Source organism: Prochlorococcus sp. G4PB16, from assembly GCF_059772465.1.
This window is the reverse complement of sequence record NZ_CM186289.1, coordinates 1,344,619-1,459,961: the sequence shown is the minus strand read 5'-3', so window position 1 is coordinate 1,459,961 and position 115,343 is coordinate 1,344,619. Positions and strand designations below refer to the sequence as shown.

Genomic DNA, 115,343 nt, shown 5'->3' with positions numbered 1-115,343 from the left:
TTGCTTTACTCTATGCACCTGATGGTGCTTCTTGTAGCGGGACATTTACTCAATCAGTTACTCGTGCTTATTGTGTAGATCTATGTATTAATCGACTTAAGGCAACTGAGGGGAAAATACGTGCTGTAGTTATCAACTCTGGACAGGCAAATGCTTGCACAGGTAGTAGAGGTAAAATTGATAGTGAAATCATTACACATGAGCTTGCACAACGTTTAGGGCTCTCTGACGAGGAAGTTTTGATATGTTCTACTGGTGTAATTGGTGAGCCAATACCTGTTGAAAGAGTAAATAGAAACTTAGATCATCTCATCAAGAGTTTAGATAAGGACGCACATCTCGATGCGGCTAATGCAATTCTTACAACAGATCTTCAGGTAAAGCAAATTGCATATCAAGCAGTTATAGGAGGCAGACAAGTATCTATTGGAGGAATGGCTAAAGGTTCAGGAATGATTCATCCGTCTATGGCAACAATGTTGAGTTATATAACATGCGATATTGGTATAGACCATGTTTTATGGTCGGATATGATTAAGCGAGTTGCAAAATCGTCTTTTAATGCCATTACAGTTGATGGAGATACGAGTACAAACGATACTTTTTTAGCTTTTTCTTCTGGACCAAAATTAGATTCAAGATATCTATCAACTCTTGAAGAGGGACTACATTTAACAGCTCAATATCTAGCTAAAGCAATTGCAAGGGACGGAGAGGGTGCTAATTGTTTGCTTGAGATAAAAGTTGAAGGCGCCCAAAGTGAGTTAGATGCTCATGTAATAGCTCGAACAATTGCATCATCATCTTTGGTTAAAACTGCAATTCATGGTTCTGATCCAAATTGGGGAAGAATTATCGCTGCACTTGGTCGTGCAGGTATTTCTTTTGATTTCAATGATGTCAAGTTGTGGATTGGACCATACGAACTCTTCTCTGATGGAACACCCCTGGACTTTGATAGAGAAATAGTGAGTAACTTTATGAAAGAAAGGCTAAAAGGGAAATATTTAATCGACGATATTATAAGTATAAAATTAAGGATAGGAATGGGAAAAAAGTCGGCTACTGCATGGGGGTGTGATTTATCAAATCAATATATTCATATCAATGCCGATTACACAACTTAGACTAAAAAGCCAGTAATAGTAGTAAATTATAGAGACTAGAAAAGATTGGTAATCTTATGGTAATCATGCTAAACGACATATTCAAGCCTGTCTTTTGATCTTATGGGACCCCGTGGGGGAAAGCTAGTCTTAGCTCTACACGTAATCACCTTTAAGACATTTCTGATAATTTTTTAAGGATCTAGAGATAGAGCCAGACAATCTCCATCCCAGATCCCAAAGTAAATAACTCGTGCCTATCCATATCCTTTAGGACTTAGGACAGAGCGGCTTTTTTTATGGTTTATCGGTAGCTTTTAATGTCATCACCTCATTGGACACTATGATCACTTCACACATTGATGATCATGGAAAAGTTAACTCAGAACATACTTAGGCTTTCTATTTCAGCAGCTTTAATAACAATTCCCGCAAGTGCTTTGTTTATTGGATATGAGTACTTGGGCTATAAGAAAGGTATTGCTGACTATGCAGAGGAGGTGTCTGCTAAGTACGAGAAGTTAATCGAGAATATGAAAGAGATCTATCCAGAAAGATCACAAATATTAGAAGAGTATCTTGAGTAGAGGTCCCTCAATCTATTGATTTCATAAGCTTGAACAGATCTATATTTTATTTCTTATTCACTCATTAGGTTTATTAGTTGTATTGCTGATATTCATATGTCATTGACATACGTATATCAGCTATACCGTTAGTTAGAGAGGTTGGGTTAGTGATAGTTAGAGAGTTTGTCTTAGTACTCAACCTTCGCTATCTCGCTAACGCTCGATTAGCTCAGAGAGAGATACTCGCTTCGCTCGTATAGAAACACTGGGGTTTTGAGGTCTTCCTGTATACGTGACTAACCGCCTTTCTTCCTGTATATGTAACTGACCGCAAGACTTAAGTCAGAGACTAGAGAATTGTTGTCTCCCCTGTATACGTCCGCCCATATTTCTCCCTGTATAGATGACGAATCGCAAAGAAGCTTGTTATGGAGAGAGTTCTCAGGAGTCTTCCTGTATAAGCGTAGTATCACTTTCCCCTGTATAAGGGTAGATTTGAAATTCTTCAGTCATAGAAGGAGGTCTTGTTGTCTCTCTGTATAGGTGACGACTCGGTCTCCCTTCTATACGGAGACCACCGACTTCCTCCCTGTATACATAACTGACCGCAACCTTCCACGACAAATCGCTTCCAAGGGGTCTGTGAGGTTATATGACTATAACTACCTAAAAGTAGCTTAATACCGACTATAGGCGATTTTAATCCATAATCCTGTGGGATATGGAATACGTTCGGAAGCAGCTTAACTTATTCAATCAAGAGTGACTTCTATTTTTCTTCAACTGCTCCTCTAAAAGCTTTTGTTCTCTTTCTTGCTTAGGTGTCAAAGGTATCTCGCTATCGCCAAGATCTAATTCGAAGACTCCTCCTGCACCAAAGTGATTGGTGTCTGATTGTGATGGGCTAGGGAAGAGGAGTGTAGCGGTTAGAGCGAGTAGTAAGAAGCGTTTCATTTATAAACCTTTAATAGCTTTCGCATTGAGTTGAAGCCGTAGCTCCATTTCTCTAGTTGCAAGTCTTTTTTCATTCCTCATAATCCGAACACCTACCCATGCGAGTCCTAAACCAATCGCAGCTGGTAATCCTATAGTTGTGATTTTTGTCAGGTTGTTCATTTTAAGCTCCGGAGTTCATCGCTTTCTCAAAGCACTCCTTGATTATTTTGCTTGCTTTTTCGTAATCTAAATCTTCTATAAATTCTTCTATATTTTTGTATTCACAGCTGTCATTGTTCCCAATATAAAAAGTTGATTCTAAATCTGAATCATCTTGATACTCCAGTTGATCTTTGATCCATTCCTCAAATCCTTTGGCATCAAGAAGACTTTTTAAGATATCGATATTCTCTATAAGCTCTTCTTCGCCAACAGCTTCATAATTATCTTTTACATTTTCTGCATCAAACAGAATGATTAGCCGTGATATAGAACTATAGATAGCACTAGACATTTCTTTATCTTGTTGAGATTCGAGTTGTTCTTGAAACCGTTCAAAGAACTGAATACCTACTACCATTAGTCTTTATCCTCTAAAAGAGAACTATAGAAAGCTTTTGAAGCTTTGTGTATATCAAAAGTTCCTTTCAAATCAGAAATTATTGTTGCAATAACTGATCCAATAACCATTTCTTCTTTGAGATCTAGTTCTTCGTTTGTATCTCTGCAGAGAGCAATGCCTTTAGTATTAACTATATAAAACAAAGACAATTGTCCATCATCGGATTCTCCTGAGAACACTTGATAGCTGAAGTTAACGGTCCCATCATCATTATCGCTAACCATACATCTAGGTAGAGGATCCTTAGCAAAAGGGGTGTATTTCCAAAAATCACAAAGTATATTATTGAAACGTTCAACGTGTTCGCGAGGGCTTATTTCAATTGATATATTATCCATTTTTTTGCACTCTTCAATTAGTTTTGAATACCAGAAATCACTTTTATAGACCTCATTGATTATGTGTAGGTCAATCCCATCTAGTGCTTCGTCTCCTCCTTCTGTATCAATAAAATCCCAAAAGAAATCTTCTCTATCTAGTTTTGATTTTCCAATTGCTTCTTCCCATTTTTCTCGGTAATTCGTTTCCATGAATTGTTCGAGCATTCCTGGTATTCCGTTGAATAAGTTTTCCTCATTAATTAGGTCATAAATAAAGGACTGTACTTGTAATGTGGCATGTTCAACTTCAGCATCATCTTCAAGAGGAATTATTGGACCTGATTGATATTCAAGCTTGTCCTCATCGCTAAGTACTATAAATTCATTACGTTCAAGGATTGTTAGCTCTCTTGTTTTGCCTTCTTTGTCAGTATGTTTGAAAGTAAATGACATGCGTATTAGTTATCTATGGAATTAAATTACTGGGGCTCACACCCAAGTTTAGTTAGGCATCCATTCCATAACCTTTCAATCAAAACCCAATCAACACTTGCTTCATAAGAATCGATATTCCCTTTAACTTGCTCTTTAAGCTTTACAAACGGTTCAAAAATTTCATTCTCTGTATCATCCCAATGATTCTCAATATTCCAAATGATCCCTCCTCTTATTTCTAACTCTCCAGTAGAAAGTTGTCCTAAAACAGAATCGGGACAAATCTCTTCATAGCCAACAATTAATCCCAACATTGCAATAGCTAAATAATCTGAGTATTCTCCATTGTCTAGATAGCTAAGACATAAATTCTCCGCTTCCTCTCTTTTTTGTTTACTAAAAGTGGACATAATATTAACGAGTCGAAGTCAGGTACTTAATAATAGAAAGAAGCGTGATTGTGATAACTCCATATGTCCAAATAGAGCTACTATTTCGTGATATTCTTGCCATCCAGTCTGGAAGACCATTGTTTTCAATGATGAAGAGATAGAGAAATCCTAAGATTGCTATTGGGATAAAGACAGCAAGGAAGAGAGTCAAAAAGTTTTCCTCATTTATCCAAAATCATTTCTTTTAACTTATCTAAATCAATTTCTTCTACTTTCAATCCGCATATTTTTGAAATACGATTTCTGATTACTGATTTATCACAGAAGTAATGAATGGATCCCCATATTGCATCCCATTCAACATTGTCAATGAGTTCATCCAATGTCTTATAACTAAATTGACTAGATACATTGTCCTCGGAAAAATAATCCCTATATGATTCAGGATCACATAGCATCGTGTAACTTCGATGTGAAATCAGTTCTTCTCTAGGAACCATAAATGTTTGAAAAATAGTATCTAAATTCTCTAAATCCTCTTCATCATTTAAGTCGTATGAATTAAAACTATTAACACCATCATCCTGATCTAAGAAACAAGTTATCTCTCGAATCATACAGTCAGTAGCAGTATTGGAAGTATAATATTGATAACGAAAGGCAGTAATTATAAGATTTCTTAGCGGAAAAAAATCCTTATATCTATAAGAAGTTTCTAATAAAATTGAATCGTCTATGCCTTTATCCCATGTGCACTTAATCCCCTGTTCTTCCAAAACTTTAACTATTTCATGTCCCAGACTTAATAGGTCATATCCTCCCTCTAAACAACCAAATCCAAGAGAGCATTTATTTTCTTCTAAAAATCTCCAATGTTGTTGTTCATGAAAGAAAGTAAATGGACCTTTGTATTGACCATCTTCTGTAATTATTTCTAGACCATCTTTGGGATCTCTTCCACATTCTTTATACGCCCTAATACCTTGCTCATTCAATTTATTGAATGCCTTTCCTAATGGCGACTGAAGAAATTCTTCAGTTTGATAGTCAATAACTTCTTGTAAATCTGCTGAAGTCATTCGCAATGCTCCTCAAGTAATTTCTCTGCTTCTTTATCTCCAAGATCTGCCGCCCTCTCCCAGTCTTTACAGGCACCTTTTATATCGTTTATTTCTTTTTTGACATTGGCACGATTGAAATAGTAATTACTTTCTTCAGGAACTATTTCAATTGCTTTTGAATGATCCGCAATTGCTCCTTCATAATCTTTCAAAGCATATTTTGCTCCGCCTCTATTAGTGAAAGCATTTGCATATTGGGGATCAAGTTGTATTGCTTGATTAAAATCTTCTATTGAATTATTAAGTTGACTTAATTCTCTTTTTGCGAGTCCTCTCATATTGAATGCTTCTTGATAAGTGGGATTGATTGTAATTACTTTGTCGAAATCCTCTATTGCTTGTTCTTGAGAATTACCCTCTTTCATTTTTGTTAGTCCAAGATCAAAATATCCATCATCTTTTTTGGGATCAATTTCGATACGCTTTTTATAATCTTCAATGGCACCTAAATAATCTCCCAATTCAGTTTTGAAAATCGCTCGACTAACTAACGATTCAAGATGTTTAGGATCGATATCTAATGCGTCGCTACAGTATTGAATAGCACTTTTAATATTACCCTCGGAATACTCTTCTTTTGCTAGATCAAAGAAATCATCTGCTTTCATCTGCTCCACTCACATTGACTTGAATACCTTTCATAGATACTTGCAAAGCCTTTTTCAACTAAGTCTTCTTGAATATTCATAGGACCTTTCGATAATTCAGCGACTGTTCTTCCATATCGATCTTCAGTAATCCGTTTGATTGTGACTGTTGATCCAGCAACTAGATCATTTAGATAATCTCTTGCTGCTTTTGCAGGTATTGGGTCAGCTTTCTTCCCTCTTAATTCAGGAGTATCAATACAAGCAAGTCGGATCTTTTCTCCTTCTGTAGTTGTACATGTATCTCCGTCGTAGCATTTTTGTATGGTGACTGTTGGTAGATCAGGCGCACTTGGATAAGTAGTCAATGTCTGGAAGAGCGCAATCATCGCTATTACAAAGACAATAAATAGTGCTGAGAAAAATCCAATAAGGAGATTCCTAATAAATCGTTGTTCGGAGTGCAGCTTTTTTGCTGGCATTTTTATTTAGCCTTTTTCTCTTTGATTGGAATCGTATTTTCTTCAAGGTTCTCTGAAAAATCCAAAAGCTCTTTTGGCCAGTAGGTTTGTTTCTTGGCTAGACGTTTATTAGCTGAACAGTAATCAATAATTGTTTTTCTAGCTCTTTCTATCTTTTCGTATTCTTTGTTGAGTTCTTTAAAAAATTCTTCATGACACTTATCTAAACCTTTCCTCAAATCTTTTTTGTAGTAAGAGATTGCACCTTTTATGTTCTTTTTTTCATTTGCCTTTGTGGCTCTCTCTAAATCTTTTTCTAGGTCTTTTATTAGGTCCTCACAATAAATAAATATATCTTCTGGCAATTGATCGTCTATCTCAGCCCAATGATTACTGAGAGGGTCAATAGGTATATAAATGTAATTATCGTTTGACTTAGGATTGAATTTATCCATTTCTTCATGAGATTCAAGTTCTAGATCTTCTATGTATTCAATCATTTTCATAAATTTATAATTCTCATGACTCATTGAATTTCCAAATATTGATTTTTCAAATTCATCCGATAGAAGATTATCCCAGAAGTTAACATTTGCCTTCATCAGAGGGAGAAGAAAATCGACTAGATAATAGGGATTAATTTTTATCCAATTACAATAGTTATGCCACTTAAACTTAAATTCTCTTCTTGTAAGTTTCAGTCTGAGATCAGTGAGATAAAGCTCAATACTATCCTCAGAAAGCATATTAATATTTAAATATTGTTGAATAATAGACAGCCTATTTAATTCAATTTGATTGCAATCCAATAAATCGTAGATGTAAGATCTTCCAACTCCCAAGTCTTTTGCAATTGTTGAAATAGTAATACCTTTATCTTTTGCGTAGGAGTTGATAGCAGATCTCAGCAATAATCGATCAGCCTCATCAAGTATTGCAACGGCGGCATCACCACCAGCTTGAGACTTTATTTTGGCCAAATGCCTAGTCAGATACTGCACTAAGCGAATTATACACTTGCAAGCCTATTTATAACAATTATTAAGAAAGAATTAATATGCCGTGGCTGATACTGCATTTGTGTATATTAATGCAGTATCTGACCAGACACTATGAGTGTTGCTGCCGAAAAGCCTTTATCCCTCTCCACTGGAGACGTGATTTATCACGAAGTAGAAGAAATGGGACCTGGAAAAAGAAGACCATGCTTAGTAATTGCAGGATCTAAGAGCCAAGTATTTTTAATTCCTTTGTCTTCAGCAAATTTGAATCCATCAATCAATCCAGTGATTCGGTTCAAAGGAGGAATCAGCTTTGCAGTTTTAGATCATGTCTTCACGATGGATATTTGTGAGTGTGCAGCTGCTTATTCTCGTGTCTCTGAAGGTGCAATTGCTACATGCCTTAAAGCACTAACTGCTGTTGTTATTTCTGGGTGCTGGCAATGAAAAGTAAGAACAGCATTAAACGCTTCATTCGAATTACCGATGACAAAGGTAGATCGAGATATGTAAGAACTGAAGCTGAGAAAGCTAGAAGGAAAGAAGAGACACTTACTCAAAAGTTATATCAAGGGAAAATATGCGCTTGCTGCAAAGAGTCTTATATACCTTTTTTCCAATCTGGAACTCAGAGATGGGAATTAAGTAGGTACTGTTCCAAAACGTGTAGAAATAAATTTAATTCTTCACTGCCTAAAAATAAGCAAAGAAAAAATGCAGCTAGGAGAGGTAATTCTGCTTTGCACCGAAAGAACTATTTGCGACGTATTGAATTGCTTGGTGGTACTAGATGGCAGGTAGGGGACGAGAGTTTCAGAGAAAAAGCAAGAGAAACTAATAGAAGAAGATATAAAAGGCTTTATGGAAAAGAGAATGAATATACATTGGAGAGGCGCGCCAACTCGCAGCATCATGGTGTTCGTAGAAGAAAGGAAATCAATGGTTCGCCATTAACTTCTAAAGAGGGTTTTGATTGTAAGAAAGTACGAATAAAAGCAAAGAGACTCTCAAAAGATTTAGGTATTGAATTACATGTCGATCACCTACTTCCTTTAAGTCGTGGAGGCAAAGAGCATCCTGATAATTTATTGATTATGAGACCTGAAGCGAATTTATTTTGGGGTGCACGAATAAAAAAATGTCCTTGGCCAAAAAGAAAGAATTGGGTTGAGCCAGAGTGGGAACCTAAAGCTAAGTGATTGTGAATCTAACTTGATCCAATCCATCTAAGACTGTCCTCTGCTGGCTTGATCTTTCTACCTTTACCAAGTATCTCCGTGGACTCATCAGCTCTGTAATGGAAGTAATGCTCCTGGATATATTTCATGCTCGTATCTGTGTTGGCTGCAACTGTTGGGAGTGGAACTCCAGCTGATAAACGCATAGTTATGTACGTATGCCTAAAGCTGTACCAAGTCAGTGTTTTGCCAGAGTGAACAACGACTTTCTTTGTTTGACTATCGTGGTCATCCCTCCAGTCTGCGAGTCTTGCTTCAACTAATAATTCACAAAGGTTGTTTTGCCATATCCGTTCACTAATTTGTTTGCCTGAGTCTTGATTAGCAAAAATGAAATCCTCCATCTTTTTATATTTGGTCAGTACTCTTATGCGTTCTAAGAATTTGGCAATAGGAGCGGCTACTCGATAAGACCTTCCTGTTTTTGTCTTCTCAGCTGGCACATCAATGTTGACCCAGATCTTTCGTTCTTCCTTTGGAATGGTTGTGTTTTCGCTGATATCTTTCCACTTTAATTTTCTCATTGATCCTGGTCTGATCCCAGTATCCATAGAGACTCTCATGGCTAAGTAAGACAACTCTCTATGAACTAATTGCTTCTTACCTCGTGGTCCTTTGAAGGCAATATTTGAGATAGTTTCATACTTACCCTGACTATCTTTTTTGATGGTGTACTTCTCATCCAATATCCTCGTCTTGCCTTTGATGTAGTAGAGGCGAGCAACTCTCTCAAGCTCTTCCCACTCTTTAGCGGTTAGATCATCTCGTCTATGCTTCTTATCTTTTGACTGTTTGATAGAGGGAATAGATGGAACGTTATCTTGATGAATAAAGTTGTTGTCTACAGCTATCTGTTTAAACATTCGTCTAAGACATGACATCTCAGCTGTGATGGTTGTTTGTTTAGGGATCGGTTTATTGAATTGAACAGCTCTTTCTTTTCTCCAGGTCTCATAGTTCATGAACGTGTTCTTTCTGAGTTTGTGAATCTCTTTCTTGTCATCGTTTATATAATCTCTGATCCAACGACACTGGGTATCAATTAACCGATAACTCTCTTTAGTAATACCTTCTTGTGGAATTGAACTGATTCTTCTTTTCTCTTTATCTAAGAACTGATGCACCATACTTCCAAACGTTAATGCCTTGATTTCCTCCCCTCGATCAGTCTTTGCCTTTAGCTCAATAAACTTTGCCACACCAAGCATCCAAGCTTCTTCTTGTCCTCCTTTGGTTGGTAGAGGATAAGTACCATCTGGATTCTTCAGAGTGAATCGATGTTTATTACCTTTATCTGAATCCAAGTAATATAAGAACCAACGATTATTCCTATCTACTCTTCTGTAGACGTATGCATAGGGATCTCCTGGGATCTCTTTTCTATCGAGGATATTTTGTTTCTTGGCTAGCGAGTTCTTAGGCAAGATTTAAGCCAATTGGTAATCTTTTGGTAACGATGCCATCGCACTGACAAGCTTTTCAGCTTGAGAAGCGACTTGGTAATCATATGGTAATCATAGTAACATGCTTTAAAAGCATTGCTATAACTAGAGTAGTATTATATGTTTCTAATAATGCCGATTACACCACATAGGTAGTGTGATCTCCTTATAACCTTGTTATTGCAACTGGTTTGCTCATTTATTTATTCACTATTTTAGCATATGTGACTATTATGTGATTCTTATACAAGACACAATTCTTTTTCTGTTGATATAACTTAGCGTATGTTTTTGAAAGATTTGATAGTTGGTTTAATTTTCAAAGTGAGAATAATTGATATATCTAATTGAGGAGGGGGGTGTATCTCAGTAAACCCCCTAAGTCATGATTTGTAGAATTTAGATGTGGTTTAAATCTGAATTAATTCCTTGGAATATTGTTTATTTTATACAAGCACTTTTCAAAACGACTAGAAAAAATATTTTGTTTAGTCGTAGGTGTATCGTTGATTAATGATGTTTGATTTATGTGAGTAGAGACGATTTATCTTTTGAGAATATAACTTTTGGTCCTTTTATAGATAGTGATTATATAAAAGGAGTTAATCCAACTCAATGGGAAAAAATTCGAGAACTTGGAGATACTCAAAATAGTCAGGAACGAATTGAAAATTTATTACGAGTAGATCAGGCGGTTGTTATTAGTGAAGTTGACTTCAATCAAGATAATGGCATCATTCAATATGCATTGGATAATTTTAAGACCGTTAAATTAAAAGATGGTACTTATAAGATAAAAGATCAACTTACATTAAATAAAAATAGAGTATTAATTGGAAGTAAAAATACAATCATAGATGCTTCTTTAGTTTATGGTGAATCAGCAATCAAATTAAATGATAGCTCCTCCTTATCAAATTTAACTCTTGAAAATGCTAAGGCGAGGGGGATTAAAGCAAATAAAAACAGTACGATTTATCGAATTAAGATCAAAAATACTGGAGTCGACGCACCTCATAATGATAAGGGGCAGGCAATATATTGTGGAGGTATTAATTCTTATAATGTAGTCGTTGTAGGAGTAGAAGCATATAACAGTTATAACGCTGTGGATGATTTGAATACTACAAGTGACAGATTACTTGATGAGAAGAAGTATGGAGTTTGGCCTAGTAAAGGAAATGGAGATCATTCCATGGGATTTAGACTTAAAGAGGGTGCTCACAATGTTACTTTTATAGATTGTCATGCTCATCACAATGCTGGAGATGGATATGACTTTGCTCTAAGAGGATCCGGAACAACTATTGATGACAAAAAAATTAGTGTAGATGTCTTTTATTCTTCTGCAATCTTTAATGGAGGTTTTGGTGGGCAGGGTGCAGGATTTGAACTTAAAAGAGGTAGTCACTATGATTCAGATAGGGGTAGAGGTATCGCAAGAGTATATGGTTCTTTTGCTTATGGGAACTTCGGTAAAGGTATTGGAACTCATTCAGACGACATTAATGATGCTATCTCTATAAATAATGTCTCAAAAAATAACTTTAAATCAAACCATCGTCGTGTTGTCCCACAAAACACAGACATTAAAGATATTCATCAATTAAATGAAGATGATTTTAATTTACAATGGATTGATTTTCATGATATTGGAACTGTTACGATCAAAGGATTTCAGGATATAAGAAATATCACTGAATTAGTTTCAGTAGATAATATAATTCCTTTTGTAAATACTTGGATCTTAAAAAAAGACGACTCGTCTGGTGTCAGATATTGGAGGCAATATGTTGATGTTGATCATAGTCTTTATGATCATAAATTAAGAATTAAAAGTATATCTTGTGCCTCACATAATGGAGACGATCTTATAGGATCGACTACAGGATTATCTCTAAATCATTCTATTGATCCAAGAGTTTCATCTATTCTTGTCGGTGGAGAAGGGAACGATACTATTAGAGGATTATCAACATGGGATATTATTGATGGAAAGGCAGGCGATGATTTAATTCATGGAGGAGATGGTAGAGATTTTCTTTCTGGTGGATTAGGCAATGATGAGATTCATGGAGATTTTGGCTCAAATACATTTTCTTCTGAGAAAGATGGTTTTAAAGATCTTATTGTTATTAAATCTGATTATCAGTTAAAAAGTTTTTGGGACAAGAGTCCACTGAATGTTCTCAATGAAGATAAATGTGACTATATAGAAGAACTAGATGTAGACGATTCGATAAGAATTCTAGGTTTGAGCACCTCAGACCTAACCTTTAAAGAAAATGCCCAATCTCGTGATATTAAAGGTATTGGAATCTATGGTAAAGGAAATTTAGAGGCGATATATACAGGTAATAATTTGAGTATTAATGACCTTCGGAATATTACTTTGGGTGATAGGTCAGATCAGGTTTTAGATAATTCTTTCTGGAGCTATAAAAATAATAATATCGTTCCACAAATCACTAATAAGTTAGAAATTAAATTAGATATAAAATCAATGGAAGAAGAAAATCCATTATTAACCCTGAAAATAAATGATAAAATTTATTCTGAAAATATTGAAGTAATAAAAGATATTAATCTAACAACAGATTGGGGATCTCAACATCAGATTTTGACATTTAAAATACCAGAACAAATTAAGAAAATTGAATTACATAATACAAATAAAAAATGGATTTCTAATGATGATCAAATCAGATTAGTTGTAAATTATATAACTTTGAATGATGATTATATTGATCTAAGTAAGGGTATTTCATTTCTTGATGGTAAGGAATCTTGGGATGGATTATCAGATAATCAAAATAATCAATATGGGTTTAAATGGTTAGATGATTCAACTTATTTCTCATTGGGTGATAGTAGAGTTTCCTTTGATATTAATAGTGATTTAAATTATCTTAATTACACTAACAAAAACTTCTATCACAGAATTATAGAAAGTCCTATTCCTAATATTTCAAAGATTGAATTTGACCCTACACAATATGATGCCTATCTAGAGGCGGACGATCATCAATTATATAAAGGAAGAGTGTTGCAGGAGATGAGTGATAAATATCAATATGTTCAATCCATTGATAAAACAATCAATCTGAAAAAAGAAAATACTCTTGATGATATTACAGGTTTAAGATTAATACATTTTAAAGATAAAACTGTAGATGTCTTGAAGGATATTAAGGGAGTATTTGATCAGGTCACAGGACTAAATACTGACTCTGGTGAAATGTATCGATTATACAATGCTGCTTTTGCTCGATTCCCTGATGCTGATGGATTGAAGTACTGGATTGATCAATTCAGTTCTGGACAAAACACTAGAAGAGTTGTTGCTCAATCGTTTTTGGGATCAGATGAGTTCACTCAAAAGTATGGAAGCAATGTAAGTGATGAGACATATGTGAACAACCTCTATAAAAATGTTTTAGGAAGAGATGCTGATGCAGAAGGACTCAACTATTGGTTAGGTAATCTCAGCAGTGGACTTGAAACCCGATATGAAGCTCTTCTAGGGTTTGCAGAATCAGCAGAAAATAAGGCACTGTTTAGTGAAATGACTGGATTTGTTTAATTCATAGATGTTAGGGGGTGTACTCAAATACACCCCCTCTTTCAGACTTTTTGTAAGTTTTAGGAAAGGAGTGTGATTATTTTGTGAGTGAGTGTGATTATTATGTGATTATTTTTTTCTTTCTAATCCCAGTAGTAGAGGTATGTAGTGAATCAGAAAAGGGGATGTAGTGAATAAATTCTGATTATACAACGTAGCTCAAGAGTCTTGTTATGGCAGTTAATTCAAAGGACATATAGAGCAGGGGTTACATTGAGGTAACAGTATTATAAGAGGTATTATTTTGCTATCAGAAGGAGGGTATGGGGGACTCTCGATCCTCGCTCTATACGTAATACGCCTTCAAACATTTTTGTCAAAATTTGAGTAGCTATTAGACAACTGTTTCTATTAGAAGCTAAAAAAAGTTCACTATGTTTTTTTAGCTCTTGTCGATATCAGTAACTTCTCCTTGTCCTGAGACCACTATTGAGGAACTAGGGATTAAAAGCTGGCCAATCTGGACTTGTGAAGCAAGCTCTTTTGATTGGACTTATGACGATAAAGAAACTTGTTTGTTGCTTGCGGGTGAAGTCACAGTTACTCCCGACGGAGGAGAACCTGTGAAGTTTGGAGTAGGTGACTTAGTTGTCTTCCCTGCAGGAATGGACTGTAGATGGGATGTTCATAAAGCAGTCAGAAAGCATTATCGTTTTGGTAATTGATTGATCTGTTGAGAAAATAGATGAATAATCTTCCCTTTTATGTTTTAAGCCGACTAATCCTTTTCTGTGTTGTTGGCGTGGTTATAAGGCAGATGCTGGTTGTCTCTGGGATTCTTTAAATCCTTCAAGGTTTGTAGAAAACTAGGCAATCTAGTGTCATCTAGAATTTTCCATTCAAAATGATCATCGAGTTCCCTTCGTAAATCTGCGTAAGGGTCTCCCAGGGAATCTTCTAGCTCTTCCATTGGTTCAAAGCCGTTCAATGGTTGAGATGCAGGTTCAATGATGATGACTGTTGCTTTTTCTTCTTTACCTGTTCTTCTAAAAGCTTCTGTTCCCTCTCTTGCTTCGGCGTCAAAGGTATCTCGCTATCTCCTAGATCTAACTCGAAGACTCCTCCTGCACCAAAGTGAGAGTGGGATGCATGTGATTGTGATGCAGTAAAAGCCACTAGAGAAAAGATAAGAGGTAGGAAAAACTGCCTCATCTAAGCAATCAAACCAACAGTATCTGCAAAGCCATTACCAGTTAAATAATCAGTCATCTGATCTAAATTTTGATAATTCGCATATTGTATATTGCCATCTGCATGCATCACGGCTCTTAAGTAGGCAGAGTTATCTACCTTGCTCCAATAAAGTTCTTGGAAACCATCACCGTCATAGTCTCCAACAGTTTTAAGGATAAGATTATCGAGTTTTAAATCATTAATAAAAGTCCTCGAACCATCAAAGACGCTATCTTTTTCTACCGTTCCATTTGCTACTAATGGATCCTGATAAATCCCCACAATCCTTGTTGTTCCTCCTACTCCATGTTTGGTGTAATCAAAGTCTCCCGTGACTGGATCAATCGATGCTGTGACCCATCTTCCACTCACGCTATTTGTATAGACCGCTTCTTTCGTCCCATCATTATTGACATCTAATGTGCCTTGATATTTATATCCAGAAATCACTTCAGCAGGTGCTCCATTTCCTAAATAACCATGTAAATTTCCATCATAGTCTTTAATACCAATTAATGAATAGAGTGAGTTTTTTATATAAGTAATCTCATCTTCAATATATCCAGACAGTCCTAAATTATTGTCTTTAAACATTTTTTCAAGTTGACTACTGGAAGGCTTAGCTATAACTTTTGAAATATATTCTTCATATAACTGATGTCCCAGAGGATTTCCTTCTTTGATGGATTCTATAGATAAATATGAATCTGACCATTCAGGATCTAGTGATCCATCTTGCAAATATTTAGCAATAAATCCCCATTCCGCATAAGTCAATGCATATTGATATTCAACCATTACAGTTTTCCAATAATCGTAACTATCTTTACCAAGGTGATAATAATCAGAGGGATCAAAAACACCATTATTTATTGCCTCTTTTGCGGCTTCATAAAGCAAACCAGAAAGTGCAGGATTGTTTGATGTTTTATAAGCGTCACTTCTATCATCTATAAATAGAAATTGTTGAGGAAAAGCACCAGGTAATCCATATCTTACTAATGTATGAAGAAGGTGTTCTAATACTTCTGTTATTTGATCATTTCTTGTTCTTACTTTGTCTCCAGGTAAATTAAATTGCCATATAAAATCAGTAATACTATGACTATCATTTGTAATATCCCAACCAGAGTACTTCCCATCATCTAGCTTTGGATTATATGAATCATATTCTTCAACACCAATACGCTGAAGAGTATTAATTTCTTTTAATTTTTGAATAGCTTTTTTTTGAGATTCTAAATCTATATTTTTTCCATTTGGATCAAGTAACATTTTGACAGTTTGTGCTACTTTTTTAATGAACTCATTTTCAACTTCGCTATTGCCACCTATCTCTTTTAAGCCTGCAAGTTCTAACCCATATACTTCAATAGTCTTGCTAAAAGGACCATGATCACTAACATTTTTAAGTTTACCGCTGGTATAAAGATTATTGGTCATTAAATCTTTTTATTCAAATGCATTCTATAGATTTTTGTTCTACTATTACTAATTAATATAGTTTGATATAAATTCTCAAGTTCATATCACTAATAGAGGGGATGAAAACATTTTCACCACCTGTGGCAATCCAATCAAGCAATCAAAGCAACCGTATCTGCAAATCCATTGCCAGTTAAGTAATTAGTCATTTGCTGCAGATTTTGATAGTTGGCGTATTGGATATTGCCATCAGCATGCATAACGGCTCTTAGGTAGGCAGAGTTATCTACTTTGCTCCAATAAAGCTCTTGGAATCCGTCTCCGTCATAGTCTCCCACTGTTTTCAGAATGAGATTATCAATCTTCAAATCGTTAATGAACGTTCTCGATCCATCAAAGACACTATTTTTTTCTACCGTTCCATTTGCAACCAATGGATCTTGATAGATCCCCACAATCCTTGTTGTTCCTCCTGCTCCATGATTGGAGTAATCAAACTCTCCTGTGACTGGATCAATAGATGCAGTGACCCAACGACCGCTTTCCTTATTAGTAAAAATTGCTTCTGTTATCCCATCATTATTAACATCTAACTTCCCTTGATATTTATAAGTGGATTTGACAGCTTCAGGAGCACTCGTTCTTAAATATCCATGCCAGTTGCCATCATAATCTTTAACTGTACTAAGTTGGTATTGCTCTCTAAGAATTAAATCACTCACATTAGTCGCCTCTTTTGCTCGAGTAGATGCACTGTCTAAATATAGGATTGCCCCACTTTGATATGGAATCTTGATTGTGCCGTTTGGTGTATCTATTTCGATATCTCTGGATGTATAGTTGTAGCCAAGCAATCCTTTTTCATATTTTCTGACGCCAATTCTATTAGCAACTTCAACGCCTTTTGATGTCGGTTTTCCAATGTCTAAATCATAAAATGAGTACCAAGCATGACCGTGATCACCATCCTCCGTGTCGTGATTATTGTCAGCATATAGGTAATAACCATTGCTAGTATGAACACTCAATATTGTTGCAAATAACTTAGCAAATCTCTGATTTTCTGGTGTGAGGCGATCCTCGGTTAACGACTTGCCATTTGATTTAGATTGCTGCGATACACGCCACGGTTCAAAAGCAATAAGTTTAGGATATTGAAGTTCGTTTTCGTAATACTTCAGGACATCAATCATACTATCAATTTCATCAGAAGTATAAGCATTCTTTCTCTCATATGGCGTTTTGTAGAGTTCTAGAAAAACTCCATTCAGGTAATTGATAGTGGCAGTGTCTTTGTCCCAATTAACATTACCAACGAGTAAAAAGTCATCACCCATCTTTTCGCGAACATGCTGTGCGATTTGCTTTCGAGCCTTCGCAACTGCAAACTTACTATTTATTTCATAATGATTGTCATGCCACCAATCAAGCAATATACCGTCCACATCGCTATTTAGGATTGCTACTAATTCTGCGAAATAATCGTGAAATTCAGGATTAGTGTAATCAGTGGCTAGCGTTGTTCCGTACTCAGCCGCATGACCCCAATTAACTCCTTTTCTCACAAATTGCTCGATCCCTGGATAGTTATTCCATGATTTCCCAACATAGTGATAGTTCCAACCCGGTGTTTCTAGAGAAAACTTACCGGGGAGTTCATCATAGATGTCATGAGTCCAGTAAAGACCGTATTTCTGTGGACTTAAGTTGGCATTCCAAGCTCTAAAAATATTAAATGTCTTACGTGCAGTTAATTCTTCAGTGTACGCACCTGTGGCAGTTGGCACGGTTCCGTCAAACTCAACAGTATATTTTTCTATAGATGGTTTGTTGGTTTCTTCTATAAGAATTAGGGGATTGTTTTGAGGCATCTTATATTTACAATTTCCATTCTAAATTTGAAATTTTAGAAGGTAGTAAAGCTAGGTTTTAAAACTATATAGTATATCTAGTTCGTATAGGTTAAGGTCAAAGCATTCAGTGCTTTGAAGTGATATCCCTACATCAAATGCTACAACGTCTTGAAGTTCTTTCTCTACCCAATCAAGAGTGTTGAGACTTGATTTCTTTGAGGTAGTAGATTCTTGTTTCTTCCTCTTCTCTTTCATTAGTAGTTGTTAGGTAAGTATCAATAGGGATGATCCAGATCGTCGTTCAGGGACGATAGAGATCATCATGATTCAAGAGTTAATAGTTAGTTGGGAGAGATAAAAGAAAGTACTCATAGGATGTCCATTAAGAGACATCAGTAGAGGTAATTGTTGTCTTAGTTGTCTTTCCGCCCCCTTATACGGGGCTGGTTAAAAATCTATCTTCCCTCTTTATAGATAAGGGATCGAAAAATCTGTTGGTATGACAGGGGTATTGATAGGAGCACTTTTTATCTCCTCCTTTATTGCCATTCTCTACCTTGGTTCTACTTAGTAATCCAAGTTCATACATCTCTGTACAAGCACGTCTTACATACTCATAAGAAGTCAAATTAAATTAAACTCGATCTAGTCATTCTAGTTTTCTAGATTCACTTAACATAATTTGTTACCTAGCGCGAACCTATCCACTTCAAGCTTTCCTCTGCTGGCTTGATCTTTCTACCTTTACCAAGGATCTCAGTGGACTCATCTATTCTGTAATTTTAAAGCTTGAGGGTTAATTGTTTATGTCCCTTGGGATTGTTTTGGTTCTTTTTTAAGTTTGACTTTCTCCTTTTTCTTGAGCCATGTTTTTCGAGGATATTTTTAGCGATGTCAAAGAAGTCTGGTTTATTTCGTATCTCTTTTAGCTTTGCTCGTGCTGTCTTTGTACTAATAATTGGATCCACAATAGGTAATGGATAATTTTTTCCAAGAACGAATGATGAATCATTTTGACGAAATAGATCAATTTCCCATGGTTCATGGATAAATTTGCTTGGAAGGTATTGTAATTCTTTTACCCAAGTTCGAATAAATATTCCCTCTGGGTCATGATCATATCCTTGTTTAATTGGGTTATAAATTCTAATCGTATTAATCGATGTCGTACCCGATTGCATTTGGCATTGTGTCCAGTGAATTCCTGGCTCGTAGTCAATAAATTTACGTGCTAGGCATAAGCCACTCTCTTGCCATGGAAGCCATAGTTGGTAGCTAGCAAATGACATAAGCATTGCTCTCATTCGGAAATTAATCCACCCATGACTATTTAGGGATCTCATGCATGCATCTATAAAAGGTATTCCAGTTAGACCTTGACTCCATGCTTTTAAAAAATTTTTATTTGAATTCCTTATACCACTCATGTGTGGATGGTACTCGCGATTTTCTAATTCAGGCTCTGATTCAAGCTTTTGAATAAAATGGCAATGCCAATGTAATCTTGAGTCAATTACTCTGGATCCTCTTTTCTTAGTTTTTCTAATTGTCTGGACTACCTCTCTAATTGATAGACAACCCCAAGTTAAGTAAGGCGATAAGCGAGAACATCCATCAAATGCTTTTAAAGGACTTGATAGAGAATATTGATAATTATCTATTTTGTATTTCAGAAACTCATCCAGTTTTTGAAGCCCTTGCTTTCTTCCTCCTTGAATTCGATGAGTACATTTATCTAAATTTAACTTTAGACTTTTAGATGAGGGTAAATTATGACTTGGAATATCAATTAAATAATTAACTCTTCTGGGATCATTGATGAGTTCCTGTGACATATGTTGTTCCCATTTCTGAGACCAACTTTTGCGTGTTTTAAGACCTCTAAACACACCAAATTGTCTGTATTCATACCAATTTATGTTTTCGTTTTTTGTATAACGCCTTAGATCTTGATCGCGTTTAAATGTCCATGCATTGCCGGTTTCTTCATGACTATAAATACCTTTAACAATAAATATTTTCATAAAGTCTTTGATAACGTCCTGAATATTTCCGACTCTTATAATTAATTTCAAACCAATATCACTTAATGAGTTGTTTAAATCAATTAAACATTCTCGTACAAACTCCCATTGTCTTGAAGAATGATCAGGAAGTTTCCAGAGATCTGGCTCAACAACAAAAATTGGTATTACATTCTCAGTTTTTAGTGCTTCATAAAGTGCTTCATTATCGTATGTTCTTAAGTCTTTTTTGAACCAAACTAGATTTATCGTCTCCACTATCTAAATTTAAACAAGATTGTGAACTAAAAGTTCATAGACAATTTTATCTAAAAGTTGATTTAGTCGTGAGTAATTAGGAATAAAAAAGCTTTCGTTTGACGGTTCTTTTCATATTGATTTAACAAGTAATAACCACGGTACTTTTTTGGCTTGAATAATATTTATTGATGGATATTAATCAGCGATTCATCATTGCATGGGCTATTCAGAGAGTGAATTACCTCGATGAGTTACAGAGGTATGAAGATAGTTATGCAGTTAGCCAAGAATTTTGCGAGTGGACTACATCACTCAATGTCTACCCTGAAGGACTCCAAGCTGCAACGCTTAAAGTACCAACATTTAATAAGGAAAACCGTACTGGTTAACCAACTCGGTAGCTCAGTTACCTAGCCAAAATATTGGATACGTTGTGTAGGTTAGTCAATCACCTGCATGTGATCAAAAAGGTTTTGCAAATACGCCTTTTTGACACTCAACTAGAGGCAAGGGAAATTGTTCTGCATAGCAATTTCCCTCTCTCGCTAAGAAGTTAATCAGATTTATTCTAATGAGCCACCACAATGCTTCTTTGAACTTTTCGCACGCACCTAATAAACATAATGTTGCACTTAGCGAAAAGTCTCTGCATGAAATACAAATGCAGCTCATGAACAAACAAGAACTAAGGCTTAGATATATACAGCTGATGAATGATGCACAAAAGATACTTGGTAGAGATGAGGCTATTGACTTGATCAAAGAATCAGAGGTGATCTGGAAAAAACTGAGTGCGTAAATAATTTTTTTAACTCTTGTTTTCCCAATAACTCTTTGCAGAGTCAATCATTTTGACTATCTCGCTATCAGGACAACCAGTTTGCTCTTGCAGCAATTTGCATTGGAAATTGATATCTCTCCAGATTTCTCTGATCTCGATAAATTGTTCATCAGTAAATTGGAAGTGACTCATGTTCCTTGATATAGATACGAGGAATGCCAAAATCAGCAACTCTTATTTTATAAGTTACTTTTATTAGGACTCGTTTATTTATAAATAGTTTCTATTCCTATTAGCTTTAAGTAGTTAACCGAACATTGAAACCTCACAGTTGGTAATCAGTTGATAGATCATTAATGAAATTCTAAATATGATTATGAAAAAACTCATTCCTTATCTTCTTTTTTCGGCAACTACTCTACACACAGTTCTTGGTGTTTCACCAGTGATGGCACTGGGTTGTGGTTCACACTCAGACAAAGCTGAAGTTGTCTGTGAAGCAGGAGATACCGATTGTGAAGAAAAAATTTCTGCTTCTACAATCAACTAAAAGAATGTCAAAGCATATTCCCGAACTTTATAGATCCATTTTAGAAGCTTCAGATCGAGGTGAATTATGGGGAATAACTTCAGAACAAAGCCATTGGACACAACTGGAGATTGATCTTAATTCTTGTATGAATAGTTAAGACTCATTACTTTCTGGATTTCAATTTAAGAAGACCCAATCCACCTCAAACTCTCCTCTGCTGGCTTGATCTTTCGACCTTTACCAAGGATCTCAGTGGACTCATCTGCTCTGTAATGGAAGTAATGCTCTTGGATATGTTTCATGCTGGTATCTGTATTGGCTGCAACTGTTGGGAGTGACACTCCAGCTGATAAACGCATGGTGATGTATGTATGACGGAAGCTATACCAAGTGATGCTTTTGCCTGAATTGATACCTACTTTCTTAACTTGACTATTTGCACCTTCTCTCCAGTCAGCAAGTCTTGCTTCGAATAACACATCAGCAATTGAATCTTGCCAGATCTTTTCACTAATCTGTTTACCTGAATCCTGATTAGTGAAGATATAGTCATCCATCTTTTTGTATTTAGTGATTACTCGTATTCGTTCTAAGAACTTGGCAATTGGAGCTGCAACTCTATAAGACCTACCTGTCTTGGTCTTCTCAGCTGGTACATCAATATTGACCCAGATCTTTCTTTCTTCTTTTGGTATTGCGGTGTTCTCACCGATATCTTTCCACTTTAGTTTTCGCGTTGAACCTGGTCTTATCCCAGTGTCCATCGACACTCTCATGGCCAAGTAAGACAACTCTCTATGAACTAATTGCTTCTTTCCTCTTGGTCCTTTGATGGCAATATTTGAAATGGTTTGATACTTACCCTGACTGTCTTTTTTAATGGTGTACTTCTCATCCAATATCCTCGTCTTGCCTTTGATGTAGTAGAGGCGAGCAACTCTCTCAAGCTCCTCCCACTCTTTAGCGGTTAGGTCATCTCTACGATGCTTCTTATCTTTTGACTGTTTAATAGAAGGAATAGATGGAACATTGTCTTGATGAATAAAATTGTTGTCTACAGCTATCTGTTTAAACATTCTTCTGAGACATGACATCTCATCTGTGATGGTTGTTTGTTTAGGGATAAGTTTATTGAATTGGACAGCTCTTTCTTTTCTCCAGGTCTCATAGTTCAGGAACGTGTTTTTCCTGAGTTTATGAATCTCTTTCTTGTCATCGTTTATATAATCTCTGATCCAACGACATTGCCTATCAATTAAGCGATAACTCTCTTTAGTAATACCTTCTTATGGAATCGAACTGATTCTTCTTTTCTCTTTATCCAAGAACTGATGCACCATACTTCCAAACGTTAATGCCTTGATTTCCTCTCCTCGATCAGTCTTTGCCTTTAGCTCAAGAGTATAGTCATAGCAGTCAATTCAAAGAACATAGAGTACATGGGAACACTAAGGTAACAGTACTATAAGACGTATTATCCTGCTACTAGAGGGGTATGGGGGGACTTTGATCCTCGCTCTATACGTAAATACCCTTTCAAAGATTTTTGTCAAAATTTGAGTAGCTATTAGACAACTGTTTCTATTAGAGGCTAAAAAGAAGTTCACTATGTTTTTTATCTCTTGTCCATATCAGTAACTTCTCCTTGTCCTAAGAGCACCATTGATGAACTAAGAATTAAAAACTAGCCAATCTGGACGTGTGAAGCAAGCTCTTGGGATTGGACATATAACGACAAGGAGACTTCCTTGTTGCTTGAGGGTGAAGTCACAGTTACTCCTAATGGAGGAGAACCTGTGAAGTTTGGCGCAGGAGACTTAATCGTTTTTCCTGCTGGTATGGGCTGTAGATGGGATGTTCATAAGGCGGTCCGCAAGCATTATCGATTTGGTGATTGATTGATCTGTTAAGAAGTTAGATGAATAATCTTCCCTTTTATGTCTTAAGCTGATTAATGCTTTTCTGTGTTGTTGGCGTGATTATTAGGCAGATGCTGATTGTTTCTGGGATCCTTTAAACGTTTACAAGGTTTGTAAATAAGCAGTAAATTTAGTGATAGCTATAGAGATTGAATCAGAATAGAACTATCAAAAAAGAAAAATTCATATGATAAGTGCATCTCCGCTTTTCTCTCGTGCTTAGGAACTCTTGGGTTTATTTTTAGTGATCAGGACTGAATTTTTACGGTTATTGCTTGTGGGTTGATTGGTATAAACCGAAATTAGGTATAGACACCGAATGATTTATTGCGGCTTACAACACTCTTATTTTGGGAACTTGTCTCATAGTTAAAGAGTCGATTGCATTATTAGCATGTATTCAACATTCGAATATTTACTCTCACCTCGTTATGTGTTTCAGAGTCCTGCATATGTCATATCTGATAGCGAGATGAAGACGTTAGAACTCCAAGAGTATCAGCTAGAACTTGATGCAATTCTTGATCAAAGAAAGAGGTTAGATGAAGCTTATGAGCGCCAAAAGCAATGGTTCGCAGAACGCGAGTCTGCAATTAAAAAAGAAATCAAGGCACTCTCTCCATCTGCTTCAGAGTTGTTAAAAGATAAAGCGAGGAGAGCTGTTGAAGGAGTGAAAGAGACTGTAAAAAAAGCAGTTGATGCCGTTCCTAATTTCTAGTGATTTGTTTCTTTGTTCTTCCAAATTTGTAAAACTCTTTACTCAAATTATTGACGAAGCATTACCATTAAATTAATGGTCTAAGAAAATCAATGTCGATTGATCCTGAAGTAATTCCTCAATCTAGTAATGCTGGTTCGAATGCTGTTCGCTCAATCCCAAGATGGGCTGTTTATGGAGCTATGGGTTTAGGTGTTCTCATCGCTGTAGGAATTATCAAAGCGCTTTTCCCTTTCATTTTGATGGGTTTACTTCTAAGTTTGATTTGGAAGCAAGTGCATACTAACTAATGCAGATTAGACCAATCAGCATTAGAGTCTAATATTAGCAATAGTTAGGAATTAGAAGGAAACACTACCTCAACCGACCCTCATTTTTAGTGAACTTATTTTTAAATTCTTTCGGAGCGATCGGGTAATGCGGATTATCCTTTTTTCCAGAGATAGGGGACTGTCTGTATTTGAAATGCAACCCTGTCCCTTTCTCGCAAATTCATAAAGAGTAAGTGTTTTAAATAACGAAAAGCAACGAGATTATTGAAGATTTAATTAGTTCTTCTCTAAGAGAGATTTTAAATAGATCGTTAACTCTAGATAGAAAAGATCAAATTGCAATCCATCAAGAGTTTAAAGAATGGATTTATGGAAGAACAAATGAGGAGGATATTTGGGTAATAGATCATCCTATCAAATAATTAAATCTTCAATCCCTTTTCCACTAATATAGATTCCCATGTTCAATGCTCATGTTGACGCTACCTAACCATAATTAACTCTAAATTGCTCAAAAGGCAGATCAGTTTTACCTTCGATTTCTTTTTCTAACGAGATCCACCATTCCTCTTCGTCTAATGGCACTTCATAAAACCTTATTGCAAAATGTGCGTTTATTTCATCAATACATTTAACCCCTATTCATCTAATGCTTCTTGCTCTGAATCAAAAACTCCTTCACCTTCACCTTCAATAAAAACACTGACTTCCCACCAATTTTTACTTTCCCATTCTGGTAATAAATCAAGTAATGCTTGTGGAGCAACAAGTTCTACTGACCAATTTCCACCACCTCTAAACCTTTCATTTCCATCTAAATCGTCATCATTTATGTGATCCAAATAATTGTCTGCTCTCATCCTCTCAACTTGTTCTGGATTGAATTTTTTTCCAATCTTCTATTTCTTTTTTAGTTTTGTACATTTTTTAATCCCCTATTTCAGAAATGTAAGCAACTTAATGAAGGTCGCAGGAAACGAACCAACAATGAGTGCCACTGCTCCAAAAACAACCGCTACGATTGCAGCATCTACTAAAAGATCTTTCCAGTTGTATTTCATTTCAAAGTGACCATTTCTGGAGTAGTGCATTCAGTTGGATATGAAATCACATTCTTTGCTGTAAATCCTGCACCTATCGCAACAAGTCCAAGTACAAAGATCCATTTAGATCTCTCACCAGAGAGCAGTCTATTCATAAAATTGACGTACTGATGTGAAGTTTCCATCAACAATAACAAAAATGTTTTTTATCTAATGACCTTCAAAACTATTAAAAGTATTTGCCTGAGTTTTTTTGCACTCCTAATTATTTTCTATCCGTCAAAAATAGATGCTCTATCGCCTGAGTGGGTTGAAGTTCCAAAGAGTCAGTATGGAGAGCAATTATGGGATAAGAACAGCGTTCAAAAAAATCAAGATGGATCCATACGTGTATTCAGTAAATTCATTCCTAAAAGCACTACAGACATTACTCAAGACATTCTGTACACGATGGATGTCAATTGTTTGGAAAATTCTTTTAGAGACGTTGCAGTAGGAGAAAAGAAATTTAATGAGTTCAAGAATCAAGATTCTGAATGGAAAAATCCTAATGGAGATAAATTAATTTTGGGTGTTATCGAACAGGTTTGTACTTTTGGAAGTTAGAGACAAAAGAAGACTACAAATGTCTAACAAATAGCGACCACATTGCTAGCATATGACTAATACGCACCTTTCATTATTACTTTCATCCCTTTGCATATTTGGATTAAGAAACCGTGTTAAAGACATAACTTGAAAACTACGACTAAAATAAAACGAGTGGTGACTAACTTGCGACTAAAATACTCAGACAAGATCTCCATATTGATTAGAATTTAACAAAAGATTAATGATCTATACTCCGAAGATGCATACCAATACCGACTACAGAACTTAGCCTTAAAAGCTATGCATAACATTGGGTCTAAGGAAGGAAATAAAACAGGTTAATACTGGGAAACAGTACTAAAAGATATATCTCTTAGTCCTAGGTAGCAACTTAGTAAAGGCTATGAGGGGTCAAACAAGTCCTAGCTAATACGCTAATAGTGAAGAAAAATAATTTTGTATTTTCCTCAAACCTTCACGTCATCTAGTTCTGGAAAGAGCATGTTAATATAAGCCATTATTATCACAACCAACGGAGGCATATTTGTTTTGTCTTCTTTAGTGAGTCGCTTAATCTCTGACAAAAAACCCTTAGCTTCTTTTTCACTAATTTTGTATTCTGGATTCTTTTCTACTTCGTCAACTAGAGACTGAATTTGATTAGCTGAATCCATTAACTGATGTATTGTTCTATGCCAATAAAACGAATGAGATATTTGACTACAAGTATAGGTTAAGAAAACTTATCATCTCTTTTAGATCAGGGCTACGACTTCAAACATTTTTGTCAAAATCAAAGTAGCTATTAGCCAACTAAATCTGTTAGAAGCTAAAAGAGAAGTCCGCTATGTTTTGTCTCTTGTCTATCTCAGTAACTTCTCCTTGTCATTAGAGCAACATTGATGGACTAAGTATTAAAAACTGGCAATCTGAACTTATGAAGCAAATTATTTCGATTAGACTTATCGCATCACGGGACTTGCTTGTGCTTGAGGGTTAAGTCACGGTCATTCCTAATGGAAGAGTAGCTATTAGCTATGAAGCTTGGATCAAGTGACTTATTGTTTCAGCAGGAATGGATTGTAGATAGGATATTCAAAAAGCAGTCCGTCAACATTATCGATTTGGTGATTAATTAACACTGTATGGACTCTTAATATTGATTCCGTACTGTATTGCGATACCTTCTATATCATCCATGCAAAGATCAGAAAAATAATGCGAATACGTTGAAAGGCCTGGAAGCTTTCGTACTTTACGTAACCTATAAAGATTGCTCTAGAAATCTTGAGAGCAGGTTTTTCTTTTATCATTTGATAATGACTTTATGCTTGTTGAACAAAAGTATTTGAGGAGTTGTCTTCTCAAACTATTAAGAGGAAATCTTTACTAGATCTTGGTAAGTTAGAAAGGATATATCTATGTGCATTTTTTATTGTTTCTTTACCAGAAAAAATATATGGAAAACTCAGAGAAACAAGAACAAAGAAAGAATAAATTCAAGGATATAAAGATATTCAATGTTCCATTTAAGCTAGGAGAAATCAAAGAATATATTACTATTACTACTAACACTCCTTCGCAATCTACTAGAGAACAATTAATTGATCAGGCAATCAATTACCATTTAGAAGGTAATATTTCAGAAGCGAGAAAATATTATCAAAAATTAATAAATCAAGGATGTAAAGATCAAAGAGTTTTTTCTAATTATGGAGTCATCCTGAAAGATCTTGGCGAATTAGAAAAAGCAGAAGTATCAACTCGCAAAGCAATTGAACTCAATCCCAAATACGCAAATGCGCATTACAATCTGGGACTCATATTGAAAGCACTTGACAAATTAAAAGATGCCGAATTATCAACTCGCAAAGCAATTGAACTGAATACTGAATTCACAGAAGCACATTCCAATTTGGGACTCATATTGAAAGCTCTTGGTAATTTACAAGAAGCCGAATTATCAACTCGCAAAGCAATTGAACTCAATCCTAATTTCGCAGAGGCTCATTACAATCTAGGAATCATATTGAAAGATCATGGTGAATTACAAAAAGCAGAATTATCGACTCGTAAAGCAATTCAAATTAATCCTAGTTTGGCAGATGCTCATTATAATCTAGGAAGTATATTGAGAGATCTTGGTAATTTACAAGAAGCAGAAGTATCGACTCGTAAGGCAATTCAACTGAATCCTGACTACGCAGAAGCACATTTAAATCTAGGTAATATACTACAAGATCTTGGTCAATTAAAAGATGCAGAAGTATCGACTCGTAAAGCAATTGAACTTGATCCTAAAAATCAATCTATTAAAAATAATTTAATCAATTTACTAACTGTATACGAACCAAAAATCATTAGTTCAAATCCTTTATATGTAATAAATAAAAAATTCAGAAATCTCATTCTTCGCAAGCAAGATAACTATGTTATAACTGATAGAGAGGCAATACAACTTTACAAGGATGGACTAAAGATTTATAGAAAATATAATTTGAATCTAGAAACATCTTTAACACAAGCCTATAAAAGAAATGAAATAAATCTAAATTGCAAAAGACATATGCTAATTTTCAAGCAAAAGAAAATAATTCCTGAATTTTGCTTTGGATGTTATAAAGTTCAAGTTGAAGTAAATTCAATAATAGAATTAATCAAACTATTTTTAGTTTTCAACACTCTAGAACTTACCAATTACAATACTAGAAAATGTATGATCGAACTCCGACCTAATATCTCAGGTTTTTATAAAGGATTGATATATTGTTTAGGTTTAAACGAGGCATTAGAAATATCTAAAAAGTTAAATACTCAAATTCAAAGTAATATTAGAATTGATTTAATATCCAAAGTAAAAAGAGGATGTTCTGAATATCCGCTAGAATTCCCACAATATAAAGAGATAAAAACTTATGGAGATCAACCAATGAATTACAATGAAAACTGGAGCAGAATCGAAAAAGAATTCGATCAAGGCAATAAAAATTGGGGTAAATCAAGCAAAAGTATTGAAGGATTTAATTTAAATAACTTTCTTATAATGAGAAACTGGATCGCATATGCGCAAAAGATAGGAGATCAAAGTGTAAATAAAATTACTGATGAACAAATAAAAGGACCTAGAAGTTTCAATTATTTGAATAAAGAATTTCAGTCTACGTAAAACCCAAAAATAACAATTAAACACCACTCAATGGTTCCCACCCCAAATCGTACTTGCAAAACCAGGCATAACTTAAGTAATTTTTCTTGAACAATTTTGTGAAACATTTATGAAAAGAATAGGAAACATATCCGAACACATATCTTGTTGTTTAAGACATCGATTTAAAGATTACGTTAAAAAGGATTCAGGGTAGTAGTAAAATGGTTGTATCAAAAGGCAAAAGAAGAAATGGAGGGGTCTGGGAAAGAAAAGAAAGGAACTGAAGTAAGGACTTTTTCAATTCCATTTGCTTACGAAGAAAATCCAGGAAATCTTACTCTTAATACAAACACTCCTTCTAAACTATCTAATGACCAATTAATCAAACAAGCATTTCAGTTTCATTCACAAGGAAATATTTCAGAAGCAGCAAAACATTATAAACAGATAATAAATCAAGGATGTCATAATCACAGAGTTTTTTCTAATTATGGAGCAATTTTAAAAAATCTTGGCCAATTACAAGACGCAGAATTATCTACTCGCAAAGCAATTAAACTTAACCCTAATGACGCAATGGCGCATTCTAATCTGGGAGGCATATTGATAGATCTTAGAAAATTACAAGATGCAGAATTATCTACTCGCAAAGCAATTGAACTCAATCCTGATTTCGCAATGGCACATTACAATTTGGGAAACATATTTAAATTTATAGGGAAATTACAAGACGCAGAATTATCTACTCGCAAAGCAATTGAACTCTACCCTGATTTTGCAGAGGCACATTCCAATCTGGGAGGCATATTGAAAGATCTTGGCAAAACAAAAGACGCAGAATTATCCACTCGCAAAGCAATTGAACTCAACCCTAATTTCGCAGAGGCGCATTCTAATCTGGGAGGCATTTTAAAAGATCTTGGAAAATTAAAAGAAGCAGAATTATCCACTCGTAAAGCAATTGAACTGAATCCTAATTTTGCAAAAGCATATTTTTCTCTATCGACTCTTCAATATTCCAATCATAATACAAGGTGGAAGGATCAACTATTTTCTAAAAGTATCTTAAAAAACAAAGTAAAAAAAGATCAAATTGATATTTACTTCGCAAGAGCAAATATTCTTCATAAAGAAAAAAAATACGAAGAAAGTTCTAAATACCTAATTTTAGCTAATAAACTAAAACTTGATATCAAAAAGTCTATACCAGAAAAGATTTTTAATAAATCTAAAGTATTACTTCTTGAATCTAATAAAAATGAAATTAATAAGAAAAAATACGCTAAAACTCCACAGAGTATTTTCATTGTAGGTATGTTTAGAAGTGGTTCTACATTATTGGAATCAATTCTTAGTATGAATACTAGTGTTGACGACTTAGGGGAGACAAATATCCTTGAGGAATCATTTAAAGAATGGACAAAAGATAATCAGAGACTCAGTCTCTCTGAAATATATTGGAGAAAAATAACCAGTAAAAAAAGTAAATTAAATACCACAACTAATAAATTATTATATAACTATCAATACGCAGGTATTATCTCCAATCAAATATATAATGCAAAAATCATTCACTGTTTTCGACACCCTTTAGATAATATTCTTTCGATCTACAGAGCAAATTTTGCGAAAGGAAATGAATATTCATCATCCCTAATTGATTGCGCGCAAGTTTATTTAGATCAAGAAGACTTAATGACACAATATAAAAATAGATTTAGATCAAAAATTTATGATTTAAATTATGACTCATTAGTCAGTAATCCTACGCAAGAAATAAAATCTTTAATTTCTTGGTTAGGTTGGAAATGGAACGATTCATATTTGCAACCTCATCTAAATCCACGCTCAGTTTCAACAGCAAGCAATGTTCAAGTTCGTTCTCCAATCAATTCGAAATCTATGGGTGGATGGAAGAACTACAAAGAGTTGCTGAAACCTGCTATTGAAATCCTTAAAAAGACTAAAAAATATCGAGACTTATTTGCTTAAATAATCAAAGACAAGACAATGTCACAGCATATTCCAGAATTTTATAAATCCATTTTAGAAGCTTCAGGACAAGGTAAATTTTGGGATGATAAGTTCAGAGCAAAGACATTAGAATCAACTAGAAATGGACCTTAATTCTTTTATGAATAGTTAGCTTTTTACTTGAGGTTGAAGTCACAGTAACCCTTAACGAAAGAAACCGTATGAAACTTGAGGTAGATGACTTAGTTGATTTCCCAGTAAGAATGGAATTTAAAGAGGATATATATACTCAGGCAGTCAGCATTATAATTTGATGGTTAAACTAGACACATCCTTGCTAGTCAAATTAACCGCATGACTAAATTTATTGCAATCAGTATCGTTGCAATTTTTGTTCTTTCTGCTTTTGCAGGATTGTTTGGAACACTTTTATCCAGCTAATCAATTTTCTCATGACTAAAAAAATCTATAGGAAATATAAATAATCTGATACTTGTTCTTCTGATACTGATTATGTAGACCGTCTCTAGTATGAAATGATTGAGGCAAAAGAATGAAACTTATAGATAAGCACAATCTGCTCATTGCCTGGTATCAAAAAAACTAGGTTTGAGGGACTATGGATTGCTTTGGCTTGTTTTTTTTAAAGGCGTATTTGTCGCTCTAATAGTTGAAAGTTTAATTTTGCACTAAATGTTCGATCGACAAGGTCTATTGGAATATCTAAGTTCACCTGAAGTGATTAATAAGATTAGTCTAGGAATTATTTTAATTGGAGGTATTAACGCAATCCTTGTGAGTTATAAGGTTAGGTATACTTATGGTGCTGGAAAAAGTAAAAGCAAAAAGCTAAAAATTCAATAAGCTAAAATCGATAAATTATCACCTAAACAAGAATAGAATATATGCCTTTTTAAAAACTATGGAAACAGACATCCAGAGGTAGATATCTAAATATTAGACGTGTCATTTTTTTTCCATTAATAGTCTATTCAGTTTATCTTTTGATTGATAGCTTTATACCTTTGTTTATGGTCGGATTTGTAATTTAGTTATTGTATAGCTGGACTGATAAAAGGAAATTGTAGTGATGAAAAAATTAGATTCATAGAACTGATCAAGTAGAGATAATCTTTTTGATTACTATTCTTTGTAGCTTTACTTTTCCTAGCGTGCGCATAACTCATTCAGATTGACCAAGAGATCAATCTGACTATCTATATGATTAAGCAAAGAAGAAAAAACATTCATTCCTTATTGGCCAAAGAAAGTTCGAGATGACTAATTATTTCTTGTGCTGATTATCATATTTTTATTCAATCTCACCAATAGTTAGTTCAATTTCTTTCTTCCTCTTATCAATATGTTTATAGACCTTTTTGCAGTAGTCGAGAACATGCTCAAGGGATTTATCAGAATCTTCTTCGCACTTGGCTCGTTCAAGAATGTAGATCATGATCTCATTTGATATTTCAAGTCTGATTACCATTAAGTGTGAAGAATGAAATTTCTTTGATGGAATCATCAAAGTGGGAACCTACAGAAGAAGAGGAGAAAGTCATGAAAGTAATTTGGCTGCGAGTGAAAGGTGCATGCGATAAATTAAAAGAGGAAACAAATGCTTAAAGAAATGTCCAATCGTTATTACTCATGAATAATATTGAAATCTCTAAAAGTTTTAACGAAGAGAATTTAGAAGACAAATGAACCAAAGGGTGAATTCAAAGCTTGAAATACCAAATAACGAAATACAATGGAGATTCTCTAGATCATCAGGAGCAGGTGGACAGAACGTAAACAAGACAGCTAGTCGAGTTGAAATTTTCTTTAACGTCTCTGAGTCAAAAACTTTAACTCCATACCAAAAACATAGAATCTTAATTCAAGATGAAGTTAAACTCATTAATGGTTGCATATGTATAGCTGTTCAGGATAAAAGAACTCAATATCAGAACAGACAATTGGCTTTAAGTAGACTTGCTTCAACCTTGAGAGAGCTTTTAAAACCACCTCCAATCAAGAGAAAAGAGACTATACCTACACGCTCATCACAGAGGAAGAGGGTTGAGTCAAAGAAGAAACGAGGTGAATTAAAGAAAAGCAGACAATCAAAAATAGATTTTTGAAACGATTAATAGAAATTGGCAAGACTGACTTTTATTTGATTTAAGTAATCATATGTTCATGTTGTGAGGAATATCTGTTTGATTACGCATCTTTTCGTAAGATAAGGGGGTAAAAATGTTTACCCTTAATTAAATAAAAAATATGTTTTAGTGATTATCTTTTTCCATCTTCTATAAAAACCACCACATCTTAGAAAGAGAAAAAATCTTCTTTTTGTCTTTCCTTGATCTGTAAAAAATTAGTATTTTCGGAACTATTATTTATTGATAATAGAGGTTGAACAAAACTAATCTTATTTATTTTAATTTGAGATTCATTTGATGATTTTATTTTAGCAATTGATGCTATAGACTTTGCCGTTTGATTTTCTGTCTTGATATTGACCTGAGTCTTTTTCATTCGCTGATATGAATTTTGGGTAGCTTGAATTCCTAAAAAACTTGATCCTCCTATTGCTATAAGAGCAAGACTAGTAATTCCCAATAATTTTGAAGGTGATAAGAAATTTAATTTTTTAAGATTTAGCTTTTCTAATTTTTCTTGATTCACTTTTGCTGACTCATAAGTAATTTGATCTTTTAACTTTTCTTTGACTAATTCAAGATGTGAATTATCGTCTACTTTTTTAAAAAATTGATTTATTTGATTGTCTAGGATATTATGGAAAAAATAAACTACTAAAGTAAAGACAATTAATAGTAAGAGTATCAATATTACATCTGTAGGAATTGAAATTGTACTTGTGTCAGTTAACTGAAGTTCAGTGATTCCAGGAGACATGGAAAATCTCTAACTCTATATATTAAAACTACCTATAAAAAGTATGGCTAGACTTCTTTACTTATCTATTTAATTCTAATGCGTATTAATACTTGCTTGTTTAGCTGAAAATGCAACAATGATGGGAAAGCGTGATCATCCTATGATATTGCCTACTTATTTATCGATAAAATTTATTTATGCAACTTTTTTTCTTCTTCATTAATCACTTCAACGAATTCTGGACTGAATAAAGAAAGTGCGTCGTCTTCATCTTCATCATGTCTATCTTCTACTGATTTATCTTTAATTTTTTTAATAGGTTTGACTAGATTCAGTAGCTGCTCAGCTTCCTTGATACAGTCGTTTCTATAGGAGTTACCTTTTTCTCTTCAGAAGGAAGAGAGCTACTGGCTAAGATTCTTATTAGATTTTTTAGAGAGAAAAAAAACTTTTTGCAAGTATCCAATAAATTGGTTAGCTCTTCTCTAATGAACTGTTGAGAATCTTTTTTTATAAGGTAAGTTGTGAATGTCCATCCAGTAAGTATTATGAAAAATAAACTTATCGATATCGTAATAAGATTCAGCATTATTAAAAATTAGAGTCAACTATTTATACCTAGACTTTGTAGCTATTTCAAGCTAGAGAAAATTTCTTCGAGCTTCAAAAAGTTTTCTTAGATTGTTTTGCTGCAATAGTTGTTTCACAATATTTCCTAAAGCCTTCATTAGCTGGCTTTATATCCTTAACTGCGATACATAAGTTTAGTAGAAGATATCAAAGATGCCTGTTGTCACTTATCTAAAGAGTAAGCAAAAGAACATTCAATCAAAATATCATCAAGTTACCAAACGATTTGGGTCGAAATACGAGTTAATCCATCGGAAGCTAACATCAAGGTTTCACAGAGAACCAACTGAAACAGAACTCATTCGCTACAAAATCAATAATTTAATAACTCAATCTAAAGAATCTATTGAAAGCAAAATTAATTCAACAAAATTTATACCTGTTTTTTCAAGAACGTCTACTAAAAACAATGATAGATTTTATCCAGACATTATAGATTGGTTTCAGGGTAGATTCTCAGGACAAACAATTAGAATTATTGTAAGGGAAGGCAAAATAATTGAGAAGGTTTTTTTATCTCCTAAAGGCAATAAAATTTCTATAAAGAGAAGTAAGTTAAGGGCAAGGATTAGATCAATAATGACTAAGCAGATCAAGTTGAGGTTACGGATTAGATCAATTCGGCTTGTACAACGTAATCTGAGATTGATTGATATAAAACAATTTTGATCTGTTTAATTCAGCTGCGATCTTTTAACAAGCTCAACCCTAAACCTTGTAAACTGTTGTTCACACAGAAATATAACAATACCGAGTGGAGCATTCCTATCCTTACAAATAATGAAGTGCTTTAAATGCTGAAATAGTCTTACTCCCATTAGATAGAAATTAATCGCGATGAAAGAAGCAAAGTATTTCTCCAATTGCGTTTTACTTATAAATATTTTTTATTAGTAGAAGAATAAACAAGTAAAGAGTTATAGCTCACACGAAGATATAAAAAGGGGAAAAGTGCATTGACTCTTAAGATGATCGAACAACTCCTCACACAATAGTTCTGTTATAAAAGCACTCGACTTCGCGGAAGTTGGGTGCTTTTTAATTCTTGATTTTTAAGAATTAACACATGTGACAGTTGAGAAACTCATCTGCTCATACTTGAGACACTTAAAAACTCTAATATGTTGAATTTGTGAGGAGTTGAGATCCTCCGCAGTGGAAACAAGGAAACACTTGCGACTGATCTTTGAAAAGCCTGCTCTTGGCAGGCTTTTTTGTGCCTAGTCATTCTTATAACCAATTTTATGTGCTGGATTAGTAATAAAAAGAATCATTAGAAAAGAGACGTTTGCAGGCAAGGAAAGTTTTTTTAGCAGTAAAAGAGTCATGCCCTGAGTCACATTGAATTTCTCTTGATTCTTACTCATATTTTTCTTACAAAAGAAATAAAAGTTAGCAAATTGTTTAGTCTTTTAAGACCTGGGGTACTCGTACAAACTAATTTCCTCCATCCCAGTAAATTTTGTTATTTGATGATTTGTCCCATCTCAGTTTCCTTTCTAGAGGTATTGACATTCAAAACTGCACAATAAATATCAAAGTCATTTTCAGTAGTGGGATTTACCGTAGAAAGTATATTTTGGTATCCATCAATGAAATTATTCAGACAACAAAAAAGACATAACCAGAATAAAATAATAAAGCAAACTTCAAAAGATTACATTGAAGAAGTGATGTGAAAGTGAAATTATTAATCTATAATAAAAATTTTATAGACATTAATTCCTGCTCCACTGAAGCTCTAAAAATACTAAGCTTGGAATTGCCTCATAGCATTGAAGAAATTTTAGTATTTGATAATGTTGAAATCCTATAGCAAACTTATTTGAACCTCACAAGATATTATAATTAATTAAAAACTTCTCAAAGACAAGTTTGCTTTAAAGAGATCGTATGTAATCATTGAAGAAACTTCTGTTTTATTTCGCTAAATATTTAAATGAAAATGATTTCAACATTAGTAGTAAAATGACTATTATCAAAAGATAAACAGGTATAGATGGAACAATCAAATAACAAAAATCAAGGTGCAAACGAAATTTGTGAGATAAAAACATTCTCAGTTCCTTTTGCTTTAGGAAAAATAAAAGAGAATATTTCTATTTCTACTAACACGCCTTTTACACCTTCTAAAGAAGAAATAATTAATCAAGCACTAAATTTTCATCTAGAGGGTAATATTCAAGAAGCAGTAAAACTTTATGAATGTTTCATCAGCCAAGGTTTTAAGGATCACCGAATTTTTTCTAATTATGGAGTAATTTTAAAAGGTATTGGGAAACTAAAAGAAGCAGAAATATCTACACGCAAAGCAATTGAAATTAAACCTGATTTTGCAGACGCCCATTTGAACCTGGGAAATATATTGAAAGATCTTGGTAATTTACAAGAAGCAGAGATCTGCTACAGAAAAGCAATCAAACTGAATCCTACTATCGCGGAAGCGCATTACAATCAAGGAAATATATTGAAAGATCTTGGCAATTTACAAGAAGCAGAAGTATCCACGCGCAAAGCAATTGAACTGAATCCTAGTTTCGCGGAAGCATATTCCAATCTGGGAAATATATTGAAAGATCTTGGTAATTTACAAGAAGCAGAAGTATACTTTCAAAAAGCAATTGAACTTAAACCTAATTTCGCCGAAGCTCATGTTGGTATAGCTAAAATTCTTCTCCAAAGAAATGAACAAGATTTATCTATAAAATATTTCTCAGAAAGTGCTAAATTAATTCGAGGACAAAACAATAATGAATCATATCAAGAAAGATTTACCACAATTAGTAAAGCTAAAATAGATCATGATATTGAACAATTTGAATATTTAGTTTCGCAAGGTTATGAGAACAAAAAATTTACTGATCTTGCCAATCTGTATAAAAAAATTGCTCATGAAATTAATTGGCCGTCCGAAACACAACTGATTTCACTAAATAATAAATATCAAAGCCTTCTTAAAGAAAGTTATAATCGTATAATACACCGAGTAGAGGCACCTAAATTAAAAAAAGAGGCCATCAATAATGGATTAAATATTGAGAGAATTACAAATAATTATTTTAACCATGAATTCGGACTAACTTACATCGATGATTTCTTAAATACTACAGCTCTAAAGAGTCTCCGAAAGTTTCTACTAGGATCAACAATTTGGTTTGATGTTAAAAGGGGTGGTTATCTGGGAGCATATTTAAAAGAAGGTTTAGCTAACCCATTAATTATTCAAATAGCAGAAGAGCTAAGAAAAAAATTCCCAAAAATCTTCAAAAATCATCCCATAAAAGAGATATGGGCTTACAAATATGATAGTCGCGCGAAAAATAGGGATTCATCACTTAGTGGTATCAATATACACGCTGATTTTGCCGCTATAAATGTCAATTTTTGGATTACTCCTAAGGAAGCAAACTTAAATTCTGAGTCTGGTGGATTAATCGTCTACGACGTAGAAGCACCAAAAGAGTGGGATTTTAATACTTATAATCGTAATGAACAAAAAATACGAAACGAGCTAAAAAAGAGTAAAGGAAATACAAAAGTGATTCCACACTACGAAAATCGTGCTGTTATCTTTAATTCAAATTTATTTCATGAAACTGATAATTACGAATTCAAAGAAGGATATGAGAATCGTAGGATTAATGTCACGATGTTATTTGGAAATAGAATAACTAGTTAGCTGGGTTTGCTCTGGTTCTTACTAATAAATAAGAAGTGATTAAAGAGCACTAACAATTATGATTTGAAATAAGAAAAGCAAATTATAAATTTTTAGTTGATATATAGCTATATTTTATAGCCAATCATCCCCATCCAATAGTTCCAATCATATATGGGGTACAAAATCTAGTTATAGAAAGAGGTTAGTTTTCAGAGAATCACCGAAAGAAATCACGTTGAGGTGCATTTTTGTAAGTTTTATTGCGTTTATTCTATGAGAACTATTCCCACTCAATAGTGCGTGATGAAATCATTAAGTACTCAATAGGGATTAGCCCCCTACTTTATCAAGTAGAACTTTAGTTAAAGCAAATATTTGACATTTACGAAGATTAGAAAATATTTTGTTTTTATACCTCAAGCAATTCTAATACTGTCTGAATTGCTTGTTATTAGATCAGAAAAATTTTATGTTTTATTAGTTGTAAAAATGAGCAATGAGAATACAACCATTAGTTCTAGCTGCAACGCTTCTTTCTCCAATGGCAGCAATGGCAGATGGATATCATCACCAGAGGAGATACACAACTCAACGAACTTGCTACAAGGAAATCTACAAAGAAAAATATGTCTCTGGAACAAGATCATCTAAAGGTTATGTGAAGTCCTAACAGCACAAGGTGGAAGTACCTTGTTCTGCATTGAGTTGGAATCCACCTATTCGCATATATCGTCATCACCATAATCACGTTCATTATTCCCCTAATGCTCATCGCAGGTATTACAGACCAACTGACCAGCAAGTATTAGTATCGCGCAGTTATCGAACTAGTAGAGGAAGCTGTAGTTCTAGTATTGCAACCACTGGAGGATTACTTGGTGGTGGTCTTGCTGCTGCAATTTCTAAAAAAGATGCTTATGCATGGTCTATTCCTTTAGGAGCTTTTCTTGGCATGGGCATTGCTAACGCTGATTGCTAATTAGGAAACTTTCTGAATCTTCCCCTTGACGGATTTGACTAGAAAAGGAAAAGGAGCACACTCCTCAACAAACAGTTCTATCAGAAAAGGAAGGAACTCAAGGACGCTGATGCAGCAGGGTGCCTTTCTCAATACAAAAAATTCGTTAAAAGAAAGATAGACACAAGATCAACTCATGCCCCTTCTTCCTAGATGGCAATACATGACCGATGAACCTAAGTCGATGGTCAAGGAAGCTGGAATCTCTGCACTGGCAATGATTTTTATAATAGGAAGAGTGAGAGCATTTCTAGCATTAGCGATTGTTGGTGTAGTTGGTTGTGCGAATATAAGTTTCTTTCTAAAAATGAAAGTTCTTATTTATCTTCCCATTACCATCCTTCCATAGGTGGCAACGAATATTGATTTCAATAGATATGAGGCTAAGTTTGATTTAATTCAAGAAAAAACTAAGCAGAAACTTAAAGACTTGACGAACACAAATATCATGAATAGTATGTCTGTACTAATCTATTTCTTGCGTAAACAACCTTGAGTCATAAAGAACCTGCGTAATACCAGTAAGCAAGGTGCATTTCGATGTCTTAAATTAATGATGAATGAACCAATCAGAGCAGCACTTCCAACGCCAACAGGATGGTTAGTCGCTCCCACGAGAAATTTTTGTTTATTCTTTATTCGTGATCCCAAGTCGGTCATGGTTGCTCCGACTATCTATACTCAACTTTGGCATTGCACAGAAGAAGGTATCCCAACCAAATTAAAAAACACAAGAAGATTGGATTATGAGTCTGCCCATGAAACTTGGAATGAACTGCTTTCTAATGATTGGGAATTGAATGAACATCAAATCAATTCTGCTGCCTAGTCAAGGCAGGAGATATCTAAGAATCCCAATGAGGGCGATCGCAATGATTCCATTAGTCCATCAGAACCACAATTTTTTGAGACACGTTCCACCCAATCTGGAAGACCATTATTTTCAATGATGAATAGATAAAGCAATCCCAACATCAGTACTGGAATAACAAGCATATAAATCAAATTGATCTTCTATAGATTATGATTAGTGATTAGAAAATTAGATTGAGAGATTTCTAAATGAATAACTATCAAAATGTAGATGTTGGTAAATTAGCAAATATTTATTTTGAAGGTAAAGTTATTAGTCGGAACATCTTTTTTAAAGATGGTTCAAAAAAAACATTAGGAGTAATGTTAGAGGGTGAATACGAATTTAAAACTACGTCAAAAGAACTCATGGAAATCCATTCTGGAAAACTAAATGTCAAAATTGCAGGTGATAAAAATTGGACATTAATAACAGAGGGTATGGATTTTAATGTCCCCAAAAATTCTTCATTTTGTTTAGAGATTTTAGAAATAGTAAACTACACATGCTCTTATTTTGATGATTAAGAAATTAGGTTTATTTAATGCCTTAAATAATTTTAATGAATAGGCATAGATATAAATCAAAGTACTATTAGGGGTTAAGCCATATCATATGGTCATCCTTTTCAACATGCAATCGAAGAACTAAAAGAAACATTCTCGAGATCTTTAGAGTTCCTATCCAATGGAATGATTGATTTGATCTTGTTTCTAATTGTAAAACTGATTTTGATGAAGTTGAATTCGAGAATGAATATTTGCAGGTTGGCAACTGCTCGATGGGCTACTAAAAGCATTGAATGCACAGGAGGTTTAATCATGCAAAAAAAACGTAGTTGAAAATCTGATGGGTCTAATACTCTTTTATCGATCTTTCTTGTTTTGTATACTTTTAATCTCAATTGGACCACTTCTTCCTCTAATTCATTATTACTTTCAGTTGAAATAAAGCAAAAACCTAGACTTATAGCTGGGCAGAAGAAAATAATAGTTTATATAAATTTCAAATTTTCGAATAGTTTAACTATATAAGCTAATCTAAAATCGAAGCTATAAGGTTATTCAAAAAAATCTGTGAGAGAACAAGAAGGAAAGAAAAAAATTACCGAAGCAAAAACATATCCAGTTCCATTTGCCTTAGAAGAAAATCAAGGAAATCTTACTATTAATTCTAATACTCCTTCCAAACCTTCTAATGAAGAAATAATCAATCAAGCATTTCATTTGCATTCACAAGGAAATATTTCAGCAGCAGCAAAATACTATCAACAGGTGATAAATCAAGGATGTAATGATCACAGGGTTTTTTCTAATTATGGTGCAATTTTGAAAGGGATTGGCAAATTACAAGAAGCAGAATTATCGACTCGTAAAGCAATTGAACTGAATACTAGCGACGCAATGGCACATGCCAATCTTGGAAGCATATTGAAAGATATTGGTAAGTCACAAGAAGCAGAATTGTCGACTCGTAAAGCAATTGAACTAAATCCTAATAACGCAATGGCACATGCCAATCTTGGAAGCATATTGAGAGATCTTGGCAAATCACAAGAAGCAGAATTATCGACTCGTAAAGCAATTGAACTAAATCCTAATGACGCAATGGCACATGCCAATCTTGGAAGCATATTGAAAGATCTTGGCAAATCACAAGAAGCAGAATTATCGACTCATAAAGCAATTGAATTAAATCCTAATTTCGCAGATGCTCATTACAACCTTGGAAACATATTGAGAGATCTTGGTAAATTACAAGAAGCAGAATTATCGACTCGTAAAGCAATTGAATTAAATCCTAATTTTGCAGACGCATATTCCAACCTTGGAATCATATTGAGTGGTATTGGGAAATTGCAAAAAGCAGAATTATATCTACGCAAAGCAATTGAACTCAAACCTGATTTTGCAGGTGCTGCTTGGAACTTATATGGATTAGCAAACACTATTGAGGAAGCAGAAGAAAGGATTAATCAATGCTTGAAAATAGATGAAAATTATTTAGACGCAAAACTCAATCTAAGTGCTCTGAAATTACATCAAGGTGATCAATCATTATTTGATAATCTAATGAAATCAAGCAATAAAGATCATTCTATAACCCGCTCAATCAAATGGGTTTCTACTTTACCAAAGTTACCTGAATTGGTTTTTCATAGATGGGCATTATTTGACAGTATGATTAACAAAAGTAAAAAAGATCGCCCTTTCTATGAGTTTGGTGTGTGGCGAGGTGAATCCTTTAAGTATCTCATTAATACTTTCAAAAAAGGTTTTGGATTTGATACTTTTGAAGGATTACCAGAAGATTGGCATGAAATGAGGCAAGGTAACTATTCAGCAGACGGAATCATTCCTAAAATTGATGGTGGAACATTTATAGCAGGTAAATTTGAAGAAACACTTCCAACTTTTTATTCCAAACCTAGACCGATGGCATCAATTATTAACTTTGATGCGGACCTTTATTCTTCTACTCTCTGTGCCTTGAATTATTCAAAACCTGTAATAGATAAGAATACTATTTTAATATTTGATGAGTTTATTGTAAATAAAAGTTGGGAGGAAGATGAATATAAAGCACTCAATGAATTTTGCTCTAATAATAATTTAACTTATGAAGTGTTGGCAGTTTCTTATTTTACAAAACAAGTTGCAGTAAAATTAATAGGAGTTTAACTAAAATACAAGACACAAATGAACGTAAAAACTCCTTAATTTCAAGAGGATAAAAAATTAATTTTGTAGAGGCAGTAAAAAGTGTTTTTGCGTAAAGTAATAATAAAATTATCACTAAAAAGTAGACGTTCACTTCACGTCAACAAATAATTCTTAACAGAAATCCTACTTATTATTAATTTCCCTCAATCAATCTATTGTTCTTCAATGATATTGTGAAATACATAGAAAAAATATCCGAACCTAGATCTTATGGTTTTAGATACTAACTTAGAAATGGCGTAAATCATATAATATCCTATTTCCGTTTGGTGAGTTTATCCCCTTGTCCTATTTTCTCTGCCTAAAGAAATAATATAAGAAGTCATTTATATCTCACTATATGAATTCAAAAAAAGATTTTGCGAAAAATGAAATGGGATTATATTTAATAGTAAAATAGAAACATACAAAGGATAGAGACAACATTGATGGGGGAATTTGACCAAACAAACAATGTTAAGAAAAAAATCGCTGAAGTAAAAACATTCTCAGTTCCATTTGCTTTGAGAGAAATCAAAGAAAATATTACTATTAATTCTAATAATTCTAAAGAAGAAATAATTAATCAAGCAATTCAGTTTCACAAAAAAGGAAATATTACAGAAGCAAAAAAATATTATCAACAGATAATAAATCAAGGATGTAATGATCACAGGGTTTTTTCTAATTATGGAATCATATTGAAAGGTCTTGGAAAATTACAAGAAGCAGAACTATCTACTCGCAAAGCAATTGGAATCAATCCAAATTTCGCAAATACTCATTACAATCTGGGAAATATATTAAGAGATCTTGGCAAATTACAAGAAGCAGAATTATCTACTCGCAAAGCAATTGAACTAAATCCTAGTTTCGCAATAGCACATTCCAATCTTGGAAGCATATTGAGAGATCTCAACAAGTTAAAAGAAGCAGAATTATCTACTCGCAAAGCAATTGAACTAAATCCTAATTTCGCTGATGCTTATTTAAATCTAGGAGGTATATTGATTGATCTTGGCAAATCACAAGAAGCAGAATTATCTACTCGCAAAGCAATTGAACTCAATCCTAATTTCGCAATAGCACATTCCAATCTTGGAGGCATATTGAGAGATCTTAACAAGTTAAAAGAAGCAGAATTATCTACTCGCAAAGCAATTGAACTCAATCCTAATTTCCCTGATGCTTATTTAAATCTAGGAAGTATTTTGAGTAATCTAGGTAAATTACAAGAAGCAGAATTGTCATATAGCAAAGCAATTGAACTAAATCCTGACTACGCAATGGCATATTTTTCTCTATCATCTCTTCAATACTCCAATAAAAATACAATATGGAAGGACCAACTCTTTTCTGAAAATATCTTAAAGAGTAAATCACAAAAAGATCAAGTTGAAATTTATTTTGCAAGAGCAAATATTCTTCATAAAGAGAAAAATTATGAAGAAAGTTCTAGATATCTTAAATTAGCGAATAAATTAAAACTTGATATCAAACCATCTATACCTGAAAAGATATTTAATAAATCTAAAGTATTACTTATTGAATCTGAGAAGCAAGAAATTAATCATAAAGAACATACAAAATCACCAGAGAGTATTTTCATTGTTGGAATGCCAAGAAGTGGTTCCACATTGGTTGAATCAATTCTTACTATGAATAGTTATGTGGATGATTTAGGAGAAAGCAATATTCTCGAAGAATCATTCCAAGCGCATAAAAAAGTCAATCAAGTATTAACTCTTGCTGAAGAGTATTACAAAAGAATCAAAAGTCTTAAAAAGAACTACAACATCACAACTAATAAAAATCTATACAATTATCAATATGTAGGTATCATTGCCAAGCGAATACCAAACTCAAAAATTATTCACTGCTTTAGGAATCCTTTAGATAATATTCTATCAATTTATCGAGCACATTTCACAAGCGGCAATGAATATTCATCTTCCTTAATTGATTGCACAAGAGTTTATTTAAATCAAGAGGAACTAATGAATAAGTATAAGAATAGATTTAGATCAAAAATATATGACTTGAATTATGATTCATTAGTCAGCAATCCTAATAAAGAAATTAAATCTCTGATTTCTTGGTTAGGTTGGAATTGGGATGATAGCTATCTATCACCTCATCTAAATCCACGCTCAGTATCTACAGCAAGCAGTGTTCAAGTCCGTTCCCCAATCAATTCAAAATCAATTGGTGGCTGGCAGAACTATAAAGATATGCTAAAACCTTCTATAGAAATCCTTACTAAAAAAGATAAATATCAAGACTTGATTTAATAAATGATCAGCAAAAGTAATATTTTTAGAAATAACACCGCGCAAAATCAAATACATTATCTTCGATAAAGGCAATCAAATGTAGCTGTATAGAAGTTCAGCATAAAGATCAACACGCCAACGTTCTTCCAACTCTTCGTCAAAAGTATATGAAAAATCATTTCGTCTCATGTTACTACCAAAAAATTAGGAACAAGGTATAGAGAAGTCCATCCTTCTACGACTTTTATATAGAAAAGTGACAAGTTAAAATCAAGCATTCAGTCCATGATTGGATTTAATACTAGTATTTTACTATCGCTAAATAGTTCACAGCCCAAATATTCCTTATATTTTAGTCCCTCAATTCATCAATTCTCCCACTATTCTAGTGAGCAACGTCTAAGAGACATATCTCCATTGTTATCTTTCCGTTGGGTAATTTTATCCCCTTGTACTACATCTCTACATAGAAAAATAGTATAAAAATCTGCGTATTCTTCTCGATCTATAAGTCAAAATTATATTAAAAATATAATTTAAAGTACTCTAGTCAAATATTATGATCAAAAGAAAACCCTCAAAGGTTTCAAATGAAAGGTTTTGGTAAGCAGAGTGAATCTAAAGAAAAAATAAGCAAGAAAAACATCAATCCATCTAAAGAACAAATAATTAAGAAGGCAATTAAATTTCATTCAGAAGGAAACATTCAAGAAGCAGCAAAATATTATCAGTATTTTATAAATCAAGGATTCAAAGACCACAGGGTTTTTACTAATTATGGATCCATATTAGAAAATCTTGGGAAATCAAAACAAGCAGAAAACTTATATCGCAAAGCAATTAAAATCAAACCTGATTATGGAATAGCGCATTCAAATTTAGGAGGCCTATTGAGAGATTTTGGTAATCTACATGATGCAGAATTATCTATTCAAAAAGCAATTGAACTCAATTCTGATTTCGCAATGGCGCATTACAATCTAGGAAATATATTGAAAGATCTTGGCAATTTAAATGATGCAGAAATCTCATACCGCAAAGCAATTGAACTCAACCCTGATTTCGCAATGGCGCATTTAAATCTGGGAAATATATTGAAAGATCTTGGCAATTTAAATGATGCAGAATTATTTACTCGAAAAACAATTGAACTCAATCCTGATCTCGCAATGGCGCATTACAATCTAGGAAATATATTGAAAGATCTTGGCAATTTAAATGATGCAGAAATCTCATATCGCAAAGCAATTGAACTTAATCCTGATTTCGCAATGGCGCATTTAAACCTAGGAAATATATTGAAAGATTTTAACAATTTACATGATGCAGAATTATTTACTCGAAAAGCAATTGAACTCAAATCTGATTACGCAGAGGCACATTCCAATCTGGGAATCATATTGAAAGATCTTGGCAATTTAAATGATGCAGAAATCTCGTACCGCAAAGCAATTGAACTTAATCCTGATTATGCTGAAGCATTTTGGAATCTTTCATTGCTTGAACTACTTCAAGGGAACTATAAAAATGGTTTAAAAAACTATGAATACAGACTTAAAAAACCCAATCCTACTATCATTAACGGCAATACAAACCTAAAGCGAATAGAGTACAAAGAAATAAAAATAGGAGAGAAACTTTTAGTCATAAGTGAACAAGGTTTAGGCGATACTATTCAATATATGCGCTACGTACCCTATTTAAGAACTTTAGGTTTAGATGTTTCTTTTTGTGCTCAGGAAAAACTACATTCATTAATCAAAGCATCAGGGATTGATCAGAATCCATTAACTCCAAAGAAAGCAAATCTAGTTTCAGAAGGTCAATGGATTCCTCTTTTATCTTTACCTCACTATCTAAAAGTAAACCCGAAAAATCCAATCATTTCTGGACAATATATCTATTCAACAGAGTTATTTAATACTAAGTGGAAAAACATCCTTTCTAAAGAGACAAGACCAATAGTAGGAATTAATTGGCAAGGAAATCCAGAGATGGAAAAGAGTTATCAAGGACGCTCGATCTCATTAGAAGCGTTTTCAATTCTTCCAGATAAGAATGAAATTACAATGCTTTCTCTACAAAAAGGATTTGGTTCGGAGCAATTAAATAATTGCTCATTTAAAAATAAGTTTGTTAAATGTCAACCACAAATTGATGAAATTTGGGATTTCCTCGAAAATGCTGCCATCATTAAAAACTGTGATTTAATTATTACATGTGATACTTCAATTGCTCATTTAGCAGGAGGAATGGGGAAAAAAGTGTGGTTACTCCTCAAAGATATCCCTTTTTGGACGTGGGGGCTGGAAAAAGAGAATACATTTTGGTATCCATCGATGAAATTATTCCGACAAAAAGAGCGAGATAATTGGCAAGAGGTTTTAGAAAGAGTTTCAAGCACAATTAGAAAGGAAATTAAGGCAAAAGTATGAGTTTAAAAGTTAAATGCCTATCTTCTAGCCTCGCTCCAGTCTCTCAAAGGGAGGTAATCGATAAAACCAAAATTTTGGAGCAAGACGAACATAGATTATTTCATGGATTTTGCTCAAAAACAATTTAACTTACGAGGTTTTATCAGTTTCTTATTCGAGATATCAAACAACACTGAAACTAATGGATTTTTAGCTAAAAAGACAAAATACAAGATCAACTAATGTCTCTTCTTCTTGGCTGGCAATACATAACCGATGAATATAAGTCGATAGTCAAGAAAGTTGGATGCTATGCACTGGCAATGATTTTTGTAATCGTAATAGTGATAGCATTGCTGCCACTAGCGATTGTTGGTGTAGGTGGTTATTGGGCATATAAGTTCCTTTCTAAAAAACTAAAGTTCTTATTTAACTTCCCATTAGAACCAAGACTTTCTAAAACATTTATTCTCTAAAAGTCGCCACTCTTGCTCTTGATCAAATTTTGCAGGTTCTCATCAATTTGTCTTATTAGTAGTGACAAAAGGTGCCTACAGGAGTAAAAATGAAATAACAGAACAACTCCTCACACAATAGTTCTGTTATTGAAAGGCACTCGACTTCAAGTAAGTAGGGTGCCTTTTTAATGCTTGATTTTAAAAAATTGGCACATGTGACAGTTGAAGAACTCAAATACTAAGCATTTCTCTTTTCGTGACGTTGAGTAAATTTTATTAGTGAGGAGTTGAGATCCTCCGCAGTGGAAACAAGGAAACACTTGCGACTGATCTTCAAAAAGACCTGCTTAAGAGCAGGTTTTTTTGTGCCTGATAAAGCTGGTGTTTTATCTCATTTCCCAATAATTCAATTTAGTTAGAAATGGTTTAGAGTTACAGGAATAGATTGTTCAATCGGATAAATAATTACTGATCTTAAAGGAGTGAACAAAAACTCGACCCTTCCTCATGCAATGTGCTTTCTCGATATCACAAAGTTTTTAATGTGTAGAGAAAATAAACTATCTTCCATTTGCCTGGAGAGAGGGCTACGGCATGACATGTGGAAGTTGCAGATCACAAACCTTGTCAGTCTGTTGCTTCATTCTTGGTGAGGAAGTCGTGTGGAAATAAGTTTCTTAGAGTTTGACTATGTTTTAATAGACGATAATATTCTAAGTCCGTAGTTTCTATCCATAGTATTCTTTGTAATCTCAGTCCTTCACTCAACCTCAACCTATTTCCCCTCAATTCAAGTGGGAAACATAGGAGACATATTCTCCCTTTTATATTTCCATTTTAGTCAGTGATATAAAATGAATAAATCTATTACATCCTTTTTCCGTTTGGTGATTTTCCCTTGTCCTCCTTCTCTACGTAAGAAATAATTCAAACCTAATTTTTCTTCTCGCTCAAAGAAATGATAAAAGATTTGGGAAAGAGTAAACTACAAACATTCAGAGTATAGAAAAGGGATAGATGGAGGATTCTAATTCAACAAACAAGGTTCGTAAAAAAACAGCTGAAGTCACAACATTCCAAGTTCAATTCTCTTTAGAAGAAATCAAAGAAAATCTTACTATTAATACAAATACTCCTTCTAACCCTTCTAAAGAACAAATAATTAATCAGGCAAATAAATTTCATTCAGAAGGAAACATTCAAGAAGCAGTAAAATATTATCGATATTTTATAAATCAAGGCTTCAAAGACCACAGGGTTTTTACTAATTATGGATCCATATTACAAAATCTTGGAAAATCAAAACAAGCAGAGAACTTATATCGCAAAGCAATTGAACTCAATCCTGATTACGCAATGGCACATTCAAATTTAGGAGGCATATTAAGAGATCTTGGCAATTTACAAGACGCAGAATTATCGACTCGCAAAGCAATTGAACTCAATCCTGATTTGGCAGATGCTTATTCAAATCTTGGGAACATATTGAAAGATCTTGGCAATTTGCAAGACGCAGAATTATCGACTCGCAAAGCAATTGAACTCAATCCTAATTTCGTAGTTGCTCATTACAATCTTGGAAGCATATTGATAGATCTTGGCAATTTGCAAGACGCAGAATTATCGACTCGTAAAGCAATTGAACTCAATCCTGATTTCACATTTGCTCATTACAATCTTGGAAGCATATTGAAAGATCTTGGCAATTTGCAAGACGCAGAATTATCGACCCGCAAGGCAATTGAACTCAATCCTAATTTAGCAGCTGCTCATTCAAATCTTGGAAGCATATTGATAGATCTTGGCAATTTACAAGACGCAGAATTATCGACTCGCAAAGCAATTGAACTCAATCCTGATTTAGCAGTTGCTCATTTAAATCTAGGAATCATTTTGAAAGATCTTGGCAATTTACAAGAAGGGCAAAAAGAGGAAAGAAGAGGAATTGATCTAAATTTTATACAAAATATTGATTCAGAATATAAAGAAAATTGCTTAAGAAACTTAAGCCTTTCAAAATCACAATTTAGACAAGATTTATTTGCTTTAAGTGAACTAAATTTCAAAAAAAATGGATTTTTTGTAGAATTTGGATCTTGCGATGGTTTAGTAGGATCTAATTCCTACTTATTAGAAAAAGTTTTTAATTGGGATGGAATATTAGCTGAACCAGCAATCTTTTGGCATACAAATTTAAAAGAAAATCGATCTGTAAATATCGAAACTAAATGTGTATGGAAATCATCTGGAAATGAAGTTTTATTTAACGAACCTGTTTCTTATAAACAAATGGCTTCAATAAATATGTTTTCTGATAAAAATAAAAAATACTTTCAGGAAGGAAGTAGATATAAAGTTCAAACCATTTCATTATTAGATTTATTAGAGACATATCAAGCTCCAAAAATTATAGATTATTTATCTATAGATACAGAAGGCAGTGAATATGAGATATTGAAGGCTTTTGATTTTAATAAGTACAAATTCAGGGTAATCACTTGTGAACATAATTTCACATCTATGAGAGAGAAAATATATGATCTTTTAATTAGTAAAGGTTATCAAAGAAAATTAATACACATATCAAGAGTAGATGATTGGTATGTTTTGGCTGAATAATTAAAATTAAAATCCAAAACAATATACAAACTTTTCCCAGAAGTTAAAAGACACATCAATCTAGAAAACTTGGCAAAGCTTGAAAAGAAGTATAGACATAAACCTAGAATACTTTTGTAGAGAAGTCGTCACAATCGTCCCTATTCCCTATATCTTACTTAGATACTACATTTACCATCTTTAGGGAAATAAGATACACCGCAATGGAAACAAGAAACCATTTACATCAGGTCTCTGCCGCTAATCCGCCCCAACAGAACAGGGCAATTTCTGTGTGATTATTTTGACTAAGAAAAAACAAAAAAGGTAATTAGAACGGTATTCTCTACAATTTTTGAAATTATTAAACCAACCATATCAATTATTGTAGATATTTAACTTAACCTCAATGACTGAAGAAAATAAAGCAGACAAAAAAAAGTGCGGTGGCAAAGGCAAAGCTATGTTTGCCTATGGCATTATTCAACTAGGTTCTAGTGTTATTTCTGCTGTTGCTCTTGCTGCAATCGCCTTTAGTTTGTGTTCTGTGAAACAAGAATCAAAAGTGTTCAATGAATGCGTTGAAGAGATTCAAGCGACTGGCAAGAGTTCTTCTTATGCAGTTCGTTTCTGCAATGGTGGGAAATAGTTTTCAATCAATAAAGTGAGAACAGGATTACTGGGATTACAACTCCACTAATCAAGCCATGTCCTAAATGAGTGCTCAAATTTTCACCCGATTTTTTATTCCTCTCAGTTTTCCAGTATTCCTCCCACTCAAAAGCACTTGCTCAAATGATCGAGTGAGTAAATATGATTCACTCCATGTTTTAGCTCATGGAGCTTACTTGGAGCTGTTAAATAGTAAATATTTATTATTGGGTGTAAACAATTATTTGACTCTCCCTAACTCCGATCAATTTTCACGCCAAATCCTTCAGGCATCTCGTCATTGATATCTTTTAAATCCATCCATCTACTCTCCTCATCTACAGTTAAATTTTTGAACTTTCTGACATATACATCCCCTGCTAGATCGGGGTCTGCAACTCCAAAGAAATCGCATATTTCTTCTACTCTTGCCCAATGTTCAATTTCATTCGTTGCTCTTTTGAATTCAGTAATCTCAAATTTTCTTTGTTCTGCCTGACTCAATTTATTTAACACTGAGGACGAAACAGAGACAGTTGCACAATCCAATTTAGAACTATCTTCTTCCTCCAAGTCAAGATTTCTTTGATTGAGTTCTTTTAACCAAGTTTCATCCATAATCTTCAATTTTTCTTCAATCCACGCAGAGTTTATTTGATTTAGTTAATCTTTCCAGTATTCGTCCCATTCACTCTACAAATCAGACTGCGACAAAGAGTTATAGAAACCTCTCCACTTCTTTTCTGAATTAGCGTCGGTTGTTCTCAATGACACCATTTAATCTATTGTTCTTAATTTAGTGAAAAATTTTGCGTTATCTGATTTGAAAAACATTTTTATCAAGTATTCGTAGCAAACTCACTGTCAGTAGATACATTTTTATTTTTGTCTTGTACCCCAATTGATTCACTGAATCCAGATGCAAGTATTCCAGTAGGTATTGCTATTGCAGCAATACCCATAAGAGAAGTTATCGATGCGATTGTTTTTCCCACTGCTGTAACTGGTATCGAATCTCCATATCCAACAGCACTGACAGTTGTTATTGACCACCAAAGACATCTTGGAATTGATCCTAACAATTCTGGTTGAATAGATGATTCAGCAAGATACATAAACGTGCTACTGATCAATAACAGTAAAACTGTATATAAAATCGAAATTTGTAGTTCTTGACTCTTTGATCGAATTGCGTAATTAAAGTGATAGATACTTTGCTTAAATTTTTCACTTCTTCCAATTTTCAATATTCTTAAAAGACGAATAATCCTGAGGATTTTCAATTCAGCACGAACACCTATAAAAGAAGGGACGATTGCAATTACATCAATAATTGCCATTGGTGAGAGCATATAACGAAAAACGCTTTTCCACCCTTTTCCAAATTTCTTGTCAAGTGGTGCTACCCATAAGCGACAAAAATATTCAACGCAAAATAATCCACCAATAATCCAATCCAAAAGATCTATTTGATCACCAAATTGATAATCAATTGAGTTTTCAGTAACAATAACTGCAAAAAAAATCGAAATAAATATCGTAACGCCACAAATTTTATTGAATAAAGAAGTTCTTCCGTCGGGAGAGTCATTAATTATCTCCTTAAATATTCTTAGACGTAATTCATTCATCACTGCCACAGACTGAAATAGGAATGCCTATAACATAGGTAAATCTTGCTGATTTTTCCTCTGATCAACTTACGATCCCAAATACAAGAGATAGTATATCTGTTCTAAAATATTCCAAACGAAAGCAATCCTCATTAACAAAGCATCTCCGTATGACCAATTAGGAAGGCGGTTAGTTAATGTAACAACGTTTAAAATATACAGAGAAGTCATTAATAAATTCTCAGGGACTGAAACTTACGAATTAAATCACCGGTATAGAGAAAAAAGGTTTCTACGATTTCTCCGTAGAGACAGTCAAAGCATACTGCGGTGAAGTCACGGTGAAGTCACGGTGAAGTCCCTACCCAAGAAGCCTTGTCACTCTGTCACTTCAAACTAAAAAGATTCGACGATGAAGTATGTATTTTAATTTATAACTACTTTTTAGTAGTCGATGCGATTTCCACTCAATAGTTCCTACAAACACAACTAAAGATATAACTAGGTTGTCAGCGATTATTTTATCGTGAAAAGCTGATACAGTTTAGCAATACAAAGAATTGCTTCTGTACTTTGAGTTGATTTGATTAAAAAAAGAAGAAAGTTAAATGAACATTTAGCAAAGCTCGATCTATAAGCTGTAAATGACTTCACCAAGAATTAATAAGGATTGAATTTAGTTGTAAAGTAAAGAGAACCAAAAGAGAAAGAAAAAACATCAGAGAAGATGGATAGATCTAATTCAGAAGCAGAAAGAAAGAAGAAAGTCTATAAAGTAACTACATTCCCAGTGCAATTTTCTTTAGGAGAAATAAAAGAAAAAATCTCTATTTCCACTAACACTCCCTCTAAACTATCTAAAGAACAAATCATTAATCGAGCATTTACATTTCATTCACAAGGAAACATTTCAGAAGCAGCACAATATTATCAACATTTGATAAGCCAAGGGTTAAAAGAGTGCAGGGTTTTTTCTAATTATGGTGTGATTCTAAAAAATCTTGGTAAATTAAAAGAAGCAGAATTATTTACTCGCAAAGCGATTGAATTGAATCCTGATTTCGCAGAGGCGTATGCCAATCTGGGAAACATATTAAAAGATTTGGGAAACTTACAAGACGCAGAATTATCTACTCGCAAAGCGATTGAATTGAATCCTGATTTCGCAGAGGCGCATTCTAATCTGGGAAACATATTGAAAGATTGTGGTAAATTAAAAGAAGCAGAAATCTCCTATCGCAAAGCAATTGAAATCAATCATGATTACGCAGAGGGATATTCCAATCTTGGGAATATATTGAGAGATCTTGGTAAATTAAAAGAAGCAGAATTATTTACTCGGAAGGCAATTGGATTGAATCCTGATTTAGCAAAGGCGTCTTCCAACCTTGGAACAATATTGAGTTATCTTGGCAAATTAGATGAATTGATTGTCATATCAAAAGCAACAATAAAGTCAAGCTCAATCAATCAAGGACATAAGTTACTCGCTGAATTACAAATCACAATCGCTAATTTATTACAAAAAGATTTTCCAAAAACACTATTAAGTATAAACACAACTAACAATTTAATAAATCAAGGTGCAATCAATAATATTAAAGATGAAAAGAATAAAAAACATGCATCAACTTTTATCAGATTTATTACTTCACTCTATCCTCTACTTGAGAAAGAAAATAAAAATCCTAATGCAGCAAAAATACCTCATATTGGAGAAAGCCATTGTCTTTCTTTTGCTCATCAAACTCTATCTATATTTTCACAGTCAAAAACAATACAGCCTGTTTTAATCACAGGTGGGAAAGCTTGGCATTTCGCTAATAACAAAAATAATCAATGGAAAGATTCTATAACTCAACAAATAAAAAATCATCATTATAGTGACAAAGTATTTATTTCTTTTGGGGAGATAGATTGTAGAAAGGATGAAGGTATACTTACTTACTCAATCAAGCATGATAAAGATATTCTAGAAGTATGTGAAAAAACTATTAAAGGTTATATAGATTATATGGAAGAAATACTAACTCCAAATTACTCACAAAAATATTACTTTGGTGTCCCAGCACCAACAAGAAGACAAGAATTGCTTGATGAATTAGATATAAAGAGAATTAAAATGATTCAACTATACAATTCAATTTTAAAAAAAGAAATTTTATCTAGAGGTTCCTATTTCTTAGATGTTTATAAATTAACTTCTAACAATGAAGGGTTAAATAACACTATTCATATGTGCGATAGCACTCACCTTTCCCCTACATGTCTTTCTATTCTATTTGAAAAATATCTATACAAGAGTTAAGCTTCATCCACGCAAATCTCTTTATAAAAATATTTCCCAGAAGATAAAACTCAAACCAAATACAAAACTGGGTAAAGTTTGAAGAGCAGCATCCACATACCTTCAGAGAGATGTACTAGCTCTGGGCTTGTAAAACAAAAATCTGACTAACTCAAGAGTATAAAATATTTGATTGTCTAAAAAGAACTATTTTTCTACGATATTTCTGTAGAGACTAAAAAAGATCTTTTGTGAAACCTATGTGAAAAGCACACCTCAAAACCCTTGTCATCACTCTTCCCACACAAAACTAAAACAAAACCATACAAATCAAGTTATCTCTGGAAATCAGACGTTTCCACTGCTCCCACTCAATAGTCCCCACCATAGATAGAGTGTGAAAACGCAGTCATAAAAATGGTTTCTTAAAAAGATTATATCACCTGGAACTCACGTAGAACGTTTATCCAAGGAAAAGTGGGGACTCATAAACCGTAAAAATAAATCACTTATAAACCCAGTTAGCAGATACTATTTTTGCTTCTGGGTTACTTTTTTTTGCAATCTTTTTTGCTTCGTCCATATTTCCTGAAACGATTGTTTCATCAAAAGTCTTCTCCTTCTTGTCGATCATCGTGACTTGAAATCTCATTACCAATCTGAATAGAGAACATCATCCTCAATAAGGACATAAAACTCTTTTTTTGCAAGTCGCTTTTCCAATTCAAAAAATGAACTCTGACAATTAGGAGTTGGAGGTTCTCGATATCCTTTCATCTTTTTCTCACGGGTATACAACGCACCTAATAACCAACTAGCAGTTAAAGACTTTTGACCATGCTTCAATATCTTTTCTTGTTTGCCATTAAAGTTTGCTGAATCAAGTAGTTCTTGCTTCCAATCTATTTGTTCTCTCATTGCTGTTCTTCCTTTTGTTCTTTTTACAGTTTTAGTTGCTCATATATCTTCTTCAATCTTTTGTATTCCTCATGAAGTGCACCCAGTTGCCATGCGTCTCGGAATCCTCTTGGACCTTCCATTAGCAGTCTCACTACTTCGGGTTTATGTGTCTTCATTTCCAAGAACTCTTCTTGCCATGAGGTGTCATCCCATTTGATGCTCATGCTTTCCCTCCATATTTTTTAAACTCATCCAATGAACTGACAACTATGCTCTTGTAATCCTCAGGGAAGCGTGCCTTCATGATTGCTAGAATTTCCAAGCAATCTGGATAGGGGTTATACAAATAAAAAATAACTTCCTTCTCTTCCTTCAAAATAATGTAATTAGATAATTCACCTGCATCATTATTTTTTTTAGTCATTCTGCCTCTCCTTCTCTTTCAACAATCTTTTGAACTGTAGATCTATTCATGTGTTCTTATTCCTTTTTTGCAGTGTCTCATCAGTTTGTGTTTCCCTAGTGACAAAAGGTGCAGACAGGAGTAGAAATGAAATAACAGAACAACTCCTCACACAATAGTTCTGTTGTAAAAAGGCACTCGACTTCGCGTAAGTAGGGTGCTTTTTTAATGGTTGATTTTATAGAATTGGCACATGTGACAGTTGAGAAACTCATCTGCTAACACTTGAGACCCCTAGTTGCGTCTAATAAGTTGACTTTGTGAGGAGTTGAGATCCTCCGCAGTGGAAACAAGGAAACACTTGCGCCTGATCTCACAAAGAAACCGCCCTGACAGAACTGGGCGGTTTTTTTGTGCCTTTTCTAGAGTGGTCTAATGATATTTCCACCTCCCCAAGTTGTTTTTGGATTACTACTTTTAAGCACAGCAGTAGTTTTGATTTTTGATATCAGATACAACCCATTCGGAAACAGTGAGGACGATATCTAATTAGGAATTTTTTCGGATGCAGAACCTTTGTGAAATTGATTAGAAAAGGAAAAGCAGAACAACTCCTTACCAAAATTCGTTCTGTAAATGAAGAGAGGGACTCAAGGTCGCTGAAGCAGCAGGGTCCCTTTCTTGATGCAATTTAAATGAATTCAATCAGTCTCCTTTATCGTGAATATCTCCAGAATAAGATTGAGGTCCTATCTCTGGTGGTGGATTATTTCCGAAGTTATCAACTAAAGCATCTACCTCACTTGTAAAAAGTTTGTTGAACCATTGCTTAGTTGCAATAATTGCTGTCCAGATCTTGTCTCTTTTTCTGGTCATAGATATACCTCAAAAGTAGTAAGAGGGCGAGATTTTGGTCGCCCCCTTTGAGTCCATCACTCCAGACCTAAGGAAGTGCGTTGACTCCTGAGAATGTTTTACTACTACTGAATTGAAATTGCTATGGGTAAGAACACCAAAGTATTTCTACATTTGGGTTCTCTGTATAGATATTTTCTAATAAGGGGAGTAGACATAAAGAAAGAGTCATCGCACTCTCGAAGATATTAAAAAGGGGAAATGTGGATTGACTCTAAGGAGGAATCTCACACCTCCTGATGTGAACAGAGTCACCTTTCCTGCGGTCTATGCAACGGTCGGAACAACTCAAACCCCTGATTAGTTTCAGGGGGTCTTTGTTTGTGCGGTAATCAGAGTTAATACTTTAGGGTTTTTATCCTATAGATTTTTTGAATTAGGAGGAGTAGATATAAATCAAGGCACTACTAGGAGGTCAAACCATGTCATGCGGTAATCCTTTTAAACATGCAATCGAAGACGTAAAGGAAACATTCTCAAAATCTTGTGGAGTTCCTATGCAAGGGAACGATTGGTGCGATCTGGTTTCGAATTATGAAACTGATTTTGATGAGGTCGATTACGAGAATGAATGTTTGCAGTTTGGGAACTGCTCAATGGACTACTAAACAACATTGAACTAACAAGAGATCTAATTATGCAAGCAACACGTAGTTTCAGATCCAATGGGTCGAATACTCTTTCATCGATCTTTCTTTGGTTTTCTGTCCTTTTAATCTCACTTGGAACACTTCCACACCTTGTTCCTTATTACTTTCAGTTGAAATATTGAGGTAAAAATGATGATTCTCGATCTTCTCAAACTCATTCTCAGAAAACACAAAGATTATTGGGTGGTTGGTTAAACAGGAGTTTTTTCTCATGTTCACCTGATCTGGATTTGTTATTAATGAATTAGGAGTCACAGCACCTTCTGTGGGTCAAAGTTCGATAAAGGATGGAAATTTAGTTCAGTCAGTTGAGTGCTTGACTCAAAGGGAGCGACCAAAATCTCGCTCCCTTCTTTAATGAAAAAATAGGTGACTTGACCTAGTAGACAAATATAGTACGTTTGTACTAGTATTATCCCCATCACTAAACCAACAAAAAAGCACGAAGTGAGCATCGTGCTTTTTTGCCTCTTCTCACAAGGAGAACCAAGATGGATCGAATTAAAACACCAAAAGTTGTTGCTCCAGTTGAAGCACTTGAGCATCCAGATGAGTGGAGTTATTTCACTAATCTGGAACTGGTGAAGTCCAGAGGAAGTTCAGTTTGTCTTACATGTGAACACTTCACTTATACGTGCGATAAATCATGCGTCACTCTTTTGACTTGTCCACTTCACCAACGTCTTATCCCTCAAGGTGAACATCTCACAAAGCGTTGCCTGAATTGGCAAAAGAAGAGGGTATTACAAATTGGATGGTGTCCAGAAGTTGCATAAAAACCAAAAATTATTTCCTCAAAACCAATGAATTTAACTACCACTGCTGATTCTGTGATGATATTTTGCATCATCGCTTCAATGGCAATTTTTGATGCCTTCTCAACTCTTCTTTCGATCCTAAAGAAAGGGATATTTGTTGATCAGAAATCGGTACTGATGCAAAAGACCAATAGCGAATTGAGGGCAATGCTGGTTGGCATAGACAAAATTTCCAAACTCAATAAAAAACAATTAGTCGATTTAGTAATAGAAAAAAATGAACTTTTTTGATACTAAGAACTTCTCATTGCGTAGAGAAGTCGTTCATAGATTCTTAACAACTAAATCGGAGACATTGAAACAACGAGTGTAGAGAAAATGAACTATCTACGATGTCTTTACAGAGAAAGTGACAAGGTGACACGTGGAAGTGACATTTGAAGTCCCTGTCACTTTGGCACTTAAATTTCTACGTGGAAGTCACGTGGAAGTAGATTTTTGAGTGGTGGACTGGGATTTGCCCCCCTAATTTACCACGTGGAACACACGTGGAACTTGTTTTAAAGTAAATATTTTGCTTTTTTATACACACTCCATGGTTGATCCACCCCCAAAGAGATGGATTCTTAGATTTCATCGTCACCAAAATCTAGTCTTCACTTCTTATCTTTTCTTGGATCTGGCAGATTAAATTCTGGTGCTTTACCAATTTCTTTTGCTGCAATTAGACCTGCTTTCATATAATTAACATCATCTACCAATCCTTTTTTATATCTTAATTCTCTTTTTCTCCCTCTTATTTCATACGCTCTATTAATTATTTTAATATCGTGAGGAGTTAAATATCTTGTAAGGACTCTTCCTCCTTTACCTTTGTGTTCCATATTAAAAAAATAACTAAAATATTTTTTTATCTCTTTATCTTTTGAATAGGCATTTAATACTGAACTAGGAAATTCTAATTCTTCTAATGTTTTTTTTCCTATTCTCCTTAATTCTGGGAAGTCTATATTATTTACCTTTGCATATGCAGCAAAGAAACCAGTAAAATGATGATAACCCTTTACATAAAATTAATAACAATAATGCAAAAAGTTGATGTCTTTAAATGATAGAAGGGGATCGCCATTTTCATTGCCTGCTCCATAATCAAGGAAATGATTTATTTGAATATCAGGAAGATTTCTACACTTATAATTTCGCCACATCATAGTGCATTTAGGATAATAACTTGATGGAACATTAAATATCTGAGCAAGATCTTTGGGATAATAAATTGGGGTAACATCAGGCAAAGTTTTTTGATATGCCTTAAGTCTTTCTGATGATGGAACAAAAGCATATATTTTCTTTAAATTTCTTACTTCAATTCTTGGATGTATTGCTCCACCTTTAATATATTTTTCAAGATAAGATCAAGGTCCATTATAAATTGTAGAAATTTCACCATTCGTTTCGTCTCTTCCAAAAACCAATAAGAAATCTGCCTCTTTGTATGCATTTTTAGTTTGATTGGATCCTCCTCTTAAATGAAGTCCTCGATATTGATTAATCTCCCAAAGCATTTTTATTGATACTTTCTTTCCATCAGACGTAACAGCATCAAATCCACTTTGACCATATTCTGCTGGCGAGAGTTTGTAGGTCTCAATCGCAAAAACCTCTCCTATGTCTCCTTTTTCTGCGACAAATTTAAAATTAGGGTACTGAACTCGTAATTTATCTTTGATTACTTCAATATCTTTAAGTGCATTAAAAATATTGATGCCTTGGTATTCATTACCCATAAATACCCAATTAGATCACTTCGAGTTACAACCTATTCTGCAAGATCTCATCAGTTTGTCTTATTAGCAGTAACGAAAGATTCATACAACTTGAGTCAGGTTTTCCAATGCTCATCCCATTCATTTTTTAATTCACTCTGCGATAAAGAGTTATAGAAACCTCTCCATTTCTTTTCTGAATTTGCGTCAGTTGCACTCAATGACACCATTAGGTCTATTGCTTGCTCTTTGCTAAAGGATTTTCCGTTATTTGATATGAATGTCATTTACGAAGCAATCTCTTCCCAAGGATCACGTGAAGATAGTTCCTTGAATGGTATCAATTTAAAATCACCTCTCCTGATGCCACTGCAGATCAATCCATCTGGATGTTCTTTCTTGAATATTTCAACTGCATCTTGTTTTCGTTCTGATGGAATAGTGACTTTATAAATCACATCACCTGAATCACGAATCTTATAAACAAAAATCCAATCATATTTTTTACTATCCATCATCAGTTCATGCTGACTAACTGAGTTTTAACTCACTTTGGTCTGATGAACCATTACACAAAGTCAGGTTTTGAAATGTACCCAAGTATTAGTGTCATATCGGAGTAAGTAAAGGTGTAGAAAATATTTTGCTTTTTAAAATCCATAGCACTTCTAATACTGTCTAAATTGCTTGTTATTAGATGAGAGGAATCCTATATTTTTTATTAGTGGTAAAGACGAGCAATGAGAATCAGACCATTAGTTCTAACTGTGATGCTTCTTTCTCCAATGGCAGCAATGGCAGATGGATACCATCACCAGAGAAGATATACAACTCAACGAACTTGCTACAAAGAAATCTATAGAGAGGAATATGTTTCTGGGAATAGAAGATCAAAGGGATATGTGAAGTCGTATTTGGACAAGGTCGAAGTGCCTTGCTCTTCATTGAGTTGGAATTCGCCAGTTCGCAAATACCCTCACCGTCATAATCATGGTTATTACCGACACAACCATGCTCATTACTTCCCTCATAGTCATCGCAGACATAACAGACCATCTCATCAGCAAGTATTAATTTCTCGTAGTTATCGAACCAGTGGAGGAAGTTGTAGTTCAGGCAATGCCACCACAGGTGGATTGATAGGAGGTGGTCTTGCTGCTGCGATCTCCAAGAAAGATGCTTATGCGTGGTCTATTCCTCTAGGTGCTGTCCTTGGCATGGGCATTGCAAATGCTGATTGCTAATTAGGAAAAGTTTCGGCATACCTAACTATCAAAAATCGTAATCGGGTTTTCTTTTGCATTTCTTTCTTAGGTCTGCATATCTGTTGTACATCTCATAATCCTTAAAAACATAATTGCCTTCTTTTTGTTCGCATATCCCCCCCTCACGTTTCATATATTTGGAAACGGTTTTGCAATTTTCAATAAACTTCAAAAACTTTTTGAAGTCCATTTTCTCAATGTAGTAATACCACTCCTCATCATCTTTATTGACTTCCCATTCCTCAAGTAGTGCTGCTTTCACCTGTTCTGTGCTTTCTTGAATGACCTCTTCAAACTCTCTACAAGTTTCCTCTGAATTAAATAGTTCCCCGTTCCATGCCTAGAAGACTTTTCTTTCTTGCATTTCGATCGCTCAGATAAAACAATTTTATAGGAATAATTTCTGATGCTTCCCCTTTCTAGGTTTGATTAGAAAGGTAAAAGCAGAACTCTCGCAACAAAAATTAGTTCTGTAACTGAAGGGAGGGACTCAAAGTCGCTGAAGCAGCAGGGTCCCTTTCTTAATACCCAGAATTCGATAAAAAAGATAATGAAAGATTCACACGCTTGACGACCTACCAAAGATTTAATAGTATATCTGTACTAGGACGTCTCCTCACGCAATCCGTCCTACTCAAAAAGCATCTATCCAAAAGGGTCGCGTTTGGAAGGGTGCTTTTTTGATGCCTTGAAATTAAAGGAAAGAAGTATGAATCAACCAATCAGAGAAGCAATCCCTACGCCAACAGGATGGTTGGTATCACCTACTAGAGAATTTTGTATGTTCTTTATTCGTGATCCGAAATCCGAAATGGCATTTCCGAGAGTCTATACACAACTCTGGTATTGCCTTGAGGATGGCACTCCAACCAAATTAAAAAATACAAGAAGAATTGATCTCGAATCTGCTATTGAAACTTGGCATGAACTCTTAACTCAAGATTGGGAATTAATGGAACATCAGATAAGTGATGCTGCTTAAGTGTGGTAAATACCATAGATATTTTCATGTGATAGGAGTAGAAATAACTCAAGAGTCAAAGCACTCTCGAAGTTATTTAAAAGGGGAAATGTGCATTGACTCCAAGGAGGCATCTCACACCTCCTGAGTGGACAGAGAACACCTTTCGTGCGGTCTCTGCAATGGTCGGAACAACCCCAACCCCTGTTTAATTTCAGGGGTTTTCCTTTTTCATTTTCCTTGCAATTAAGACCAAAGATACTGCTCCTGAAACAAGAATAATATCTATAAGTAAATAATAATTAATGTCCAAAATTTAGTAAAAATACTCTGGTGTTTTTACCTCTAGTCTTATTCATTCTGATACGTTAAAAAGGTCTCAGGAGTCAACGCACTTCCATAGGTCTGGAGTGATGGACTCAAAGGGGGCGACCAAAATCTCGCCCCCTTCTTCATTGGAATTTGTAGGAAAGCACTACCTCAACCGAACAGCGAGATTAAAGAAGTACTTTCTAAATTATTAAAAGATTGATGGCGTAATACGGAAGCGACATCAAATTAGATCGGGGGACAGTCGGTGAAATCCTGTCCTCTCTTCGCAACTCAAAAAAGTTCATTAGGTCTGCACTTTTTGAGAATCTGAAGGGGTGGATTGTTCAACCTTTTCCCTTTAAAACATCCTCACGCAATTTTAGTTAACCCTCCTCTAAGAGGGTTTTCTTATATGAATTCAACTAGCAAAGCATCATTTGAAAAGAAGGCGTTTAAGGTTCTTCCTTTTCTTATAGGGGGAAAAATTATATTTGCCGTTTGGTTTGTTAACCACTTGGTTCAACTATAATCAATGAGAAAGAAAGAGCATATTGAAGACTTAATTAGTTCCTCTCTGACAAAGATTTTAGAAAGATCAATGACCCTTGATAGGAAAGATCAAGTTGCAATTTATCAAGAGTTTAAAGAGTGGATTCATGGTGATACAAAAGAGGAAGACATTTGGGTTATCGATCGTCCAATCAAATAATTAAATCTTCAATCCCTTTTCAACTAATAGTGAACACCATATTCTTCAAGATCTAATAACTCAAAACTGACATGCCTTCCATCTAAATCTTTTGCTAAATCCTCAAAGTATCTCCCGTCTTCATCGTCAAATCCCAAATAATCTTTTTTATAGACATCCTTGTATTTTTCAAATGTTGCTTTCCGTTCCTTAGGAAGTCTGTCGAAAAGAATCTGACTGATCAGAACGCTCGTTACTCCTGATAAAGATGGGTTTGCCACTCTGCATATTCCTCCGTAAATCATCTCAAAGTGACCATTTCTGGAGTAGTGCATTCAGTTGGATATGAGATCACATTCTTTGCTGTAAATCCTGCACCTATCGCAACAAGTCCAATTACAAAGATCCATTTAGATCTCTCACCAGAGAGCAGTCTGTTCATAAAATTTACGTACTGATGTGAAGTTTCCATCAACGATAACAATAATGTTTTTTACCTAATGGCCTTTAGAACTTTTAGAAGTATTTGTATTAGTTGCTTCGCACTCCTACTTTTTCTCTACCCTTCAAAAATAGATGCTTTATCACCTGAGTGGGTTGCAGTTCCAAAGAGTCAGTTTGGAGAGCAGTTATGGGATAAGAACAGCGTGCAAAAAAATCAAGATGGATCCATACGAGTATTCAGCAAATTTATTCCTAAAAGCACTACTGACATTACCCAAGACATTCTGTATACGATGGATGTGAACTGTTCGGAAAATTCTTTTAAAGACGTTGCAGTAGGAGCAAAGGAATTTAATGAGTTTAAAAATAACGATTCAGAGTGGAAAGATCCCAATGGAGACAAATTGATTTTGGGTGTTATCGAACAGGTTTGTACTTTTGGAAATTAAAGTCAAAAGTAGACTATAAACGTCTAACAAATTGCGACGATATGTCTAAGATGTACCTTTCCTCATCACTTGAAATTCCCTTGCCTGATTAAATTGGTGGAGTTAGTTCAAGACCTAATTTGAAAATTACGACTAAAATAAAACGAGTTGCGACTAACTTGTGACTAAAATGCTCTCTCAAGATTTCAGTATTGATAGGCAATTGAAAGAATATCAATAGTCTAAATCCCAAAGATGCGTATCAAGAAACAACATAGTTCTCAAATACGTTTTCTCTACAAGTTCTCTACGGTTCAGGTGTAGAGAAAATGAACTATCTACGATGTCTTTACAGAGAAGGTGACAAGGGGACACGTGGAAGTGAAGTGGAAGTGACATTTGGAATCCCTGTCACCTTGGCACTTAAATTCCTACGTGGAAGTCACGTGGAAGTGGGTTTTTGAGTGGTGGACTGGGTTTTTCCCCCCTAAACTATTCCCACTCAATGGTTCCTGGTGGTTTGCTTGTTATATCCAAAACAACTCTATTAACTCCTTCAACTTCATTAACTATACGGTTAGAAATTTTTTCTAAAACTTCATAAGGTAAGCGAGACCAATCAGCGGTCATTCCATCTTCACTTGACACACAACGAAGAACAATAGGCCAGGCATAGGTTCTTTGATCTCCCATCACTCCAACAGAGTAAACAGGTAGTAAGACTGCAAAAGCTTGCCAGATCTCATTATATAAACCAGCTTTATTCACTTCTTCTCTCACTATTAAATCAGCATCTCTTAAGCAATTGAGTTTTTCATGAGTAACTTTCCCTAAAATTCTTATAGCCAATCCTGGGCCTGGAAATGGATGTCGGCGAACTATCTCATCAGGCAATCCGAGTGATTTACCAACTTTTCTAACTTCATCTTTGAATAAACGTCTTAGGGGTTCTACCAGTTTAAATTGTAAATCCTTGGGCAAACCACCGACATTATGATGACTTTTAATTTTTACCGCTATCCGTTCACCAGTTTTTGGGTCAATATTTGTTCCTGCACTTTCAATCACATCTGGATAAAGCGTCCCTTGAGCCAAGTAATCAAAAGGCCCTAGGCGAAGACTCTCCTCTTCAAAAACCCTAATAAATTCTTCCCCTATAATTTTTCTCTTTTGCTCAGGATCTGTGACTCCTTTTAATTTTGAAATAAATCTTTCTCTAGCATTGATATATTGAACATTAATATTAAACTTTTCGTCGAAAAAAGACATAAGAAATTCTGGCTCACCTTTTCTCATAAAACCTTGATCAATAAACATGCAGGTCAATTGAGACCCTATTGCTTTATTTAATAAAAATGCAAGAGTTGATGAATCCACTCCACCCGATAGAGCTAATAAAACCTTTTTATCTCCTACCTGTTGCTGCACTTGGGTAACAGCTTCATCAATGAATAAATTTGTTGTCCAATCTGGTTCACATGAACAAATTTGAAATACAAAATTTCTAATTAAAACCATGCCATGAGTGGAATGAACAACTTCAGGATGAAATTGAACTCCATAAAAGCTCTTATCATGAAGAGCGATAGCTGCTTCTGAAGTATTAGAAGTATGAGCTAATCTGACAAATCCACTAGGTAATTTTTCAACCGAGTCTCCATGACTCATCCACATAGTAGAACCGCTTATCACATTAGTTAATAAAGCCGTGTGATCATCAACTTCTAAAGGAGCCTTACCATATTCAGCTTTACCAGTAGCAGGTTTAACAGAGCCCCCTAACTGATGAACCATTAATTGCATTCCATAACAAACACCAAGAATGGGAATACCTAAATTGAAAATATCTGGATCACAATATGGAGCACCTTCTTCATAAACTGACCCAGGACCTCCACTTAAGATTATTCCATTCGGCTTGAGAGACCTTAATCTCTCAGCAGAAGTTGTATAACTCATTACTAATGAGTAAACCTCTGTTTCTCTGATCCTTCTAGCAATTAATTCTGAATATTGAGACCCAAAATCGAGAATCACGATTGCTGGATTACGTTTGTTCTCTGAAATCATTGAAGCCATATCAACCTGATGAATCCTTATGAAACATTCCTATCAAATAGACTAATTAAGAGCATAGGAATATGCCTATCACTTAAGAAATAACCCTAAAGAATTAATTTGTTTTAACCCCTGAAAACCGGCCCATCGAATTTGTCTTTTTCGATCAAATAAAACAGATCCTATTTCCATTGATGAAGAAAAATATCGATTTACATAGTTCCGACTTGTGGTTTCGATTTCGTTTGCAATCCTGCGCCAAAGCAAAGCAACTTCATCTGGGTGATTTGTCTCAAGTGCTAATAAAGCATTTTCCATAGAAGTTGATTTACTTATTAATTGAATCAATTCCAAAGGAATACCTTCTCTAACTGCTAGTGAAGTAAGTATTTCAAGTCTTCCATCTGCCAGATGATGATGGGTATGAAAAATACCTCCAGCCAGTTTTACTAATTTGCCATGGTAGCCAAAAAGTAAAAGATTTTTTACTTCACTTTCGGCAGCAGCGACAAGGAGAGGTCCTAACCAATTACCTGTTTTAATAATTTGCTTATGTGGAAGTCCGAACTTTAGTGCTAAATCCATTCCATTTTCACCAATTACAAAAGTCAAAGATCCATCAAATGCTGACTCAGAACACCTATGTCGCAAAACCTCTTTACAGTTTTTTAATTGCTCAGGAGAAGCACTAATTTGAACCTCAGCCTGGGTCCCGATGAGTGATAATCCATCCACAACGCCAAATGCTTTATTACTTGTCTTTAAAGCACGTTCTTCCCCTTCAGGTAAAACAATCTCTACTTTAAATGCATAACCTTTGGGTAATAAGGGATAAAGATTGATACATAACAAATCACGAGCAAACTTAGAGATACATGGCTGACCGGATGATTCGAATTTACCGACTCCATAACCGGCATGAAAATCAAGCCAATCAGGAAAGTCATTTTTAACTATCTTCTCAGAATGAGAACTTGCTTTATTTAGTTGAATGTAAGCCCATATTTCTAATCCTCTTGTTACATCAAGAGATAATCCAGATTGACAATGACTAACCCCTAACGATCGCTTCCCATTATCAAGTAATGCAGCAGAAGAAATAGGAACCTTTATTGACTCTTTTTTATTGGGTAAATCAATTGACTCAGTGTCTTTGAAGTTATTTCCAATGAGGATATTCGTTGCAGACTTTGCAGCCGCAACCACCCAAACTGGAAGAGTAAATTCATTCAAATCATTCGAAGAGCTGACGATAGAGGAAATTCCTTAAATAATTTTTTAAAATAATAATAATCAAGATTTAAATAAGTTAATGCAAGACAAACTGAATCTAATGATTCCTGGACCAACGCCGGTTCCGGAAAATGTTTTGAGTTGTATGAGTAAACACCCTATCGGTCATAGAAGTGCCGATTTTCAGGAAATTGTTCAAAAAACTACGGAGCAACTCAAATGGCTTCACCAAACAACTGCAGACGTCCTCACAATTACAGGAAGTGGGACAGCAGCAATGGAGGCAGGAATAATCAATACCTTAAGCAAAGGTGATGAAGTCATCTGCGGTGAGAACGGCAAATTCGGAGAAAGATGGATAAAAGTTGCAAAAGCGTATGGCTTAAATGTAAAAGTCGTAAAGGCTGATTGGGGACAACCTCTAGATCCCAATCATTTCAGGAGATTACTTGAAGAAGACACTCATAAAAAAATAAAAGCTGTTATTTTAACTCACTCAGAAACTTCAACAGGAGTAATTAATGATCTTAAAGCCATCAATAATGAAGTTAAAAATCATAGCAAGGCAATTACTATTGCAGATTGTGTGACAAGCCTTGGTGCATGCAATATCCCAATGGATGAATGGGGAATTGATGTAATAGCTTCAGGTTCTCAAAAGGGTTATATGATTCCACCTGGTCTCAGTTTTGTAGCCATGAGCAAAAGAGCATGGGAAGCCAATGCTTTATCTGATTTACCTAAATTTTATCTAAACTTAAAACAATATCTAAAGACCGTAAATAATAATAGTAATCCTTTTACTCCTGCAATTAATTTATATTTTGCTTTAGAAGCCTCACTAACTATGATGCAAAAAGAAGGGTTAAATAACATTTTTAGGCGTCATGCTCGTCATCAAAAAGCTACAGAAGAAGGAATAAAAGCTATGGGTCTAAAATTATTTACAAGAGAAGGTTTTGGAAGCCCAGCGATCACAGCTGTTGAGCCTGAAAATATAGATGCTGAGAATATAAGAAAATCAATAAAAAATAATTTTGATATACTCCTAGCTGGAGGTCAAGATCATTTAAAAGGCAAAATATTTAGAATTGGTCATTTAGGATTTGTCAATGATAGAGATATTGTCAGTGTGATATCTGCTTTAGAGTGCACTTTAGATAAAATGGGCAAACTCAAATCTCCAGCAGGACAAGGAATTGCGAAAACAATCTCAGTCCTAAATAACTAGTAATATTTTCAAAATCGATGCAATTATTATTTAGTTTTAATTATTTGAAGCACTTGAGGCCCTCCCCAACCAGGCCTTCTCTCTTTATCAAGTGCTTTCAAAATCAACCAGCTGAGGATTGTAAATCCCCTTCATTGGCATGGTTTTATGCATGTTGAAAAAATAGCCAGCTTCTTTTAAAAATGCTTATTTTTTTACTTGTACTTCATTCATTCTAAAATTTTTAAGTACAAACAATTTTTATCAAATCAATATATCAAAAGATAGATAGTTTAGTAATCTTAAAAAAATAAGCAGATTCAAAAGTAAACATTTAATTAATCGATTTATCAAAAATATTTGATAACAACTCAAACTTTATGAACATTAAGTAATAAAGCAGAAATATTAATACGAACTTAAGCTAGACAGAAGAAAGAAAAATAGATAATTTAATATTGATAATTCTCTTAAAATCATGCCATTTGGGATAAAGCGAAACTTCTTACCTATTTCAATAATTTGTTTGGTATGCGGTACTACTTTAGGATTGAAAACTAACGCAGCAGTAACAAACGGAGCAGACATATATTGTTTCATGAGGAACGGAGGAAATCCTCATGAACCAAGCTGGCAAGCAGCCTATGAATTTATTAAAAATAAAAAACAAGGTTTATTCAAAACTTCTCCTAAACAAGCTGCCTCATTAATTGTCGAAGAAGTAGTTCAAGATCCAATAAAATATGAAGATTGCATTAATTATTTAGGCGATTTATATACAGGTGACTCTAGCGTTAAGATTAGTAATGACATAGAATTAGAAAATAAAGTAAATTCATCCATAGACAATACAGAGAAAAATCCTAAAGGAAAATATATAGATCGTTATGATTATTAATTAAAGTTATAAAAATATAAAAAACATCATAATAAATCTAACTAAATAAAAAAATTCTTATAAATTCTAAAAATGCATTTTTCGATACATTGACTTATTGGTCTATCAAGGCAAAATTGAAGTAGTTAATAAACACGTATGCATAACAGGGATGCGGTTTTCTTAGAAGATCTCTGCCCAAAGCTACGAGACAGAAGATGGCGCAAATCATTACATGAATTCACTAATAAAAGCTGCATATATTGTGGAAAAAACTCAGAATCTATTGATCATGTTTTACCACGAAGTAAAGGTGGATTAAGCATCACTGAAAATTGTGTACCGGCCTGCCTCTCCTGTAATGGCAGGAAAACAGACAATGATGCTTTTGAATGGTATAGAAAACAACGTTTTTACGATCCAAGACGCTCTATGGCTATTAGAGCATGGACAGAAGGGGATATACGTTTAGCGTTGAGACTTCTTAAATGGGCTCAACCTAAAAATAATGGAAGCATTGAAAAAACAAAATCGCGATTGAATGAAGATTATTATTGGCAAGCGGCTTAAAATTCTACCAAACTTGACAAGCAGCAGAGGAATTATATTTTTCACATATAGAAGCTAAATTAGAGGGCTTCTCAGGGATTACAACTAGACACAGAAGAAAGCAAATTGAAGCAAGAAAAGGCTTTATGAAGTTTTGATTGTTCTTTTGAACAAATAATCTTTTGTCGTTCGTTAACTTGCTATTACCTTTAATGGATTTGAGACTAGGCTTTAAATAAGAAGCAATCATTCCTAAATAATCAACATAATACATTTGTACTAATGATTGAAGATATTGTCAAGCGATTGGATCCTCTGCCACCCAAGTCTAAATTAATAATATTTGGAGGCGGATTTAGTGGTCAAAGAATCGCAAGCGTAGGAAGACATTTAGGCGTACAAGTACTATGCAGCAGGAGACAAGAAAATAGTAGAGGGGCTGACTTCATATTTAATTCCGATAAAGATTTAACGAATGAAGTTTTAGTAGGAGCAACCCATGTCTTAAGTTGTATCCCCCCTTTATCAAATGGAGTAGACCCCGTATTATTTAAACTCAGAACTCAATTAATAAATGCAAAAAACCTAAAGTGGGTTGGTTACTTATCCACTACTGGTGTCTATGGAGACACAAAAGGAAAGTGGGTAAATGAAAATACATCTCCTAATCCGATACAAGAAAGAAGCATTCGAAGATTATCTTGCGAAAAACAATGGTTAGAAACAAATCTTCCTGTTCAGATTCTGAGATTGCCTGGTATTTATGGACCTGGAAGATCTGCATTTGAAAGCCTTTTAAAAGGAACAACAAAAATGGTCGATAAGCCTGGTCAAGTTTTTTCAAGAATTCATGTCGATGATATTGCTGGAGCTGTCTTATTTTTAATTAATCTCTATTCACAAGGAAAGAATCCATCAGTAGTGAACGTAGCTGATAACTTGCCAACCAACAATATTGAAGTAATTGCTTTTGCAGCAAAAATAGCTAAAAAATCTCTACCAGAAACTGTCCCTTTTGAAATTGCAAAAGAAACAATGAGTCCAATGGCATTATCTTTTTGGCAAGAAAATCGAAAAGTTGACAACAAGTTATTGTGCAAAACACTTGGGTATTCTCTAGTTTATCCCAATTTTAAATCTGGATTAAAAGATTGTTTCTCAAAATTAAAAATAAATTTATAGTCTTTATTTTTTAGATTATCTTTATTCACTATTATTTAAAAAAACTAACTTAGGTTTAATGGATAATTAGAGCCTAGTAACATAAATCCAATTTCTTAAAAACTTACTCAAATTTTTTAAGCAGAACCTAGAACCTAGTAAACGCTTTACCCAAACTAAAAAAATTACAATCAACAATTTACATCTCAAATGAAAGAGTTTAAAAAATCAAAAAATAAACTTATTATTTCATTAGGTGATCCTGCAGGAATAGGAACTGAAATAATACTAAAAGCTCTTGGTTCTAAATGCTTAAATAAAAATATAAAGCCTTTACTTGTAGGGTGTAAAAATAATATTTTTGAAACATATTCAAAATTAATTAAACATGGTGTATATAATATTCCCAATCCAAACAAACTTGAAATTTTTGATATCCCTCTAATCAAAAAAGTTATTCCAGGAATAGTTGATGAATATTCTGGCTCAGCAAGCTTTAATTGGCTTTTTAATGCAACTAATTTACTTTTAGAAGAGAAAGCTGATGCTCTCGTCACAGCACCTATTTCAAAAATTGCGTGGCATAAAGCTGGTCATAAGTTCGCAGGACAAACTGAACTATTAGGTAAATTAACCAATAAAAAAACATCTATGCTTTTTACAGCAATATCACCAAATAATGGATGGAGATTTAATACTTTATTAGCTACAACACATATACCTCTTAATAAAATAAATGACAATTTAACCAAAGAATTGATTAAAGATAAATTAGATAGCTTATTAACTTTCTGTCGCCAATTCAAAGAGAAACCCACATTACAAATAGCCGGCTTAAATCCACATGCTGGAGAAGAAGGAAAAATTGGTATAGAAGAACAAAGCTTAATTATTCCTACTTTAAATGAATGGAAATTAGATAATCCAGCTATAAAAATTAGTGGGCCTATTCCTCCAGATACATGCTGGATTTCATCAGCCAATGCATGGAAAAACTCCTCAACTGAAAATAATGCGCCTGATGGAATCCTTGCTTTGTATCACGATCAAGGTCTCATACCTGTAAAGCTGATTGCCTTTGATGAAGCAGTGAACACAACTCTTGGACTACCTTTTGTAAGAACATCTCCTGATCATGGAACTGCTCTTGATATTGCAGGTAAGTTCAAAGCAAGAGAACAAAGCATGATTGCAGCAATGAATAACGCTTGGCTTCTTTCTCAATAATAAAATTTTTAAACAGGTTTTAATCTCATTAATACTTGACCAAACTCAACGGGCGTTCCATTCTCAACAAGAATTTCAATTACTTCCCCACTTACCTCTGACTCTAATTCATTCATTAATTTCATTGCCTCAAGAATGCAGATGGCTTGGCCCACATTGATTCTGGATCCAATCTCAACAAAAGGAGGCTCTTCTGGGCCTGGTGCACGATAGAAGGTCCCTACCATAGGAGCAGTTACTTCAACCAAGTCTGAGCGTGATCCAGGCACTGAAGGGGGAGGTGTGCTTGGTGCTGTGGAGGCCTCAATTTTACGTTGAGGTGGTGGTGAATCAATCTCTTCTGAAGAAATTCTCTTTTGAGAAGCTATTGAATCTGAAGAAGTCCCTAAATTACGTTTAACTTCCAAGCAAAAGTCTTCTCCCTCAAGCCTAAACTCTTGAATATCGCTCTCAGCTAATGTTGCCAACAAGCGATGAAGCTCTTCGTGATCAAGATTCATTGTCATTGTGTTTCTCGGCCTAGATAACTGTCATTTCGAGTGTCGACTCGGATTTTCTCACCAATTGAAATAAATAATGGGACCATTACTTGAGCTCCTGTTTCCAAGATTGCAGGCTTTGTGCCTCCAGAAGCAGTGTCACCTTTAACGCCAGGATCAGTTTCTTTTATTTCTAAAACAACTGAGTTAGGCAATTCTACTTCAAGAGGTTTTTCATTCCAAGACACTACATTAACCTCCATACCTTCCTTTAGATACTTCCTACTGTCACCAATTTGTTTAGCTGTTAAGCGTGTTTCTTCATAAGAAGTCATATCCATAAATACAAAGTCATCTCCATCCATGTATGTATGTTGCAACTTTGATTTCTCCAAAAGAGCTTGCGGAACCATTTCTCCAGCTCTAAAAGTTTTTTCAACAACACTACCGCTGACAACAGCTTTTAATTTGGTCCTAACAAACGCAGAACCCTTACCAGGCTTGACGTGTAGAAATTCAATAACACGCCAAACTGCACCGTCTAACTCGATCGTAGTGCCAGTGCGAAAGTCGTTACTTGAAATCATTCACACAAAAGATACCAATCGATCATAAGTCTGTGCCAAAGTCATGCAAAACATAGAATTAACATGGCAAAAAAGATTTGCATTCTTGCCCTAATAACAATCCTATTTTCTCTAAGCTCTCCATGGATTGACCCTGCTGTTGCAAGCCTTCCAAATGGTAATCGCCTAAAAGATCCATATGCAATATTAAGAAATTCTTTACCGATTGACCAAAAAGAATTACGTGAATTACAAAACAAACTGGAAGATACCAGCGATGATCTTCGAGGAAGTAGATGGTCAGCTATCAGCAAAGCCACCTCAAGAAGTCAATTCTTAGTAAGTAATAGAAAAAATCAAATTCTTGATTCAATACCCAAGGAAAATAAAGAAAAAGCAGTTTCTCTTCTCACCAATTTGAATGAAGAACTTGATGAATTAAGGCAAATAGCAAACGAAAAAAATAAAATCTCATTTCTTGACGTCAGACGTCAAAGCTTAAAAACAATTGATGATATCGAATCTCTTTTAATCACAAATAATTTTCCATATAAAATACCTAGTGAATATAACAATTTACCAAGACTTTTAGGTAGAGCAAATGTAGAAATAAAAACATCAAAAGGAAATATGAACGCAATTATTGATGGTTATAATGCTCCTCTAACAGCAGGGGCATTTATAGATCTTTCAATGAAAGGCTTTTACGATGGTTTGCCAATCAATAGAGCTGAAGAATTTTTTATTCTTCAAACTGGAGATCCTAAAGGAGAAGAGATTGGCTATATAGATCCTGATAATAATGAATTGAGAAAAGTTCCATTAGAAATAAGAACACCTAATTTGGAGGATACACTTTATGGTGAAACTTTTGAGGAAGTTGGTCTTTATACTGAAACCCCAGTTCTTCCATTTGCAACTTTAGGAACTCTTGGCTGGGCGCACTCTGATGCAGATTTAAATGATGGTTCATCTCAGTTTTTCTTCTTTTTATATGAAGCTGAATTAAATCCTGCTGGACGTAATCTAATTGATGGAAGAAACGCAGCTTTTGGCTATGTGATAGAAGGTTCTGAAATATTAAATAAACTTGGAGTAGATGATAAAATTATCTCAATTAAAGTATTAAATGGCTCAGAAAATCTTAAACTCAAAGCTTAAATTTAAAATAAAGTGACAACTACAATTAAAGATTTAGGTGAAGTAGAATTACTGAATCGTTTAAAAAGATTTGTGCGATCTGGGCAGATAGATGATGATCTAGCAGAAATAAATACAATGAATAAAAGCTTATTGGTTAATACTGATTTACTTGTAGAAAAAATTCATTTTTCTGACAAAATATCTAACGCGAAAGATATTGGCTGGAAATCTATTACTACAAATATCTCTGATCTGATATGCAGCGGCTCAGAAAAAATAATTTCTTTTACGGTTGGGCTGGTTTTACCACCAAAAACACATTGGGAATGGGTAGAAAACCTATATGAAGGGATGTGGGAGGCAATGCAAGAATTTGGAGGAGAAATAATTGGTGGAGATTGCTCTTGTGGAGAAACAAAAATGATTTCAATTACGGCAATTGGAGAAAAGAGCACCCCCCGGCTACATAGAGGAAATGCTTTGCCCGGAGATTATATTGTCAGCACTGGATTCCATGGATTAAGTAGATTAGGTTTAGCGCTTTTAACCTCAGAGCAACTACCGAGTAAAGCCCAAATAAGTCGGGAGCTTACTAATAGAGCTATCCGCGCACATAAACGTCCGTACCCAGCCTTAAAGGCACTCAAGGCATTAAAAGGGTGTAAGCCTGAATCAACTAGTTGGAGAGCCGCAGGAACTGATAGCAGCGATGGACTTCTTGAATCAATTAGAGGAATTTGCCAAAGCAGTAATTGCCAAGCAGTTTTGTTAAAAACTTCATTTCTAAAAGACCCTGACTGGCCAGAAGATTCGATCTGGGATGAATGGATGCTAAATGGGGGAGAGGATTATCAATTGATACTTACTCTACCTAAGGAGTGGGCAGAGGCTTTGTCAAGAAAATTCAAAACCGCCCAGATTATTGGGTTCATAAAAGAAGGTAAACCCAATATTTTCTGGGAAAATTTTGAACCAATTAATATTGAAAAATCAAGTCTATTTCAACATTTTAAGCAATAAAACTTATATTCATTTCCATTTTTGAGCGACAATTTCTGCCAAGTCAACAACCCTTTGGCTATAACCCCACTCATTGTCATACCAAGCTAAAACTTTCACCATATTTTCATCTATGCACATTGTTAAAGCCTCATCAACAATTGTTGATTCATTAGTTCCTGCATAATCAGTAGAGACAAGAGGCAGGTCGCCATATTTAATGATTCCTTTCATTTCGCCCTGTGAGGCAGTTTTTAATAATGAATTTACCTCTTCAGCACTAGTTTTACGACTTGATTCAAAAACTAAATCAACTGCAGAAACATTAGGAGTAGGGACTCGCATCGCAATACCAGTTAGTTTACCTTTCATTTCTGGGTAAACCAGAGCAACAGCTTTTGCCGCTCCGGTTGAAGTAGGAACCAAATTCATTGCGGCCGCTCTCGCACGACGTAGATCTCTATGAGCATTATCTAAGATTCTCTGATCTCCCGTATAACTGTGAATCGTGGTCATTAGACCTTTATTAATCCCTAACTTTTGATCTAAAACTTTTACTATTGGAGCTAAACAATTTGTAGTGCAACTTGCATTGCTGAGGATATCAAAATCTTCATGAGAGTAAGTATCAGCATTAACTCCAACCACATAAGTACCAACACCATCACCTTTCCCTGGTGCAGTAAGAATGACCTTCTTAGCTCCAACTTGTAAATGCTTACTAGCACCAACATCTGTATTAAATACGCCTGTTGACTCAATTACTAAATCAATTCCCCACTCTTTCCAAGGAAGATTTAAAGGGTTTCTATCTGAATAACATTTAATAGTTTTGCCATTGATTTGAAATGTATCATCAGTATGTGATATTTCAGCGTCATTTATAGCACCCAATATAGAGTCATATTTCAGCAAATGAGCGCAAGTTTTAGGGTCGGAAGTGACGTTAATACCAACCACCTCAATATTTGTATTTGCCCCCCTGCTGAGCCAACAACGCATAAAATTGCGTCCAATTCTTCCGAATCCATTAATCGCTACACGCAAAGTCATTTCAAAAACGGTAAAACCGCATAAGCTACTGGCCGCTGATCATACAGAACGATGATCATTTTCTGTGCATTTTGAAAAATAATTGAAGCGTTAAGGAAATAAAAAGTACAAAAACTCTCGAATTCTTTAAAAAATGTGCCTTTAGATGGATGAAGAGTTATGTTTCACTCGACACTGAAGAGAAATTGAAGAAGACACAAAAGTTACCAACTCATATCCACTTTATTGGAATAGGAGGTATTGGCATGTCGGCTCTGGCAATGATTCTCGCTAAGAATGGATATTCCATATCTGGCTCTGACCAAAAAAAAAGCCAAATTTTAAAAGAATTAGCCGGAAATAAGATCCATATATTTCAAACTCAAGAAGAGTCGAATATTGACGAAATTTTTAAACTTTATGGAAAAAATATATTAGTTGTTAGAAGTTCAGCAATACGTGAAAATAATTTAGAATTATGCAAAGCGAAAAAATATAATTTAACTATCAATCATCGTTCCGAAATATTAGCCTTTTTAATTGAACAAAAAAGATCAATAATCGTCTCAGGATCTCATGGCAAAACAACAACAAGTACTTTCATTACAACATTACTTTCTTATGCACAAAAAGATCCAACCGCGATTATTGGCGGGGTTGTACCACTGTACAAAAAAAATTATAATTATAGTGACGGTGAATTATTAATCGCAGAAGCAGATGAATCAGATGGATCTTTAGTAAGATTTAATCCGAATATTGGAGTAATAACGAATTTAGAGCTAGAACATGTTGATCATTATCTAGATCTAGAAGACTTAATAAAAACAATGAAGAAATTTGCTCAACAGTGTAAGTGCTTAATCACCAATTATGATTGTAAAAATCTTAAAAATAATATACAAAATTCTAAATTATTTTCAATTCAAAAAATTAATGATATAGATTTTGCATTAATTCCAAAAGAATCTAATGGATGTGAAATTATTGCTGAATATTATGAAAATGAAAAATTTATTGAAATCATCAAAATACCTATTCCAGGAATACAAAATTTAAGTAATTCTATAGCTGCTATAGCTGCATGCAGAATAGCTGGGATCCCTTTTAAAGATATAAAAAAAGGGATTAATAATTTACAACTACCTTCACGAAGATTTGATTATAAAGGATTATGGAAAAACAGATTAATAGTTGAAGATTATGCTCATCATCCTAGTGAAATTGATGCCGCGATATCAATTGCTTCTACTATTATTAAGACAAAAAATAACTTTTCAAAAATATCACCTAAGAGATTAGTTACAATATTTCAACCTCATCGATTTAGTAGAACTAAAAAATTTCAAAAAGAATTTGCAAAAAGTCTAAGTAAATCTGATTTAGTATTTATATCTCCAATATACTCTGCTGGAGAAGATGCGATTGAGGGATTAAATAATCAGACTATTGGATATGAATTGAAAAAATTAAAGCCTAATATAGAAATGTATACTCCAGATAATAATCAAAATTTAATAAAGCTTATAAAACAACATACAATTGAAAAAGACTTAATTTTAATTATGGGCGCAGGTGATATTAATATAATATGTAAAAATCTATTTTTAGAATTAATAAATAATAAAACAATAAAAAATAATTTAGTCGCTTAATTAATGAATTCTATTCAATTGGAAAAAAATATTTCATTAGCAAATTTTACTACGTGGAGAATAGGTGGTCCTGCAGAATGGATTGCTCAGCCGAAAAATATTGAAGAAATTGAATATTTAATTAATTGGATAAATAAGAAACAAACTAGCTGCAATATTATTGGTGCTGGCTCGAATCTGTTAATAAATGATAAAGGTATTAAAGGTTTAAGCCTATGTATGCGTAATTTCAAAGGAATTAAAATTGATAAAAGTAGTGGAATTATTGAAGTCCTGAGCGGTGAAATGCTTCCAACTTTAGCCAGAAAAGCAGCTGCAAATGGACTTCATGGACTCGAGTGGGCTGTAGGAATACCAGGGACGATAGGTGGAGCAGTAGTTATGAATGCAGGAGCACAAGAGCATTGCATATCTAACTGTCTCGAAAGTATTACAACGCTATCTTTGACAGGCGAATACAAAATTCTCAAAAGAAAAGATCTGAATTTTGGTTACCGACACAGTCTTCTTCAAAATGAAAAATTAATTGTCATATCTGTTCGACTGAAGCTGGCATTTGGTCATGCAGAAAAAATTCGAAAGATCACAAATGAAAATCTAAATCACCGCTTAAAAACTCAACCCTACAAAGCCCAAACCTGCGGTAGTGTTTTTCGAAATCCAGAACCTTTAAAAGCTGCAAAACTAATTGATGAACTTGGTTTAAAAGGATTTCGTTATGGTGGAGCCGAAATATCCAAAATACATTCAAATTTTATAATTAACGCAAACAAAGCCTCATCTTGTGATGTCAAAGAATTAATTAAATATATTCAAAAAAAGGTTTTGGATGCGTATGGAATCTTGTTAGAAACAGAAGTCAAACAATGTGGCTTTTAAGTTTAAACCCTAAGATCAATAACAATAGGAAATTCTCATGGCTGGATTCGGACTACCAAATTTTGGACAACTAACTGAAGCTTTTAAAAAAGCACAACAAATTCAGCAAAATGCTCAAAAACTTCAGGAAGAGCTTGAGATTATGGAAATCGAGGGTTCAAGCAATGACAATCGGGCTAAAATCTGGCTATCAGGTAATCAAAAGCCATTACGAATAGAAATTGATCAATCTTTACTCTCTGAAGAAAAAAAAATAATTGAAGACGCAATTCTAGATGCTATGAAATCTGCTCATGAAATTTCAACTTCGACTATGAAAGAACGAATGGAAGATTTAACCGGTGGATTCAAGCTTAACCTGCCTGGTATGGGAGAGGAGAATTAATCATTTCCTCAATGTTCTCAAGATAAAAAGGATACCTTTCAAGATCTTTATCAATTACGCAACCAGGTTCATCTCTATGCAAACAATTACGGAATTTGCATTGTGACTTAGTTAATTGCTTTCTAAACTCTGGGAACAAATAAGCAAAATCAGATGGATGACATACTATTTCTGGACGATTAAACCCTGGAGTATCAGCAAGACGTGATCCTTCTCCTATCACAAAGAGTTCGACGTGTCTGGTCGTATGTGTACCTCTCTTTAATTTTTTTGAAACAGATGATATTGGTAGAGAAACAGTTGGAATTAAATGATTAATTAAACTTGTCTTTCCTACTCCAGAGGGACCAGCAAGCACAGTTAATTTTGTTTGTCTAAATCTCTCAATTAATAAATCGATGCCCTGAGAATTCTGAGTGGATACTGGTATACAATCGTAACCCCAACATTTTAATTTATTTACATATAAGATCAAATCATCCTTTGTAATTAAATCTATTTTAGTTAAAATTATCAATGGTTTTATATTTGAACATTCAGCTGTTAATAAAAAACGACTTGCTTGTTCTACATCAAATAGAGGCTCTTCAACTGAGATACAAATAGAAACTAAAGTAACATTTGCCACGGCTGGACGTTTTAAAAAACTTGTTCGCGGCTCCACCTGAGATATTACAGCTCGTTTATGTTTATAATCAATAGATTCAACACTAACTATGTCACCTACATCTATAAATAAACCTTGATAATCTAACTTAGCTCTTCGTGTGCAAAGCAATTTAATTTTTTTTGAAGATATCTTAAATGACTCTTCTTTAAAATCATGATAATCAATCTCTACAATTAAAAAATTTGCCTTAAGTGCAACAACGATACCTTTTAAATTCTTAGATTTATTTTTTTTCACCCGATATTAGTAATGTTACTTCTTTTAAATTTTTACAAAGTATATTTACTTTATATCCCTTATCCTGTAATCCCTCTATAACACTTTCTTCTGATTCCCCTGTGTCTATATCTACTTTTAAAATATCATTTGAAGATAAATTCTCCAAAGCCAAACAGCATTTTACAAAGTTGACTGGACAAACAAGGCCTCGCAAGTCCAAATAATGATCAGTTAAAATATTTTCTGACACTATTTATTTCCAAATAATTTACTAAACAAACCACTTTTGTGATAATGATGTTGAGTTCCACGAGCTGAATAATGTCCAGCTAATTCTTCTAATAAATTTCTTTCAGAATCTGACAATTTTGTAGGTAATTTAATCTTTACTGAAACTTGATGATTTCCTCTTGCTACGGGATTACCAAGCTTTGGTACTCCTTTATTCTCTAAACTCAAAATAGAATTTGGTTGAGTTCCTACTGGTATTTGTAATTTAGTAGGACCATCTACAGTATCTATTTCAATAGTATCTCCTAATATTGCCTGAAGATAACTTATATTTACCTCAGATAAAATAGTCAATCCATCTCTCTTAAGATTTGAATGGTTTTTAACTTTTAAAAATACATATAGATCTCCAGATGGACCACCTTTTAACCCAGCATTACCTTCTCCTGAAACTCTTAATCGTGTTCCACTATCAACTCCGGCAGGAATATTAATTTTTAATTTTTTTCTTACTTGTTTCACCCCTTTACCACCACAAGAATTACAAGGATCCTTAATCACTTGTCCAGTAGCGTTACAATTTGGGCATTCGGCGACTTGGGTAAAGCTTCCAAAAGGTGTGCGCGTCGCTCTTCTTACTTGACCTGCACCACTACATGTAGAACAAGTAACTGGACCAGTTCCTTTTTTAGCCCCATTACCTCTACACACATCACAAATTTCTAAATGAGGAACAGTGATCTCTTTTTCTTGTCCAAAAATAGCTTTATCAAAATCAATCGTAAGGTCATAACGTAAATCATCTCCCTGTTGAGGTCCTCGCCTTTGGGGACGAGAACCTCCAGGTGAACTAGCACCACCGAATCCATTAAAAAAGGTCTCAAACAAATCAGCAAAGCCTCCCATGTCTCCCATGTCTGGCATACCAGCTGCCCCGCCTAAACCAGCTTCTCCAAACTGGTCGTAACGAGCTCGCTTTTGAGAATCGCTCAAAACTTCATATGCTTTGCCTATTTCTTTAAACTTGTCCTCTGCACCTACCTCCTTATTCACATCAGGGTGATATTTGCGAGCTTGTTGTCTATAAGCTCTTTTTAAAGTGTCAGCATCAGCATCTCTGCTAACACCCAATAGTTCGTAAAAATCAGCCATTAGTACATTTAAACAAATTCTCTTCCGTTTCGATCACCTTATAGTGAATTCTCATCTTTAGTTGAAACCTCTGACGATTCATTTTGCAGATTAGTAGAGGCACTCTGATCAGAAATGTCTTCATTTACAGCTTTCGGTCCTGGTCCCATAGAAACTTTGACCAAAGCATGCCTTAAAACACGACCATTCAAGTGATAGCCCCTTTGTAATTCTTCTAAAACAATATCTTCAGCCTTTTCATCACTAGGCTCTCTCATAACCGCTTCATGCAAAGAAGGATCAAAAGCCTGATCAACTACTCGCATTGGAGCAACACCTAATTGTTTAAGAACTTCAACTAATTGTTTGTAAAGTCCTTGGTAACTTCTGTGTAATGCTTGAGCTTCTTCACCCTCAGGATTTAATTGCTGCCTTGCTCTTTCAAAATTATCAACAACAGGAAGTATTTCACTAAGCGTAGTGCAAGTAAGTTGGATTTTGAGATCATCTTGATCACGAGTCTGACGCTTACGAAAATTGTCAAAGTCAGCAGCTATTCTCACATATTGGCTATTTAGAGTTTCATACTCTTTTTCTAATTGCTGTAATCTTGATTCAGTATCTGGAACTTTAATTTTTGAATCAGGACTATCTAGTGATTGATCGTTTGCTGTTTCTACAGAATCATTGTTGACTTTAGGCTCTAATTCAGAATTATTAGAAAGATCTGATTGATTTGAAGATTCATCAGTTATTTGAGAATCTGAGGAATTTTCAATTGAATCATTTTGTGATGAACCATCCTGAGATAATTCATGTTCTGAGGAGGGAACGTCTGAATTCATATAGTTGATTGACTCTAATACATGTTGATAGCAAAGGGTTTTTTATACAAGCTACGGAAGCCCACACCTATTAAATAATTAAAAATTGTTTACGCATCTGCATCAAAAAAAAGAGCAACTCCATTATTGCAATACCGTTTACCTGTTGGCCTCGGACCGTCATTAAAAACATGCCCTTGATGCCCACCACAACGTCGACAATGATATTCAGTTCTTGGAACGATTAATTTAAAGTCTGTTTTTGTATCAATGGCATCAGGTAAGTGATCAAAAAAACTAGGCCAACCTGTTCCACTATCAAATTTTGTTTTTGAAGAAAATAAAGCAGTCCTACATCCTGCACATCTAAAAATTCCGTTCCTTTTTTCATCATTCAAGGGACTTGAAAAGGGCCTCTCTGTTCCTTCTTTACGCAACACGTAAAATGCATCTTTAGATAAACGATTTTCCCAGTCTGCATCAGTTAAAGTTTTATAATTTTCCATAGTTTTAGAAGCAGCAAAAACACTGTTAGGTTTAATGATAAAACCAAACAAAGTATTTAAAAATCCAATCATTAAAAATCTACGATTCAAGATAAATTTTTCAATTTCGTCAATACTAATAAATTTACTCCCTAAAAGTTGAAAAAAATTTATTGATAAACAATGATTTCCAACACTTTGAACAACAGTCAATTAGCTAACCACACGTTAAGTATTGCTCCAATGATGGATTGCACAGACAGACATTTTCGTGTCCTTATGCGTCAGATAACAAAAAAGTCGCTTCTATATACAGAAATGATTGTGGCCCAAGCACTTCATTACAGCAAAAACAGAAAAAAATTATTAGATTTTGATGAAATTGAACATCCAATTTCCATACAACTAGGAGGGGATAATCCAATACTTTTAGCTGAAGCAGCTCAAATGGCAGAAGATTGGGGATATGACGAAATTAATTTAAATATTGGCTGCCCAAGTCCAAAAGTACAATCTGGCAACTTTGGAGCTTGTCTAATGGGAAAACCAAAGATAGTGGCCAATTGCATAGAGAAAATGAAAAAGTCATGCAATCTCCCAATAACAATCAAACATAGACTCGGTATTGATAATCTCGACAATGATAATTACCTTATGCAATTTGTTGATAATTGTTCATTTGCAGGCGCAGACAGATTTATAATTCATGCAAGAAAAGCTTGGCTAAATGGATTAAACCCAAAAGAAAATAGAACAATTCCACCTCTTCAATACGAAAGAGTTGAAAAATTAAAAAACAACAGACCTGAATTAATAATCGAACTGAACGGTGGAATAAATACAATAAATGATTGTATTAAAACTCTCAAAAAGTTTGATGGGGTGATGGTAGGCAGAGCTGCATACTCACATCCTTTTCTTTGGAGAAAAATAGATTCAATGATTTATGGAGATCAGGAAGAATACCTATCAAGATCAAAAATAATAAAAAAAATTATTCCTTTTGCTCAAAAACATTTAGATAATGATGGACGTCTCTGGCAAATTTCAAAACATATATTAAATCTGATTGAAAATATACCTAATGCAAAATTATTGAGACAAGAATTAAGTGAAAAATGTCAAAAGCAAAAAGCTGATATTTCAATTTTAAAACAAATTGCCCAACAACTTGAAGATGCTGGGCATTAACAACCAGCAACAGAATCTTTAAGATTCTGCGCCACCATAATCTGCAGTAGAGTCATCGGCCACTTCAGGCGAAGCACCTCTTCTTCTTCTACTACGACCTTGATCAAAGCCATTTGCATCTTGAGAAGCATTGCCATGACTACGATCCTCCCAACCTTTTGCTCCAGAAGGTCTGTCTTGAGCTGATTGATCAGGTTGGCCGCCGCCATAACCGCCACCGCCGTAACCGCCGCCTTGGCCGCCACCGCCATAACCGCCGCCTTGGCCGCCACCGCCATAACCGCCACCGCCGTAACCGCCGCCTTGGCCGCCACCGCCATAACCGCCACCGCCGTAACCGCCGCCTTGGCCGCCACCGCCGTAACCGCCACCGCCGTAACCGCCGCCTTGGCCGCCACCGCCATAACCGCCACCGCCGTAACCGCCGCCTTGGCCGCCACCGCCATAACCGCCGCCTTGGCCGCCACCGCCATAACCGCCACCGCCGTAACCGCCGCCGCCTCTTCTTGGAGCACTGCCTCTAGGTTCAGCTTTGTTGATTCTTAAAGGACGACCCATAAGTTCTGCACCTTGGAGAGATTCAATTGCTGAAGCTTCAACTGCTTCATCAGCCATCTCAACAAAAGCAAAGCCTCTTTTGCGTCCTGTATCTCGTTCTAAAGGTAAAGAACAATTTGCCACCTCCCCAAAGGGAGAAAACAATTCAATGACATCTTCCTGCTCAGCGCGGAAGGGTAAGTTGCCGACAAAAATACTCACTTGAAAATTGGACTGAAAATAAAATGTAACCAATAGGCTATAAATAGCCAAAATTAATGACTCTAAAATGAGTCATCATTAAACACTTTAATACCGAAAGCCCTCAAATAGATTGAAAACAATTTTTTTACTTAAATAATTTCTGACGCCAAACTATGAGTTGTTCTTGGACTCTCTGAAATCCAGTTCCACCTGCACTCAATCGAGACTCAACCACAGATGAGGGCAAAAGCTTTTCATAAATATCTTTTTCAAAAAATTTATGAAATGTTTTCCATCTTTCCAAAGGAATATCTTTTAATAGAATGCCTTCTTCCAAAGAGCTCTTAACAATTCGCCCAACTAATTGATAGGCCTCTCGAAATGGTATGTCCTTAGCCACTAAATAATCAGCAACATCAGTAGCATTTGAAAAGTCTGATGAAACAGCATGATTGAGTTTTTCTTTTCTAAAAATCAAACCTTCTTCAAACAAAATTGATATGGCAACTAACGAATTTTTAATTGTTTTGACACTATCAAAAATTGCTTCTTTATCTTCTTGAAAATCTTTATTGTAAGCTAAAGGTAATCCTTTGATCATTGTAAGCATAGCTTGTAAATGTCCAAACACTCTCCCTGACTTACCTCGAACTAGTTCTGGAACATCAGGATTCTTTTTTTGAGGCATAAGACTACTTCCAGTAGCACATCGATCTGTTAATTGAATAAATGCAAATTCTTCAGATGCCCATAAAATAACTTCTTCTGATAATCTACTTAAATGAGCCATAATTAACGCTGAAGCTCCTAAAAATTCTACGACAAAATCTCTATCACTCACAGCGTCTAAACTGTTAGAATAAATATCTTGAAAATGCAATTCTGAAGAAGTAATCTTTCTGCTTATAGAAATAGAAGTCCCAGCCAAAGCAGCTGCTCCTAATGGGCAAATATTAACTCGTTTTCTTACATCTTTTAATCTGTTTCTATCTCTTTGTGCCATCTCAATATAAGCCAATAAGTGATGAGCTAGAGATACAGGTTGTGCTCTTTGTAAATGCGTATAACCAGGAATAAGAGTATGAAGATTTTTTTCCGCTAATAAAAAAAGAGATTTTTGGAAACGTTCCAAATCCATATCAATTTCATCAATACGCTTTCTAAGCCATAATCTTAAATCTGTTCCAACTTGATCATTACGACTACGACCAGTGTGAAGTTTTTTACCTACAGGGCCTATTAAATCTATTAATTTTTTTTCTACTGCAAAATGGACATCTTCATCTGAAATATCAGGATGAAATAATCCATCAGAGGCCTCTTTACGAATCTGTTCAAGACCAGATTCTAATTTAAGAGCCTCTTCCATACTAATAATTCCTTGAATTCCAAGCATTCGGGCATGAGCAATTGATCCATCCAAATCTTCTTCTAATAAACAAATATCAAATTCAATTGAAGCATTAAATTTTTCTATAAAAGGATTAAGTCCTTTATCAAATCTATCGCTCCACGTTTTGGTCAATGCATTTTCCAAAGTACTAATATAAATAAAGCAAGAGTCTTAGCAATTGTCAGGAGATTTATTAAGTTAATTGAGGAAGCGTTGATTCTTCATTAACTTTTAAAACCACCATTGATGCATCATCTTCCAGATGATGATCACTAACACCAACAAAGCCATCTAATCTTTCAAAAAGTTTATTCAATATTTGTTTGGCTTCTAAACCTTCCCTGGCAAATTTATCTAAAAAAGTTATTAAACGACTTTCATCAAAACGTTCACCTGATATACCAGGTGCCTCAGTAACGCCATCGGTGTAGTAAAGGAGAACATCACCTGGCTGAAGGACTACCTCTCCACATCCATATTCAGCTTCAGGTTGAAGACCAATCAATAAACCAGGAGCATCCAATCTATTTATTGATTTTGACTTAGCGCTCCAAAGTAAAGGAGGATTATGTGCCGCATTAGCAAAACGCAATTTTCTTGATTGCGCGTCAAAGTCCGAATAAAACAAAGTTACAAAACGATGTGATTGAGTCAAGTCTTCAAGAGCCAATTGATTCAAGTCATGCAAAATAGAATCAGGTGGCAATCCTGTTAAAACTTCAGCTCTGAGCATTCCTCGCAACATAGTCATCAATAACCCAGCGGGAATACCTTTACCCATAACGTCACCAATCACAAAAGCCCAACGACCAGAAGATTTTGCTGTGTCAATCAAATCTGGACGAGTAGGCATAAAATCGTAATAATCACCACCTACTTGAAACGCAGGCCTACAGCAAGCAGCTAATTCAATTCCTTCAATTATTGGACACTGATCAGGTAATAATTGTGATTGAATTTCAGCACCAATACTTATTTGTCTATCGACTTTTTCATGATTCCGAATAACCTGAAATATTACATCATTCTCTATTGCTACTCCAGTCAAATCAGCAACTATTTGAATATGTTTCCGATGAATATTACTTCCAAAAACAATATCTTTTTTATCAAAAACATACAATCTTCCTCGCTGTCTACCTCGAGAAACTATTGATGTAACAATTACATTAGACGAGTCAAAATGTCTTTTAACTAAACGATCTAACATTACAATATTTTTTTCTTGCATACCAAATCCGATTTTCTTTCCCTCCTCTAAAAGAAATAATTTTCTAAATAATTCCTGATCTTCTCCCTGAGGAATAACTTGCAGTTGCTCATGCCAAAGACTTCCATCATCTTGAAAGGGAATTAAAAATGCACCTTTAACACCAACTAATTGAGTAACAAGCAGTGGAATTAGTTCAAGAAAACGCTGTAAATTTGTAAAACTTCGCAACGCAAAGCTCAAAGAAAGCAATAAATCTTGATTACTAATTTGTTCTTGAGAAAGGCTATGAATTAGATCTGTTAATGATTTAGACGCAGCACTTGAAAAGGAATGAGTTGAATGTAGATATTGTTGATCTGAAATTGGAGAATTTTCTTTCACTATTCTCCGTCAATAAGTAAATTAAATTTAGCAAAATAAACAGAAAATTTCTAATATATTATCGAGTAGATAAAAGTGCCTCTATAAATTCAAAACTATTAAATGGACGTAGGTCTCTCATTTTTTCTCCAGCACCTACAAATCTAACAGGAAGTTTCGCTTCTGATGCTACAGCCATCGCTACACCTCCTCGAGAAGATCCATCAAGTTTTGTAAGTATTACTCCTGTTAATTCTGCTGAATCAGCAAACGCTAGTGCCTGCTTAAGTCCATTTTGACCTTGACTAGAATCAAGAACTAATAAAGATTCAACACTTGCTTCAGGAGCAAGCTTATCAATAATTTTTCGAATTTTTTTTAATTCTTCCATTAAATTATTTTTAGTTTGTAATCTACCTGCAGTATCTACTAATAATAAATCTATATTTTTTGATTTACTTGCCCCAATAGCATCAAATACTATCGATGCTGGATCAGCATTCTTAGATTCGTTTGCAATCACTTCAACCCCTGTTCTTTCGCCCCATACCTTTACTTGTTGTACCGCTGCAGCTCTAAAAGTATCTGCAGCGGCAATTATTGCTGAGAAACCACTTCTTTTTGCAACGTTTGCCAATTTACCAAGGGTCGTAGTCTTACCAACCCCATTAACACCTACTAACATCCAAATATTTAAACAACCTTTCTTAGGAGAAAGCAAATCAACACCACTATCTTTTATTGGCTTTTCTAAAACATTGACTAATTGCTCCTTTAAAAAACGCAAGCCCTCAGATGCTTCAACAACTTCTTCATTTAACTTTCTTCTTAATGAGTCTAAAATTTGATCTGTAGCTGAAACTCCCGCATCTGCTCTAAGTAAAAGATTTTCTAAATCATCAAGAACTTCAGGCGTCAGTGGATCATCACCAAATTTATCTAATAAATCAGTAACAAATCCTTTACGAGTTTTTTCCAATCCTTGTTTTAACCGACTGAGCCAATCAATTTCATCTAAGGAAAATTGACCAATTTTTTTACCTTGTGCAGCTAAAACTTCAGCTGACCATTTAAAATCATCGTCAAAATCGCCCAGTTCAGGCTCTTCTTCTTCTAAATCTTGAATAGCTATAGGTATATTTTCAACTGAAAGACTTGGCTCAAGATCATCTCTTATCTTGTTTTTTTTATTAACTATTTCTTCTTCTTCAATTTCTTTCTGAAGTAATTCTTTCTCCTCTTTTTGCTTTTGTTTTAGTTGCAAATAAGCTTGTTTTGCCCAATCTAAAGAATCATCATTAATAGATGAAGTATTATCTATTTGAGTTGAATTAGTAGGATTTTTTTTATCCTGAGAAATATTATCTTTCATTTCTAATTTAGTTTTAAAGTAGAATTTTGAAGTTTTCTTAAAACTCCATTAATCATTCTACGTCCTTGTTCATCACTATAACGATTAGCCAAAATTACAGCTTCATTACAAGTAACTGCAGTAGGAGTATTAAAATCGATCAAATCAACTAAAGCCAATCTTAAAATATCTCTATCAATTCTAGGTAATCTTTTTAATCGCCAACCTTCCATAACACTATCAAGATTGTTATCAATCTGATCTTGTTTTTCCATGACTAAATGAACACGTTTTAAAGCTAGCTCACGTATTTTCTTTTGATCAGCTCGTGCTAATAATCTAGGTAATTCAATACTTTCAGATAAGCTATTAAGTATATTCTCGGAGTCGGTTAAGCAAATTTTTAAACAATTACGAGATTTATTTATTAATCCAGCATCTTCTTGCAATTCACTATTCAATAGTTCTTGATTTGCCTTTTCTAATTTTGAGGCACAAAAGTCTAATTGATCTCTCCAGTGTTGAGTTAAAGATTCTATCGCCTTGCTAAGTAAGCTTTCAATATTAATATTATTAATATCTTTTGTTTTAATTTGTCCAAGAAGTAAGAGAGCTAATTCTCTAGAAATTGATTTTAATTGCATAAGTACAAATCAAAAATACTTTACGATGATGAAGCTCTTAACTGAGAAAATAAACTAGAAAAAGAAGTATTTGTAGAGTTATTTCTGTCATCAGGATTTACAATTCCAGCAGAAATAATTGTTCTAAATGCATCTTCAACAGATATATCTAAATCTTTAACAGAACCTTCTGGCACTAAGGTGTACCAACCAGTTGTAGGATTTGGTGCAGTAGGAATGAAAACACTTAACAAAGGTTTATCTGGTTCAGTTTGAAGAGATGGTCCAACAATACCAGTCACAAATCCGACACTAAACAAGCCTTCACGAGGATATTCAACTAAAACAACTCGGCGAAATCTAGTTGAGTTGTCTCTCAGAAAAGTTTCTAAAAGTTGTTTAAGGGTTTTATACACTGACCCCGCAAGAGGTATACGTGAAAGAGTTCCTTCTCCGAACTCAAGCAACCATCTCCCTACAAAATTTCGAGCCATAAGACCGATCAATAAAATTCCTAGTAGTGGAACCGTTAAACCCAAAGCAAGATTGATCAAGTCTTGTAATAAAGGATTAAGAGTAATAAAGGGATTTAATTGTTTTGGTATTGAAGTTAATATTGCCAGAACAAAGCGACTGACAATTGTAGACAACCAAATAGTGGTAGCTAAAGGAATAACCACCAAAAGACCAGCTATAAGGTCATTTTTAAGATCCTGCTGAAGCCTTGAGCCAAGAGACAGGTCTTCCTTGGGAGAGGACTGCACCAAATAAAGAGAGTCCGATAATTTACATAACTATAATCTAACCAAATTAAGTGCATTAATTAAATAATTTAAGCTATTAATAGAAATAAAACATTAAAAGAAAACACTTTAAGCCCAAATCAAAGCTCAATTGACTAGAGCACCTTTTTATTAAAAGAAAAAAATTATTCATGTAAAAATCATTGTGAACTTAAAAAAAACTCTTGTTTTAACGAAAAAAATTAAAGAAAAAGCATTTGAAGAAGGTTTTGATGCAGTAGGTATTGCAAAAGTTCCAGGTTCTTCGAGAATCAAACTTCGATCCGATTCCTTAGAAAGATGGCTGCAAGCTGGGCATCAAGCAAAAATGGAATGGATGAATAGTCCTAGAAGAAAAAATATCGAAAACATGCTTGAAGGAGTGCAAAGTGTTATTGCAGTTGGACTTAATTACTACGTAGAAACCAAAAGAACACCTAAAGACATATCCATTGCCAGGTACGGTTGGGGGAAAGATTATCACAAAATTATTGAAAAAAAATTAAAAAAAGTTGCCCAATTTCTTGAAAAAGAAAAGCCAAACTCTAAATGGAAAATATGTGTAGACACGAGCGCATTTTTGGATAAAGCATGGGCAGAAGAAGCAGGTATTGGCTGGATTGGAAAACATAGCAATATAATTAATTCCAAAATTGGGTCTTGGATGTTTTTAGGTCATCTTTTATCTACTGAAGCTTTGACAGCTGACGAACCTTCAAAACCTATATGTGGTGAATGTGAAAAATGTATTGAAGCCTGCCCAACCAAAGCAATAGAAGAACCATTTATTGTAAACTCAAACAAATGTTTGGCATATCACACCTTAGAAAACAGAGAAAAAAAATTACCTGAAAATATTATTAGTAAGATGGGGAATTGGATTGCAGGTTGTGATATTTGTCAAGAAGTATGTCCCTGGAATCAAAAAAAAATTCCTAGTACTTCTGAACCGGATCTTCAGCCCTCTGAATGGATACAGAACATAACTAAAGAAGATGCTTTATCATGGAGTGATTCAAAATGGAAAGAAAATTTAAACAGCTCAGCATTAAAACGAATTAAGCCGTGGATGTGGAGAAGAAATATAAATTCAATATCAAATAATCCATAAAAATGAAAAAAATTACTACAATCTCTCATTACCTATTTTGTTTATTAATCTTTGAATCTTTTCTTATAACAAAATTATCAAATGCTTTTTTTCCTATAATCAATGAACCAAATCAAAAAGAATTAGAATCTACATCAATACAAATAGGGAGAACCGCTATACAACTAATTCAATTTGGTCAAAATGATGAAGCAATTAAACTTTTAGAATTAGCTATAAAATTAAATCCTAAAGAAAAAGACCTTTGGGTAAGCCTTGCAGAAGCTCAAGTTAGATCAAATAAAAAATATCAAGCATTATTTTCATTAAATGAAGCAATAAAATTAAAACCAAAAGATCAAAGTATTTATTTCAAAAAAGGTTTAGTCTATATGGATTTGAATGATCCAAAAAATGCTAAGATTTCTATCACAAAAGGCTTATCAATTAATAAAAATAGTGAAAAAGGATATTTTCAACTAGGTAATGCTGAAATCATGTTAAATAATTATAAATTAGCGTTAATTGCGTTTAAACAATCATCAAAAATTAATTCAAGTTTTTGGCAATCTATTAATAATGAAGGTCTTGTTTTATATGAATTGAATAATTCTAAAGAAGCTATTTCAAGATTTGAATCAGCACTTAAAATTAGCAATGATGCCGAACCAATGTTAGCTTTAGCAGTAGTCCTATATTCATCAGAAAAGAAACATATTGAATCATTAAACTTAGCAAAAAATGCTTTAAAATCTAATCCTCAATATGTTTCAAAAGACTATCAAGCAAAGCAATTATGGGGAAAGAAACTACAAAAATCAGCGCAATTTTTATTTAAAGACAAAGAAATGAAAAAAGTAGTTAAAGAAGCTATAGAAAAAAGTCGCTGAATTAATGTTTAACAAAAAACTGGTTTTTAACAGATTAGTTAGTAGCCTAAATAAAGAAATATAGGCCTCTTACAAACTCAAAGATGGCCAAAGAACGCCTAAAACCAATATCGTTGCATCAAGAGATGCAACGTTCTTATCTCGAGTACGCAATGAGCGTAATCGTTGGAAGAGCATTGCCAGACGCCAGGGATGGATTGAAACCGGTGCAAAGAAGAATTCTTTTTGCAATGCACGAATTAGGACTTACACCCGATAGACCTTATAGAAAATGTGCACGTGTTGTAGGAGATGTCCTTGGTAAATACCATCCACACGGAGATCAAGCCGTTTACGATGCACTTGTAAGACAAGTACAAATTTTTAGCTCAAGATATCCAATTCTTGATGGTCATGGGAACTTTGGATCTATTGATGACGATCCACCCGCTGCAATGAGATATACAGAAACACGACTATCTCAAATATCAAGCGATGCAATTTTAAAAGAAATAGATCAAGAAACTGTTGATTTCTCGCCAAATTTTGATGGGTCACAACAAGAACCAGAGGTTTTACCAGCTCAGCTACCATTCCTTCTTTTAAATGGAAGTGCAGGCATTGCTGTTGGAATGGCCACAAGTATTCCTCCACATAATTTGAATGAAGTGGTGGAAGCTTTAATAGCAATAGTTAAAAAACCCTCTTTAGAAGAAAAAAGATTATTAGAAATAATACCTGGTCCTGACTTTCCAACAGGGGGAGAAATTTTAATTAGTAATGGAATAAAAGAAACTTACACAAAAGGAAGGGGAAGTATAACCATGAGAGGAATAGCTCATATTGAGGAAATTAATCCAGGTAAAGGAAAGCATAAAAGAAGTGGAATTATAATTACAGAACTGCCATATCAATTGAACAAAGCTAGTTGGATTGAAAAGCTAGCTGAGCTCGTAAATAATGGAAAGGTTTCTGGAATAGCAGATATAAGAGATGAAAGTGATAGAGATGGTATGCGAATTTTAGTAGAGATAAAAAGAGATTCTGATCCAAAAAAGATTCTAGATTTTTTATATCAAAAAACTAGTCTACAAAGTAATTTTGGTGCAATTTTACTTGCATTAGTTAATGGTCAGCCAGTACAACTAACATTAAGAAAACTATTAAATAATTTTCTAGAATTTAGAGAAGAAACTATTTTACTTAGAAGTAATTATTTATTAAAAAATATAAAAAGAAGACAAGAAATAGTTGAAGCTCTGATCCAAGCTATAAATAATTTAAGAGAAATAATTAATTTAATTGAAAAATCTAAGGATACTGCTGAAGCAAAAAATAGTTTAATTAATAAATTAAAGATCAATGAGAGACAAGCTGATGGAATTTTAGGCATGCCATTAAAAAAAATTACTAGTCTTGAAAAAAATTCATTAAAAAATGAGATAGAAGATCTAAAAAGTAAAAGAAATGAGCTTGAGTCAATAATTAACAATAAGGAAAAATTAATGAAAGTTATGATTAAAGAATTAAAAGAATTGAAGAAAAAATTTGGCAGTGCTAGAAAAACAAAATTGATAGAGGGTGGAGATGCGCTCATTGCTGAAAAAATGGCAAATCAAAGACCAAATAAAGAATTGCAAAGAATAAATGCTTTAAAAGAATTATCAAAAGATTCAGAAATTGTTATTCAATCAAATAATGAAATAAAAATAATCCCTTCAATAACGATAAAAAAATTAAAACTAAAAGAAGGTGACCAAGAAAGAAAAGATATTATACCTACAAAACTAATATGGCCAGTTAAAAATGAACCAAAAATATTAGCTGTAAGTAAATTTGGAAAAATTGGTCTTCTTAAATGGGAATTTGCAGGACAGAAACCTGGTCCTCTTGAACACTTTTTACCAGCAGGTTTAGAAAATGATGAAATAATTAATTTGATTCCATTGCAAGACAAAAAAGATATAAGTTTAGCTTTAATAAGTAGTGACGGAAAATTTAAAAGAATCTCAATGAATGAAATAAGTGATATTTCTAATCGATCAACAACAATTTTAAAATTAAAAAAGAATATTGTCCTTCAAGCTTGTCTATTATGTGAAGAAAATAGTTATATTTTTTTAATAAGTGATATAGGCAGAATTATCAAAATAAAAATAACAGAAAATGAGTTTCCATGTATGGGGAAATTAGCTCAAGGAACGAGTATCATGAAATTATTCCCCCGTGAAAAAATAGTTGAAGCATTAAGTATTCAAGAAAAAGAAGTAAAAGACTTAATTTTAATCACAAACAAAGGTAAATTTATAAAACATAATACTAAAGAAATAAAAATATGTCATAAAGGAAATTTAGGAACAATGGGAATAGTTTTTAAGAATAATAAAGAAATCAAAGATAAAGTGATTAATAGTTTTATAAATAATGACCACGTTTATATCAAAACTAATAAAGAAAGATATGAAAAATTAAAAACAGATCAGATTAATAATAGTTTATATAAAAAAGAGAAGCAATTGAATATAAAATTAAACAATAATGAATTAATTAAATCTACTTTTTCTATGATCTTGCCAGAGAATAGTTAAGATAAAGATGTTTTTTCAACCCAATTTAAATATTCATCTGTAACTGTTCCAGTTACATATTTTCCGGTAAAACAAGATAAATCTAATTCATTGAGTTGAGAACCGTTAGTAATCGCTTTTGAAAGATCTGCAACTTCTTGATAAATCATTTTATCAATCAACAAAGTATTTTCTATTTCATTTATATTTCTATTATACGCAATCAATTCATTTCTACTTGGCATATTAATTCCATAAACATGTGGGAATCTTATTGGTGGTGCAGCAGAAGTAAAAGTAACTTTATTAGCTCCTGCACTTCTTGCCATTTGAACTATTTGCTGAGATGTTGTTCCTCTAACAACTGAATCATCAACTATCAAAACATTTTTATTTGTAAATTCAGTGCTCATAGCATTTAATTTCTGACGCACAGATCGTTTTCTTAAGGATTGACCAGGCATTATAAATGTTCTCCCAACATAACGATTCTTAAAAAAGCCTTCCCTGTAATCAAGTCCTAACTGTCTTGCTACTTGCATTGCAGCAGGTCTAGAAGAGTCAGGTATGGGCATTACTACATCTATATCTCCAAGGGAAATTTGTTTTTTTATAGTTTCTGCTAATAAATCGCCCATTCTTAATCTTGACTCATAAACGGAAATTCCATTCATTATTGAGTCAGGTCTTGCTAAATAAACATATTCAAAGGAACAAGGAAATAGTTGAGGATTATCTGAACATTGTTTAGAGAAAAACTCACCATCAGAGGTAATAAAAATAGCCTCTCCCGGTTCTACGTCTCTAACAATTTTATAATCATTGTTTTCAATAACTAATGATTCACTTGCAATTATCCATTCAGGTTTATTCTTTTCACTCAACCTTTTACCAATAACCAGAGGGCGAATTCCAAAAGGATCTCTAAATGCTAAAAGACCATGACCTGCAATTAAAGCAATTGAAGCATAAGATCCCTCAACCCTTGAATGAAGTCTTTTAATAGAATGAAAAAGATCATCTGGATTTATATCTTTTCCTTGTATTGAACTATTTAATTCCGTTGCTAATACATTTAATAACATCTCTGTGTCACTTGAAGTATTTGTATGCCTTCTATCAACTTTAAAAAGTTCTTTTTCTAACTCTCTTGTATTGGTTAAATTTCCATTGTGAACAAGAATAATCCCATAGGGCGCATTTACATAAAAAGGTTGTGCTTCTTCTTCTCTATGAGCAGCTCCTTTAGTAGCATACCTGACATGTCCTAAGCCAGTCTTTCCAATTAAACTCCTCATATCTCTAGTCCTATAAGCTTCTCTTACTTGACCTTGAGCTTTATTGATATGAAAAACACTACCATCCATTGTTGCTATGCCAGTTGAATCTTGACCTCTATGCTGAAGTAATAACAAGCTGTCATAAATTTGTTGATTACATTGATCAGAAGAAACAACACCTACTATTCCACACATAATTATATTTCCTCGTTAAAAAAAGAATTTTTAATTTCAAAATTATAAAACATAGATATATTATTTAGATATTTTTTTATATATAGTATTTTGATATACATCTTTTAAATCTAAAATATTAGCATCTATCAACAAATTATTAGATTGATATACTGATAGTTTATTTTCATTATTTACAGTACCTAAATGAGATAGAGAAAAACTAATAGATTCTTGTAAAGATATATTTTTATAATATTTTTTTAATTCTATACTTTGATTCTTTGAGCAACTAATTAAAACTCGTGCCCCTCCTTCAGAAAAAAGAAGACGATCCAATCTTGATTGACTTGGAGGAAGCTGAATATTAGCTCCATATCCTGAAGAAATACAACACTCAGCTATTGCAACTGCTAAACCACCGTCACCCAAATCGTGTGCTGAATTAATAAATCGTTTTTGTATTATTTTTCTTAAAAATGACTGAACTTGTTTTTCTAAGTATAAATCAATTTCTGGAGGTCTGCCGGTTTTTAAGCCATGAATATATTCTAAATAAGATGTGGCAGCTAATGAAATTCGATTATCTTCATTATTCTTAGTTTCTAACGGTAAACCTATCATCCATATTTGATCATCAGAATTAAGCCAAGATTTTTTACAAATATTATTCAAGTTTTCTATTAATCCGACCATACCAATTACAGGCGTTGGATGAATTGGTATAACGTTATTATTTGTTAATTTTGTATCATTATACAAAGATACATTTCCTCCTGTGACAGGAGTATTTAATATTTTACAAGCAGTACTAATTCCTTCACAAGACATTGATAATTGCCAAAAACCGACTGTTTTTTCTGGAGAAGAAAAATTTAAATTATTAGTAATAGCTATAGGTTCGGCTCCAACACAGCTTAAGTTTCTAGCTGCTTCGGCAACAGCAGCCATGCTTCCACGTTGAGGGTCTAAATAAACCCATCTATCATTACAATCTACTACTGATGCTATTCCTCTATCTTGATTTAATTTAACTTCAAACTCATTTTGCGGACGAATTCTAATAACAGCAGCATCAGCCTCTCCTGGACAAACAACCGTATTAGATTGAACTTGATAATCATATTGTTTATATATCCAGTTTTTTGAAGATATTGAAGGAGTATTTAGTAAATTTAATAAAACATTTTTCCAACTACAAAATGAATTATCTTTCAAATTAATAATTCCATTATCTAAACTTTTAGGTAACAAATCTTCTTTCCATTTCCAATGTTCTTGTAAATATTCAGGAAGTGAATTTAATAATAAATGTTCCTCTATCGGTGTATCATCAGCAAGTGAAGATGCTGGTAAATCTGCTACTACTTCTCCTTTATGTAAAACTCTAACAACTTTTTCTTTTAAAACTTTTCCAACAACCTCAACATATAAACCCCATTTCGTAAATAGATCACTTAATTCTTTTTCTGAACCAGGTTTCACAACAAATAACATTCGCTCTTGTGATTCGGATAACAAATATTCATATGCAGTCATTCCTTTTTCTCTAGCTGGAACAAGATCAAGATTCAATTCTATGCCAACATCACCTTTTGAAGCCATTTCAGAACAACTACAAGTTAGACCTGCAGCCCCCATGTCTTGAGCAGCAATTACATTTCCTGTTTTAAATGCCTCTAAACATGCCTCTATTAATCCTTTTTCAAGAAAAGGATCTCCAACCTGAACAGCAGGGCGATCATCTATTGAAGTTTTTGAAAGTTCAGAGCTAGCAAAACTTGCTCCTCCCATTCCATCTCTCCCAGTAGTGTTTCCTACGTATAAAACTGGAAAATCTATTCCACTCGCTCCAGAGCAAACTATCTCATTTGTTTCCATCAAACCTAAGGCCATTGCATTAACCAAAGGATTACCTGAATAACTACTATCAAATCCCACTTCTCCTCCAATAGTAGGAACCCCTACACAGTTTCCATAATGAGAAATTCCTGCGACTACGCCTTCCAACAAACTGATATTTTTTTCATTTTCTAAAGGTCCAAACCTTAAAGCATTTAATAAAGCTATTGGCCTGGCTCCCATAGTAAAAATATCTCTCAAAATCCCACCAACACCTGTTGCAGCACCTTGAAAAGGCTCAACAGCTGATGGATGATTATGACTCTCAATTTTAAAGACTAATTTTTGTCCTAAACCAATATCAACAACTCCTGCATTTTCTCCAGGACCAACAAGAATACGTGAACCTGTAGTAGGAAATTTTTTAAGCAAAGGACGAGAGTTTCGATAACAACAATGCTCTGACCACATCACCCCAAACATTCCTAATTCGTTCCTGTTGGGAGGTCGATTCAATCTTCTACATATTTCTATATAGTCGGCTTGTTTTAAACCTTCTTGAAGAAGAGAAGACGATACATCATATTCAACAAAAAATTTTGATGAATTTATTAACTGATTAAAGTCTTTATTCTCTGCTAAAGATTTCATTAATTAAAACCAGGGATCAACATCTCTTCCATTGTTTAAATTTGTTTTTCTATTTCTTTTATTCATTGTATTAAATTTTTCAGAACTATCTATATCAAGGTTATCTATCCAATCATCATGTGAAACAGTTGTATTTTGATATTCATTTAACTGATCTTCAAACTCATTATCATTATCATTTTCATTAGTTTGATCATCTATCCATCCTTCAAGTCTATCAGAGGCTTCATAAGTAAAATCCTGAAATTTTGTTTTCCATTTTCTGCTTTTATTGAGAAATTCTTCTCTTAAGCTTGCTTTCTGTATAACTAAATCTTCGAATGTATTAATTTCACATGAAATAGAACCAGGTTGTTTGTCAATTATTTTAGATAAATCTAAACGCCATCGACTTGTTCCAGGTATTAATGGATTTGATCTACTAACTAGATAATATTGAATATTTCCGCTTTTTAAATCAAAAACAAAATCAGCGATTAAACCTAATTTTTTCCCATTTCGATTAAAAACATTTGCATTAATTAAAGAGGGAAAGCGGTCTAAAGTTTGTTGATCAGATTTAGATGGGAGACCTTTTACGTAAACTTCATGATCATTAATTCCTTTTAATTGATCTAACCTCCAAACCTCTCTTATTAGTCTCAAAGTAGAAGGTCGAGTTACCCATCCTAATATTCTATGAACAGGAGGATGCATCCACACTGTAACTCCTGGGCCATGATCAATTCCATTCTCACAGCGAACATTATGCTTTAATAAATCAGTTAATAATAATTTAGTTGGAATAGACAAAATTAATTTCTTATTTGTATAGGCATTACTAAATAGGTAAAATTAACATCACTATTAATAGGTGAAAAAACTGCGGGAGTTGTAGGCGCATTACAACTTAATTTAATTAAATTTGAATCTATCACTTTTAATCCATCTAATAAATATCTTACATTAAAAGCTATTTGAAATGATTCGCCTTTAAAAGAAACTGGAAGAGACTCTGAACCAGTTCCTATATCTTGCGCGTCAGTGGTGATATTGATTAAATTCGATGAACTATCTGTAGTTATTTTAATGACATTATTATGTTGATCAGCTAAAACACCTATTCTTTCTAAAGAAGCTATAAAATCTTTTCTATCAAATTCTAGAATTTTTGAAAATGTATCTGGTAATAATTGTGAGTAATTTGGATAAGAACCTTCTAAGGCCCTTATAGTTATAATTTCATCTGCAGATATAAAAACTACTTGACCATTATCAATAAAAAAATTAATTGGTTTATTTTTATCACATGTAGTTAAAAACTTATCAACTTCTCTTAAAGATTTAGAAGGCAAAGTAATAGAAAATTTATCTAAATTTGAAGAAGTATTAAATTCTTTTGATTGAGATAAAATATTATTCAAATTTAGAACAGCTAATCTGTGACCATCTGTAGCAGCTGATTCAATTCCATAACCATCAAATGTGAGATTAACACCTGTTAGTAATTGTTTCGCATCATCTGTACTGCTTGCAAATAAAGTAGATTTAATAGCGCTAGATAATAATATTGGATTTAATTGAAGTGAAGTTCCACTTTCAACCAAAGGTAAATCTGGAAAATCATCTGCAAGCATTCCTCTCACTTGATATGTCCCGTTTTTACTTGTTAATTCTACTTGTTGACTAGTATGTTCAGAAGTTAAGATTAATGGAGCATCATTTGATAATTTAGAAACAATTTCTCCAAATAATTTAGCTGGTAAAGTGATAGCACCACTAGTTTCTATAGAAGCAGATATTGAAGTTTGTATTCCTAAGCTTAAATCAAATCCAGTTAAACGAAGCTTACCTGTCACTTCATCAGCTGCTAATAATACATTTGCCAATACAGGGTGTGTCGGTCGATTAGAAACTGCTCTGCTAACTAACTGTAAAGCAGAATTCAACTCTGATTGTGAACAAGTTAACTTCATCCGCTTATTTCAAATAAAAATCTATTGATATAAGAATTTCATAGCTATTACAAAAAAGCAATACCGTTAAAAAAAACAAAATTTTTTTCTCTTCTATTATTCTTTTTATTCTTTATATGAAAATGAACTAGTAGTAGTAGGTCTTGTGGTTTTTGTGGTTATCAAAGAAAAAGCAGTTCTCATCAGGTTTTTTTAAACTCTTAACATGTGGAAAATTTCTTTTCAAGGTGGATAGAAATTGCTTTATCCACCAAATCTTAAGCCTGTGGAAAAAATTATAATATTAATCAGGGTTTTTTATTTTTTATCCACATATAAAAAAACAGATAAAACACGATTTCAACAGACACTTTTTTGTCTGGAGCTTTAAATATCTTAAAATCCCATTTTCTTTGTTATTGAATTTAGTTCTGCTTCTACACCAGTATGAAAAATAGAATCATTATTTTTTATTGCGCAATCAGGATCTTTTAATCCATTACCAGTAAGAACACAAACGACAGTAGAGTTTTTTGGCACTTCATTTTTTAGTTTTAATAAACCAGCAACAGAGGCTGCGCTGGCGGGTTCACAGAAAATACCTTCTTCTTTACCAAGAATTTTATACGCGTTTATGATTTCAGAATCTTGTAAAGAAGAAAATTTACCATTGCTTTCTTCTCTCACCAGAAGAGCTTTTTCTTTATTGACAGGATTACCTATTCTTATTGCTGTAGCAATTGTTTCTGGATTGCTAATCACTTTACCTTCAACTAAAGGTGCAGATCCACTTGCCTGAAAGCCCATCATTATAGGAAGTTGTTTAGATTTTTTTGATTTAAAAAATTCTTTAAACCCCATCCAATAAGCAGTTATGTTTCCTGCATTTCCCATTGGAATACATAACCAATCAGGCGCATCTCCAAGATATTCAATTATTTCAAAAGCAGCTGTTTTTTGTCCTTGTAATCTATAAGGATTAACAGAATTAACTAATGTTATTGGATATTTGTTTGATAAGTCTCTAACGATATCTAAGGCCTTATCAAAATTCCCTTTAATTGCTAATACTTCTGCTCCGTAAACTAATGCTTGAGCTAATTTTCCTTGAGCTACATAACCATCTGGAATAATCACAAACGCTCTCATATTTCCTTTCCTTGCATATGCAGCTGCAGAGGCTGAGGTGTTTCCTGTGCTTGCACAAATGACAGCTTCACAACCAGATTCTTTAGCTTTACTGATTGCCATGGTCATTCCTCTATCTTTAAATGATCCTGTTGGATTTAGTCCGTCATATTTGACGTATACTTTTACTCCTCTTCCTATTCGATCAGATATAGATTTTACTTCTATCAGAGGAGTTGCACCTTCTTTTAAAGTAATGATTGGAGTTTTTTTTGTTACAGGTAACCAGGGTTTGTATGCTTCTATAAGACCATCCCAATTGTTTTTTTTGGGACTAGAAGTGAAAAGTTGTTTTAATTTTTGGGAAATTGCCACTTCTTTACCAAGTATTTTTAAACAATCTAAGTGCTAGACCTTCCATCTTTAAGTTTTTTAAAAGGGGAATCTGAATAGAATTCTATCAAGTCTTTTAGGGATTCTACTTTTTTCAAGGTTTTATTCAATGCATTAAGATTAATAGCAAGATTTTTATTTGGGTAAGCTTTAAAAAAATCTACTAGATTAATTTTTTGATTGTTACTATAAGAACTTAAGATAATTCCAGATCTCATCGCTTTTGTGCTAATTTCTTGATTTGAAATTTTATAGGGGTGAATAATTTTAGTCAGTCTACTTAAAAAAACCTCACCTATTTTACTATTCATTAACTTGCTGCTAGTTTTTAAAGGTATGTCTATTTCATAAGACAAAATTTTATGAAGTTTTTTCTCTTCTTGATTGGTAATTTTAATGAGATTTTTTAATTTTCTATCTGCTATTTTTGTCTTTTGAAACTTAAGTAGTTTTTCTATTTTGATTGATCTGCTAAAGGTGCCTTTATAAAGGAATAATGTTTCTGCCGCTTCTACTGTTGGAATTAAAAATAATGTAAAGATAATAATAAGATTATGTTTTAAATTCATTTATTGCTCAACACCAGCAGCAACTTTAACCAATCTTACTATACCTTTTTCTGATGTTTTTTTGATAAGTCCATACCCCATTTTGTAAGTATCTTTAGTTATTAAGATTTTTGGAAGTTTATTAAATATTATTTTTCTTTTAAAACCAGGTTTCATTTTTGATGTATTAAACATTTTTTTAATCGAAGATATATTTAAATTTTTGTTAATAATTATTTTAGATGATTTTTCTATAGTTTTTGACCTTATTTTTGCTGGCAGCCTATTATTTATCTTTATTAATATTTTCCATCCTATTGAATCCAATTTTGTAGCTAAAATATTAACTAATTCATTCCTGACAACAAATCCTTTTTCAGAAAATAAAAAATCAATTGTTTGATCCAATATTTTATCAATATCTAGTTGTTTTTCTTTTGTTGCGCTTGTCAGAAGTTCATCTAACCTTTCTAATTTTAAATTATTTTTATCAAAAAGCATTTCTTTTAAGCTATTTCTTAGTTCTGGATTTTCATCTTCAATCAATCGTCTCGCAAAATAAGGGTAAGCTGCTCCGAGTATTTTAAAATTTGGATCTACACTAAGTGCTATCCCTTCTAAAGTAATTAATGATCTAATAATTAACGCATAATATGGTGGTAATTTAAAAGGAAATTTATACATAATTCCCGACATATCATCTGTTACCGCTTTAAAGTCCATTTTGTTAACTCCGATTTCTAAAGCGCTTGTAAAAACGCTTTCAAAAGCTGGTGCTATGGGCTTTAAGTCTACTTCTTCTGAGAGGAATCCCAATTGAACAAAATCATAAGAAAGTTTATCAAATCTTCTATTTACAAGATGAACAACTGCTCTTATTAAGCCAGTCCTTGATTGTTGTGTAATATCACTCATCATACCAAAATCTAAATAACATAATCGACCATCTTTCAAAGCTAAAATATTTCCTGGATGGGGATCTGCGTGAAAAAAACCATGTTCAATAAGTTGTTGAAGACTGCAACTTACGCCAATTTCTATCATTTCATTTGGATTTATTCCTAATTCTTTAACAGCTTTTATGTTTGTTAATTTTATCCCATCAATCCATTCCATTGTAAGCACTCTTCTACTTGTCGCTTTTCTGTAGATTTTTGGAACTGCGATTTTATTATTTTTGCTATGAAGTTCTTTAAATTTTTCTGCATTGTTGGCTTCATTTATGTAATCCATTTCTTCAAAAATTCTTTTACCAAGTTCATCAATCAATGCCACTAGATCACTCCTAATAATCCCGATATTATTCTTAAACCATATAGCTATATTTCTCACTATGTACAAATCTAAGGTTATTTGTTCCCTTAATCCTGGTCTTTGAATTTTTACAGCAACTTTTTCGCCTCCTTTTAATATTGCTTTATGCACTTGACCGAGAGATGCTGCTGAAATTGGCTCTTTCTCAATCGATGTGAAAATCTTTTCTATTTTATCTCCTAAATCTTCTTCAATACACGCCATAGCAAGCTCGCTTTCAAAACCTGGTAGTTGGTCTTGAAGCTGTGCTAATTCCTCTAGAACTATTGGAGGAACTATATCTGGTCTTGTAGATAGTGCTTGCCCAGCTTTTATAAACGCGGGTCCTAAATCTACAAGCAGTCTTGTAAATTCTTTCGCTCTAAAGCTCTTTCTTTCATTTTTTTCTAATGAACCAATTAATTTTTCCCAACCAACGCCAAGTAAAAATAATCCAATAGGTAAAAGTGTCTGCCAAAGTCTTCGAAGTAGACGAATTGGATTTCTTTTGTAGATTGAGTCAATAGCCACAGGGTCATACTCAAGTAGACCTGAGGCTTCAATAAAATCGCTTAATTCTTCGGCCATTTTATTATGGCAATGTTCTACATCTCTTCTAATTCATTTTACGCCTAGTTTGCGTCTTTTTGATTCCATTGAATTATGCTAAACAGCCTACGTTTTCAGAACATAGCTCTATTTGGTAATTTAGAGATTGACTTTGATAAAGGATTTACTGTATTTACTGGTCAGACTGGCTCAGGTAAATCAATATTCATTGATACATTAAATGCTTTATTGGCGAATAAAAAAACTTCTTTGGATAATCGATTGGTACCTAAAACATCTTCTTTTTCATCAATTGAGGGTGTTTTTTCTGTTCTTCAGAATACAAAAGATTGGTTAATTGACCAAGGACTTGATGTTGATGAAGAATTAATTGTGACTAGGGAGTGGCGTTTAAAAGAAGATAAATATAAATCTAGATTCAGAATTAATGGTGTATTGGTGAATAGATATCAAATATCAGAATTAAGATCACTTTTGTTTGATTTTACTTTACAAGGAGATATTTATATTTTAAATAATTCATCGTACCAATTAAGCTTGTTAGATTCATTAGGTTTAAAAGAAATTAAAAGATCTAATGCTATTGTAAATCAAGATTGGAAAATATGGAATGAATCTAATTTAAGATTAAAGCATGCAAAAGATAAGATTTTTGATTTTCAAAAAGAGCTTGAAGAAAAGAATTACATATTCCAAGATTTAGAAAAATTAGAATTAGAAGATCCAAATGAGCAAACTAAGTTAGAAATTGAAGAAAATCGTTTATCAAATCTTCTGAGATTAAAAGAGGGGATTAAATCTTTATTGATTCGTTTAAATGAAAGCTTAGACGAGTATCCATCAATATTAGATCATACTAACTTTTGTATCAATGAATTAAAATCTTTATCTCAAATCGATTCTTCTTTGGATTCAATTTTTCATAGTTTTTATACATTAACCCATAATCTTAATGATATAATTTATCAAATTAATGATTACGAAAAAACATTAGATATTGATCCAACTTTTTTAAATGATTTACAAGTTAGATTGTCTAATCTTAGATTTTATCAAAAAAAATATAAAAGAAATTTACCAGATCTTATAAGTTATAAAAATGAGTTGATTAATTATTTATCTATTCAAGATAGTTCTAATAATATTAACGAACTTGCTTTTGATGAAAAGAAAAAAAGAACTATAAGAGACAAGTCTAATCAAGATTTATCTGATTTAAGAAAAGCTATTGCTTTACAACTTGAGGATAAATTAATTCGAAGTTTAAAACAACTAGGCATACCTAATGTTCGCTTTAAAGTTGTTTTTGAAGAATGCGAACCAACAATTAATGGAATTGATAAAGTTGATTTTATGTTTTCTGCAAATCCTGATCTTCCCTTAACGCCTCTTGCAGATACAGCCTCTGGTGGAGAAAAATCTAGGATTCTTCTTGCAATTAAGGCAATTTTTTCTTCGTTTGATCCAACTAATGTATTGATTTTTGATGAAGTAGATGCAGGAGTTAGTGGATCAGTTAGTAGCTATGTAGCTAATTTGCTTTGTGAATTATCAAATTATCGACAAGTTTTTTGCGTAACACATCAGCCTATAATTGCAGCATTTGCTGATAATCATTTTGCTTTAAAAAAGAGAGTTATCGATGGTAATACAAAGTCTATTCTGATTAATTTAAGGGAAACCGTAGATAGGCAGAGGGAATTAGCTCTCTTGGCTGGGGGTGAAATCGTTGAAGCGAATGCTTATGCGGCGAGCTTGCTGGAACACAAAGCTGCATGATGAGCATATTTTTTTATACAATTGATTATTAATATTTTTCCCTAATGGGAAGCCCAAAATCTAATTCTAAAAAAAAGACATTAAATCTTGGTTCTTCCAGTGAAGAAGTCATAACTATTCGTGGTGCAAGGCAACATAATTTAAAAAATGTTGATTTATCAATTCCAAGAAATAAACTTGTGGTTTTTACAGGTGTTAGTGGAAGTGGTAAAAGTTCATTAGCCTTTGATACCATTTTTGCAGAAGGACAAAGACGATATGTTGAGAGTTTGTCCGCTTATGCAAGACAATTTTTAGGACAGGTTGATAAACCTGATGTTGATTCAATCGAGGGGTTATCTCCAGCAATTTCTATTGATCAAAAATCAACAAGCCATAATCCTCGTTCAACAGTAGGAACTGTTACTGAAATACAAGATTATTTTCGTTTGCTTTTTGGTAGAGCTGGTGAACCTCATTGCCCAGAGTGTTCTAGGCCGATTAAGCCTCAAAGTATCGATGAAATGGTTGATCAAATTAAGACTCTTCCAGAAGGAACTAGATATCAATTGCTTGCACCAGTTGTTAGAGGAAAGAAAGGAACACATTCGAAACTTTTGTCTGGACTTGCTGCCGAAGGATTTGTTCGAGTCAGAATTAATAAAGAAGTTAGAGAGTTGGCAGATAATATTGAATTAGATAAAAATCAAGTTCATTCTATTGAGGTAGTAGTTGATAGATTGATTGCGAGAGAGGGGATTGAAGAGAGATTAACTGATTCATTAAGTACTACTTTAAAAAGAGGAGATGGTTTAGCAATAGTCGAAGCAGTACCTAAAAAGAATGAAGAACTTCCAAAAGGTATTGATAGAGAAAGATTATTTTCTGAAAATTTTGCTTGCCCAGTTCATGGGGCTGTGATTGAAGAATTATCTCCAAGGTTATTTTCCTTTAATAGCCCGTATGGTGCTTGTCCTGATTGTCATGGTCTTGGTCACTTGAAGAAATTTACTTGTGAGAGAGTGATACCTGACCCATCACTCCCAGTTTATGCGGCAGTTGCACCATGGAGTGATAAGGATAATTCATATTATTTTTCATTATTATTTTCAGTTGGCGAGGCATTTGGCTTTGAGATCAAAACTCCTTGGAAAGATTTAAAAGAAGAGCAAAAAAATATTTTATTAAATGGTAGTAAAGAACCAATTTTAATTAAGGTAGATAGTAGATATAAACAAGATTCAGGATTTAAAAGACCTTTTGAAGGTATTTTACCTATTTTAGAAAGACAGCTACAGGACGCAAATGGCGAAGCTGTTCGCCAAAAGTTGGAAAAATATCTTGAATTAGTTCCTTGTGCAAGTTGTCATGGCAAAAGATTACGTCCTGAAGCCCTTGCTGTAAAACTTGGATCTTTTGCAATAACTGATCTAACCTCATCAAGTGTTTCTACCACACTTAAGAATGTTGAGGATTTAATGGGTCTTAACATAACAAAAAACTCAAAGGAATTACTTTCTAATAAACAAAAAAAGATTGGGGAATTAGTTTTAAAAGAAATTCGATTACGTCTTCAATTTCTTTTGGATGTTGGACTTGATTATTTAACCCTAGATAGACCAGCTATGACGTTGTCAGGTGGGGAAGCTCAAAGAATACGACTTGCTACGCAAATAGGTGCAGGTTTAACAGGAGTTCTTTATGTTCTAGATGAACCTAGTATTGGACTACATCAAAGAGATAATGATCGATTATTATCTACATTAAAAAAGCTACGTGATTTAGGCAATACTCTAGTTGTTGTTGAACATGATGAGGATACTATAAGAGCTGCCGACCATTTAGTTGATATCGGTCCTGGTGCTGGTGTTCATGGAGGCGAAATCATAGCTGAAGGGTCTTTAGATAGCTTGTTGACAGCAAAAGAGTCATTGACTGGTGCTTATCTTAGCGGGCGTTCATCTATCCCTACTCCTGCAAGTAGAAGAGACTCAGTACAAAGAAAATTACGTTTGATTGATTGTGATAAAAATAATTTAAAAAATGTTTCAGTAGACTTTCCTTTAGGTAGATTAGTTGCTGTTACTGGAGTAAGTGGAAGTGGGAAAAGCACCTTAATAAATGAACTACTCCATCCTGCTTTAAATCATTCTTTAGGCTTGAAAGTTCCTTTTCCAAAAGGATTAAAAGAGCTTAAAGGTATTAAATCTATTGATAAAGTTATTATTATTGATCAGTCTCCAATAGGTAGAACACCAAGATCTAATACGGCGACTTATACAGGTGCATTTGATCCTATACGCCAACTTTTTGCTACTTCTGTCGAAGCAAAAGCGAGAGGTTATCAAGCAGGTCAATTCAGTTTCAATGTTAAAGGTGGAAGATGTGAAGCTTGTCGTGGCCAGGGTGTAAATGTTATTGAGATGAATTTTCTTCCTGATGTCTATGTTCAATGTGATGTATGTAAAGGAGCTCGATTTAATCGAGAGACATTACAAGTTAAATATAAAAATTATTCAATTTCTGATGTATTGGAAATGACTGTTGAGCAAGCAGTTGATGTTTTCTCTGCAATACCTCAAGCGGCAGATCGATTAAGAACACTTTTAGATGTTGGTCTGGGATATATTAAGCTTGGCCAACCTGCTCCGACATTATCTGGAGGAGAAGCTCAAAGAGTAAAGCTTGCCACTGAGTTATCTAGAAGAGCAACTGGCAAAACACTTTATTTAATTGATGAACCTACAACTGGTTTAAGTTTTTACGATGTTCATAAATTAATGGATGTCATACAGAGATTAGTAGACAAAGGAAATTCAATTATTGTTATTGAGCATAATTTGGACGTTATTCGATGTTCAGATTGGATTATTGATATGGGTCCGGAAGGAGGTAATCGAGGAGGTGAGATTATTGCTATGGGAACTCCTGAAGAAGTTGCAATGGCTTCAAATAGTCATACAGGTAATTACTTAAAAAAAGTTTTGGAGTTACATCCTCCAAAAAAAAGTTGAAAAAATTATTATAGATATTTCTTAATATTGATGATTGAGATGCCTGTTTCTAGTTTTGATAAACTCTGAAAATCAAGTGATAGAGAGAAATTTAAATATTGATATTGATTTTGATAAAATATAATATTTTCTTTAGGTTTAATAGGTCAAAAATCAGTTATTCATCCATCATTCTCCTCTTGAGTTTACTTGGCACTAAGACTTTTACATTTAAATTTGCATGGTTTAATCCGCTCACATGATCTTGAATTGGGCAGAGATTCAGATACTGGAGGGCAGACTTTATATGTTTTAGAATTAGTAAAAGGACTTGCTGCAAGACCAGAAGTTGAAAAAGTTGAACTTATTACTAGATTAATTATTGATAGGAAAATTTCCTCTGACTATTCGAAGCCTATCGAAAAGATATCAAGTTGTGCTGAAATCATTCGATTACCTTTTGGTCCAAAGCGTTATCTTAGGAAAGAATTGTTGTGGCCTTATTTAGATGATTTAGCTGATCAAATAGTTCAAAGATTACAGAAAGAAAATAATTTTCCTGATTGGATTCATGCTCATTATGCAGATGCTGGCTATGTTGGGGCATTAGTAAGTAGAAGATTAGGATTGCCTTTGGTTTTTACTGGCCATTCATTAGGCCGGGAAAAACTTAGAAGATTATTGGCTGCTGGAATAGATCATGATCAAATAGAACAAACTTATTCGATTAGTAAAAGAATTGATGCAGAAGAATTGGCTCTAGCGCATTCAAACTTACTCATAACAAGTACTAAGCAGGAATCTGACGAACAATACTCCCGTTATGGAAAATTTAGTTCGAGAAACGTAGAAATAATTCCACCTGGTGTTGATTTAAATCGTTTTCATTCCACAGAATTTAATTTAAAGCAAGAGGAACAAGAATTACACAAACTTTTCAAACCCTTTTTGAGAGATATAAATCTTCCTCCTCTTTTAGCTATATCAAGAGCAGTAAGAAGAAAAAATATTCCTGCATTGATTGAGACTTATGGACGTTCCTCAATTTTGCAGCAAAGACATAATCTTATTTTGATTTTAGGTTGTCGAGAAGATTCACGACAGCTTGAAAAACAGCAAAGAGAAGTTTTTCAGCAAGTTTTTGACTTAGTTGATAAATATAATTTATATGGAAAGGTTGCTTATCCAAAACAACATAAAAGAGAGCAAATTCCCTCAATTTATCGTTGGGCTGCACATAGAAAAGGACTATTTGTTAATCCTGCATTAACTGAGCCATTCGGTTTGACATTATTGGAAGCTGCCGCGTGTGGGTTACCTATGGTGACTACTGATGATGGTGGACCAAGGGATATTTTGTCTCGTTGTGAAAATGGTTTACTTGTAGATGTAACTGATTTACAAGCTTTTCGAGATGGTTTAGAGACTGCTGGTTCAAATTCTTCTGTATGGAAAACTTGGAGCAATAATGGAATTGAGGGAGTCTCCAGGCATTTCAGTTGGGATGCTCATGTTTGTAATTACATTGCATTGATGCAGAAGCGTGTGAAATTTCTTGCACCTCGACATTGGACATTGGGAACTGCTAATGAGACAAGTCCTCTTGGTAAGAAATTATTACTTCTTGATTTAGATAACTACCTTGATCAATCGGAAGACTTATCAATATTGATAAATAGGTTAAAAGATCCTTCATTAGAACTTGATTTTAATTTGGGAATTTTAACTGGAAGATCAATTAATGCTGCTAGGCATAGATATGCAGAAATGCATTTACCTAGACCAGCAGTTTGGATATGCCAAGCTGGTACCGAAATTTATTATGCTGATGAAAATAAATCAGACATTTTTTGGCAAGATTCAATAAGTGTTGATTGGAATCGAAAAGGTATCGAAAAAGTTTTATTTGATTTAAAAGCTTATTTAGAGCTTCAATCAATTGATCATCAAGGTTCTTTTAAGATTAGCTATTTATTAAAAGAACCTAGTGATGCGATTTTACCTTTAGTACGTAAAAGATTAAGACAGTCTGGACTTGCTGCTACTCCACATTTGAAATGTCATTGGTACTTGGATGTTGTTCCTTTGCGAGCATCACGAGCAGAAGCTATTAGATTTTTGACTTTGCGTTGGGGCTTATCTTTAGAAAAAGTTTTTATTATTGCAAGTCAACAAGGTGATAGTGAGTTAATAAAGGGATTGACTACTAGTGTTATTCCTTTAGATCATGATTCATCATTAGATGGATTGAGATCTCAACAAAGGGTTTTCTTTTCTGATTCTCAAAATGGTGTTGTTGATGGCTTAAAATATTTTCGATTTTTTAAATCTAATTAATATTGAATTTTTATTTATTTACACTTTAAAAATTAAATTAATTTATTTTTGTTTACTCTTCAAGTATTAATGTAAGTTGTTTATAGGGTGGCTCTTCACTAACGAATCCCCAATCATTGAAAATTTTGGAGTTTATATGTGTGATGATTTGACGTTTATTTCTATTTTCTACTTTAAATCCTTCAGCCGACATTTTTCTCATAAGTCTTGCGGATTCTTCAAACCTAGCGGCCATAGAATCAAGAGTTTCACAGTCTTTGGTTAAACCTTCTTCTTTCCAGGTAAAATACGTCATCAGTTGAATTTGAAGATCTAAGGTTGATTTAAAAATATTAGATTGATTATTACTAATAATAATGTAATAAACCAAAAACTACCTACAATTTGACTCTCTTTGTTACCTTTAATTTCAAAATGGTGGTGTATCGGAGTCATTAAAAATAATTTATAACCTTTCCCTTTTATTCTTTTAAAAATTTTGAAAACACTTACTTGAATTATTACTGAAATAGACTCTGCTGCAAGTATTCCTCCCATAATTAATAAAGACCAAAGATTATTTGATATCAAAGCAATACCACCAAGAGATGCTCCTATCGCTAGAGATCCTGAATCTCCCATAAATAACTTTGCAGGATATTTATTTAAGAAAAGAAATCCCATACAACAACCAGACATTACCATGCAAAAAGGAGCTAGTGTTTCATTAATACTTTGATTTTCTATCGCAATAGTTAAAGCTAAACCTGTAAATATTAAGGCGCTGCATCCACTTAATAAACCATCTAAACCATCAGTTAAATTACTTGAATTACTTTCCGAAAGCAGTACAAATATACCTAATGGATAAATTAAATTTCCTAGGCTAATACTTTGATTTGCTACTTGAATAGTATTAGGAATTAAATTATTTAATCCACAAAAAATAATAAAAATAAGACTTATAAAAAATTGTAAAATTAATTTTTGATTAGAAGTTAGACCAGTATTAAATTTTTTTTTCAAACTAATTAAGTCATCAATTGCACCTATTAACATGAAAAGAATAATAAGTACGCTTAAAGTTAGAATAACTTTGTAATTTTCGTTATTAAAATATATAATATTAGTTATTATTACTCCTGTAGGAATAAAAAAAATCCCACCCATAGTTGGAGTTCCTTCTTTAAGAAAATGTTTTTTTGGACCCTCTTTTCTAATTATTTGTTTAATTTTGATTTTTTTTAATATTGATAAACTTGACAAAGTAATAATAAATGAGATTAGAGTTGAAATTATAAAAAGAACAGTTAAAATACTATTTTCAAAATAAAAATCAGAAAAGATACAAATTAGTATTATTAATACTAAGAGAATCAATATTTGTAGATTAATATTATTTATAAAAAATGATATGCCTTTTTTATTTAAAACCTTTAGAGATTTTTTCAAGATTTAAGCTAGTAGATTAGTCTTCCCATTCTTCATCTGTAGTTTCTTCTTCAGCTTTATAGTCTTCTTTTTCACCCATTAAAGCTGAAAGCTCTTCTTCTTCAACAGTACTTATTTCTTGATCATTTGAATCTTCATCAGAAATTAATCTTCCACTGGTCTCTAACCATGACAATAAATCAGGTTCCTCTCTCAGTGGGAGAACAGGTGCTTGCTCTTCCCTGCCATAGCGAGTTAGTGCTGGGTTAATGCCGTCTAAATTAGATAATTTGATTTGTTTTAGATCGCTCATATCAAAAATTTTAGTCGATGAATTAACATAATGCATTATGGATTAATTTTCTAATCTTTATGCTGACTTCAAAGCTGATATTAATAATTTTTACTTGGGTCATGGCTTTATTAGTAAGTATTTCTCTTCGCTTAGTTGGTATTATTCACCCTCAACCTTTCTACACAAATCATTTGTTAGTGTGGTTTTTGGTTTTTGGTCCTTCTCTATTCCTTTTAATTTATTTTTTGGTTAGGAGGTCTTTTCCGATAGATCCTTTAATTTGAATTGTTTTGAAGTGATTTTAAAGTTTTCACATCACTATTTTATTTTCACTTCAAATAATGATGTTCATGATTTATTGATTTTTGGTCATGACATTGATACTTGGTTAATTTATGTACTTATTTTTTTTGGACTTACTTCTATAGCTTTTGTGTTCGTGTGGTTCATGGGTTTTGTAGG

At 33.8% G+C, this 115,343-nt stretch carries 117 protein-coding genes and 1 pseudogene (2 of these 118 only partly in view); 56 read left to right on the top strand and 62 right to left on the bottom strand.

The genetic code is table 11. The features are described 5' to 3' along the window. Positions 1 to 1,127, top strand: the 3' portion of a protein-coding gene (gene argJ, locus AC6EIZ_RS08300; RefSeq protein ID WP_498510377.1) for a bifunctional glutamate N-acetyltransferase/amino-acid acetyltransferase ArgJ. Its footprint begins 136 nt before the window's first position; the window shows 1,127 of its 1,263 coding nt (coding positions 137–1,263); its start codon lies beyond the left edge, outside the window; the stop codon is at positions 1,125 to 1,127. Between the two features lie 347 nt (positions 1,128 to 1,474). Beyond that, the gene (locus tag AC6EIZ_RS08295) at positions 1,475 to 1,693 is read left to right on the top strand and encodes a hypothetical protein (RefSeq protein ID WP_498510376.1); all 219 of its coding nucleotides are present in this window, start codon (positions 1,475 to 1,477) and stop codon (positions 1,691 to 1,693) included. Positions 1,694 to 2,431: 738 nt separating this feature from the next. Here the strand turns inward: AC6EIZ_RS08295 and AC6EIZ_RS08290 are convergent. The 9 genes from AC6EIZ_RS08290 to AC6EIZ_RS08250 form a co-directional block, all read right to left on the bottom strand. After that, on the bottom strand, positions 2,432 to 2,629 hold the full coding sequence (locus AC6EIZ_RS08290) for a hypothetical protein (protein ID WP_498510374.1): 198 nt from the start codon (positions 2,627 to 2,629) through the stop codon (positions 2,432 to 2,434). Beyond that, positions 2,630 to 2,791, bottom strand: coding sequence for a hypothetical protein (locus tag AC6EIZ_RS08285; protein ID WP_498510373.1), 162 nt, complete (start codon positions 2,789 to 2,791; stop codon positions 2,630 to 2,632). A gap of 1 nt (position 2,792) precedes the next feature. After that, on the bottom strand, positions 2,793 to 3,191 hold the full coding sequence (locus AC6EIZ_RS08280) for a hypothetical protein (RefSeq protein WP_498510371.1): 399 nt from the start codon (positions 3,189 to 3,191) through the stop codon (positions 2,793 to 2,795). Further along, positions 3,191 to 4,006 (bottom strand): hypothetical protein, encoded by an 816-nt coding sequence (locus tag AC6EIZ_RS08275; protein ID WP_498510369.1) that lies wholly within the window; start codon positions 4,004 to 4,006, stop codon positions 3,191 to 3,193. Before AC6EIZ_RS08275 ends, AC6EIZ_RS08280 begins: the two co-directional genes overlap by 1 nt. Before the next feature lie 26 nt (positions 4,007 to 4,032). Beyond that, the gene (locus AC6EIZ_RS08270; RefSeq protein WP_498510367.1) at positions 4,033 to 4,398 is read right to left on the bottom strand and encodes a hypothetical protein; all 366 of its coding nucleotides are present in this window, start codon (positions 4,396 to 4,398) and stop codon (positions 4,033 to 4,035) included. Between the two features lie 203 nt (positions 4,399 to 4,601). Beyond that, the gene (locus AC6EIZ_RS08265; protein ID WP_498510366.1) at positions 4,602 to 5,459 is read right to left on the bottom strand and encodes a DUF6891 domain-containing protein; all 858 of its coding nucleotides are present in this window, start codon (positions 5,457 to 5,459) and stop codon (positions 4,602 to 4,604) included. Further along, positions 5,456 to 6,109, bottom strand: a complete 654-nt coding sequence (locus AC6EIZ_RS08260) for a tetratricopeptide repeat protein (RefSeq protein ID WP_498513239.1) — start codon at positions 6,107 to 6,109, stop codon at positions 5,456 to 5,458. Before AC6EIZ_RS08260 ends, AC6EIZ_RS08265 begins: the two co-directional genes overlap by 4 nt. Beyond that, a complete protein-coding gene (locus AC6EIZ_RS08255; protein ID WP_498510365.1) occupies positions 6,106 to 6,477 on the bottom strand; it encodes a thermonuclease family protein in 372 nt (123 codons plus the stop codon). The genes AC6EIZ_RS08260 and AC6EIZ_RS08255 overlap by 4 nt, the downstream gene beginning before the upstream one ends. 95 nt (positions 6,478 to 6,572) lie before the next feature. Continuing rightward, positions 6,573 to 7,550 (bottom strand): hypothetical protein, encoded by a 978-nt coding sequence (locus AC6EIZ_RS08250; protein ID WP_498510363.1) that lies wholly within the window; start codon positions 7,548 to 7,550, stop codon positions 6,573 to 6,575. A gap of 111 nt (positions 7,551 to 7,661) precedes the next feature. On the opposite strand from AC6EIZ_RS08250, the gene AC6EIZ_RS08245 reads away from it, so the two are divergent. Then, complete coding sequence (locus AC6EIZ_RS08245) at positions 7,662 to 7,997, top strand: hypothetical protein (protein WP_498510361.1); 336 nt, start codon at positions 7,662 to 7,664, stop codon at positions 7,995 to 7,997. After that, a complete protein-coding gene (locus AC6EIZ_RS08240; protein ID WP_498510360.1) occupies positions 7,994 to 8,749 on the top strand; it encodes a hypothetical protein in 756 nt (251 codons plus the stop codon). The genes AC6EIZ_RS08245 and AC6EIZ_RS08240 overlap by 4 nt, the downstream gene beginning before the upstream one ends. 8 nt (positions 8,750 to 8,757) lie before the next feature. Here the strand turns inward: AC6EIZ_RS08240 and AC6EIZ_RS08235 are convergent, their stop codons facing one another. Continuing rightward, positions 8,758 to 10,212 (bottom strand): tyrosine-type recombinase/integrase, encoded by a 1,455-nt coding sequence (locus AC6EIZ_RS08235; protein ID WP_498510358.1) that lies wholly within the window; start codon positions 10,210 to 10,212, stop codon positions 8,758 to 8,760. A 547-nt stretch (positions 10,213 to 10,759) separates the two neighbouring features. Here AC6EIZ_RS08235 and AC6EIZ_RS08230 point away from each other — a divergent pair. Both AC6EIZ_RS08230 and AC6EIZ_RS08225 read left to right on the top strand, forming a co-directional pair. Further along, positions 10,760 to 13,813, top strand: a complete 3,054-nt coding sequence (locus AC6EIZ_RS08230) for a DUF4214 domain-containing protein (protein WP_498510357.1) — start codon at positions 10,760 to 10,762, stop codon at positions 13,811 to 13,813. A gap of 428 nt (positions 13,814 to 14,241) precedes the next feature. Continuing rightward, positions 14,242 to 14,517, top strand: coding sequence for a cupin domain-containing protein (locus tag AC6EIZ_RS08225; RefSeq protein WP_498510355.1), 276 nt, complete (start codon positions 14,242 to 14,244; stop codon positions 14,515 to 14,517). A 487-nt stretch (positions 14,518 to 15,004) separates the two neighbouring features. On the opposite strand, the gene AC6EIZ_RS08220 is transcribed toward AC6EIZ_RS08225, so the two are convergent. The 4 genes from AC6EIZ_RS08220 to AC6EIZ_RS08205 form a co-directional block, all read right to left on the bottom strand. Continuing rightward, entirely contained in the window at positions 15,005 to 16,468 is a 1,464-nt protein-coding gene (locus tag AC6EIZ_RS08220; RefSeq protein ID WP_498510353.1) for a DUF4214 domain-containing protein, read from the bottom strand. A 134-nt stretch (positions 16,469 to 16,602) separates the two neighbouring features. Continuing rightward, complete coding sequence (locus AC6EIZ_RS08215; RefSeq protein WP_498510351.1) at positions 16,603 to 18,321, bottom strand: alpha-amylase family protein; 1,719 nt, start codon at positions 18,319 to 18,321, stop codon at positions 16,603 to 16,605. 51 nt (positions 18,322 to 18,372) lie between these two features. Continuing rightward, positions 18,373 to 18,558, bottom strand: coding sequence for a hypothetical protein (locus AC6EIZ_RS08210; RefSeq protein ID WP_498510349.1), 186 nt, complete (start codon positions 18,556 to 18,558; stop codon positions 18,373 to 18,375). A gap of 527 nt (positions 18,559 to 19,085) precedes the next feature. Then, positions 19,086 to 20,585 (bottom strand): FAD-binding domain-containing protein, encoded by a 1,500-nt coding sequence (locus tag AC6EIZ_RS08205; RefSeq protein WP_498510347.1) that lies wholly within the window; start codon positions 20,583 to 20,585, stop codon positions 19,086 to 19,088. Positions 20,586 to 20,800: 215 nt separating this feature from the next. Between AC6EIZ_RS08205 and AC6EIZ_RS08200 the strand changes: the two genes are divergently transcribed. The 4 genes from AC6EIZ_RS08200 to AC6EIZ_RS08185 all read left to right on the top strand — a co-directional run bounded on the left by AC6EIZ_RS08200 (position 20,801) and on the right by AC6EIZ_RS08185 (position 22,037). After that, a complete protein-coding gene (locus AC6EIZ_RS08200; protein WP_498510345.1) occupies positions 20,801 to 20,956 on the top strand; it encodes a DUF8673 family protein in 156 nt (51 codons plus the stop codon). Between the two features lie 281 nt (positions 20,957 to 21,237). Beyond that, entirely contained in the window at positions 21,238 to 21,366 is a 129-nt protein-coding gene (locus tag AC6EIZ_RS08195; RefSeq protein WP_498510343.1) for a hypothetical protein, read from the top strand. A gap of 358 nt (positions 21,367 to 21,724) precedes the next feature. After that, positions 21,725 to 21,898 carry a hypothetical protein gene (locus tag AC6EIZ_RS08190; protein WP_498510341.1) on the top strand — a complete coding sequence of 58 codons (174 nt, stop codon included), beginning with the start codon at positions 21,725 to 21,727 and terminating at the stop codon, positions 21,896 to 21,898. Positions 21,899 to 21,902: 4 nt separating this feature from the next. Next, the gene (locus AC6EIZ_RS08185; RefSeq protein WP_498510339.1) at positions 21,903 to 22,037 is read left to right on the top strand and encodes a hypothetical protein; all 135 of its coding nucleotides are present in this window, start codon (positions 21,903 to 21,905) and stop codon (positions 22,035 to 22,037) included. A gap of 25 nt (positions 22,038 to 22,062) precedes the next feature. Here AC6EIZ_RS08185 and AC6EIZ_RS08180 read toward each other — a convergent pair whose 3' ends face one another. Next, on the bottom strand, positions 22,063 to 22,956 hold the full coding sequence (locus AC6EIZ_RS08180; protein ID WP_498510337.1) for a site-specific integrase: 894 nt from the start codon (positions 22,954 to 22,956) through the stop codon (positions 22,063 to 22,065). Between the two features lie 546 nt (positions 22,957 to 23,502). On the opposite strand from AC6EIZ_RS08180, the pseudogene AC6EIZ_RS08175 reads away from it, so the two are divergent. The 3 genes and pseudogenes from AC6EIZ_RS08175 to AC6EIZ_RS08165 all read left to right on the top strand — a co-directional run bounded on the left by AC6EIZ_RS08175 (position 23,503) and on the right by AC6EIZ_RS08165 (position 24,807). After that, positions 23,503 to 23,778 (top strand): annotated as a pseudogene (locus AC6EIZ_RS08175) (cupin domain-containing protein). A gap of 415 nt (positions 23,779 to 24,193) precedes the next feature. Next, positions 24,194 to 24,517, top strand: a complete 324-nt coding sequence (locus AC6EIZ_RS08170; RefSeq protein WP_498510335.1) for a hypothetical protein — start codon at positions 24,194 to 24,196, stop codon at positions 24,515 to 24,517. 92 nt (positions 24,518 to 24,609) lie between these two features. Beyond that, the gene (locus tag AC6EIZ_RS08165; protein WP_498510334.1) at positions 24,610 to 24,807 is read left to right on the top strand and encodes a hypothetical protein; all 198 of its coding nucleotides are present in this window, start codon (positions 24,610 to 24,612) and stop codon (positions 24,805 to 24,807) included. Positions 24,808 to 25,427: 620 nt separating this feature from the next. Here the strand turns inward: AC6EIZ_RS08165 and AC6EIZ_RS08160 are convergent. The 3 genes from AC6EIZ_RS08160 to AC6EIZ_RS08150 form a co-directional block, all read right to left on the bottom strand. Next, the gene (locus AC6EIZ_RS08160) at positions 25,428 to 25,649 is read right to left on the bottom strand and encodes a hypothetical protein (RefSeq protein WP_498510332.1); all 222 of its coding nucleotides are present in this window, start codon (positions 25,647 to 25,649) and stop codon (positions 25,428 to 25,430) included. A gap of 75 nt (positions 25,650 to 25,724) precedes the next feature. Then, positions 25,725 to 25,850 (bottom strand): hypothetical protein, encoded by a 126-nt coding sequence (locus AC6EIZ_RS08155; RefSeq protein ID WP_498510331.1) that lies wholly within the window; start codon positions 25,848 to 25,850, stop codon positions 25,725 to 25,727. Next, entirely contained in the window at positions 25,847 to 25,987 is a 141-nt protein-coding gene (locus tag AC6EIZ_RS08150; protein WP_498510329.1) for a hypothetical protein, read from the bottom strand. Before AC6EIZ_RS08150 ends, AC6EIZ_RS08155 begins: the two co-directional genes overlap by 4 nt. Before the next feature lie 58 nt (positions 25,988 to 26,045). On the opposite strand from AC6EIZ_RS08150, the gene AC6EIZ_RS08145 reads away from it, so the two are divergent. Further along, entirely contained in the window at positions 26,046 to 26,438 is a 393-nt protein-coding gene (locus tag AC6EIZ_RS08145; protein WP_498510328.1) for a hypothetical protein, read from the top strand. A gap of 452 nt (positions 26,439 to 26,890) precedes the next feature. Here AC6EIZ_RS08145 and AC6EIZ_RS08140 read toward each other — a convergent pair whose 3' ends face one another. Continuing rightward, positions 26,891 to 27,097, bottom strand: coding sequence for a hypothetical protein (locus AC6EIZ_RS08140; protein ID WP_498510326.1), 207 nt, complete (start codon positions 27,095 to 27,097; stop codon positions 26,891 to 26,893). Between the two features lie 785 nt (positions 27,098 to 27,882). Here AC6EIZ_RS08140 and AC6EIZ_RS08135 point away from each other — a divergent pair. The 3 genes from AC6EIZ_RS08135 (at position 27,883) to AC6EIZ_RS08125 (ending at position 32,409) form a co-directional block, all read left to right on the top strand. Further along, positions 27,883 to 29,589, top strand: coding sequence for a tetratricopeptide repeat protein (locus tag AC6EIZ_RS08135; RefSeq protein ID WP_498510324.1), 1,707 nt, complete (start codon positions 27,883 to 27,885; stop codon positions 29,587 to 29,589). Positions 29,590 to 29,820: 231 nt separating this feature from the next. Next, complete coding sequence (locus AC6EIZ_RS08130; RefSeq protein WP_498513237.1) at positions 29,821 to 31,563, top strand: tetratricopeptide repeat protein; 1,743 nt, start codon at positions 29,821 to 29,823, stop codon at positions 31,561 to 31,563. Between the two features lie 675 nt (positions 31,564 to 32,238). Beyond that, positions 32,239 to 32,409 carry a hypothetical protein gene (locus AC6EIZ_RS08125; RefSeq protein ID WP_498510322.1) on the top strand — a complete coding sequence of 57 codons (171 nt, stop codon included), beginning with the start codon at positions 32,239 to 32,241 and terminating at the stop codon, positions 32,407 to 32,409. Positions 32,410 to 32,857: 448 nt separating this feature from the next. Here AC6EIZ_RS08125 and AC6EIZ_RS08120 read toward each other — a convergent pair whose 3' ends face one another. Then, positions 32,858 to 33,070: a hypothetical protein gene (locus AC6EIZ_RS08120; protein ID WP_498510320.1), complete on the bottom strand. Its 213-nt coding sequence runs from the start codon at positions 33,068 to 33,070 to the stop codon at positions 32,858 to 32,860. A 178-nt stretch (positions 33,071 to 33,248) separates the two neighbouring features. Here AC6EIZ_RS08120 and arfB point away from each other — a divergent pair, with 178 nt between their 5' ends. Beyond that, positions 33,249 to 33,671 (top strand): alternative ribosome rescue aminoacyl-tRNA hydrolase ArfB, encoded by a 423-nt coding sequence (gene arfB / locus AC6EIZ_RS08115; RefSeq protein ID WP_498510318.1) that lies wholly within the window; start codon positions 33,249 to 33,251, stop codon positions 33,669 to 33,671. A 190-nt stretch (positions 33,672 to 33,861) separates the two neighbouring features. On the opposite strand, the gene AC6EIZ_RS08110 is transcribed toward arfB, so the two are convergent. After that, positions 33,862 to 34,452: a hypothetical protein gene (locus AC6EIZ_RS08110; protein ID WP_498510316.1), complete on the bottom strand. Its 591-nt coding sequence runs from the start codon at positions 34,450 to 34,452 to the stop codon at positions 33,862 to 33,864. Positions 34,453 to 37,063: 2,611 nt separating this feature from the next. On the opposite strand from AC6EIZ_RS08110, the gene AC6EIZ_RS08105 reads away from it, so the two are divergent. The 5 genes from AC6EIZ_RS08105 to AC6EIZ_RS08085 all read left to right on the top strand — a co-directional run bounded on the left by AC6EIZ_RS08105 (position 37,064) and on the right by AC6EIZ_RS08085 (position 40,572). Next, positions 37,064 to 38,743, top strand: a complete 1,680-nt coding sequence (locus tag AC6EIZ_RS08105) for a tetratricopeptide repeat protein (RefSeq protein ID WP_498510314.1) — start codon at positions 37,064 to 37,066, stop codon at positions 38,741 to 38,743. Between the two features lie 478 nt (positions 38,744 to 39,221). Continuing rightward, positions 39,222 to 39,395 carry a hypothetical protein gene (locus AC6EIZ_RS08100; protein ID WP_498510312.1) on the top strand — a complete coding sequence of 58 codons (174 nt, stop codon included), beginning with the start codon at positions 39,222 to 39,224 and terminating at the stop codon, positions 39,393 to 39,395. Between the two features lie 9 nt (positions 39,396 to 39,404). Beyond that, positions 39,405 to 39,704 (top strand): hypothetical protein, encoded by a 300-nt coding sequence (locus AC6EIZ_RS08095; protein ID WP_498510310.1) that lies wholly within the window; start codon positions 39,405 to 39,407, stop codon positions 39,702 to 39,704. A 175-nt stretch (positions 39,705 to 39,879) separates the two neighbouring features. Next, on the top strand, positions 39,880 to 40,092 hold the full coding sequence (locus tag AC6EIZ_RS08090) for a hypothetical protein (RefSeq protein WP_498510308.1): 213 nt from the start codon (positions 39,880 to 39,882) through the stop codon (positions 40,090 to 40,092). 204 nt (positions 40,093 to 40,296) lie between these two features. Further along, a complete protein-coding gene (locus tag AC6EIZ_RS08085; protein WP_498510307.1) occupies positions 40,297 to 40,572 on the top strand; it encodes a DUF1651 domain-containing protein in 276 nt (91 codons plus the stop codon). Here the strand turns inward: AC6EIZ_RS08085 and AC6EIZ_RS08080 are convergent. Continuing rightward, on the bottom strand, positions 40,569 to 40,739 hold the full coding sequence (locus AC6EIZ_RS08080; protein WP_498510305.1) for a hypothetical protein: 171 nt from the start codon (positions 40,737 to 40,739) through the stop codon (positions 40,569 to 40,571). The two genes, AC6EIZ_RS08085 and AC6EIZ_RS08080, sit on opposite strands and share 4 nt — an antisense overlap. Positions 40,740 to 40,805: 66 nt before the next feature. Here AC6EIZ_RS08080 and ppnP point away from each other — a divergent pair, with 66 nt between their 5' ends. From ppnP to AC6EIZ_RS08045, 7 genes are all read left to right on the top strand, one after another. Next, positions 40,806 to 41,123 carry a pyrimidine/purine nucleoside phosphorylase gene (gene ppnP / locus AC6EIZ_RS08075; RefSeq protein ID WP_498510303.1) on the top strand — a complete coding sequence of 106 codons (318 nt, stop codon included), beginning with the start codon at positions 40,806 to 40,808 and terminating at the stop codon, positions 41,121 to 41,123. Between the two features lie 549 nt (positions 41,124 to 41,672). Beyond that, positions 41,673 to 43,277, top strand: a complete 1,605-nt coding sequence (locus AC6EIZ_RS08070) for a tetratricopeptide repeat protein (protein WP_498510301.1) — start codon at positions 41,673 to 41,675, stop codon at positions 43,275 to 43,277. Between the two features lie 470 nt (positions 43,278 to 43,747). Then, positions 43,748 to 45,589 carry a tetratricopeptide repeat protein gene (locus AC6EIZ_RS08065; RefSeq protein ID WP_498510299.1) on the top strand — a complete coding sequence of 614 codons (1,842 nt, stop codon included), beginning with the start codon at positions 43,748 to 43,750 and terminating at the stop codon, positions 45,587 to 45,589. Positions 45,590 to 46,161: 572 nt separating this feature from the next. Beyond that, on the top strand, positions 46,162 to 48,006 hold the full coding sequence (locus tag AC6EIZ_RS08060) for a tetratricopeptide repeat protein (protein ID WP_498510297.1): 1,845 nt from the start codon (positions 46,162 to 46,164) through the stop codon (positions 48,004 to 48,006). 221 nt (positions 48,007 to 48,227) lie between these two features. After that, on the top strand, positions 48,228 to 48,461 hold the full coding sequence (locus AC6EIZ_RS08055; protein ID WP_498510295.1) for a hypothetical protein: 234 nt from the start codon (positions 48,228 to 48,230) through the stop codon (positions 48,459 to 48,461). Between the two features lie 999 nt (positions 48,462 to 49,460). Next, complete coding sequence (locus AC6EIZ_RS08050; RefSeq protein ID WP_498510293.1) at positions 49,461 to 51,062, top strand: FkbM family methyltransferase; 1,602 nt, start codon at positions 49,461 to 49,463, stop codon at positions 51,060 to 51,062. A 388-nt stretch (positions 51,063 to 51,450) separates the two neighbouring features. Continuing rightward, a complete protein-coding gene (locus AC6EIZ_RS08045; protein WP_498510292.1) occupies positions 51,451 to 51,690 on the top strand; it encodes a hypothetical protein in 240 nt (79 codons plus the stop codon). A gap of 257 nt (positions 51,691 to 51,947) precedes the next feature. Here the strand turns inward: AC6EIZ_RS08045 and AC6EIZ_RS08040 are convergent, their stop codons facing one another. Together AC6EIZ_RS08040 and AC6EIZ_RS08035 are read right to left on the bottom strand one after the other, a co-directional pair. After that, positions 51,948 to 52,310: a hypothetical protein gene (locus AC6EIZ_RS08040; RefSeq protein ID WP_498510290.1), complete on the bottom strand. Its 363-nt coding sequence runs from the start codon at positions 52,308 to 52,310 to the stop codon at positions 51,948 to 51,950. Positions 52,311 to 52,531: 221 nt separating this feature from the next. Continuing rightward, positions 52,532 to 53,323: a potassium channel family protein gene (locus AC6EIZ_RS08035; RefSeq protein WP_498510288.1), complete on the bottom strand. Its 792-nt coding sequence runs from the start codon at positions 53,321 to 53,323 to the stop codon at positions 52,532 to 52,534. A gap of 709 nt (positions 53,324 to 54,032) precedes the next feature. Between AC6EIZ_RS08035 and AC6EIZ_RS08030 the strand changes: the two genes are divergently transcribed. Further along, complete coding sequence (locus AC6EIZ_RS08030; RefSeq protein ID WP_498510287.1) at positions 54,033 to 55,613, top strand: tetratricopeptide repeat protein; 1,581 nt, start codon at positions 54,033 to 54,035, stop codon at positions 55,611 to 55,613. Positions 55,614 to 56,097: 484 nt separating this feature from the next. Here AC6EIZ_RS08030 and AC6EIZ_RS08025 read toward each other — a convergent pair whose 3' ends face one another. The 5 genes from AC6EIZ_RS08025 to AC6EIZ_RS08005 all read right to left on the bottom strand — a co-directional run bounded on the left by AC6EIZ_RS08025 (position 56,098) and on the right by AC6EIZ_RS08005 (position 57,771). Beyond that, entirely contained in the window at positions 56,098 to 56,244 is a 147-nt protein-coding gene (locus tag AC6EIZ_RS08025) for a hypothetical protein (protein WP_498510286.1), read from the bottom strand. Beyond that, positions 56,244 to 56,510: a hypothetical protein gene (locus tag AC6EIZ_RS08020; protein WP_498510284.1), complete on the bottom strand. Its 267-nt coding sequence runs from the start codon at positions 56,508 to 56,510 to the stop codon at positions 56,244 to 56,246. The genes AC6EIZ_RS08025 and AC6EIZ_RS08020 overlap by 1 nt, the downstream gene beginning before the upstream one ends. A 23-nt stretch (positions 56,511 to 56,533) precedes the next feature. Further along, entirely contained in the window at positions 56,534 to 56,716 is a 183-nt protein-coding gene (locus tag AC6EIZ_RS08015; protein WP_498510282.1) for a hypothetical protein, read from the bottom strand. Then, positions 56,713 to 56,916: a hypothetical protein gene (locus AC6EIZ_RS08010; protein WP_498510280.1), complete on the bottom strand. Its 204-nt coding sequence runs from the start codon at positions 56,914 to 56,916 to the stop codon at positions 56,713 to 56,715. The genes AC6EIZ_RS08015 and AC6EIZ_RS08010 overlap by 4 nt, the downstream gene beginning before the upstream one ends. 684 nt (positions 56,917 to 57,600) lie before the next feature. After that, positions 57,601 to 57,771, bottom strand: coding sequence for a hypothetical protein (locus AC6EIZ_RS08005; RefSeq protein WP_498510279.1), 171 nt, complete (start codon positions 57,769 to 57,771; stop codon positions 57,601 to 57,603). Between the two features lie 461 nt (positions 57,772 to 58,232). Between AC6EIZ_RS08005 and AC6EIZ_RS08000 the strand changes: the two genes are divergently transcribed. The 3 genes from AC6EIZ_RS08000 to AC6EIZ_RS07990 all read left to right on the top strand — a co-directional run bounded on the left by AC6EIZ_RS08000 (position 58,233) and on the right by AC6EIZ_RS07990 (position 59,509). Further along, positions 58,233 to 58,418, top strand: coding sequence for a hypothetical protein (locus AC6EIZ_RS08000; RefSeq protein WP_269612303.1), 186 nt, complete (start codon positions 58,233 to 58,235; stop codon positions 58,416 to 58,418). Positions 58,419 to 58,951: 533 nt separating this feature from the next. Then, positions 58,952 to 59,236: a galactose oxidase gene (locus AC6EIZ_RS07995; RefSeq protein WP_498510276.1), complete on the top strand. Its 285-nt coding sequence runs from the start codon at positions 58,952 to 58,954 to the stop codon at positions 59,234 to 59,236. 27 nt (positions 59,237 to 59,263) lie between these two features. Next, positions 59,264 to 59,509 (top strand): hypothetical protein, encoded by a 246-nt coding sequence (locus AC6EIZ_RS07990; protein ID WP_498510275.1) that lies wholly within the window; start codon positions 59,264 to 59,266, stop codon positions 59,507 to 59,509. A gap of 365 nt (positions 59,510 to 59,874) precedes the next feature. On the opposite strand, the gene AC6EIZ_RS07985 is transcribed toward AC6EIZ_RS07990, so the two are convergent. The 4 genes from AC6EIZ_RS07985 to AC6EIZ_RS07970 all read right to left on the bottom strand — a co-directional run bounded on the left by AC6EIZ_RS07985 (position 59,875) and on the right by AC6EIZ_RS07970 (position 61,502). Further along, positions 59,875 to 60,102, bottom strand: a complete 228-nt coding sequence (locus AC6EIZ_RS07985; protein WP_498510273.1) for a hypothetical protein — start codon at positions 60,100 to 60,102, stop codon at positions 59,875 to 59,877. Between the two features lie 531 nt (positions 60,103 to 60,633). Continuing rightward, positions 60,634 to 61,005 (bottom strand): DUF6998 domain-containing protein, encoded by a 372-nt coding sequence (locus AC6EIZ_RS07980; RefSeq protein ID WP_498510271.1) that lies wholly within the window; start codon positions 61,003 to 61,005, stop codon positions 60,634 to 60,636. A gap of 95 nt (positions 61,006 to 61,100) precedes the next feature. Continuing rightward, positions 61,101 to 61,271 (bottom strand): hypothetical protein, encoded by a 171-nt coding sequence (locus tag AC6EIZ_RS07975; RefSeq protein ID WP_498510270.1) that lies wholly within the window; start codon positions 61,269 to 61,271, stop codon positions 61,101 to 61,103. Further along, positions 61,272 to 61,502 (bottom strand): hypothetical protein, encoded by a 231-nt coding sequence (locus AC6EIZ_RS07970; RefSeq protein ID WP_498510268.1) that lies wholly within the window; start codon positions 61,500 to 61,502, stop codon positions 61,272 to 61,274. It abuts the gene before it with no gap. A gap of 222 nt (positions 61,503 to 61,724) precedes the next feature. On the opposite strand from AC6EIZ_RS07970, the gene AC6EIZ_RS07965 reads away from it, so the two are divergent. After that, positions 61,725 to 62,228, top strand: coding sequence for a hypothetical protein (locus tag AC6EIZ_RS07965; RefSeq protein WP_498510266.1), 504 nt, complete (start codon positions 61,725 to 61,727; stop codon positions 62,226 to 62,228). A 28-nt stretch (positions 62,229 to 62,256) separates the two neighbouring features. Here AC6EIZ_RS07965 and AC6EIZ_RS07960 read toward each other — a convergent pair whose 3' ends face one another. Continuing rightward, a complete protein-coding gene (locus AC6EIZ_RS07960; RefSeq protein WP_498510265.1) occupies positions 62,257 to 62,511 on the bottom strand; it encodes a hypothetical protein in 255 nt (84 codons plus the stop codon). A gap of 447 nt (positions 62,512 to 62,958) precedes the next feature. Here AC6EIZ_RS07960 and AC6EIZ_RS07955 point away from each other — a divergent pair, with 447 nt between their 5' ends. Next, positions 62,959 to 63,231 carry a DUF1651 domain-containing protein gene (locus AC6EIZ_RS07955; RefSeq protein WP_498510264.1) on the top strand — a complete coding sequence of 91 codons (273 nt, stop codon included), beginning with the start codon at positions 62,959 to 62,961 and terminating at the stop codon, positions 63,229 to 63,231. Positions 63,232 to 64,054: 823 nt separating this feature from the next. After that, positions 64,055 to 64,231 (top strand): hypothetical protein, encoded by a 177-nt coding sequence (locus AC6EIZ_RS07950; RefSeq protein ID WP_498462219.1) that lies wholly within the window; start codon positions 64,055 to 64,057, stop codon positions 64,229 to 64,231. A gap of 23 nt (positions 64,232 to 64,254) precedes the next feature. Here AC6EIZ_RS07950 and AC6EIZ_RS07945 read toward each other — a convergent pair whose 3' ends face one another. Together AC6EIZ_RS07945 and AC6EIZ_RS07940 are read right to left on the bottom strand one after the other, a co-directional pair. Beyond that, positions 64,255 to 64,515, bottom strand: coding sequence for a hypothetical protein (locus AC6EIZ_RS07945; protein ID WP_498510262.1), 261 nt, complete (start codon positions 64,513 to 64,515; stop codon positions 64,255 to 64,257). Continuing rightward, positions 64,512 to 64,652 (bottom strand): hypothetical protein, encoded by a 141-nt coding sequence (locus tag AC6EIZ_RS07940; protein WP_187152509.1) that lies wholly within the window; start codon positions 64,650 to 64,652, stop codon positions 64,512 to 64,514. Before AC6EIZ_RS07940 ends, AC6EIZ_RS07945 begins: the two co-directional genes overlap by 4 nt. A gap of 58 nt (positions 64,653 to 64,710) precedes the next feature. Here AC6EIZ_RS07940 and AC6EIZ_RS07935 point away from each other — a divergent pair, with 58 nt between their 5' ends. Continuing rightward, on the top strand, positions 64,711 to 65,103 hold the full coding sequence (locus tag AC6EIZ_RS07935; RefSeq protein WP_498510260.1) for a hypothetical protein: 393 nt from the start codon (positions 64,711 to 64,713) through the stop codon (positions 65,101 to 65,103). A 471-nt stretch (positions 65,104 to 65,574) separates the two neighbouring features. On the opposite strand, the gene guaA is transcribed toward AC6EIZ_RS07935, so the two are convergent. Both guaA and cbiD read right to left on the bottom strand, forming a co-directional pair. Further along, positions 65,575 to 67,161, bottom strand: coding sequence for a glutamine-hydrolyzing GMP synthase (gene guaA, locus AC6EIZ_RS07930; RefSeq protein WP_498510259.1), 1,587 nt, complete (start codon positions 67,159 to 67,161; stop codon positions 65,575 to 65,577). Between the two features lie 69 nt (positions 67,162 to 67,230). Next, the gene (gene cbiD / locus AC6EIZ_RS07925) at positions 67,231 to 68,373 is read right to left on the bottom strand and encodes a cobalt-precorrin-5B (C(1))-methyltransferase CbiD (protein ID WP_498510258.1); all 1,143 of its coding nucleotides are present in this window, start codon (positions 68,371 to 68,373) and stop codon (positions 67,231 to 67,233) included. Between the two features lie 79 nt (positions 68,374 to 68,452). Here cbiD and AC6EIZ_RS07920 point away from each other — a divergent pair, with 79 nt between their 5' ends. The 5 genes from AC6EIZ_RS07920 to pdxA all read left to right on the top strand — a co-directional run bounded on the left by AC6EIZ_RS07920 (position 68,453) and on the right by pdxA (position 73,397). Next, positions 68,453 to 69,604 (top strand): pyridoxal-phosphate-dependent aminotransferase family protein, encoded by a 1,152-nt coding sequence (locus AC6EIZ_RS07920; protein WP_498510256.1) that lies wholly within the window; start codon positions 68,453 to 68,455, stop codon positions 69,602 to 69,604. Positions 69,605 to 70,061: 457 nt separating this feature from the next. Then, entirely contained in the window at positions 70,062 to 70,481 is a 420-nt protein-coding gene (locus AC6EIZ_RS07915) for a DUF6554 family protein (RefSeq protein ID WP_498510254.1), read from the top strand. A 138-nt stretch (positions 70,482 to 70,619) separates the two neighbouring features. Beyond that, a complete protein-coding gene (locus tag AC6EIZ_RS07910; RefSeq protein ID WP_498510252.1) occupies positions 70,620 to 71,030 on the top strand; it encodes an HNH endonuclease in 411 nt (136 codons plus the stop codon). Positions 71,031 to 71,291: 261 nt separating this feature from the next. Then, positions 71,292 to 72,191 carry an SDR family oxidoreductase gene (locus AC6EIZ_RS07905; RefSeq protein ID WP_498510250.1) on the top strand — a complete coding sequence of 300 codons (900 nt, stop codon included), beginning with the start codon at positions 71,292 to 71,294 and terminating at the stop codon, positions 72,189 to 72,191. Positions 72,192 to 72,380: 189 nt separating this feature from the next. Next, positions 72,381 to 73,397 (top strand): 4-hydroxythreonine-4-phosphate dehydrogenase PdxA, encoded by a 1,017-nt coding sequence (gene pdxA / locus AC6EIZ_RS07900; RefSeq protein ID WP_498510248.1) that lies wholly within the window; start codon positions 72,381 to 72,383, stop codon positions 73,395 to 73,397. Between the two features lie 8 nt (positions 73,398 to 73,405). On the opposite strand, the gene accB is transcribed toward pdxA, so the two are convergent. After that, a complete protein-coding gene (accB, locus tag AC6EIZ_RS07895) occupies positions 73,406 to 73,903 on the bottom strand; it encodes an acetyl-CoA carboxylase biotin carboxyl carrier protein (protein WP_498510246.1) in 498 nt (165 codons plus the stop codon). Next, positions 73,900 to 74,463: an elongation factor P gene (gene efp, locus AC6EIZ_RS07890; protein ID WP_498510244.1), complete on the bottom strand. Its 564-nt coding sequence runs from the start codon at positions 74,461 to 74,463 to the stop codon at positions 73,900 to 73,902. Before efp ends, accB begins: the two co-directional genes overlap by 4 nt. Before the next feature lie 63 nt (positions 74,464 to 74,526). On the opposite strand from efp, the gene AC6EIZ_RS07885 reads away from it, so the two are divergent. Both AC6EIZ_RS07885 and thiL read left to right on the top strand, forming a co-directional pair. Further along, on the top strand, positions 74,527 to 75,603 hold the full coding sequence (locus AC6EIZ_RS07885; protein ID WP_498510242.1) for a peptidylprolyl isomerase: 1,077 nt from the start codon (positions 74,527 to 74,529) through the stop codon (positions 75,601 to 75,603). Between the two features lie 12 nt (positions 75,604 to 75,615). After that, the gene (thiL, locus tag AC6EIZ_RS07880; RefSeq protein ID WP_498510240.1) at positions 75,616 to 76,605 is read left to right on the top strand and encodes a thiamine-phosphate kinase; all 990 of its coding nucleotides are present in this window, start codon (positions 75,616 to 75,618) and stop codon (positions 76,603 to 76,605) included. A gap of 9 nt (positions 76,606 to 76,614) precedes the next feature. Here thiL and gap read toward each other — a convergent pair whose 3' ends face one another. After that, a complete protein-coding gene (gene gap, locus AC6EIZ_RS07875) occupies positions 76,615 to 77,637 on the bottom strand; it encodes a type I glyceraldehyde-3-phosphate dehydrogenase (RefSeq protein WP_498510238.1) in 1,023 nt (340 codons plus the stop codon). 149 nt (positions 77,638 to 77,786) lie between these two features. On the opposite strand from gap, the gene murC reads away from it, so the two are divergent. The 3 genes from murC to AC6EIZ_RS07860 are packed head-to-tail and all read left to right on the top strand — an operon-like array spanning position 77,787 to position 80,535. Then, positions 77,787 to 79,271 (top strand): UDP-N-acetylmuramate--L-alanine ligase, encoded by a 1,485-nt coding sequence (murC, locus tag AC6EIZ_RS07870; protein ID WP_498510236.1) that lies wholly within the window; start codon positions 77,787 to 77,789, stop codon positions 79,269 to 79,271. A 3-nt stretch (positions 79,272 to 79,274) separates the two neighbouring features. After that, positions 79,275 to 80,150, top strand: coding sequence for a UDP-N-acetylmuramate dehydrogenase (gene murB / locus AC6EIZ_RS07865; RefSeq protein WP_498510235.1), 876 nt, complete (start codon positions 79,275 to 79,277; stop codon positions 80,148 to 80,150). Between the two features lie 37 nt (positions 80,151 to 80,187). Then, positions 80,188 to 80,535: a YbaB/EbfC family nucleoid-associated protein gene (locus tag AC6EIZ_RS07860; RefSeq protein WP_498510233.1), complete on the top strand. Its 348-nt coding sequence runs from the start codon at positions 80,188 to 80,190 to the stop codon at positions 80,533 to 80,535. Here the strand turns inward: AC6EIZ_RS07860 and rsgA are convergent. From rsgA to msrB, 5 genes are all read right to left on the bottom strand, one after another. After that, positions 80,504 to 81,442 (bottom strand): ribosome small subunit-dependent GTPase A, encoded by a 939-nt coding sequence (rsgA, locus tag AC6EIZ_RS07855; protein WP_498510231.1) that lies wholly within the window; start codon positions 81,440 to 81,442, stop codon positions 80,504 to 80,506. The genes AC6EIZ_RS07860 and rsgA overlap by 32 nt on opposite strands. Beyond that, a complete protein-coding gene (locus tag AC6EIZ_RS07850; protein ID WP_498510229.1) occupies positions 81,429 to 81,674 on the bottom strand; it encodes a sulfurtransferase TusA family protein in 246 nt (81 codons plus the stop codon). Before AC6EIZ_RS07850 ends, rsgA begins: the two co-directional genes overlap by 14 nt. Next, positions 81,674 to 82,807, bottom strand: coding sequence for a molecular chaperone DnaJ (gene dnaJ, locus AC6EIZ_RS07845; RefSeq protein WP_498510227.1), 1,134 nt, complete (start codon positions 82,805 to 82,807; stop codon positions 81,674 to 81,676). Before dnaJ ends, AC6EIZ_RS07850 begins: the two co-directional genes overlap by 1 nt. 38 nt (positions 82,808 to 82,845) lie before the next feature. After that, positions 82,846 to 83,631 (bottom strand): nucleotide exchange factor GrpE, encoded by a 786-nt coding sequence (grpE, locus tag AC6EIZ_RS07840; protein ID WP_498510225.1) that lies wholly within the window; start codon positions 83,629 to 83,631, stop codon positions 82,846 to 82,848. A gap of 89 nt (positions 83,632 to 83,720) precedes the next feature. Next, the gene (gene msrB / locus AC6EIZ_RS07835) at positions 83,721 to 84,188 is read right to left on the bottom strand and encodes a peptide-methionine (R)-S-oxide reductase MsrB (RefSeq protein WP_498513235.1); all 468 of its coding nucleotides are present in this window, start codon (positions 84,186 to 84,188) and stop codon (positions 83,721 to 83,723) included. 90 nt (positions 84,189 to 84,278) lie between these two features. Here msrB and dusA point away from each other — a divergent pair, with 90 nt between their 5' ends. After that, complete coding sequence (gene dusA / locus AC6EIZ_RS07830) at positions 84,279 to 85,286, top strand: tRNA dihydrouridine(20/20a) synthase DusA (protein WP_498510223.1); 1,008 nt, start codon at positions 84,279 to 84,281, stop codon at positions 85,284 to 85,286. An 18-nt stretch (positions 85,287 to 85,304) separates the two neighbouring features. Here the strand turns inward: dusA and AC6EIZ_RS07825 are convergent, their stop codons facing one another. The 6 genes from AC6EIZ_RS07825 to AC6EIZ_RS07800 form a co-directional block, all read right to left on the bottom strand. Beyond that, entirely contained in the window at positions 85,305 to 86,045 is a 741-nt protein-coding gene (locus AC6EIZ_RS07825) for an RNA recognition motif domain-containing protein (protein WP_498513234.1), read from the bottom strand. Positions 86,046 to 86,172: 127 nt separating this feature from the next. After that, the gene (gene argH / locus AC6EIZ_RS07820) at positions 86,173 to 87,564 is read right to left on the bottom strand and encodes an argininosuccinate lyase (RefSeq protein WP_498510221.1); all 1,392 of its coding nucleotides are present in this window, start codon (positions 87,562 to 87,564) and stop codon (positions 86,173 to 86,175) included. A gap of 49 nt (positions 87,565 to 87,613) precedes the next feature. Then, complete coding sequence (locus AC6EIZ_RS07815) at positions 87,614 to 89,014, bottom strand: PP2C family protein-serine/threonine phosphatase (RefSeq protein ID WP_498510219.1); 1,401 nt, start codon at positions 89,012 to 89,014, stop codon at positions 87,614 to 87,616. Positions 89,015 to 89,072: 58 nt separating this feature from the next. Further along, on the bottom strand, positions 89,073 to 90,365 hold the full coding sequence (gene ftsY, locus AC6EIZ_RS07810; RefSeq protein WP_498510217.1) for a signal recognition particle-docking protein FtsY: 1,293 nt from the start codon (positions 90,363 to 90,365) through the stop codon (positions 89,073 to 89,075). 2 nt (positions 90,366 to 90,367) lie between these two features. Next, entirely contained in the window at positions 90,368 to 90,988 is a 621-nt protein-coding gene (nusB, locus tag AC6EIZ_RS07805) for a transcription antitermination factor NusB (protein WP_498510216.1), read from the bottom strand. 20 nt (positions 90,989 to 91,008) lie between these two features. Then, positions 91,009 to 91,734: a DUF502 domain-containing protein gene (locus AC6EIZ_RS07800; protein ID WP_498510215.1), complete on the bottom strand. Its 726-nt coding sequence runs from the start codon at positions 91,732 to 91,734 to the stop codon at positions 91,009 to 91,011. 181 nt (positions 91,735 to 91,915) lie between these two features. On the opposite strand from AC6EIZ_RS07800, the gene queG reads away from it, so the two are divergent. From queG to AC6EIZ_RS07785, 3 genes are all read left to right on the top strand, one after another. Beyond that, positions 91,916 to 92,860 (top strand): tRNA epoxyqueuosine(34) reductase QueG, encoded by a 945-nt coding sequence (gene queG / locus AC6EIZ_RS07795; RefSeq protein ID WP_498510213.1) that lies wholly within the window; start codon positions 91,916 to 91,918, stop codon positions 92,858 to 92,860. Positions 92,861 to 92,862: 2 nt separating this feature from the next. Continuing rightward, positions 92,863 to 93,729, top strand: coding sequence for a tetratricopeptide repeat protein (locus AC6EIZ_RS07790; protein WP_498510211.1), 867 nt, complete (start codon positions 92,863 to 92,865; stop codon positions 93,727 to 93,729). Positions 93,730 to 93,812: 83 nt separating this feature from the next. After that, entirely contained in the window at positions 93,813 to 96,296 is a 2,484-nt protein-coding gene (locus AC6EIZ_RS07785) for a DNA gyrase/topoisomerase IV subunit A (protein WP_498510209.1), read from the top strand. On the opposite strand, the gene purF is transcribed toward AC6EIZ_RS07785, so the two are convergent. From purF to AC6EIZ_RS07750, 7 genes are all read right to left on the bottom strand, one after another. Then, positions 96,293 to 97,750: an amidophosphoribosyltransferase gene (gene purF / locus AC6EIZ_RS07780; protein ID WP_498510207.1), complete on the bottom strand. Its 1,458-nt coding sequence runs from the start codon at positions 97,748 to 97,750 to the stop codon at positions 96,293 to 96,295. The genes AC6EIZ_RS07785 and purF overlap by 4 nt on opposite strands. Before the next feature lie 60 nt (positions 97,751 to 97,810). Then, entirely contained in the window at positions 97,811 to 100,222 is a 2,412-nt protein-coding gene (purL, locus tag AC6EIZ_RS07775) for a phosphoribosylformylglycinamidine synthase subunit PurL (protein ID WP_498510205.1), read from the bottom strand. Positions 100,223 to 100,225: 3 nt separating this feature from the next. Next, on the bottom strand, positions 100,226 to 101,014 hold the full coding sequence (locus AC6EIZ_RS07770; RefSeq protein WP_498510204.1) for a PRC-barrel domain-containing protein: 789 nt from the start codon (positions 101,012 to 101,014) through the stop codon (positions 100,226 to 100,228). A 2-nt stretch (positions 101,015 to 101,016) separates the two neighbouring features. Further along, complete coding sequence (gene dnaN / locus AC6EIZ_RS07765; protein WP_498510202.1) at positions 101,017 to 102,177, bottom strand: DNA polymerase III subunit beta; 1,161 nt, start codon at positions 102,175 to 102,177, stop codon at positions 101,017 to 101,019. Positions 102,178 to 102,552: 375 nt separating this feature from the next. Beyond that, positions 102,553 to 103,659: a threonine synthase gene (gene thrC, locus AC6EIZ_RS07760; protein ID WP_498510201.1), complete on the bottom strand. Its 1,107-nt coding sequence runs from the start codon at positions 103,657 to 103,659 to the stop codon at positions 102,553 to 102,555. Between the two features lie 26 nt (positions 103,660 to 103,685). Further along, on the bottom strand, positions 103,686 to 104,246 hold the full coding sequence (locus tag AC6EIZ_RS07755) for an alpha/beta hydrolase (RefSeq protein ID WP_498510198.1): 561 nt from the start codon (positions 104,244 to 104,246) through the stop codon (positions 103,686 to 103,688). After that, on the bottom strand, positions 104,247 to 106,106 hold the full coding sequence (locus AC6EIZ_RS07750; protein WP_498510196.1) for an ABC1 kinase family protein: 1,860 nt from the start codon (positions 106,104 to 106,106) through the stop codon (positions 104,247 to 104,249). It lies immediately after the preceding gene. Positions 106,107 to 106,181: 75 nt separating this feature from the next. Here AC6EIZ_RS07750 and AC6EIZ_RS07745 point away from each other — a divergent pair, with 75 nt between their 5' ends. The 3 genes from AC6EIZ_RS07745 to AC6EIZ_RS07735 all read left to right on the top strand — a co-directional run bounded on the left by AC6EIZ_RS07745 (position 106,182) and on the right by AC6EIZ_RS07735 (position 113,176). Then, on the top strand, positions 106,182 to 107,867 hold the full coding sequence (locus AC6EIZ_RS07745) for a DNA repair protein RecN (RefSeq protein ID WP_498510194.1): 1,686 nt from the start codon (positions 106,182 to 106,184) through the stop codon (positions 107,865 to 107,867). Between the two features lie 44 nt (positions 107,868 to 107,911). Next, positions 107,912 to 110,860 (top strand): excinuclease ABC subunit UvrA, encoded by a 2,949-nt coding sequence (gene uvrA, locus AC6EIZ_RS07740; RefSeq protein WP_498510193.1) that lies wholly within the window; start codon positions 107,912 to 107,914, stop codon positions 110,858 to 110,860. A 189-nt stretch (positions 110,861 to 111,049) separates the two neighbouring features. Beyond that, positions 111,050 to 113,176 (top strand): HAD family hydrolase, encoded by a 2,127-nt coding sequence (locus tag AC6EIZ_RS07735; RefSeq protein ID WP_498510191.1) that lies wholly within the window; start codon positions 111,050 to 111,052, stop codon positions 113,174 to 113,176. Positions 113,177 to 113,228: 52 nt separating this feature from the next. On the opposite strand, the gene AC6EIZ_RS07730 is transcribed toward AC6EIZ_RS07735, so the two are convergent. The 3 genes from AC6EIZ_RS07730 to AC6EIZ_RS07720 all read right to left on the bottom strand — a co-directional run bounded on the left by AC6EIZ_RS07730 (position 113,229) and on the right by AC6EIZ_RS07720 (position 114,899). Beyond that, entirely contained in the window at positions 113,229 to 113,471 is a 243-nt protein-coding gene (locus tag AC6EIZ_RS07730) for a hypothetical protein (RefSeq protein WP_498510189.1), read from the bottom strand. Positions 113,472 to 113,488: 17 nt separating this feature from the next. Further along, on the bottom strand, positions 113,489 to 114,421 hold the full coding sequence (gene mraY, locus AC6EIZ_RS07725) for a phospho-N-acetylmuramoyl-pentapeptide-transferase (protein WP_498510187.1): 933 nt from the start codon (positions 114,419 to 114,421) through the stop codon (positions 113,489 to 113,491). Between the two features lie 202 nt (positions 114,422 to 114,623). Continuing rightward, positions 114,624 to 114,899, bottom strand: coding sequence for a DUF3134 domain-containing protein (locus tag AC6EIZ_RS07720; protein WP_498510185.1), 276 nt, complete (start codon positions 114,897 to 114,899; stop codon positions 114,624 to 114,626). A 277-nt stretch (positions 114,900 to 115,176) separates the two neighbouring features. Between AC6EIZ_RS07720 and AC6EIZ_RS07715 the strand changes: the two genes are divergently transcribed. Beyond that, positions 115,177 to 115,343, top strand: partial view of a hypothetical protein gene (locus AC6EIZ_RS07715; RefSeq protein WP_498510184.1) — the 5' portion only. It continues 43 nt past the right edge of the window; the window shows 167 of its 210 coding nt (coding positions 1–167); its start codon is at positions 115,177 to 115,179; its stop codon lies off the right edge, out of view.

Coding starts and splice junctions, on each gene's coding strand:
- AC6EIZ_RS07955 (WP_498510264.1), top strand. CDS start 62,959: ATGAATCAACCAATCAGAGAAGCAATCCCTACGCCAACAGGATGGTTG.
- AC6EIZ_RS08140 (WP_498510326.1), bottom strand. CDS start 27,097: ATGGATTCAGCTAATCAAATTCAGTCTCTAGTTGACGAAGTAGAAAAG.
- accB (WP_498510246.1), bottom strand. CDS start 73,903: ATGACAATGAATCTTGATCACGAAGAGCTTCATCGCTTGTTGGCAACA.
- purF (WP_498510207.1), bottom strand. CDS start 97,750: ATGTGTGGAATAGTAGGTGTTGTTTCTTCTGATCAATGTAATCAACAA.
- ftsY (WP_498510217.1), bottom strand. CDS start 90,365: ATGAAAGATAATATTTCTCAGGATAAAAAAAATCCTACTAATTCAACT.
- AC6EIZ_RS08090 (WP_498510308.1), top strand. CDS start 39,880: ATGCCCCTTCTTCCTAGATGGCAATACATGACCGATGAACCTAAGTCG.
- AC6EIZ_RS08190 (WP_498510341.1), top strand. CDS start 21,725: ATGAAAAAACTCATTCCTTATCTTCTTTTTTCGGCAACTACTCTACAC.
- dusA (WP_498510223.1), top strand. CDS start 84,279: ATGATTTCCAACACTTTGAACAACAGTCAATTAGCTAACCACACGTTA.
- AC6EIZ_RS08260 (WP_498513239.1), bottom strand. CDS start 6,109: ATGAAAGCAGATGATTTCTTTGATCTAGCAAAAGAAGAGTATTCCGAG.
- AC6EIZ_RS08215 (WP_498510351.1), bottom strand. CDS start 18,321: ATGCCTCAAAACAATCCCCTAATTCTTATAGAAGAAACCAACAAACCA.
- AC6EIZ_RS07945 (WP_498510262.1), bottom strand. CDS start 64,515: ATGATTTACGGAGGAATATGCAGAGTGGCAAACCCATCTTTATCAGGA.
- AC6EIZ_RS08010 (WP_498510280.1), bottom strand. CDS start 56,916: ATGACTAAAAAAAATAATGATGCAGGTGAATTATCTAATTACATTATT.
- AC6EIZ_RS07905 (WP_498510250.1), top strand. CDS start 71,292: ATGATTGAAGATATTGTCAAGCGATTGGATCCTCTGCCACCCAAGTCT.
- AC6EIZ_RS08030 (WP_498510287.1), top strand. CDS start 54,033: ATGGATAGATCTAATTCAGAAGCAGAAAGAAAGAAGAAAGTCTATAAA.
- AC6EIZ_RS08155 (WP_498510331.1), bottom strand. CDS start 25,850: ATGAAATACAACTGGAAAGATCTTTTAGTAGATGCTGCAATCGTAGCG.
- AC6EIZ_RS08080 (WP_498510305.1), bottom strand. CDS start 40,739: ATGCTTGTTATTCCAGTACTGATGTTGGGATTGCTTTATCTATTCATC.
- AC6EIZ_RS08135 (WP_498510324.1), top strand. CDS start 27,883: ATGGAAAACTCAGAGAAACAAGAACAAAGAAAGAATAAATTCAAGGAT.
- AC6EIZ_RS08220 (WP_498510353.1), bottom strand. CDS start 16,468: ATGACCAATAATCTTTATACCAGCGGTAAACTTAAAAATGTTAGTGAT.
- AC6EIZ_RS08180 (WP_498510337.1), bottom strand. CDS start 22,956: ATGTTTAAACAGATAGCTGTAGACAACAATTTTATTCATCAAGACAAT.
- AC6EIZ_RS08120 (WP_498510320.1), bottom strand. CDS start 33,070: ATGATTCCATCAAAGAAATTTCATTCTTCACACTTAATGGTAATCAGA.
- AC6EIZ_RS07985 (WP_498510273.1), bottom strand. CDS start 60,102: ATGGAACACAAAGGTAAAGGAGGAAGAGTCCTTACAAGATATTTAACT.
- AC6EIZ_RS07790 (WP_498510211.1), top strand. CDS start 92,863: ATGAAAAAAATTACTACAATCTCTCATTACCTATTTTGTTTATTAATC.
- AC6EIZ_RS07745 (WP_498510194.1), top strand. CDS start 106,182: ATGCTAAACAGCCTACGTTTTCAGAACATAGCTCTATTTGGTAATTTA.
- AC6EIZ_RS08265 (WP_498510366.1), bottom strand. CDS start 5,459: ATGACTTCAGCAGATTTACAAGAAGTTATTGACTATCAAACTGAAGAA.
- AC6EIZ_RS08020 (WP_498510284.1), bottom strand. CDS start 56,510: ATGAGAGAACAAATAGATTGGAAGCAAGAACTACTTGATTCAGCAAAC.
- AC6EIZ_RS08045 (WP_498510292.1), top strand. CDS start 51,451: ATGACTGAAGAAAATAAAGCAGACAAAAAAAAGTGCGGTGGCAAAGGC.
- AC6EIZ_RS08130 (WP_498513237.1), top strand. CDS start 29,821: ATGGAGGGGTCTGGGAAAGAAAAGAAAGGAACTGAAGTAAGGACTTTT.
- guaA (WP_498510259.1), bottom strand. CDS start 67,161: ATGGCTTCAATGATTTCAGAGAACAAACGTAATCCAGCAATCGTGATT.
- AC6EIZ_RS08285 (WP_498510373.1), bottom strand. CDS start 2,791: ATGAACAACCTGACAAAAATCACAACTATAGGATTACCAGCTGCGATT.
- AC6EIZ_RS08105 (WP_498510314.1), top strand. CDS start 37,064: ATGGAACAATCAAATAACAAAAATCAAGGTGCAAACGAAATTTGTGAG.
- AC6EIZ_RS08270 (WP_498510367.1), bottom strand. CDS start 4,398: ATGTCCACTTTTAGTAAACAAAAAAGAGAGGAAGCGGAGAATTTATGT.
- AC6EIZ_RS07785 (WP_498510209.1), top strand. CDS start 93,813: ATGGCCAAAGAACGCCTAAAACCAATATCGTTGCATCAAGAGATGCAA.
- ppnP (WP_498510303.1), top strand. CDS start 40,806: ATGAATAACTATCAAAATGTAGATGTTGGTAAATTAGCAAATATTTAT.
- AC6EIZ_RS07750 (WP_498510196.1), bottom strand. CDS start 106,106: ATGGCCGAAGAATTAAGCGATTTTATTGAAGCCTCAGGTCTACTTGAG.
- msrB (WP_498513235.1), bottom strand. CDS start 84,188: ATGATTGGATTTTTAAATACTTTGTTTGGTTTTATCATTAAACCTAAC.
- AC6EIZ_RS07920 (WP_498510256.1), top strand. CDS start 68,453: ATGCAAGACAAACTGAATCTAATGATTCCTGGACCAACGCCGGTTCCG.
- AC6EIZ_RS07995 (WP_498510276.1), top strand. CDS start 58,952: ATGGATCGAATTAAAACACCAAAAGTTGTTGCTCCAGTTGAAGCACTT.
- dnaN (WP_498510202.1), bottom strand. CDS start 102,177: ATGAAGTTAACTTGTTCACAATCAGAGTTGAATTCTGCTTTACAGTTA.
- AC6EIZ_RS07980 (WP_498510271.1), bottom strand. CDS start 61,005: ATGGGTAATGAATACCAAGGCATCAATATTTTTAATGCACTTAAAGAT.
- AC6EIZ_RS07965 (WP_498510266.1), top strand. CDS start 61,725: ATGAGAATCAGACCATTAGTTCTAACTGTGATGCTTCTTTCTCCAATG.
- AC6EIZ_RS08005 (WP_498510279.1), bottom strand. CDS start 57,771: ATGACCAGAAAAAGAGACAAGATCTGGACAGCAATTATTGCAACTAAG.
- AC6EIZ_RS08000 (WP_269612303.1), top strand. CDS start 58,233: ATGTCATGCGGTAATCCTTTTAAACATGCAATCGAAGACGTAAAGGAA.
- pdxA (WP_498510248.1), top strand. CDS start 72,381: ATGAAAGAGTTTAAAAAATCAAAAAATAAACTTATTATTTCATTAGGT.
- AC6EIZ_RS08165 (WP_498510334.1), top strand. CDS start 24,610: ATGTCGATTGATCCTGAAGTAATTCCTCAATCTAGTAATGCTGGTTCG.
- AC6EIZ_RS07935 (WP_498510260.1), top strand. CDS start 64,711: ATGGCCTTTAGAACTTTTAGAAGTATTTGTATTAGTTGCTTCGCACTC.
- AC6EIZ_RS07730 (WP_498510189.1), bottom strand. CDS start 113,471: ATGACGTATTTTACCTGGAAAGAAGAAGGTTTAACCAAAGACTGTGAA.
- AC6EIZ_RS08110 (WP_498510316.1), bottom strand. CDS start 34,452: ATGTCTCCTGGAATCACTGAACTTCAGTTAACTGACACAAGTACAATT.
- AC6EIZ_RS07975 (WP_498510270.1), bottom strand. CDS start 61,271: ATGACATTCATATCAAATAACGGAAAATCCTTTAGCAAAGAGCAAGCA.
- purL (WP_498510205.1), bottom strand. CDS start 100,222: ATGAAATCTTTAGCAGAGAATAAAGACTTTAATCAGTTAATAAATTCA.
- AC6EIZ_RS07970 (WP_498510268.1), bottom strand. CDS start 61,502: ATGATGGATAGTAAAAAATATGATTGGATTTTTGTTTATAAGATTCGT.
- AC6EIZ_RS08275 (WP_498510369.1), bottom strand. CDS start 4,006: ATGTCATTTACTTTCAAACATACTGACAAAGAAGGCAAAACAAGAGAG.
- AC6EIZ_RS08100 (WP_498510312.1), top strand. CDS start 39,222: ATGAGAATACAACCATTAGTTCTAGCTGCAACGCTTCTTTCTCCAATG.
- AC6EIZ_RS07910 (WP_498510252.1), top strand. CDS start 70,620: ATGCATAACAGGGATGCGGTTTTCTTAGAAGATCTCTGCCCAAAGCTA.
- AC6EIZ_RS08145 (WP_498510328.1), top strand. CDS start 26,046: ATGACCTTCAAAACTATTAAAAGTATTTGCCTGAGTTTTTTTGCACTC.
- AC6EIZ_RS08240 (WP_498510360.1), top strand. CDS start 7,994: ATGAAAAGTAAGAACAGCATTAAACGCTTCATTCGAATTACCGATGAC.
- AC6EIZ_RS08055 (WP_498510295.1), top strand. CDS start 48,228: ATGTCTCTTCTTCTTGGCTGGCAATACATAACCGATGAATATAAGTCG.
- uvrA (WP_498510193.1), top strand. CDS start 107,912: ATGGGAAGCCCAAAATCTAATTCTAAAAAAAAGACATTAAATCTTGGT.
- AC6EIZ_RS08085 (WP_498510307.1), top strand. CDS start 40,297: ATGATGAATGAACCAATCAGAGCAGCACTTCCAACGCCAACAGGATGG.
- AC6EIZ_RS08125 (WP_498510322.1), top strand. CDS start 32,239: ATGTTCGATCGACAAGGTCTATTGGAATATCTAAGTTCACCTGAAGTG.
- AC6EIZ_RS07990 (WP_498510275.1), top strand. CDS start 59,264: ATGAATTTAACTACCACTGCTGATTCTGTGATGATATTTTGCATCATC.
- AC6EIZ_RS08025 (WP_498510286.1), bottom strand. CDS start 56,244: ATGAGATTTCAAGTCACGATGATCGACAAGAAGGAGAAGACTTTTGAT.
- AC6EIZ_RS08280 (WP_498510371.1), bottom strand. CDS start 3,191: ATGGTAGTAGGTATTCAGTTCTTTGAACGGTTTCAAGAACAACTCGAA.
- AC6EIZ_RS08170 (WP_498510335.1), top strand. CDS start 24,194: ATGTATTCAACATTCGAATATTTACTCTCACCTCGTTATGTGTTTCAG.
- murC (WP_498510236.1), top strand. CDS start 77,787: ATGAAGAGTTATGTTTCACTCGACACTGAAGAGAAATTGAAGAAGACA.
- AC6EIZ_RS08065 (WP_498510299.1), top strand. CDS start 43,748: ATGGGGGAATTTGACCAAACAAACAATGTTAAGAAAAAAATCGCTGAA.
- AC6EIZ_RS08245 (WP_498510361.1), top strand. CDS start 7,662: ATGAGTGTTGCTGCCGAAAAGCCTTTATCCCTCTCCACTGGAGACGTG.
- AC6EIZ_RS07860 (WP_498510233.1), top strand. CDS start 80,188: ATGGCTGGATTCGGACTACCAAATTTTGGACAACTAACTGAAGCTTTT.
- arfB (WP_498510318.1), top strand. CDS start 33,249: ATGAACCAAAGGGTGAATTCAAAGCTTGAAATACCAAATAACGAAATA.
- AC6EIZ_RS08160 (WP_498510332.1), bottom strand. CDS start 25,649: ATGAGAGCAGACAATTATTTGGATCACATAAATGATGACGATTTAGAT.
- AC6EIZ_RS07950 (WP_498462219.1), top strand. CDS start 64,055: ATGAGAAAGAAAGAGCATATTGAAGACTTAATTAGTTCCTCTCTGACA.
- efp (WP_498510244.1), bottom strand. CDS start 74,463: ATGATTTCAAGTAACGACTTTCGCACTGGCACTACGATCGAGTTAGAC.
- dnaJ (WP_498510227.1), bottom strand. CDS start 82,807: ATGGCTGATTTTTACGAACTATTGGGTGTTAGCAGAGATGCTGATGCT.
- AC6EIZ_RS07720 (WP_498510185.1), bottom strand. CDS start 114,899: ATGAGCGATCTAAAACAAATCAAATTATCTAATTTAGACGGCATTAAC.
- AC6EIZ_RS08255 (WP_498510365.1), bottom strand. CDS start 6,477: ATGATTGCGCTCTTCCAGACATTGACTACTTATCCAAGTGCGCCTGAT.
- AC6EIZ_RS08015 (WP_498510282.1), bottom strand. CDS start 56,716: ATGAGCATCAAATGGGATGACACCTCATGGCAAGAAGAGTTCTTGGAA.
- AC6EIZ_RS08185 (WP_498510339.1), top strand. CDS start 21,903: ATGTCAAAGCATATTCCCGAACTTTATAGATCCATTTTAGAAGCTTCA.
- AC6EIZ_RS08290 (WP_498510374.1), bottom strand. CDS start 2,629: ATGAAACGCTTCTTACTACTCGCTCTAACCGCTACACTCCTCTTCCCT.
- nusB (WP_498510216.1), bottom strand. CDS start 90,988: ATGCAATTAAAATCAATTTCTAGAGAATTAGCTCTCTTACTTCTTGGA.
- grpE (WP_498510225.1), bottom strand. CDS start 83,631: ATGAATTCAGACGTTCCCTCCTCAGAACATGAATTATCTCAGGATGGT.
- gap (WP_498510238.1), bottom strand. CDS start 77,637: ATGACTTTGCGTGTAGCGATTAATGGATTCGGAAGAATTGGACGCAAT.
- AC6EIZ_RS08050 (WP_498510293.1), top strand. CDS start 49,461: ATGGAGGATTCTAATTCAACAAACAAGGTTCGTAAAAAAACAGCTGAA.
- AC6EIZ_RS08150 (WP_498510329.1), bottom strand. CDS start 25,987: ATGAATAGACTGCTCTCTGGTGAGAGATCTAAATGGATCTTTGTACTT.
- murB (WP_498510235.1), top strand. CDS start 79,275: ATGAATTCTATTCAATTGGAAAAAAATATTTCATTAGCAAATTTTACT.
- AC6EIZ_RS08060 (WP_498510297.1), top strand. CDS start 46,162: ATGAAAGGTTTTGGTAAGCAGAGTGAATCTAAAGAAAAAATAAGCAAG.
- AC6EIZ_RS08195 (WP_498510343.1), top strand. CDS start 21,238: ATGAACAAACAAGAACTAAGGCTTAGATATATACAGCTGATGAATGAT.
- AC6EIZ_RS08210 (WP_498510349.1), bottom strand. CDS start 18,558: ATGAAAGAGAAGAGGAAGAAACAAGAATCTACTACCTCAAAGAAATCA.
- AC6EIZ_RS07885 (WP_498510242.1), top strand. CDS start 74,527: ATGGCAAAAAAGATTTGCATTCTTGCCCTAATAACAATCCTATTTTCT.
- AC6EIZ_RS08295 (WP_498510376.1), top strand. CDS start 1,475: ATGGAAAAGTTAACTCAGAACATACTTAGGCTTTCTATTTCAGCAGCT.
- AC6EIZ_RS07755 (WP_498510198.1), bottom strand. CDS start 104,246: ATGAATTTAAAACATAATCTTATTATTATCTTTACATTATTTTTAATT.
- AC6EIZ_RS08040 (WP_498510290.1), bottom strand. CDS start 52,310: ATGGATGAAACTTGGTTAAAAGAACTCAATCAAAGAAATCTTGACTTG.
- AC6EIZ_RS08035 (WP_498510288.1), bottom strand. CDS start 53,323: ATGAATGAATTACGTCTAAGAATATTTAAGGAGATAATTAATGACTCT.
- AC6EIZ_RS07940 (WP_187152509.1), bottom strand. CDS start 64,652: ATGAACAGACTGCTCTCTGGTGAGAGATCTAAATGGATCTTTGTAATT.
- AC6EIZ_RS07915 (WP_498510254.1), top strand. CDS start 70,062: ATGCCATTTGGGATAAAGCGAAACTTCTTACCTATTTCAATAATTTGT.